A 115,343-nucleotide genomic window follows, 5' to 3' on the forward strand; every position below is an offset into this window, starting at 1 on the left:
AGAATAATGCGAAAATGCTGCCGGATTATACAATACAAGAGCCTTTGGCTTTGGTTTTTGGGACAGAGTGGGAGGGAACAACGGATGAATTGCTGGATTTTGCGGATGAAACTTTGGCCATTCCGATGTATGGTTTTACAAAAAGTTTCAATGTGTCAGTCGCTGCTGCAATCTGCATGTATGAACTCAAACAAAAACTTCTGAAATCCGATATCGATTATAAACTGTCTGAAGAAAAATTACTCCAAATGAAAATCCGTTGGGCGAAGAATTCTATTCCAAGTGGTGATAAGATTCTGGAGAAATATTTAAGAGATAATTCTAAAACATAGTTTTTTGGCTTCGCTCAGAAAATGTAGCGTTTATAATATTAGGGAATATCAAACCGGGCCGAGTCAAAGTGTCTTAGTCGATCATCTCACAAACCAACTCTCCAATCTTAGGTGCCAGCGCAACACCCATTCCGGAAAGTCGCACGGCACAGAACTGTCGTTCAGAAATCTGTTTTACAATAGGTGTTTTTTCCATTCCCATGGCCATAATTCCGGACCAGCGCATTGCGATTTTGAAATCCTGGTTGGGCAAAATAACTTCTTTCAGGAATTGTTCCAAATGATTTTGCAGAAAATCTGTCGTTTCAAAATCTGTCGTTTTTTCCGTTTCAAAATCCTGGTTTCTTGCGCCGCCTAAAAGAATTCTGTTTCCCAGATTACGGAAATAATAAAAGCCTTGATCATAATGAAAAGTTCCTCTGAGTTTAAGATTTTCGATAGGTTCTGTCAGAATGATTTGCCCTCTTGCAGGAATGATTTCTTCTGATTTCAAAAATTTTGAACTGAAAGCATTGGTGCAATAGACTATTTTTTCTGATTTAAGAATTAGATTGTCGTTAAATTTAATTTCAATTTCATTATTGTTTTCTGAAACGGATTCGACTTCGGCTCCGAATAAGAATTCAATTTTCAGTTCATGGCATTTTTCTAAAAGCTTAGTTAGTAATTTCCCTGAATGTAAACTTCCTTCGCAAAGGTTCTCAACCAAAAATTCTGATTTTCCCAGTCCAAATTCTTTAATTTTCTCATTTCTGGTTCTGAAAGTATTCTCAGTTTTTGTAATCGGAGCCAATTTTCCATTAACTTCATCTAGTTTTGCTAAAACTGATTCATCATTCAGAATTTCATAACCACCACATAAACTAAAATCAATTTCTTCATTAGTAAAATAATTCTGAATCTTACCCAAACCTTCGAATCTCATTTTGACCAGATCCAAAGTTTTCTCCCAGCTCATTTTTTCAGCATCCGAAATAATCTCTGTCAGGCTTCCGAAGCAGGCAAAACCGGCATTCCGGGTGGAAGCACCTGTTGGAACAGAATTCCGTTCAATAATTAAAACCGATTTTTCTGGATGTTTTTCTTTGATGGAAATTGCAGTCCAAAGCCCTGTAAATCCAGAACCGATGATTGCAATGTCTCGTTTTTTGTAAAAAGTCTCGGTTTCCCAAATGCTTGGATTTTTTGGTTTCATAGCTTTAGAAATTGGTTGGAAATTTTCCTCAAAAAATAACACTTTTTTTGCCTAATATTGCAATCCTTTTTTGAAGCAATATTTATGAAGAAAAAATCTACGATTTTAATTTTATTTCTGATCATCTCAAATTTTATTAAAGCTCAGGAGCCACCAAAAGTCCAGAATCCACCTGTTATAATGGAAGGTCTTGTCGGGAGCCGGGGTTTTTCTTACCAGTTGGTTGCAGATAAAAAATTCCAGAGCGTGCCGAAACTGGGATATTATACAGTTGTCAATTTCCAGACCGATTGGGGCGAGTCCAAAATCGGAGATTATATGCTGCAAGGGCATTTGACCTACTCCGTTCTAAAAGGCTTGAATGCAGAAGCAGGATTTTTCGCCAATCCTGTGGATGGGATCCGGCCTTCCGCTGGATTGATTTATACTTACGTTAATCCTAAAGTTTTTTTACTGGCAAATCCCAGAATTGATATGACAAAAAATCCAAATGCTGAAGTTTTTGCCCTGGCAGAATATAAGCCGAAAGTGAATGAAAAACTAAATCTTTATACCAAGATCCAGGGATTGTACTGCCACAATTTAGGTTCTGATTTCCATTCCAGAAGCTATATCTGGGTAAGAGCGGGACTGACAGTTAAAGAATTCACATTCGGATTGGCTGCCAATGTCGATTTTTATGGATCTGCAAAATATAATGAGAATAACCTTGGTGTTTTTCTTATGGTGAATATGCTCTAAGAATCAGAACATCTTGTCATAATTCCAGGCCGCGACGAAGATTCCCGCAGTTTCTGTCCGCAATCTTTGATTTCCTAATGAAACGGCTTTGATGCCTTTACCTGCTAATAACTGGATTTCTCTGTCAGAAAAGTCGCCTTCCGGACCAATTAGAAAAGTAATTTGGTTGATGGTTGATGGTTGATGGTTGATGGCATTGTCACGCTGAGGTTCTCGAAGCGTATTCAAATTAATTCTTTCCAAATTTTCATTACAATGCGCAACAAATGTATTTTCTGGATCCAGATTTTTCATAAAGTCAGAAAACTTGGTCAAATCATTGACTTTCGGAAAATGAAACCGATGACTTTGCTTCGAGGCAGAAATCGCCTGTTTTCTCAATTTTTCGATACTGATATTCTTGCGTTCCGTTTTTTCTGTCCATATAAAACTGACTTCTGAGATTCCCATTTCCACCGCTTTTTCCAGAAAAAACTCGATGCGGTCGATATTTTTTGTGGGCGCAATAGCGATATGAAGTTTCGGAGAAAAATCAGGTAGGTTTTCTTTGACTTCAGTAACATTTAATGAGACTTTTTTACCTTCAAAAACCAGATTGCCTTTTGCCAGGTTTCCATTGCCGTCGGTGACGAAAATCTCTTCACCTTCACGCATTCGGAGAACTTTCGTGATGTGAAGTTGCTCATCGGAATCGATAATTAAATCAGGGAAAATCTGTCCAAAGAAAAGTTTCATAGAAATTTATTTTAAACCACAAAAGTCACAAAAGAATTTTAAACTTTGTGTCTTTTGTGGTTCGATTTACATTGTTATCTTTTAGTAGGTTTTACTGTAGAAATAATTTTACTAACAATTGTCATCACTAAAACTACTGCCAATCCGAAAACTATTCCCAATGCAAATTGTGGAATCTGCTCAGGCCAACTGTCTGGAACATTGTCCGAAACCCAATGGTGAACCATGTCAATGTTATGATGAAAAATGCCGCCGGAAACCAATATCAAAGCAATCGTTCCCACGACGCCCAAAATTTTAATGACAACCGGTAAAGCCTTAACCAATAACTGTCCAAGACCTGAAAAAAAACCTTTGTTGCCGGACTTTCTCATCAGGAAAAAACCGGCGTCATCCATTCTTACAATTAATGCCACAATACCATAAACGCCTACTGTCGCTATAATGGCAACCAATGATACGACAATAATCTGCGTCAGAAGCGGATGTTCTTTTTCGATGACGGTTCCCAATGCGATGATGACAATTTCCAGAGAAAGAATAAAATCGGTCTTGATGGCCGAGCTTATTTTCGATTTTTCAGAATTGACCTCTTCCTCTTCCAAAGTACTCTCTGCGATCACTTCTCCGCTGGTTTTTTTCCTGTGAAAAAGATATTCGATGATTTTCTCCACACCTTCATAAGCCAGATAAAAGCCACCGAGAACCAGAAGCACTTTGATAGCGACAGGAAAGAAAAAATTGAGTAAAAATACTACGGGAAGGATGATGAGCTTATTGACAAACGAACCTTTGGTAATGGCCCACAGAACAGGGATCTCCCGTGAAGAAAGAAATCCTGTCGCCTTTTCGGCATTCACGGCAAGGTCGTCACCGAGGATTCCGGCTGTTTTTTTGGTTGCGAGTTTGCTGGTGACTGCGATGTCGTCCATCAGCGCCCCGATATCGTCTAAGATTGCAAAGAATCCTGAAGCCATAACTTTTTATTTTGTACAAAAATAAGTTTTAAACTTTATAAAATCAATGGTTAAAAATTTGGGAATTGAAAAGCTTCACAAAGTTCTGAAATGAAAACAGGCCTCCCTGGAGTTTTGCTATGAAAAATATTGTAAGTTGTTGATTGATAGTGAATTTACTTCATTGTAATGCTTCAACGGCCCATCGTAATGCTTCATCGGCTCATTGTAATGCTTCACCGCCTCATCGTAACAGATCACTGGCTCATCGTAATACTTCTTCGGTACATTGAAATAAATCAAGGACTCTATGTAGTGCTGCAACGCAGTTTTGTAATGATTCAAGGATTTATTGTAAGCTGATTGGAGAAATTATCTGATGTTTTGAAACGCAATTTCATTCTCGCTGATGAACGCAACGCCGGTTTTCATTGTCGTGTAAATATCCGTGTCACATTCTCGCAAAGAGCACATATAGATTTCTTCCACCCAGGTGTTGTTGATGAAGATCAGATTGAGATATTCCTGTTTTCTAAGGTTGTTTTTGATGGAAAGATAATCGCCTTCTTTCGGTTCATAAGCAAAACTGAATACATTTTCAGCATTGATTTTTTCAAGAATTTCCTCTTTGACATCCTGAAGATAACCTTTATCAGAACTGATTAGGCCAAAATCTTCTGACTCTACCGAAGCTTCAGTTTTGCCTGTAATGGTTTCTAAAATCCAATAATATTTAGATTTTTTTTTGGCTTGTTTTTCGAGTATTTTTTCTTCGAGGAGTATTTTCATAGGATTTATTTGGCTTGTACGAGCGTTTGGATATTATATGCTGGGATTTTTAAAAATATTAATTGGATGAAGAGTACTTCCAAAATTTATTATTGTCTGGATTTCATCTTCATTAAGTTCATTAATTTGAAGCCCAACTAAATTAATAGGTTTGTTGTTTTCAATTTTTCTAACAGACTCTATATTTTTGATTTCAACTTTTTTATTAATTCCAGCAAATCCTAAATCAATAAAACTATCATTGATTGATAATTCGCCTTCAACTATTTCTCCTTTTAGGAATAATCCACGATTTGTAATTTTTGTAGAAAAATGTAATCTGAATTTCCCAATAACTTGATAATGCCAATTATGTCCACAAAATCTACACTGTTTTGCTAAAGGTGTTCTTGCTAATTTCCCACACTCAGGACAATTATTTAAAAATACTTTGTCGGGATTTTGTTCTAAAATTCTTTTTGCTGCTTGGATTTGAAAGTTATCATAACCATTAAGCAAAAGTTGTAGTATCTCTTGGTCTTCAGTAATCCAGCCGTGTTTCAAATAGATGTTTCTTATTTGAGGTTTATCAAAATCATCTCCTCGGATTATACAGGAATTTGTATGTTTTATTGCAATTTGTTCTTCTCTATTAAGGAGATGTGAAAAATAATTAATAATATATTCTGCTTTTTCAATATCCATAACTGCAATTTTAGATTGATGAAAATAAACTGAATCTACAAATCATACTTCGCAGTAGCCGTCGTCCTGATATCCGTAAACTCACCGCGCTCATATTTCAGTTTTGCTACCATGGCGATCATCGCAGCATTATCTGTGGTATATTCGAATTTTGGAATGAAGATGTTCCAACCCAATTTTTCACGGTTTTCTTCCATTGCTTTTCTAAGACCGGAATTGGCAGAAACACCACCGGCAATCGCAACATCTTTTACATTAAGTTCTACCGAAGCTTTTTCTAATTTATCCATCAGGATTTCGATGATTGATTTCTGAACAGAAGCACAAAGGTCATTCAGATTGTCCTTAATAAAATCCGGATTTTTTCTCACTTCTTTCTGAATAAAATATAAAACCGACGTTTTGATCCCGCTGAAAGAATAATCATAACCTTCCATTCTCGGCTTGTTGAATTTGAATGCATCCGGATTTGCTTCTTTTGCTAATCTATCCACAATTGGTCCGGCAGGATAATCGAGGTCAAATATCTTCCCGATTTTGTCAAAAGCTTCGCCTGCTGCATCGTCAATGGTTCTTCCGATAATTTCCATTTCGAAATAATCTTTCACCAAAACGATCATCGTGTGACCACCGGAAACCGTCAGACATAAAAACGGAAAAGTGGGTGGTGTGGGATTGGCATCATCTATAAAATGCGCAAGGATATGAGCCTGTAAATGGTTGACTTCTATCAGCGGAACGTCCAGACTCATTGCCAGAGATTTCGCAAAAGAGGTTCCCACCAGGAGCGAGCCCAAAAGTCCGGGGCCTCTTGTAAAGCCAATCGCGCAAATCTCATTTTGTTGTATATTTGCTTTTGAGAAGGCTTTTTCCACGACAGGGATGATGTTTTGCTGATGTGCTCTGGAAGCCAGCTCTGGGACAACACCACCATATTCATTGTGAATTTCCTGATTAGCAGCCACATTGGAAAGGATTTTGCTACCGCTGATAATGGCAGCAGAAGTGTCGTCACAAGAAGATTCTATACCTAAAATAATTGATGCACTCATAATAGATGGCAAAGTTAGAAAATAAAAATACAAATAACGAAGAACCTCATATTGACGAGCCTGTCAGCAAGAAAAAACAGCCGCTTTTTCTGAGGGTTCTCAGCACTGTTTCTTATATTGTTTTAGGGCTGTTGCTGTTGGTATTTGTTGTCATCAATCTGCCGGTTACAAAACGTTATATCGCCAATCAGGCCATTGATATGCTGAATAATGACTTCAAAATGGGGATGAGAATAGAGGATATCGATGTCAATTTCTTTGGCGATGTCACTATCAAAGGGCTGACGCTGAAGGATTATAAAAACTATGATTTTGTGAAAGCGAAGGAATTACGGGTAGCTTCCGACTGGTTTGCACTGGCCTTCAACACACGGGATATCAAATTCAATCAGGCAACGATCATTGACCCGGTGATTCGGGTCATTACTTATCGAGGAGACAGCATCAGTAACTTTGTTAGGTATGTAGATAATTTTGATGACGGAAAACCCAGAGATCCGAAGAAAAAGCCTTTCAAGATGGGGATGAAGATCGATATGATCAACGGGATTGCCAGCATCGTGAATGAAAATAGTCCGGGCGAAGCCGGACGATGGCTGGATGCAAGAAACATCAATCTGAATGTCACATCCTTAAAAGTGGAAGGTCCTGATGTTTTTGCGGATATCAGAAACTTCAGTTTCATTACAAAAAGAAATGGAAAAGAACATGCCGTAGATACTTTTTCTACCAATTTTGAACTGACGAAGAAACATTTGAAGTTGGGGAATCTGACTTTTAATACAGATCATTCCCTGTTGCAGGGAGAAGCCATTCTTAACCTAGATCCTAAAACAAAATTTTCTGATTTTGGCAATAAAGTAAGTTGGGATTTGAAGATGATTCCGGGAAGTCAGATCAGTGGTTATGATCTTAGTTATTTTGTGACCAATTGGGACAATTATACACCGATCAATGTCTCCGGAACCATGACGGGACCACTGAATGGTTTTGTTCTGGATAATTTTGTGATCCGCTCGCAGGATATCAATCTCAACACCAAAAAAATGAAGATATCTGATGTTCTGAACGGAAAATTCTTCATAGAAAGTAAAGATGTATCCACTGATTTTACTTATAAAGGGCTCAAGGCATCACTGCCAAAATTCATTTCATCCAAACTCGGTAATTTTGCCGATGATTTTGGAAGGCTGAAATATAACGGTTCCGTAAAAGTCAACCCAAAGCAGGTTTTTGCCAACGGTAATTTGATCACAGGCATCGGGCAGGCTAAAATGAAAGATTTCAACCTGGTGGATTACAGTACAAAACGTCCCCGATATAAGGGTTATGTTGAAGTCAGTGATCTCAATGTAACGGCCCTAACGAAAAATAAACAAGTGGGTTTGATATCCGGAAAATTCAATGTTCAGGGAGAAGGTTTTGATGTGAATACGATGTATGTCAAAACTTCTTCTGATGTCGCCCATATAGATCTGATGGGCAAAAGCCTTAATAATATATCGATAGACGGTGTTCTGAACAAAAGAAGGTTCACAGGTGATCTTAAGGCTGATGATGCTCATGCAAAAGGAAGTTTTAAAGGAATTGTAGATTTCAGCACCAAAAGATTATTATCCGATTTTGTGGCGGATATCAAATATCTGGATCTTCGGTATTTCGGCGTTTCAGCCGGCGATACCAATTCAGTGAGCGGATTGATCGACGGAAAGATCTCGATGACCAATCTCAATGATCTCAACCTGGATACAAGTATTAAAAATCTGGTTCTGAATTCTCCGGCTCAAAAGCTTCATATCCCGGATTCCAAAATCAAAGCGTATTTTGAAAACGGAAACAGAATCGTTTCTGTAGATGCACCAGGTGCTGTTGTTGGAAAACTCTCCGGGAAATTTGATCTGGAAAATATCGGGTTGATGTTCGAGAACAGTCTCAACAAAATTCTTGTAGGCAATCCTCCGAAAAAAACGTTTAACGGACAGAATTTCGATTTCGATTTTGATGTTAAGCAAGGTTTGGTTTCGTTTTTCATGCCGGATCTTGAATTGCCCGATGGTGCCAAAGTCTCCGGAAACTATATTGGAGCAACCAATGACCTGATCCTGAATGCAGATGCAGCAAAGATCAAGTACATGATGACCAGCAAACGGGAATTGAGCGAAGCGGAAAAGTTCCTGGCAGAAACGGATGCGGCTTTTCAGCCTGATCTGAATAAAGTTAAAGACAGTGCTATGGTGGACAGTCTCCAGCTGCGAGTGAATACCGCTGATCTTAACCAGCAGTTATCTGCAACAATCAAAAGAGGACAATATGGAAACCAGGTTTTACAGGATGTAAAGCTGGCAGCGAATAATGAAAACGGACAACTTCTGAGAATAGGAACCAACTTCAAGCTTGGCAGTCCGGACGATGAGGCAGCAAAACAGATGAAAGAATATAAGGTCAACATTAACCAGTCGACCAATTCTGCCGGCGATTATGTTTTCCGGTTCGAGCCTACGACAATCAAGTTCAATGATGTCGCCTGGAGTGTGGACACAAGTCCTGAGTTGAACCATTCCATTACTTACAGGAGAAATGAAAAAGATATTATTGTAGAAAATCTTAAGATTTTTTCGGATCAAAGTGAATTGCTTGTGAAAAGTGCTGATTTCAAATCAGGAAAACAATTCACGGCAGATGCAGAAGTGAAAAATCTTGATATTTCGAAATTGCTGGCTTTCGGAAAAGACAATAATGAACTGGACATAAAAGGTATAGCAAATGGCACAGTTCAGATCAAAAAATCAGGAAATAACCTGGAGCCGCTTGTGGACCTTGATGTTGAGAATATCTTCATGAACGGGAAAGAAATGGGTAATATCGAAACCAGAATAACTAAAAGTGAAAAACCCAATGTCTTCGATGTCAGCATTCAGGCGTTGTCATCAGATCTTTTAGGTCACAATACTCTGGATGTTAGCGGAACAATCGATAATAATCCGTCTTCGCCGGTCATGGATCTTAATGCAAAGATGAACGAATTTGATCTTGGGTTTGCACAGCAATTTGTTAAAGAAATTTTCGGGAATTTCCGTGGTAAGGCAACGGGTGATCTCAAGATCTCCGGACCGACTAATGATATAGATTACAGTGGCGATATAGCTTTGAAAGGTTTTGGATTAAAGCTGATGTTCACGGGAGTTGATTATTCATTTGACGATACGGTAATCAATCTTTCCAGAGGTCTGGCGATATTAAACAATATCGGAATCCGTGACGGAAGAGAAAACTCCAGGGGAAGCGTTTCCGGATCCATTCAGTTTGAAACCCTTTCTTCGTTGGGTATCAACCTTATCATGAGAGCTGATAATCTTTTGGTACTCAATTCTGATCAGGATGACAATGATCTTTTTTGGGGAAGGGTAACAGCACAAGGCGATTTGTATGTTGACGGACCGGTTTCCGGGTTGTCGATAAGTACACCCAATGACGGACTCCGAATTCTTAATAACAGTACATTTACCTTCAATAGTGCATCGACCGCCAATGTTGAAGAGTTCAAGATTCTGAGATTTCTGAAGCGTGATAACGAGGGTGTAATTTCTGTGGAAAAAAAGAAAAAATCCGGAGCTAATATGCTTATTGATTTTGATGTGACGATTGATAAAGGATCTTTGGTTAATGTCCTGGTTGGTGAGGATGTGGGGAGTATCGCTGTACGCGGAGATGCCAGACATCTGAAATTCAAAATGGAAAGAAGCGGAAATATCCTTATGAACGGAACTTATACTGTTGATAACGGTACATTTGTTTCCAAAGCAGTACTTAACAGGACGTTCCAGATAGCGAGAGGAAGTAATATCCAATGGAGCGGAAGTCCGATGACACCGGATCTGGATATTACTGCCAATTACACCAGAACAGTAACGAACGGCGGTGATTATCTGCAAATGTCTCTTTCGCAGCCCATCAATGTAGTACTGACAACCAAAATAACCAATACCCTAGCAAAGCCGGAAATCACTTTTGGTGTCAGTGCACCGGATGCGCCGTCCCAGGTCAGGGAAACACTGGCTTCTAAAATGAGCACCGAAGACGAAAAAACGATACAGTTTGGGTCGGTTCTGGTTCTTAACAGCTTCAACGTTCCGAATTCGGGCGGACTGGATTTTGCCAATATTTCAAAATCAATTCAAAATACGGGTTATAATATGGCCTTCAAGCAGCTGGGCTCAGTTATTAATACGATTAGCAGTGCTTTCCAGATCAATCTGGATTACATCAGCGGTGATCCCAATTCCAACACTTCTGACAGAGCCAATACCAATGTAAGCCTGGCTTTGTCGCCAAGAGTTAACTTTAAAACTGGTCTGGGAGTTCCTATTTCCAGAAGCGACAACAATGCAAACTATCTTTCTGTGGAAGGAATTGTGGAGTATGACTGGAGCAAGAATAATAATGGCAGCAGATTACTGAGAGCGTATTCGAAACCTTCCAATGTAGGCATTACCACGACAGCGGGTGCTAATCAAAGCTATGGAGTAGGAGTGGTTTACAGTAAAAGTTTTAATTCTTTCCGAGGGTTGTTTAAAAAGAAAGAAATTATAAAATCTGATAGTGTTGCAGAAAAGCTTAATAAAATAGATTCTGTAAAAAACAAGCCTAATAAATGATAATTATCATGGTGAAATTGTAGTTTTGTTAAAAGGTGTTAATCTTTTAATAATTGTTTTTATTTAAATAATTTTTTTTAAATTTGCAAAAAAAATACATATATATTAAATAAATAACAAAATTATAATGAACTATCAATTAGATGATATCGACAAAAAAATCCTGGATTTTTTAGTAGAAAATACAAGAATGCCTTTTACGGAAATCGCTAAGCAAATGGACGTTTCTGCAGGGACTATCCACGTTAGAGTAAAGAAGATGGAAGATGCTGGGATTATTCTTGGATCTTCTCTAAACATCGATTACAGCAAGCTGGATTATAACTTTACTGCTTTTATCGGTATTTTGCTTACAAAATCAAATCATACACAGGAAGTTCTAAAACAGTTGGCTCTTATCCCGAATGTAGTAGAAGCTAGTGTAACTTCCGGGAAGTATAATATTTTTTGTAAAATGAAAGCGAAAAATACTGAAGATGCAAAGCGAATCATTTACCAGATAGATGACATCCAGGATGTTATGAGAACAGAAAGTATGATCTCTATGGAAGAGTATATCAGTGATAAGAACCGTCTTATTAATGCGGTTAGTATATAGTTAGTTAATAGATTTCTATTAGAAAGAGCTTGTGAAAATAAGCTCTTTTTTTGTACATTTATATCATGAAATCAGTTGACAGAAGCTATAAGAAAAATAAAGATTATTATTTTATTTTCGGGTTAATATTGCTGGTGCTTTTACTCAGTATCAATACGGATCTGCAGGAGTATTCCCAGCATGAGCTGATCAACATCCCGGAAGGCTTTTTTTATTACACTTTCGGGGTAGATACTATGATTTTGATTAGCTGGCTTATGATATTGTTTTTTAGAAAAGCAGGCGTTATTCTTTTCCCGGTTTTTGTGATGCTGCATTTTGGACTTCATAATTATTTTCTGAGTACTTACTTGTATTCAGATATTACAGTGCTTTTTCTTTTTATCGGTATTGGATTGATTGCTGTTATTCCGCGATGGAAAATGCTGAAATAAGAAAAATAAAAAAGCTCCGGAAAAACCAGAGCATTGGTATCAGCAGTTCGATAGAAATTAATTAAGAAAAATACGGCTGATATAATCTGTGCCATCTTTACAGATGTGTTTCATCTTGTGTGCTTCTAAAATCTAGGGTTACGAGGGGATGTTTAATTTTCTTTTTGATGAGACAAAGATTGTCTTTTGAAACATTTTACGCAAAAAATCCGCTACTACTTAACTACTTCAATTTTGTAAAGGATTGATTTGCAAAATATAAATGTAAAATAATGGTATTCACTACAGATCCATCATCCATTTATTAAGGTCTACTTCCGAAGGGATTTCGAGTTTTTTTCTTAACCGGTTCTTTCTGGTTTCCACACTTCTTACAGATATATTGCTGTATTGTGCAATTTCTTTTGTTGTGAAATTAAGCTTCAGTAGAGCACAGAATTGTAACTGTCCTGTCGTCAGCTCAGGGTAGTTTGTAACCAGTTTATTATAGAAATACGGATAAACCTCCTTGAATCTGCTAAGGAAAGAAGAGTCGTTATTTTTTGCCAGTTCCAGCAGTTCTGCAAATGCATCATTTATTTTTAATTCCAGATGGCTCAGTTCTTCTTCTTTTTCTATCAGGTCATCCTCGATATTTTCTTTTTGTTCTTTTTCTTCTCTGTAGCTTTTAAAATATTTTAAAGTGAAAAAGAAAAAAAGGATCGCAAGAAAGAGAATGCAGCCGATGAAAATATAAAAATTCTGATACCAGCTTTTCTTTTCCTGTTCGATGATCGTAGTGTATGCGGAGTCTGTTTCTATTCTTTCTTTTTTTCTGATAATGTCAGACAACTCTCTGGATTTTTTGGTATAGTAGGAATATATTCTGTCATCGCCCAGTTTTTCATAGAGAGATGCAAGATCATCATAGATATATTGCAAACGGTAGATGTCGTTCGCTTTTTCGAATATCGGTAATGCCTGTTTGTAGTAATGGATGGAGCTGTCACTATTATTCATAGCAAGATAAGCATTTCCAAGTCCATACAATCCGAAAGCCTGATTGATGGAGTCGTTCTCCTGCTTTGCAAGCTGATAAGCCTTTCTACTGTAATATATTGCAGGCTTATAGTCATCAAGGTCGATATAAGTATATCCAAGACTGGAGTATTGTATGGCCAGCCAGCCATTTCTCTTCTTTCTGTTTTTTACCTTTTTATAATATTCCAGACTTTGCAAATCATACTTCAGGGTATTTTGAGGAGACTCATATTGTAGATTGTTGATCTCTGCTCTACCGGCATATACTTGACCCAGCGAACTGTTTTGATCATCATTATCTTTTATTTTTTTACAGGTCTCTTCTGCCTCCAGATTCATTTTCATTGCTTTTTCAAAAAATCCCAGGTAAGCATAAGCCTGAGCTCTGGCAAGCAAAGCCTGAACTATATGGTAATCATCATTTTCTCCATTGGCAAGATCATAGAGTTTTTCTGCAGTAATAAGGGCTTTTCCCTGTTCACCAAGTCCGAGATAAGAATTGATATCAGCTTTCAGGGACTTTGCTTTCCCCGGATAATAACCTATTTCGTCCGACAATTTATAAGTTTTGCTGCTGATTTTCAGTGCCTCGTTTCGGTCTGCCAGTTGGAATGTTCTGACAATCAGGCTGTCTATTGTTTTTGGGGTGTATTTTTGCGCTTCCGCTTTTGTAAAAAGCGAAAATAAAATGAATGCTGATAAAAATTTTTGTAGATACCTCACGACAAAATCAGAACGTCAAAAATATTAAATTTTAATATAAAATCTAGTATGAATGCCCGTTTAAGATTTTAAAAATGCAAAATTGGTAAGAAATACGTAAAGGTTTTTACGGTTATCCGTAATTTATCTTTACAACTTTCAGAATATCCGGAAAGAAATGATCAAAATGTAGTTGAAGAGATTCTTTATTGTCAAGAAAAATTTTAAAAACAGGTAAATCTTTTGCCAGATATTGTGCTTTATTCAGAACATTCTGCATACTGAATTGAATACCTCGGTCTTCTCTGTAATTAGAAAGCCAGTCATCCTGTTCCATTCTGATCAGCATTTTTTTGTAATGCTCCGGAAGCCACTTCTCGTTTTCCCAAAGAATTCTGTACGTTTTCTGAGCATGGTCATTCAATTCGTTTTCAGGATAATAATTGGCTGTAAAATAATCAAAGGCAACATCGACAAAAGCTCCGGAATACAGCCGTACTAATGGGCTAAAGATTTTTTTGGCTTCCGAAACTGCCGGATGAGAATCCGTGAATGTATCAATGAAACGATGCAATTTAATACCTTCCTGTATTTCTAACGGAAAGTTATCCCGCTCATTATTTTTGATGAAATCCGCAATCATATTCCCTACTAGTTGCCCGTCGGTGAATGATAAAATTGAATGAGCAAGATAGTTCATAACCTTGAATTAGTATTTAATATTAAAAAAGCCTTTCCACAAAATCCTCAATTTTACTGATTTCTTCTATCTTGATCCCGAATTTTCTTTTCGGAAGTTTGTTCAGATTCGATATGAATATCTTTTCATAACCCAGTTTTTCCGCTTCGGTAATTCTCTGTTCCGCCTGTGCAACCGGACGGATTTCTCCACTCAGTCCTATTTCTCCTGCAAAGCAATAATGTTCCGGAATCGCAATATCTTCATTACTAGATAAAATAGAAGCAACAACTGCCAAATCCAAAGCCGGATCATCCGTTTTGATTCCGCCAGTGATATTAAGGAAAACATCTTTTGATCCCAATTGGAAACCTGCTCTTTTTTCCAAAACTGCCAACAGCATATTAAGCCTTTTGGCATCAAAACCAGTCGAACTTCTTTGTGGTGTTCCGTAAACTGCGGTCGAAACCAAAGCCTGGATTTCCAACAACATCGGACGATTGCCTTCCAGAGTTACCGCCACAGAATTTCCGGAAAGCTCTTCTGATTTTTTGGTGATTAATATTTCGGAAGGATTTTTTATTTCTTTCAAACCTTGCGAAATCATTTCATAGATTCCAATTTCAGAAGTAGAACCGAAACGGTTTTTATTCGCTCTCAATAATCTGAACAAGTGATTTCTATCGCCATCAAAATTCAGAACCACATCTACCATATGTTCCAGAACTTTCGGTCCGGCGATTTGACCGTCTTTGGTGATATGACCAACCAGGAAAACCGGAATATTATTTTCTTTAGCAAATTTGATAATTTCGTTGGAGCATTCACGGATTTGAGAAACTGTTCCGGGCGAACTTTCTATCAACTGGGATTGCAGCGTCTGGATAGAATCGATAATCATAAAATCGGGCATCAATTTTTTGGCTTCGTGCAGGATTTTCTCAACATTAGTTTCGGTAAAAAGGAAACAATTCGGATTTTTAACTTCCGCCAAACGGTCGGCTCTCATTTTGATTTGCGACGCACTTTCTTCTCCGGAAACATACAGAATTTTTTTCTTCATCTTCAAAGCCAATTGAAGAAGCAGAGTCGATTTTCCGATGCCTGGTTCTCCGCCAATCAATGTTACCGAACCTAGAACAATTCCGCCACCCAAAACTCTGTCGAGTTCTTCGGAAGGTGTTTTGATTCTCGGTTCTTCATTGGTTTCAACTTCGATAATGTTGATGATGGACGATTTTGATTTTGTCGCCACCGATTTGGTTGATTTTTCTACTATTTCTTCTACCAACGTGTTCCACTCGCCACAGGTTTTACATTGTCCGTGCCACTGAGAATATTGTGCACCGCAGTTCTGACAGAAATATTGAGTTTTGAGTTTTGCCATTTTTAATCAATAGGTAAAAATTCTAATTCAGAAACTTTTTCTTTTTTACATTTATTTTCAATTTTTCTAAAAGAATCTTTGTTTTCAAAAGGTGTCATAAGATAAGATTTATCATCAATTTTAAACAGAGCAATTTGATAATTTAAATCGTATCCTGTGACCTTTATTTGAAGAATTTGCTTTTTATCTTTAGAGAAATCAATAAAAAACTTATTGGTACTATTAATATCTTCTCTGATATCATATTTAATAAATTCTGGTTCTATTTGATATCGAATCTCTACAATTCCTGGTTGTGTTTTCCAGTCAATAAAAAAAGTATTTCCATCACAAGGTTGATAAATCAGATATCCTTTTTTGTCTTTTTTTATTTCAATCCATTGTTCAGCAATATTCTTATTTGCCCAATTTTTTTCAAAAGGTTTTATTGATGTTTTCGGATTTATTTCAATAATGTTTTGCTTTACTTCTTGTTGACAATTTATTTGAATTGAAAAACAAAATATGATAAAAAATAAGATGATTGTTCTGAGTTTTGCCATTCTGCTAAGTTCCAGAAAATTTCGGAAAATAAAAAATCAGAATCGGCTTTAAAAAGAGTAATAACGTTTTATTTTGAAAAGAGTAAATTTGCTAATTATACACATGCTGATATTATCAGAAAATTTTAAATTATTTAAAAATGGCATTAGACAAAAATCACGTAGTAACTTTGAAATACGTTCTACATACTAATGATGAAGCAGGAGAAAGAATCTTTGTAGAAGAGACTTCTGCTGAACAACCGATGACTTTTCTTTACGGCGTAGGAATGATGATTCCTAAATTCGAACAAGAAATTGAAAACCTAAATATTGGTGACAAAACTTCTTTTACCATCGAACCTAGCGAAGGTTACGGAGAGAGAGACCCTCAAGCTGTAACACAATTGCCTTTGGATATGTTCCAGGGTCAGGAATTGCCGCCAGCTGGTGCAGTCTTACCATTGTCTGACAATCAGGGAAATAATTTTCAGGCGCTTGTAATAGAAGTTACGCCGGAAGCAGTGATTGTTGATCTGAATCATCCAATGGCAGGAAGGCCTTTGCATTTTGATGTTGAACTTTTGAATTCGCGTCCTGCAACGGAAGAAGAACTGGCACACGGTCATGCTCACGGAGAAGACGGTCATTCTGGACATTAATTATATAAGAATATTAAATTATATAAAATACAAAAGCTTCCAACATGGGAAGCTTTTGTTGTATTAGAGATTAAGTTTTCTATTTTTTAATGAATTTCTGAGTTGATTTTTCTCCTTTGTTGTTGGTAAGTTCAATGATGTAATTTCCGGTAGAAAGTTTATTTACATCAATTTTGTTATCAACGGATTTTCCATTAGCAACCACTTGTCCCGCAGGATTGATGATTCTATAAACTGATTCTCCGGAGTCTTTCGACTGGATATTAAGAATATCTTTTACAGGATTAGGGTAAATAAGAGTTTGGTTTTTAGCGGATAAATCCGACACAGCAAGTGCTTTTTTCTTGGCAACTACCGTGTAGTCTTCAACCTGTCCGTAAGTGAATGATTCACAGCTTGTAGGGACACCGTTATATTTCATGGAAACTCTCATTCCTAACGGGGCATCAAAAGTAATATTGGAAGGTATTGTTATGTTTCCAGTTACAGGAGTAGCCGTGGTTGCAGGAACCGAAAGTACACGCTCATTGGCATCGGTAAAATCTCCATCTCCGTTCCAATCGATGAAAACTGCATAGCCTTCATTGTATGAAGTTGAACCCCAGGATGGTGTAATGCTTATAGGATAAGTGTTTCCTTCCGTAACTTCTGCAGAAATATGGCTAAAATCTTCATAACCGGATGTTCCTGTACTAGGGTTGTCAATACCAGCAAAAACCACTCTTTTTATTTTCTCATCTGCGGTATTGCTGCTTTGTGAGTTACAGTATTCAGCTTGATTAGTGGTTGTAACATTAACGATGTTGCTTTGGGACGAAATGTTTCCATATACGTCAATGGCTTTGACAGAGAAAGTATAGGCCGTCATTTTGGTTAGTCCTGTAGCCTTGTAATTGATCGTGGCTGTTCTGGCGATTTCTGTGCCATTTCTGTAAACAATATATCCGTCTACACCTTCGTTATCGGTGGATGCATTCCAGACAAGGTTTACACTTGTGCCTTTGATATTGTTGGCCACAAGATTAGTAGGCACAGTTGGAGGTATAATATCTGGAGTGCTGAGATATCTTACACCAACGCCTACAGCATAGAAAGCATCCTGAACAGCAATCATTTCCGGAGAATTGTCCCCATAAAGATCTTTGGCGGTTTGTATTCCAAAATCCCTTGTGTTCTTATAAGTAGAATTGGCTGTCAGATAAGTGCTTTCCAAACGATAAACGATCTTCTCAGCTTTTTCCCAGCCGATTCCGGTTACGCTATATGATTTTCCAACGTCATTGGTTCCTGTTTTCCCCATTACCAGGATATAGAACCAATGGTTCAGAACGCCGCTGTTGGTATGTACACCACAGTAATCATTTCCAAAACTTCCTCCGATAGGTGTTGCGCAGCCTTCTTCTACTGTTGCAGCTTTCCAGTTGATTCCGCGGTAAGTATCCGGCTGCGCAGATAGTGCCACTTTTGGATTGCTCATGGAACGCAGATAACCTGGTGAGGCTTTTGTGATATCTTCGCCGATAATGAAAGCTTGTTTTTCAGGAGCATATTTATGCTCTACAATTGCTCCCCAAATGTCAGAAAATCCTTCATTCAGCGCACCCGATTCTCTCTCGTAAGCAAGATCTGCGGTATATTCGCAGACGGCATGTCCTAACTCGTGGGCAGTCACATCAAAACCTGTCAATGGTTTAAAAGTGGTTGCGCCGTCACCGTAGATCATTTCAGAGCCTGTCCAGCCGGCGTTTTCGTAGCTGCTTCCGTAATGGACATAGCTTTTCAGTAAAGCACCATTGTTATCATAACTGTTCCTGTTGAAGGTGTCTTTAAAATAATCATAGGTTTTTTCAACACCCCAATGGGCATCAAGAGCTGCATTGTCGAATGTTGTATTATTATATTCTGCGGCAGTCCAGTTGTTGTCCGTGTCTTTGAAATCTACACCGCTGCTGATAGTGGAAGACTTTTTCAGGTTGTAAGTTCTGACACCGTTTCCTCTGGTCATATCCTGCAAAATATAAGAGCCGGCAACCAGATTCGTTTCTATAGTTTTGGTTCCGCTGTATCTCGTTTCGGCAGTTCCGGCAGCAAGAAGTATTGGTTCAGATTTTTTTGGAGCATTGATGCGGATCGGGTCTTGTTTTTTTACTAGGCTTGGAATAAGGTTTTCTTCGGCATTGTGTTTCAAAACTGCGTTTGAGAAAACAACTCTTCCTTCCAGAGCATCAATATATATGATTGATCTGCTGATAGGTTGTGCTGCATATATGTCAAACTTATAAACAAGCAGAAGACTGTGCTCATCTTCTCCTGTCTGCACAGGAAGCAGGACGAGCTCGCCTGTTGGTTTTTTGTAAGAATTATTGCTGATGTACTCAGCGTCTTCCCACATATATTTTCTGGCATTGACATAACCAATTGCTTTTGAAAACGCTTCGGAAGCAGAGATTCTTGGTGTGGTAACCGCATTTTTTGTGGAGAAAATATCTCCGTTCATGCTGGTCAGATTTCCGTTTTTGTAATGCAAATTATACCTTCCGAATTCTACTTTCAGATTATTAAAATACATCTGATAATTTTCATCCAAAAAAGCACCATTCGTTTGACTTTTCTGAAGTTTCATCTCTGCACCGGGAGACAGATTGAGAAGCGTAGTGAATAAATCCGAAGATGTGGCTGCTGTGAGTTGATTGTTTTTTTTGAAAGTAATCAGATTAATATTACCTTTTGTATCAGTAATTTTTTTCTCAATGTAGTCCTGCGCATTTGCGGAAAATGAGAATCCGACAAGGCTGCACAAGATACCAATTCGTAAAATTTCTTTCTTCATATATTATAGGATTAATTGATTGCAATTTATTAAAAATATTTACTAAATTTTTAATATTACTCTTATTTTAATATTAATTTATTAATATTAATGCTTCTAATAAAAAAATCCGGCAATTGCCGGATTTGCATTCTGTAGATGGTTAATTCTTCAGAGGGATATTTTTCAGGATTTCCTGGGTATATTTCCAGAATTTCTGGGTAGATGAGATACTGGCCCTTTCGTCCGGTGAGTGCGCACCTTTTATCGTCGGTCCGAAACTTACCATTTCCATTTTGGGATAATTAGCGCCTATTATTCCGCATTCCAAACCTGCGTGACAGGCTACAACCATAGGTTTTTCTCCAAAATTAGATTCGTAAAGTTCTGTCATTACTTTGATGATTTCTGCATCCGGTTTCGGTTTCCAGCCAGGATAGGAACCTCCAAATTCTGTTCTTAAAGAATTGCTTTCGAAAGCTGATTTCAGCTGATGGGCAACTTCCCATTTCGTAGATTCTACAGATGAGCGTGTTAAATTGAGGATTTTGATCTCTCCATTTTTCAATTCAATTCTGGCAACATTGTTAGATGCTTCTACCAAACCTTCCACATCCGGACTCATTCGGAAAACACCATTATGAGCTGCATTGATTGCGAAAATTGTTTTCTTGGAATCTTCAGCAGAAATCGCCTGTTCCGATGAATCTGTTTTTTCGATATTAATAACTAAATCTTTTTCTATTGAAGCAAATTCTTCCAGAATATCAGATTTCAATTGTTCAGTTTTTGAACAAAAATCCTTTGAGTTTTCAACTGAAATAACCGCTTTGGCTTCTCTCGGAATTGCATTTCTCAAACTTCCTCCATCAATAGAAATTAATTGAATCTGATTATCTAATCCTTCAAATAAAAATCTTCCCAACAATTTATTCGAGTTTCCAAGACCTTTGTGAATATCCATTCCGGAATGTCCGCCTTTCAGACCTTTGATTTCGATTTTAAAAGTTTCGCCTTTCGTTTCTTGTAATTCGAATTTTGCAGAAGCCGTCACATCTACACCGCCTGCACAACCGATATCGATTTCGTCATCTTCTTCAGTGTCAAGATTAAGAAGAATTTCTCCTTTTAATTGTCCCGGTTTCAAAGCCAATGCACCTGTCATCCCTGTTTCTTCGTCAATGGTGAAAAGAGCTTCCAGTTCCGGGTGAGCAATATCATTACTTTCCAGGATGGACATTATTGTTGCGACACCTAATCCGTTATCAGCACCCAGGGTTGTACCTTTTGCTCTAACCCAATCGCCGTCCACATACATCTGGATTCCCTGGGTTTCAAAATCAAAATCAACATCGTTATTTTTTTGACAAACCATATCAAGGTGCGATTGCATTACGATTGGCGTCCGGTTTTCCATTCCCGGCGTTGCGGGTTTCGTGATAATGACATTTCCAACTTCGTCAACAGTTGTTGGCAATCCCAGATTCTCTCCGAATTGTTTTATGAATTGTATAACTTTTTCTTCTTTTTTTGATGGTCTCGGAACCGAATTCAGTGCTTCGAAGTTTTTCCAGATCACTTTTGGTTCCAGTTGTGAATATTCCATTTTTTTTGAAATTTTTTGAGCTAGCAATTTAAATATAATTCTAATGATTTAAAACAAAACCCCTCAAATTATTGAGAGGTTTTGTTAATGTAGTTTTTATTAAATTTCTTAATTTTCACTCATATTTTTCCACATGTTTTTCTGAACGATAACTGCAAGTGTATTAAAGTTTTGAAAGAACAAAGCCTTCGGGCGAATAAGAATGTTTATTTTATTATATATTCATAATTATACTTTACCGAAATATTTCCGTTAGATTCTTTTCCAATGATTTGTATAGGATAGTTAGCGTCGTTGTATTGTATAGTATAGATAACTGATTGGCTTTGCGACCAGGTGCCGTCAGCATTTTTGTAACTAATCTTACCCGATATGTAGTTGTTTTTACTCAATACATCCGCACCTCCCATCATAATCTTTAAATACTTATTAATGTTGGTGTATGGGTTTGGTTTGTCATCATAAGAAGATTCTGTTTTGTATGTATAACTTATGGTTCCTGTCATTACAACAGTTTCTACAGACACATTATCTCCATTGTACAAATATGTGTTTCTACTTGGATTAGAACAGTTTTCTGATTCACAAAAACTTGATTTTGTGACTCTTCCATTGGAATCATAGCTGTAAGAAACACTTCTGTTGAATAATGGATTACTGTAAACAGCTTTTATACTTGTCAGCTGTTCTCCGTTGTAAGTATATAAACTCGAGTATTCTAAAGTTTTATCAGGCTTATAGTAATTGGTTTTTGTTGGTTTGCCGTTGCTGTCATACTCAAATACGGCGGATGAACCATCGGATTCTGAACCTGTCACTTGATTTTTATCATTGTATGTCAAAGTACTAATGACTATTTCCGGGTTAGATGGATTATCATAATAAGTGGTTGTGATCTTGCTCAGCAGTAACTTTTTATCAGATGTGATATCTTCAGTTTCATCATCATTGCTACAGCTTGAGAAGATAATTGAGCCGGCTAGCAAACTCAGGAAAACGTGGTTTTTCATTGCTCTTATTTTTATGCAATTTATCATAATCTTTGAGACTGCAAAAATATAGGATTATAATATGTCAATTTTAAAATTTATTCTAATAAGAAGCTCCCAAGAATTCTTGAAAGTTATTCTTTATTAGCATGACGGTTTTTTAGTTTTCCATCATATTATCCCGTGTGTTTTTCTGAACCGCAATGGCTCCAAAAAGTGCGAGCAAAAATGCAAAAGCATAAAACCCTTTTTCACTTGGCAGAATAGTGGCATTCCAGAGTCCGATGACCAAAAGAACGATGGATGATAATGTGGCAAACCAGCAAAGTCCGTAATAGATGTCGGTCACTTTGATATTTTCCATTTTGTCGCGGACGGCTTTCTGCACAGAAACGACAGCGAAAAGACCGTAGAGCAGAATGGTGAAATAATAACCTTTTTCATTCAGCTCCATTTCGGCTCTTGCAAGACCTGTGATAAAGCCGATCATTCCTGCTCCGAGAGCAATCCATGAAGCTGCGACGAAAGCGTTCGATACTTTTTGTTTTGCCATTAGATTTATGTTTTTATTAATTAAAATCAAATATATTGTTTTTTTATTCAGAGAAACAAAAAACTCCCCAAAAAATTGGAGAGTTTCTATTATATAGTAAGATTAAAAATCTTAGTATCTGTAATACTCTGGTTTGAAAGGTCCTTCCACTGGAACACCAATGTAATCAGCTTGTTCCGTAGAAAGAACTTCTAACTCAACGCTTAATTTCTTAAGATGAAGCGCTGCTACTTTCTCGTCCAAATGTTTTGGCAACATATAAACTTCGTTTCCATAAGCTGCAGAGTTGGTCCAAAGTTCGATCTGAGCCAAAGTCTGGTTAGAGAATGAGTTAGACATCACGAAAGACGGGTGACCAGTTGCACAACCCAGGTTTACCAATCTACCTTCAGCAAGAATAATAACTTCTTTACCTTCAATAGTGTAGATGTCAACCTGAGGTTTCACTTCTGATTTTGTGTGACCGTAGTTTTCGTTCAGCCAGGCCATATCGATTTCGTTATCGAAGTGACCGATATTACAAACAATCGCTTTATCTTTCAATTTCAAGAAATGTTCTTTTCTTACAATATTGAAGTTACCAGTCGTCGTGATTACGATATCTGCGTTATCAACTACAGTGTCTAATCTCTTCACTTCGTAACCATCCATTGCTGCCTGAAGCGCACAGATTGGATCGATTTCAGTTACAGTAACGATAGAACCTGCTCCTCTGAAGGATGCGGCAGTACCTTTACCTACGTCTCCGTATCCGCAAACTACAACTCTTTTTCCGGCCAACATCACGTCAGTAGCTCTTCTTACAGCGTCTACTGCAGATTCTTTACAACCGTATTTGTTATCGAATTTAGATTTAGTAACCGAATCATTGACGTTTATTGCAGGCATTACCAAAGTCCCGTTTTTCATTCTTTCGTACAATCTGTGAACACCAGTTGTGGTTTCTTCAGAAAGTCCTTTGATCCCTGCGGTTAGTTCAGGAAATTTGTCAAAAACCATATTCGTTAAGTCTCCACCATCGTCAAGAATCATATTTAATGGTTTTCTTTCTTCACCAAAGAAAATAGTCTGCTCTATACACCAGTCAAATTCCTCCGCATTCATTCCTTTCCAGGCATAAACAGGAATTCCGGCAGCAGCAATCGCGGCAGCGGCATGATCCTGAGTAGAGAAAATGTTACAAGAAGACCAGGTAACATCTGCACCAAGTGCTACCAAAGTTTCAATTAAAACCGCAGTCTGGATGGTCATGTGAAGACATCCAGCGATTCTTGCACCTTTCAAAGGCTGAGATGGTCCGTATTCTTCACGGATTGCCATCAAACCTGGCATTTCTGCTTCAGCTAAAGTGATTTCTTTTCTTCCCCATTCTGCCAGAGAAATGTCCTTCACTTTGTAAGGAACGTATTGTGTTGTTGTACTCATATCGATAATTAAAAATATTTAAAAATCTGATTTAAAAATCAAAGTGCAAAAATACAATATATAATTAAGATAAAAAAACCATAAATTTTCATATTTATGATAATTCACATTGTTATTTTTATTTATTTTAAATATAAATAATATATTTTTGTTTTATATTAATAAACTATGAGCGAAAAGATGCAAGAAGCAAAGAGACAGGCCAAACCAATTGCGCCACAAGTAAAAGAATTAATTTCCAAAACGCTGAGCGTGACCTTGGCAACTGTAGATGCAGAAGGAACACCGAATGCAAGCTATGCACCATTTGTACAAATCGGTAACAAATTTTATGTTCTGGTTTCCTTTATGGCAAAACATACCAAAAATCTTTCAGAAAGTAGAAAAGTATCCGCTATGTTCATCGAGGATGAGTCTGCTACGAAACAGGTCTATGCAAGAGAAAGACTAACTGTTGAGGTTTCGACGTCCCAAATCGAGAGAGATTCTGACGATTGGAATAACATCGTTGGAAAGTTAAAAGAAAGACACGGAAAAATCGTAGATATTTTGAACGAAATGACCGATTTTATTCTAGTTGCTCTTCATCCTGTAAAAGGGGCTTATGTGAATGGTTTCGGAAGTGCATATTTTGTCGATCAGAATCTTGAGATTTTGGAACACAGAAACGATATCAATCACACACAGAAATAATAACGACTTCAAAATATATCAAAGGGCTTAGTTTTTACTAAGCCTTTATTTTAAAGTATTCGACTCCGATCGGACAGACATCGCTAAAATTCTAATAGTTAGTGTTAGAATAGTCACAGAGTGGAGTTGAAGTGTTTCAATTTAAATTTTTCTAAAAATTACCGTTGAGTTATGACCTCCGAAACCAAACGCATTACTCATTGCAATAGTGATTGGTTTTTCCTTATTTTCAGTAATGATATTGATACCTTGAGGAATATTCTCATCCAATTTTGAAACATTAATGGTTGCAGGTATGATATTCTCCTGAATTGCTTTGATGCAAATAATTGCTTCAACCGCACCTGCAGCTCCGAGCAAATGTCCCGTCATAGATTTGGTCGCACTGATGTCCAAGTTCGGACTTTCTTTGAAAACTTTATTAATAGCGTTTAGTTCTGCTAAATCTCCAATTGGAGTAGAAGTGGCGTGTGGATTCAGGTAGTCAACTTGTTCTGGTAGAATTTCTGCGTCTTGTAAAGCCAATTCCATCGATTTTGCAGCACCAATTCCTTCCGGATGTGGTGCGGTCATATGATACGCATCGGCTGTCATCGCTGCGCCAATCAGTTCTGCATAGATTTTGGCACCTCTTGCTTTGGCGTGTTCGTGCTCTTCCAAAATCAATGCGCCGGCACCTTCTCCCATTATAAAACCGTCACGATCTACATCGTAAGGTCGACTTGCAATTTTTGGATTATCATTTCTGGTGGACATTGCTTTCAGTGATGAAAATCCACCTAATGAAGCTGCTGTAATCGGAGCTTCCGAGCCACCGCTAATGATCATTTTTGCTTTACCCCAACGGATATAATTAAAAGCATCCATAAAAGCTGTGTTCGCTGTCGCACAAGCGGAAACTGTGGTATAATTTATTCCACGCAGACCATATTTCATCGAAATCATTCCCGACGCCATATTGGCAATGAGCTTCGGAACGAAAAACGGATTGAATCTCGGTGTTCCATCTCCTGAAACATATTCAGTAACTTCATTTTCAAAAGTTTCCATTCCGCCTTGCCCAGTTCCCCAAATTACACCAATGTCGAAAGGGTCGGTATTTTCCAAATCTAAATTAGAATCCTCCATTGCCTGAGCAGCTGAATAAATTGCATATTGAGTGAAAAGGTCACTTCTTTTGATTTCGTTTTTGTCCAGATATTTTTCCGGCGCGAAGTTTTTGACCTCGGCGGCAAACTGGACTTTAAATTTTTCCGGATCAAAATGAGTGATTTTATCAGCCCCACTTTTACCTTTCAGGATATTATTCCAAAAAGTGTCAACATTGTTTCCTAATGGCGTTACTGCGCCCATTCCGGTGATTACGACCCGTTTCATTATCTTATAATTTGTGTTTTGAATAAGTTAGAAGTGCCTTTTGCAATCAGTTTGGATTTGTCGGCGTTCCAGATTTCGCAAGTGGCGTTGATGAATTGTTTTCCCAATTTTGTGATGTGTGTTTCGGCAATGATATTTTCGCCTTCTTTCCCGATGGAGAAATAATCGATGACATTGTTAATCGTGGTGTAAAATGTGGGTTCATTCAAAGAGAACATTGTTGCGCCCAAAACGTCATCAATAATCGCTGCTGTCACGCCACCGTGAAGATTCCCGATGGGATTCAGCCATTCCGGACGAATCGCATACCGGAATTCCAGATGTCCTTTATCTGCAGATACGACGATTGGTTTCAACCAACGCATAAACGGCGAGGGTGAATCTTTGAATTCTTGTCCTATTAATGATTGCAAATGTGCTAATCTATCCATAGTTTAAAAATCTTTTTTAATAATTAATTGTCTGATGGAAACCAAATGTCCAAACAGCACGACCGGAACAATGAAGGTCGGCAACCAGCTAAAAGGGAAATACAAGACAGCAACGTTTGGTTGTTCAAAAGCCAATTTCTGAATCGAAAATGGTGCAGAAAGCAATGCGTTGGTCACAATATTAACTAAAAGTCCGAGGCATATCAAATTCCAAATCAATAGAAAATTGTGGCTTAATTTTCTTTTTGTGAAGACCAAATAAGCGACAATTGGTGCTGAGATTCCTGATAAAATATCAAAATTCCTCCCTTCGAAGGTCATCAGTTCTGGAATTTCTTTCTCGATGAAAAGCCAGTATAAAACCAATTCTACAGGAATCCGGATAATATTCAGATACGTTATATTTTCGAGTGGTAAGCTGTCTGTAAATTCTCTTCCATTCTTTGTAACCAATAATAAAATAATCAATAAAAGTGGCGGCAGAATCCCGAAAATAAACAGCTTTGGCGGAAATGCGGACAAATTCTGGCTGTAAAAATGACTCAATGTCAAAGCCATTTGTGCCGTCAGCCAGATGATTAAGCCAATGAGAATTGGTTTTGATTTCTTCCTCATCTTATCTGAATCGGAGTTTCTGATTATTCCAAAGAACAAAAGCAAAGTCACAACTGTTGTCAGTATAAAGGTGATAACGATGTATGTTGGCAGATTCTGTATCATAATTTTTTGTTTTGTTGATTAGTAAAGATGGAAAAGGTTCTAATAATGTGGACTCTTGTTTTGATGCCGAAACCCGCAGCCCGACTTGAACGGAGCTCTTTTTTTATTGCGAATATGGTCAAGTTCTATTTAACGACTCACGTTAATCGCAATGAAAAAAAGCGGGAGTGGAAGGCGGATTAAGCTGCCCAAATCATTAAAATTGATTTACTCACCAGCTTCCTGCGTTCTGCTCTGGTTCATTGCCAATAAAGCATCTTCAGGTGAAGAGAGGTATAATCTGTAAATGTCTTCTGTCTGTCCAACACGGATTTCGTAGTTATCCTGTTCCAGACCTGCCAACAACTGCTCTGCCACGAAGGAAGCGGGAACGCCGTTTTGGCCACCAATCGGTGCAGAAAATTCAGTATCCACCAAAGGTGGCATCAGTTCAAAAACTTTTACATTGGTTTCTTTTTCCAAAGCCAAGCGCAGATACCTGGTGTACGAATGCAAAGCCGCTTTGCTTGCAGAATAAGTCGCCAGAAATCCCGGGACAAATGCAACAACAGAAGATACATTCACAATTGCAGCATTTTCCTGAGTTTTCAGAAGCGGCAAAAGCTTTTCATTCAATCGGATGACAGAGAGATAATTGGTCAGCATTTCATCTTCTGCTTTGTCGAAAGCATTAACATTTTCTTCTGTGAGGTCGTAAACAAGCGCACGACCGGCGTTGTTGATGACCATATTCAAATCTGGAAATTCAGTTTTTATTTTGCTGACGAGATTGTCTACATCTTCTGCGTTGCTCACGTCCGAAGCAATGGTGCTCACGTTTTTTAGCTGTGAGGCAGCTTTCTGTAGTCGCGCCTCATTTCTTCCTGTGATGATCACTTTGTTGCCACTTTCAGATAATAATTTTGCGATTTCTAATCCGATTCCGGCTGAACCGCCGGTAATGAATACTGTGTTGTTGGTTTTTTTCATAATATTTAAAGTTTATTATACCGATTGGTATATTTTTGTTTAAAAAAAATTATTTGATTAATTCGTTATCAATAATGTTTTCGATTCTTTCTAATGTGCTGATAAGATAGTTTTTGTTATCCATTGTTTTTGAAAGAAGAATTCCGCCTTCTATCAATGCAATAAATTGGTAAGCATATTTCGCAGAATCAGCAGAATCAGCGATTTCGTTTCTACTTTTTCCTTTTTCCAGAATTTGGATAAATTGATTCGCCCAATTTTGAAAATTTTTATTTACTTCAGCTTTAAGAATTGGCATTGTGTCATCGGCTTCCACGGCTGTGTTGAGGTGTGGACAGCCACCTCTGGAGATATTAGTCTTCCAGTTTTTTCTGTAAACATCAATGACAGCAAAAAGCTTTTCCCGGGTTGTCATCGCATCATTAAGTTCATTGATAAAATTGGATTGCAATCTTTTGGCGTTGTAACGGTAAACTTCTTTGGCAACTTCATCTTTATTCTCGAAGTTTCCGTAGATGCTGCCTTTGGTCAGTCCGGTTGCAGAGGTAATATCAGACAATGATGTTCCGGCATAACCTTTCTTGTTGAAGATTTCTGCGGTTTGCTCGATAATGAACTGTCTTGTTTTTTCTGCTTTTGACATTTTAATTGGAATTGACTCTGCAAAGATACATAAATTATATACCGATTGGTATATTTTTTTAAATTTATTTAAAAATAAAACCCGAAAGCTAAAAACTCCCGGGTTTGACTTAAATTGAAAATTGTTATTTTTTGATGATTTTATAAGAACTGCTTTTCTGTGCGGATAAAATTTTAATCACATAATTTCCTTTATGTAAAGAAGAAATGTTAAGTTCCAATTTTTTCGAATTAGCCGGATTGTTCAATAATAATTTTCCGGAATAATCATAAACCTGAACAGAAGTTATCACATTATCTCCGGAAATATTGATAAAATTGTCCGCGGGATTCGGATAAATACTGAAACTGTTTTTATTAATATCCGTTACCGACATTGCTTCATCAGCAGTAACACTCCATAATTCGTAACCTTGGTCGTTGTATTTGGCAGTGAAATATAATTTGTCCTCTAATGCCGTAAAATACGGGATATAGCCAACAGCATCCTGTGAAGGATTTTCCGGATCAGCCGTTATTTTCTCTGTGCCTGCGGAAGTGCCATCTGATTTCCACAGCTGGAAATAATCCTCATCGTAAATCGCCCGGAAAAACAAAGTATTGTTCAGTTTTTGGAAAAGCATTGGAGCCTGCGTGATGCCCATCGAGTCTCCAGGTCCCGGATTGATATCCTTAAAGAGCTGAGTACCTTCCGTTGTCCCGTCTGTAGTCCAGATTTCACCGCCGTGTTCAGCATCCTTCAAAGTCATGAACAGTTTATCTTTGAAAATAATATATCTGAACTGTGGGATAACGCCATTATCAATGCCCTGATATACATCTTTCAGGATTTTAGTTCCAGCTTCGGTTCCATCCGTTGTCCAGATTTCTCTGCCAGTCTCGCTGCTATAAGCTGTAAAAAATAATTTCCCACTAAAATCAATGAAATCCGATGGCAAGGAGTTTCCGTTTCCGCCAGTGTTGATATCTTTTACCAGATAGGTTCCGGCGCTGGTGCCATCTGTAGCCCAAAGTTCTATACCGTTTGTACCATCATCAGCATTGAAATAGATCTTATTTCCAAATGCTTTCAGATTGGAAGGATTGGAGCTTTCAGCATTAATATCTTTTACCAAATGAGTTCCCGCAGGCGTTCCGTCTGTTACCCATAGTTCGAAACCGTGGTCGCCATTATCAAAATCGAAACCGTCCAGCGCATTAAAATAAAGCTTGTTATTCAGAACCGTAAAATAAGAAGGATTGGAACCAAACTCACCAGGACGCAAATCTGTTACCATTGCAGTTCCTGCCGTTGTCCCGTCGGTTTTCCAAAGTTCCGTTCCGTGTACGCCATCCTCGGACCTGAAGTATAAGGCATTGTTGAATTCTACAAATTCAAATGCATAAGAGCCACCACTTCCGGGATACATATCTTTCAGAAGCGTTGTTCCGGCTTCTGTTCCGTCGGATATCCACAGTTCATTTCCGTTAGCTTCATCAGTTGCTGTGAAAATCAGCTTTCCATTTAGTACTTTAAAATTGGAAATGTCAGAACCATTTTCACCAGGATTGATGTCTTTAACCAATTTCGTTTCTGTACCATCAGTGACCCAGAGTTCACGACCGTGCACACCGTCGTCTGCCGCGAAATAGATTTTAGAATTAAGATTTATCAAATCCGTCGGGATAGAATCGCCTGTCGGATTGATGTCTTTTACCAGTTTGAAGACTGGTGACTGCTGGGCATTTATTTTTAAAAATGAGACCAATAATGCTGCAAGGATAAATTTACTTTTCATATACAAAAATTTCTTTGAGTAAAATTAGAACCTTAATTCCGAAAACAGCAGTACTATAGTTTTAGATACACGAAAATTTCAAGAAAACAAAAGGTTTTGTATTGTAAATGATTGAAAATCAAATATTTTTAAATGGTTATTTTTAGATTAAGAATTTTTTTTGCTGATGATATTATCAATTTTTCCAGACTTTTTTACCAGAAAATGGCATAAAATCAAGGTTGATAAAATGAGAACTCCGAGAAGAACAGAAAGTGTGAAGGCATATTTTTTTTGCCCGGCATCATACGATTTTTGCTTAAACTCATTGCGTTTTTGAAGCAATTCATTCACTGACCTTACATCTTCCAAAACAAATCTGGACTGTGTCGAATCAAACAGTTTTTGATATTTCAAATGGTTTTCAAAATCGTTAAGCCCGATGTAGTTTTCTGCCAGTAACCTGTAGATTTTGGTTTCCATCTCAATCTGCTGTGCTGCTTTGGCCAATGGCAGTGCGGATAATAAGGTTTCGTTTGAACTTTTGAAATCCTTCTGGGAACTACTAATGTCGGACAATCCAATCAGCGCATTGCATTCCAAAGATTTTGCACCATTTTTCCGGGCATCAGCCAGCCCATTTTCAAAACTGACCTGCGCAGAATCCTTGTTGATCGTCAGAAAACAATACGCCTTCTGGTTGTAGGCCTGGCCGAGATTCGCCTTGGCAAAACCATTGTCTTTATCCTTTTTGAATTCGGCAATTGCTTTGTTAAAATGCTTGATAGCATAACCGCAGTCGAGGCTTCTTTTGTATAGAAAAGCTTTTAGAAGATTGATGTTGCCAATCAGATATTTTTTAGATTCCGGGAGGGAAACCATTTGCGAAAGCTTGTCAGCCTTATCAAGATATTGCCAGGCTTCGTCCCGCATTTCGATCCTGATGTATTGATTTCCAATCAATCCCAAAGTTCTGATCTGGTTGGCAATGTCTTTTGTCTGCTCAGATAATTCATTGGCTTTTAAAGCAAATTCTATGGACTTTTGAAAATCATTTAAGCCGGAATAACCGTTGGAAATCAAAATGTAAGATGAAATTCGATAAGAATCGGCCAGGGTTTTTTTCTTCAGAATATCTTTTCCGATGTCGATGGTTTTCTGCGGATCTTTAAAAAGAAACATGTTGGCAGAACCAATCAGGCTATCAATCTCCTTATTGCCCTGGGCAAAAAGTGAACTTGCAGACATACTCAAAATCACCAACATAAAAATTCTAATTGTTCTCATTTCAATTCGCTTTTAATGATTTTGATAAATGAAGCCGGCGAATGTCCCGTCAGCTGCTTGAATACTGTCGAAAATAAACTATGCGAAGAAAAACCTGCTTCCTCGGCCAGGTGACTGACTTTATATTTAAGATAAACCGGATTGTTTATCAATTGATTGATGATGTAATTGATTCTCAATTCATTGATGTATGTATGGAAATTTTTATTCTTATAAGTATTGATGATTTCCGATAGATATTTTGTGTTGGTGTTCAGATTTTCTGCGAGGAGATTAAGCGAAATTGTCGGGTCAAGATAGTCATTATTGGTTTCGAATTTCTCTAGTTTTTCCAGCAAAAAACTAATGGTTTTATCAGGAATTACAATTTTTCCGGCGCTTTCCTGAGCTTTATTCTTAGCAATGAATTTCTCTCTTTCTTCTGCTTCCTTTGTTGCTTTTTCGTACTCGTTTTGTTTCTTATCTAATCTTTTGTTGATGAAATATCCAATGACAAATACAAACAAGATCGCAATACAGGTCAGGCCAATCATTTTTGTTTGCCGTTCAGACTTTGCCTCCAAGATTTCATCTTGTTTCTGATTGATTTTGGTAAGGAATGTAATTCTCGCATTTTCTTTTACTGAGCTTATAGAATCTTGTAAAGCAGTCTGAAGCTGGTAAAATTCACTGTATTTTTCCCGGTCTTTTGATTCAGAATTTTGTAATTCAAGTTTATAGATCTGCTGTCTCAACCAGATATCCTGAACGTTCTTACCAATTGGTTTTAAAAATTCAATGTAGTCGATATTCTTGTCTGACTCTTTTTTAAAAGATTGGATTTTTGCTTTTGCGTAAAAATAATAAGAAGGATAATTCTGAATTTTATGAACAAAATATTGTGCGGAATCAGCTTTTCCAAGATTGGTGTAAGACAATGCGTAATAGAAATTGCTCAGTTCCGGAGCGGATTTTATTTTTTGTTTTTCAAATAATTTTAAATTCCTGATGGTTTGATTCCAATTAGATTCAGAGTAAGATTTTATGGCTTTTTCATAGTAATTCTGGGTAATGTCTTTTTCGTTTCTGATTAAGTACAATTGAGACAGTTCAATTCCTAATTCATCACAAAGTCTTGCCAGGAGATAATTGATTCGAAATTCATTTTCAGGACGATTGGATTTTTTTGAAAGTTCAATACATTGAAAAAGTTTTGCAATCGCTGTGTTATAATCGCCTCTCAGCAAACTGCTTTCTGTGACTAGGAAGAGCGCTTTTAGTTTGTCATTGTCATCTGAACTGTTCTTGAAAAGGAATTCAGCAATCACGCCAGATTCCGAAGGTTTTTTGTAAACCAGATCTTTGGATTCAAGGAATAAAGTTTCTGCATCTCGGCTATTTTGAGCTTTGATGAATGAACTGAATGCGAGAAATAGAATTAAAATTAATTTCAAAACGAAACTGGCTGTATTATTAATAAACCAGTAAATTTATGCAATTATTTTTTCAAAAAAATAGCTTCAAGATTCTGGATGTTGAATATGTCATAAAAAATGCTCCCGGAAAAATTTCCGGAAGCATTCGCATATAATTAGTTAGTGTTGGGTTACTTCCAACCGCCACCTAAGCTTTTGTAGATATTGACAACTGTGCTTAGCTGTCTTTCCTTAGCTTCAATGAGTTCCATTTTGGCGTCCAATGCATCGCGCTGATTCATCAGAACTTCCAGATAATCCGCTCTCATATTTCTGAATAATTGATTGGCAATATCAATGCCTTGGTCTAGCGCTTTGACCTCCTGAGATTTCATTTCATAATATTGGTCAAGGTTTTTGATCGCCGACATTTGATTCGTAATATCGAGATAAGCGCTCAGGATGGTTTTGTCATATTCATACAAAGCCTGGATTTGTTTCGCATCTGCCGATTTGAAATTGGCCTGAATCGCACTTTTGTTAATCAGCGGACCAGCCAGTTCTCCCACCAGACTGTAAGCAATCGATTCCGGCATTTTCACAAGATAATTCGGCTTAAAAGCTTCCAGACCAAGCGCAGCATTGATTTCCAGACTTGGATAAAATTCCTTTCTTGCCGCTTCCACATCCAGTTTGGCAGATTGCAATTCCAATTCCGCTTGCTTGATATCAGGACGATTGGCTAATAATTGTGACGGGATTCCCGTGTAAACCGTTTGCGGAACAATCGACATAAAACTTTCTTTTGTTCTCACAATCGGTTGCGGGTAACGACCAAGCAAAGCATTGATTTGATTTTCCTTTTCCGTGATTTGTTGTTTAAGGTCATATTCAGTCGCATTGGATTTTGCCAATTCAGCCTCGAATTTTTTCACAGCCAACTCCGTTGCAGCCATTGCCTGCTTTTGGATCTTAGCCACTTCAAGCGCTTTTTTCTGCAAATCCATATACTGATGAATAATATCCAATTGATTATCAAGAGATAGTAATTCATAATAATTATCAGCCACTTCGGCAATCAGGCTTGACAGGACAAAATTCTTTCCTTCAACTGTTGACAAATAATGAGCGACAGCCGCTTGTTTTTCAGTTCTCAGTTTATGCCAGATATCAACTTCCCAGTTAGCAACCAAACCGCCTTCAAAATTTCCAAGATTTTCAGGCACTTCTTTTCCGTCGGTTATATCTGTGGATGCATCACCGGCACCTGTGCTTGTATAGCGACCCACTTTTTCGATTCCTGCTCCCAATCTTGCAGCAACAGTCGGACTCAGTTTTCCATTTTTGTACATCACATCGCTTTTTGCGATTTCGATTTGCTGAAGCGTAATCATTAATTCCTGATTATTCTTCAAAGCTTCATCAATCAGATTCACAAGATTCGGGTCTGTAAAAAATTGCTTCCAGGGCGTGATTCCGGAATTGTTTTCAGAAGTTGTTTGATTCTCAAAATTCTGAGGAATGGTTTCTTTGACTCTGTCCTGGACTTTGGTTGCCATTGGTGCTTTACAGCTTGCCAAAGCAAGAGACAAAGCAATCAAAGCGATTTTGTTTTTATGATTAATAAAAAAACTATTCATATTACTTTATTTTTTAATTGTCTAGTAGAGACTAACTGTTAATAGATTTTATTGGTTCGTTTTACAGAAGTTCCGTAGGAACGATCTGTTTTCGTAATGTCTAAGTCCGCTCCTACGGAGCTCAAATTCACAACTTGGTCTATTTCTATTAACAGTTTGCCTCTCCGAGGCTTTATCATTTTTGTCTTTTAATTTTTATTGTTTTTACCTCTGGATTGATTGGATTATTTATCTTCAAATTTTCCATCGTGTTGGTAAGGTTCAGTTTGTTCTGTTAAAGGGTTTTCTTCTTCATAGTAAGTCAGTTTTGACTTAGCAGCAATGTTGGCGAAAATGTAATACAATCCAGGAATTATCATCAATCCGAAGATAGTTCCAATCAACATTCCTCCAGCAGCAGCCGTTCCGATAGTTCTGTTACCTACAGCTCCAGGTCCTGTTGCCAAAGCTAATGGAATCAATCCGGCTATAAAGGCGAACGATGTCATCAAAATGGGACGGAATCTTAAAGACGCACCTTGCAAAGCGGCTTCCTTGGTAGAAAGTCCTTCCTCTGCTTTTTTCTGAACGGCAAATTCGACAATCAGAACGGCGTTCTTTCCAAGTAATCCGATTAGCATTACCATTGCCACCTGAGCATAAATATTATTTTCTAATCCGAAAAGCGTCAGACATAAAAATGCTCCGAAAATCCCCGTTGGTAAAGACAAAATAATTGGCAAAGGCAAGATAAAACTTTCATATTGCGCAGAAAGAATCAAGTAAACGAATCCAAGACAAACCAAGAAAATATAAATCGCTTCATTGCCTCTGGATACTTCGTCTTTGGAAATCCCCGCCCAATCGATTCCGAAACCTCTTGGCAAAGTTTTATCCGCAACTTCCTGAATTGCTTTTATTGCATCTCCGGAACTGTATCCAGGCGCTGGCGTTCCGCTCACTTCGGAAGAGTTGTACATATTATGTCTCGTGATTTCTGACAATCCATACACTTTTTCAAGATGCATAAAATCCGAATAAGGAACCATCTGGTCTTTATCATTTTTGACATATAATTTCAACAAATCGCTTGGCAACGCACGATATTGCGGACCAGCCTGAACAATCACCTTGTAAGGTCTGTCGAATCTGATGAAACTCGTTTCATAATTGGAACCAATCAAAGTGGAAAGATTGTCCATTGCTTTTTCTATTGTTACACCTTTTTGTTCTGCCAAATCATTATCAACTTTCAGCATATACTGAGGGAAACTAGCAGAATAGAATGTGAAAGCTGAACCTAATTCCGGACGTTTTTTCAATTCTTTGACAAAATCATTACTGACCTGTTCCATTTTGTGATAATCGCCACTTCCGGCTTTGTCCAAAAGTCTTAATTCAAAACCTCCGGCTGCACCATAACCTGGAATTGACGGCGGTTGGAAGAATTCGATATTTGCTCCGGGAATTTCTTTGGCTTTTTGTTCCAGTTGTTCAATGATTTCCGTAACCGATTCTTTTCTTTCGTCCCAGTTTTTAAGGTTAATCAAACAAGTTCCTGAGTTAGAACCAGTTCCTTCAGTCAAAATCTCATAACCAGCCAAAGATGAAACCGATGACACGCCGTCAATCTCTTCACATTGCTTTTGAAGTTCAAGCGCAATCTGGTTGGTTCTTTCCAAAGTGGAACCCGGAGGCGTTTGGATAATGGCGTAGATCATTCCCTGGTCTTCACTTGGAATAAATCCGGTAGGCAATTTGTTGCTCAGGAAAAATGTTCCGATACAGAAAAGCAGCAGTAATGGAAGCGTAATCATTTTTCTGGTAACCACTTTTGTCAAAAAGTTGTGGTATTTTCCGGCTCCAACAGTAAACAGATTATTAAAACTATCCAAAAATCTGTTGATTGGTGTTTTCTTTTTCTCTTTGCCGTGGTTGTTTCTAAGAATCAAAGCACATAAAGCTGGAGTCAATGTCAAAGCGACAACGCCGGATAAAATAATGGATGAAACCATCGTAATCGAAAACTGACGATAGAAAACCCCAACAGGACCAGACATAAAAGCTACCGGAATGAAAACAGAAGCCATTACCAATGTAATAGCGATAATAGCTCCGCTGATTTCGTGCATTGCTTCTTCCGTTGCCTTGAGTGGCGAGAGATGTTTCTCTTCCATTTTAGCGTGGACAGCTTCTATCACCACGATCGCATCATCGACGACAATACCAATTGCCATTACCAAAGCAAAGAGTGAAATCAGATTTAGGGTAATTCCAAAGGCTGACATCACGGCAAATGTTCCTACCAAAGAAACCGGAACGGCAATGGTTGGAATCAAAGTAGAACGCCAGTCGCCCAAGAAAAGGAAAACCACGATGGCAACTAAGATAAACGCTTCAAATAATGTATGGATTACTTTTTCAATCGACGCATCCAGAAATCTTGAAACGTCATAACTGATTTCGTAATGCATTCCTTTCGGGAACGTTTTTTCAAGGTCTTTCATCAGAACTTTCACATTCTTGATAACATCACTTGCATTGGAACCGTATGATTGTTTCAAAGTAATCGCTGCGGACGGTTTTCCGTTCAGGGTAGAGTAGATGTCATACATAGATGAACCGAACTCAATATCAGCAACATCTTTCAGTCTTACAAATTCTCCATTTGGATTGGCTTTCAGGATGATATTACCGTAATCTTTTTCGTTGTTGAAACGACCAGGATATTTCAAAATATATTCGAATGACTGAGATCGTTTTCCAGAACTTTCACCAGTTTTTCCGGGAGAAGCTTCTAAACTCTGTTCATTCAGAGATTCCATCACTTCATCTGCGGAGATGCCGTAAGCGGTCATTCTGTCTGGCTTCAGCCAGATTCTCATTGCATATTCACGAGTTCCCAGGATGTCTGCAAAACCAACACCGCTCACCCTTTTCAGTTCGGAAATCAAGTTGATGTCAGCATAGTTGAAGAGAAATTTCTGGTCAGCTTTCGGATTATCACTGTAAAGGTTGATATACATTAGCATATTTGGCTCTTCACGTGTGATTTTCACTCCTTCACGAACTACCAAAGGCGGCAATTTATTAACTACTGAAGAAACACGGTTTTGAACGTTTACCGCTGCAACATTCGGGTCGGTTCCCAAATCGAAAACCACCTGAATTGATGCTTCACCGTCGTTACCGGCGTCAGAGGTCATATATTTCATTCCCGGAACACCGTTTAGTCCGCGTTCTAAAGGAATTACAACAGATTTGATGAGCAACTCGTTATTAGCGCCAGGATATTCTGCTGTAATATTTACTTTTGGCGGAGAGATAGAAGGGAATTGGGTTATGGGAAGTTTCACAAGAGATAAAACACCCATAAAAACAATAATCAGTGAGATGACTATCGACAGAACTGGTCTGCGTATGAATTTCTTAAACATAATTTTTTTAATTATTAATTGTCAATTATTAATTATTAATGAGAGACAGTGTTACCATTAACAATTAATCATTAACCATTATGTTAGTTTGCTTGTAATTTTAATGAGCTCAAGACTTTTTTCGGGTCTTGGAATTTTGTTTCCACTTTCTGGTCGTCTTTAACTTTTTGAACACCTTCTAACAAGATTTTGTCATCAGAATTTAGTCCTTCAGAAACAACATAGATATCAGGAAGTTCATAGGCAACTTTGATGTTTTTGGACCTCGCAACACCATCATTTCCAACAACAAATACGTATTTCTGATCCTGGATCTCATAAGTTGCTTTCTGAGGAATGATTAATGCATTTTTCAGAGGAAGTGTCATCTGTATTTTTCCGGTTTCACCGTTTCTCAAGAGTTGATTAGCATTTGGAAATTTGGCTCTGAAAGCGATATTCCCAGTTTCGCTGTCAAATTCGCCTTCAATGGTCTGGATGATACCTTTATCAGGAAATTTTTCGCCATTAGCCATAATCAGTGAAACAAGATTGTTACCTCGCTCCGCAGAATGCATTTGATAATTAAGATATTCTGGTTCGGAAACGTTAAAATAAGCGAAGATGCCGCCATTGTCGGAAAGGGTAGTAAGCAATGCCCCTTCATCAATCAGACTACCTAATTTGAGCGGAAGACGGTCAATAATTCCGGAAAAAGGCGCTTTTATTGTGGTAAAAGATAAGTGCGTCTGAGCCAGATTAAGTTCTGCTTTTGCAGCGTCCAGTTTAGCTTTCGCCATTTTCTTTTCGTTAATGGAAACCACATTGTTATTAGCCAAAGTGCTGGAGTTTTGTAATTCAATTTCTGCCTGAGCCACTTCTGCTTTAGCCTTGAGAACATCGGCCTGATAAAGTTGTGGCATAATTCTGAACAAAACTTGTCCGGCTTGTACGTGCTGACCTTCATCTACATATATTTTTTCAAGAAACCCTTTTTCCTGAGCGTGGATTTCTATATTTCTTTCTGAGCGGATCTGGGAGACGAATTCTTTGGTGATTACAGTATCCATTTTTACTGGAGATGTTACCGGAAAGACGGCGGCTTCTTCTTTTTCTTCTGTTTTTTTGTTACAGCTGAAGATGATCAGCAATGTGCTGATAGCTAAAGAGAATGTGACTCTTTTCATTTTAAATAAATTTTATTTTTTTTTAATTAAGTTTCTGAGAAATTATCAGATCATAGAATTGGCTTCAATTCTTTTTTTGATTTGATGTTATTGGAATGTATTGGGATTTCAAAAATGAGAATGTCTTACCACTTTTGGAATAAAGGGCAGAACAATTTGAAATCGGGAATTTTAAATACGAATGCTGCGAAGGAGAATGAATCTTTTCGCATGGAAAAACAGGGCGTCCTGTTTGTGGAAAATCTGCTTCTTAAGCTGGAAATATCTTTGAAGAAAATAGCCCAAACCGAACACCGCAATGGCTGCGATAACGTTGTAAGTATTTGCATCAAGATTATTTCGGTTTTCTTCTGGAGAATCGAGAGAATTATTAACCTGCTGAACAGAAGTCTTTTCTACAGAGTGATGAAGCTTGTGCTTTTTTGCAAAAGAAAAAAGATGTAATGACACAGACTGATCTCCATAATCCTGCTGGAAATCATGCGACTGTCTGTTTTCTGCCAGGAAAAGCATGAAAACGGTCATTAACAGATATATAAGTCCTTTTCTCATTTTGATACCGCAAATTTACACTCTAAAAGTGTTAAAATAATCTTAACTAGTGAATTTTAAGGCATTTTTAAGTTCTGAGACCAATGTTTAATGTCATCAGTTTTTATTAAATTTAAAAATTCAAAAAATTGCTGATGCCTCTTTATAAAGATTTTTCTGATAATGTTGCAACGATCCTGATCTGGGAATTTGATGAGAACGAAGAACTGAATCCCGAGATGTTACTGGAACCGGAGAATCAGTATAAGATGCTGGATTATCATCCGAACAAAATCGCTGAGGTTCTGATGGTAAGAAAAATGTTGAAAATATTGCTTCCTGACCACAAAATCCTTTACAGGGAAAACGGTGAGCCTTATCTTTTCCCTCAAGATCATCATATTTCTGTGAGCCATTCTTTTCCGCTGGCTGCTTTGGCCATTTCTAAAAAGAAAGTCGGGATCGACCTTGAAAAAAGAAAAGAAAAGATCAGAAGCATCCGGCATAAGTTCATCCTTCATGAGGATCTTTATATTAATAATAATCAGGAAGTTGATTATCTGACCGCAATCTGGTGTGTGAAGGAAGCGCTTTATAAAATCCATCACAGCAAGCACTGGTCGCTGAAAAAGCACTATGATGTTTTACCTTTCGAATTGAAAGAAGAATTTACGGTAAAAAGCAGAGTCTACGACCTCGAAAATGAAGATTTTTTTAAAGCCAGGATTTCTTTCTTCGATAATTATTGTCTCGCCATTGTTGATTGATAGATCAGGTATTCTTCAATTATTTTTCGCTGATCTTTTGCCACATCATAGATCAGCTCCAGTAATTCGTTGATGTTTTTAATCTCGGTCAGATGGCTGACTGCAAAAGGTTTTCTTTCGTCTGATATATCCTGTTTTTCGATTTCCGCTTTTCTTTTTTCCAACAGGTCTTTCACCTGGTCTTCTGGTTTTATATGGCTTTCTATCCTTGTCTGCTCATCCAGATCTTTCTGGAAGAGTAGGGAAGATGTCCTGAGTAATTCTGCAGAAATTTTTATTTTCCAGTTTTCAAAATCGATTTCCGGGAAATCGTGGCCGGATTTGGCATATTGGGATAAAGAAGCTGTATAAGCCGTAATCAGGTGTGTAGTGGTTACAAACTGATGAACTGTTTCCAGTTTTCTTTGCTGATTTTTCGGATCGGAGATCATCCTTTGAAAATTGTCGGAAAGATTGGCCAGATCGATGATTGCATTTTTTCTTTTTAATCGGAAATCCTGGTCGTCGATTTTATTTTTTTTCAGAAAAAGATCCATTACCAACCGGAAATATCCGAGGTTGCTTTTTGAAGATTTTTTCATCAGTGCCAGATTCTGTGTATGCTCCCAAACCGGAAGAATAAAATAAGCCACTAAAAATGTTACCGCACCACCGATCAAAGTATCCAACAATCGATCTTTGAATATAAGGTTGACATTTCCGGGCTTCAGAAAGTTGAAGGAAAGGAAAATGTAAATTGTCATAAACAAAACAGCCCAGGAATAATGAAACTTCAGCAGGCTGAAGCACATGATCATACTTGCCAGCAAAATGATCAGCAAAACTGTTGGCTCATTAACAAAATATAGGATTATGTAAGCGATGACTGCACCGGCAACTGTTCCGTATAGCCTGAGCAGATTCCTGTGTTTGGTTGTGGAATATGCAGGTTTAAGAATCGCAATGATCGTAATGAGAATCCAATAGGAATGTCCGATCCCGAGGATTGCGAATCTGGATACGATATACCCGATAAGTAACGCAATTGTGACTCTGACAGCATGACGAAAATGTCCGGAATCGAGTGAGAAATTAGAGATAAAGACTTTATGGTTGAGCTTTTCTTCTTTTGGAAGGAATTTGGAATAATCCAAACCGGTGGATAGGCTTTTTGCTAATTTCGGATCCTGAGAATTGACTTTGAAGATCAAGTTGACTTCATCAGTAATTTCCGTGATCCGCATCAGAATCTGTCGCATCATCATAAAATCTTCCAAAGTGTCTGAGGAGAATTTCTGAGAACGGTATTCAAAAAATTCGTCATAAATCTTTTTCAGTTCTTCATCAAAATTTGTAATCTGCCGGAAGGTTAGGCTGCCTTGCAGAGAAATCCCGAGATTGGTGATCTCATCCGCCATGGTCAAAAGATAGTCGTGAATCTTTCCCAGAAGTTTTGATTCGCCGAAGACTTCGTTCATTCTTTTGTAATCGTTTTCAGAAGTCAGCAACTTGTCGTAAAGATCAATTGAGTTGAGAAACATCAGCATCAGAATCCTGCTTTGGGTGGTGGATTCGTTCACGATCTGTCTGGTTTTGAAGACAATTTCTCTTGTGTCTTCCTGATGGTTTTTTATTTTTACTTGCTGTGCGATCAGCTGATTCAGCAATGCGTCAAAATCTGGATTTTTGGTGTAATAAGTTGCTTTTATTCTCAGATAATCTGCTAACTCCAGATAATTTTCGCCCACGACCTGACTTGCAAGCTTGTAAGGCTGAAGCCTGGTAACAATCATAAAAACAATAAAAAACCACAGGCATCCAAGAAAAAATATGAATGAGCTCCTGAATATGTCATTACCCGTGAGATGGCCATCTATAAAGATGCTGAGAACAACCAGAGCAATGGATCCGAAAACTGCAAGCCTTAGTCCATAAACGCCAATCATCGAGAAAAAAAATCCGAAGATGATAATCTCCAAATATACTGCAAAAGGATATTCCTTGAGTAAACTGGCGATAAGTGCAATCAGGAAGAAGGTAACCACAGATAGTAGGAGAGTATTTCTTCGCCTGATAAAAGGACCCTGCTGATCCGTGAGTCCTACGAAGCTGGTTCCAAGGGGAAAGAGAAAAAATTCTTTTAACAAGCCCAGTTGTGCCAGGATAATGCTTGGTATCACTATTGCCAGAGCTATTCTCACTCCGGAATAGATATATTGGCTGGTCAGGAATTTTTTGAGTTCGGAACTGTAGTTCATAGATGCAAATTTACAGAAAGTAAACTGAGATTTTGAAAATTGAATTGGTCAATCAACCAATAAAAAAAATGCCAAAGCGGAAAAGCTCTGGCAAAATTTTATAAAGAATTAATTTTCTTAATAATCTGTAGCATTGTAAGTCTCGCTACCGATGTTCCAGGTCAAACCAAATCTAAGCGTGTTGTCCAAAGCTGTATTGATCTTGGAAGTGTTGATAAGGTAAGAAAGATCAAGACCAAATGAAGCATACTTGAATCCAACACCAACGGTTGCATATTGTCTTGCTCCCTGTTCTGGCGCTTCTGCGAAATAACCGGCTCTTAAAGCGAAAGTTTCATCATAAGAATATTCTGCTGCACCACTGAACATGATGCTTTTTTTGTTGCTGAATGATTTTCCTATACCTTCCATCACGCCCACATTAGGGATATTACCGGTATCGTCCGGACCAGGAACCAATATTTTAGAAGCTTCACCACTTAAGCTGAAACGGTTCATGTCATCTATCAATAAATCATAGCCGAGACCCAATCTTGCCATTGTAGGAAGATAAGACCTGGAATTTTCATCTCCTGTATAATCCAGTCTCGGTCCTAGATTCTGGACTGCCCAACCTGCTTTCACTCTACCTTCGTAACCACTGATGCTTTCATGCTTATTAGACATAAAATATCCGGAAACGTCTACTGCAAAAGTGTTGGCAGGTTTCAATGTGCTGTTGGAGTTGAAACCACCACCAATATCCGACCGGATAAATCTACCAGTAACAGCCATCGAGTAGTTGTCTGTCAGTTTCAATCCGTAAGCCACATCTACTGAGAATTCGTTTGGTTTTGCTGTTCCACCTTGTATCACCTCGTTTCCTACAAAATCTGTAAGATCCACATCACCCATATTGAAGTAATAGATACTCGCACTAAGCGTGGAACGCTCATCATCACCCAGAAATGTGTAGAAAGAACCATACAGTAAAAATACATCATTGGTTAGTTTACTCATGTAAGGTGTATAGTTGACCCCGAATCCGGAAGAAACTTTTGCAAAAGGATATTTTGCCGCATTCCAGAATTGTGAGAAAACATCCGTTGATGTCACCACACCCTGGTCTCCCATACCACCTGCTCTTGCATCCGGAGATATTCTCAAAAACGGCGCGCCTGTTAGCACAGGCTGAACATTGCTCTGAGAAAAAGCAAGAGCACTAACGCTGATTCCTAATCCTAAAAATAATCTTTTTGTTAAATTCATTTTTTTTCTTTTAAGGTAAATTTTACCAATATTTTTAAGTTTTTTTATTTTAATAATACCATTTTTTCCACAGCTGTTGCACTTCCTGAGCATTTTTCCTGATTCTGGCTGCGTGCAAATATCTTAAAAATATATGTACCTTTTGCAACCGTATCACCAAAATCATCTTTTCCGTCCCATTCTATAGCCTGTCTTGGCGTTCTGAAACCTTGCAATACTGTTGGTTCAGCAGAAACGCTGGTTGATATCGTCCTTACTATTTTTCCGGTAATTGTATAGATCTGAACATTCACATCCAGGATGTCATCACAATTATGTTCGAATTGCACATACGTTTTATTTGTAAAAGGATTTGGCCAATTAAGCAGTCTGTTTACCGTCAGTTTATTTTCGGTTTCATCTTTTACTACAAAGTTTAACGTAGAGCTGGTGGAATTATTGTTGATGTCCCAAACTTTAAATACCAGCTGATGTTCACCAGGTGTCAGGTTTCTGAACGGGAATGTCACCGAGCCTTTCTGATAATCCTGAAGGTCGCCGAAGCTGCACCCGTTTCCGTCGCCGGAAGAAAAATAATCATTGACTGATGTCGTATTGATAACGTTTCCGTCTAAGATAAAAGTGATATCATGCCCGATACCGGCACCGGTGGAGTTGATTCCCATATTATCTTTAACACAAGCCAGAAGTGTAGGATTCTGATCTGTAATTCCTCCGTTGGCAAAGTTGGTATTGTTCATATAAAGGTTAACGGATGGCGGCTCGGAATCATTAATGCCGTCAGGATTTATATCTCCGACTTTCTGTACCTGATTTGTAAAAACATCGAATGCATTTTCTTTGGCATCAACAAAGTTTTCAGCATAAGCAAGAATTCTTCCGTCTCCGATAGTGTAATTGATGTCTTTCGGAACATAAAATTCTACAGTATAAATACCGTTTTCTACCTTTCCTGAAGCTTTTACGATAGCACTGGGTTCTTCCAGATAAGTCATTTTATCACTCAGATCCGGTGTGTTATCATTGTTGAGGGTTGTTTTTTCAATTTTTTTATCAAATATATTAATAACGACTCTACCTTTAAAGGTGTTGTCTGTAGTAGCTCCATCAGATTTTAGTATACGGCCTGTGACTTTTACAAAGTCTAATGCTCTGATCTGATTAGGAACCGGCGTCTCTATATTGTCTATTTTAAGTAATTGCTTCGGCCTGCTAAGTCTCATCGCAGGATCACCCAGGAAATTAACTTTAAACGGATCCTGTGCAGCTGCCCCATAGCCAATATCTGGCTTGTAATAATATTCTTTTCGAGCATTGAGATGCGCATCTCCTAAAGACAAAAACTGATTGGCAGAATTCAATGTAAATAAGTGTTTGGTAAACATTGGCGTGAATTTTCGGCCATAGTCTACTGATATCTCACGGCTTGATGTTATCATCGTTGCTGCACCTCCTGTTGGAAGTTTTATCATTTGCTCACCAGCAGAATTGGTGCTTGGCTCATCCCATAATGTAAATTCGCAGGTAATTGTTGACACCAACGGGAATCTACTGTAAACCGGAGTGAAGTTATTAAATCCCTGTATCTCTGTAGAGGTAAGAATTCTTTCCTGTGCCCAGCCATTCACGCCTCCGTGTCCGAAGTAGAATAAATACAAGCTGTTTCCCACATCATTACTGATTGCCTGATTTACCTGCGGGAATCTTTGTCCACCCGCACTTGTTACAGCAGGGAAGGCATCCATATATAATTTTCTGATATTATATTCGGGTTTGTCAGTGTTGGAGAAGCTTTGGCTGATCGCATATTCTACAAGATTGTGAAATGGTTTTTTGACATCAGTTCCATCAGGCTTTTGTGGTCCGCTTCCATCTGTATCATCATCTGCTACAAAATCCAGCTTCATTCTCCATTCTCCAAAAGGATTCGATTGTCCGGGTAAAGCATTATAATATGCCAAAGTTTTATCAATCATTATTTTGGCTTCCTGAGGACTGTCCGCAGGAAGTCTCCCTATGGGAAGATCGGGAAGAATACTGGTAACTGTAGATGTTGTTTGCGGTCTTGTCATTACAAAATAATCGTCTGTCACATAAGATGCCGAAAAATTGGCACTGGCCTCGCTTTGGTAGCTTGGAATAACATCTGTATTATTTGCAATTCTATTTTTGAAATCGTAGGAAGTATCTCCTAATAAGAATACATACTTCAATGAGCCTGTTGGTGTATTAAGTTTGGTGATAAAATCCCTTATGGCTGTAATATCTTTGCTACCACTGCTGAATTCATTATAAATTTTGTTTACATCGACTACCTGAACGTTATATCCGTTCTTTGCCCTGTGATAGGCAGCAAGTCTCTCAGCCTGCGGGATATAAGCAGGCTGCGTTATCATCAGATAATCAATGTTTTTGAGAGAAGCAAGATCTTGATTTTCAATTCTTCCTACAAATTTTGGTTCAAAAGCAGCGGAGCTTTTAAAAGCCGTAAATTCGTTATTGAAAAGTGGATCATTCGCAATATAGCCAAAATTAAAAGTGCTGTTTTGAGAATTTTTATTTGTAACTTTTTTTGCATTGGTAATGTCCGAAACGTCCCAGATCTGTTCTAGTTCAGAAGCATTTTTGACAGAAAATCCATATAGATCGCCAGATCCTGTTTCAATGTCAAAATCTCGGAAATTCATTTGCGAATTATTAAAGTTCAGGTCTTCTTTATATTGTACTTCCGCATAGTCAAAATAGAATTTGGCGTTCGGATTCGAACCCGCATTAGGGGTGTAATTGAATTTTATAGTATTACCGCTCTGGTCAAATAATGCACCTGAATGCTGTAACGGAACATATACTGCTTTTGGATCATTACCTATAGATTTGATATCTTGTGAGCCATTGACACTAAAGGTTATCTGAGCCATTTGCGCATTGAGCCCAATAGCCTGTGTTCGGAATATAATCCTGTCATCCGGCTGTATAGGTGTTTTTGTAGTGAAAACCAATTCTTTGTTTCCGGTGATCACATCTCCGGTCCATATTCTTCCCAGTTTTATCAGATTAAATTTTTCTTCATTGATATATTGGTAATCATCATAACGGGTTATCAGTTCAGACGGCGTATTAGTATCTACTGTCTGTACTCTTTTTCCCTGACCGATATCAAAATTTATAAAGTAATAAGAATAATCCTCGTAGATGTTTACAAAATTATTAGGCGGTGGCGGACTGAATAATCTGTGGTCATTCCGTTTCTTTCCATTTCCGTTTGTTCTGTCAAAAATGTTATAACCGTTAGGACCCTGTGCATAGAAAATAGCAAAATCATTATCGTTCCAGACGCCGTCATCTTCTCCAACAACCTGAATTGCATTTTCCTGTAATGCATTGTATTTTAGGTTAACATAACTAACACCATTATTCGGGTCAGTATAATTTTCCTGATTAAATTCCGGAAGCATGAGTCCTCCATTACCATAGATTCTGAAATTCTTAGGATTAATGCTGGAAGGATTGATGCCGTTTTGCTGCAAAAACTGCTTGGTAATTTTAAAAATTCCGGATTTGTCAACCTTTATTTTGTAGAAAGTACCAGATTTCAAAGGGTTTTCTGAAGAACCAAATTTATTGCTGCCTTTGTAAAGTGCAGCTACTTTTTGATTGGTAGTGACAATGTTGAAAGATACAAGCTTATATATTTTGTTCTTTTCAACTTTCAGGGCTTCAACTTTTACATTGGCATTCTGTGTCCCTTCAATATCGTTGAAAAAATAATTAACGCCGGCGATGGGTGTTGGGGAAAGTGAATGAACATTCAGGTCATAAGTATCTTTTATTGAAAGCTCTTCCCATTGGAATTGGTCTATTTTAAGCAGATTGTCCGTTTTTATGTTAAGATTAACATATACGGAGTTTGCTTCTACAAGAAAATTATAGTTGGTGAAAAAAGGATATACAATTTTTTCCGAACCATAATCCATCTCTTTCGCACCTTTCCATTCCAGAGTGATTTTTTGAGAAAAACCCAATATAGACACAAGGAATAATGCTACAGAATAAATTTTGAATTTCATCAATTGAATTAATTTAAGATTACAAAATAAACGAATTTTTATAAAAAATGGTATATAATAAAATTAATTTAATCTCGTTTTATCAAAAAAAGGTAAACAATATTTGATTAATTAAAGAATTTACTTTTTCTTTGTACTTTGAAAATTTCTATATCTGATTATGAAAAAAATAAGGTTGTTTTCGATAATTACTTTTAGCGCTACATTACTTTTGGTAAGTTGTGGAGGTGGTGGTAACACTAAAAAAGGAGGAGGCACAAAAGGTTTTGTTAGTAAAACCGGCTGGAAACCCAACGAAAAAGATGGGTGGTTTTTTTCCGGCAAACAACAAAAACCAAAAGCATGGCCAGGAATGGTTTATGTAGAAGGCGGAACTTTTACTATGGGTTTAGTAGAGGACAATGTAATGCATGACTGGAATAATACACCAAGAAGAATGCAGGTAAGCTCTTTCTTCATCGGAGATACAGAGATTACAAACTCAGAATATAGAGAATATACGACTTGGCTCAAGTTCGTTTTCCCTTCTACTGATCCCGGCTTGAAACATATCTATACAGGATCTTTGCCGGATACGCTGGTATGGAACAATAAGCTGTCCCGTAATGACTATGCAGAAACTTACTTCAGATCTCCTGAATATGATTACTATCCTGTCGTAGGTGTTTCTTGGTTGCAGGCTACAAAATATTGTGACTGGCTGACGGAAAGAGCTAATGAGAAAGCCCTCATGAAACAAGGGGTGATCTCAAAAGATTTATACTCTGCAGATAAAGCTGCCAGCGCAGGTACCACCTTCAATATGGATAAGTTCAAATCCAGCGATGCAGAACTGGATGCATACGTAGATAAAGAAAAACTTCAGAAAAGAACCGGTATCAAAACTTCTAATGAGAAAATTGCCGCTGCGAACAGAAACAATACTTCAGGACTTGTAGAAAAATTCAGACTTCCTACTGAAGTGGAGTGGGAATTTGCTGCACTTGGTCTTCAGAAAAGCAGAGAGTATAATAATTATCTAGGTAAAGCACCGGAAATTAGTAACCTGAAAGGTAAAAAAGGTAAGAACAGAGGAATGTATCTTGAAAATTTCAAAATGGGACGTGGAGATTACTCCGGGGTTGCAGGATGGAAAAATGATGGAGCACCAACAACGGCTGATGTGAAGCAATATCCTTCTAATGATTTGGGAATCTACGGAATGTACGGTAACGTTGCAGAATGGGTTGCGGATATCTACAGACCAATGATTGATGAGGAATTCAGTGACTTTAACTATTTCAGAGGTAGTAAAACAGTTCAGACTGTCAGAAATGAAGATGGGACTTACAAGAAAATAGGTAATGAAGATATAAAATATGATACGCTTGCAGACGGACGTCTTGTTTACAGAGGGTTACCTGGAGAGTTTGAAAGAAAAGTGCTTGAAGACAACAGCAACTATAGAGATGGTGATTATCAATCCTCACTAGATGCAGGTGGAACACCTCCAAGTGATAGTGCCGATTTCAATATGTACAATTCTGTAAAACCAACTTTCATTGTTGATAAAAACGGAAATGTAGTTTTGAAAAAAGACAAAAACAAGGCTACTTCTCAGATCAATGATTACAGCAGAGTTGTAAAAGGTGGATCTTGGCTGGACTCAGCGTATTGGTTGGATCCGGGTCAGAGAAGATTCAAGAATCAAACAAAGGGCTATGGATGGATCGGTTTCCGTGTTGCACAGGATGCTAAGAATTCCAAAACAGGACGCACAAAAAGATAATACGACCATATAATAAAACAAAAAAACAGCAGATTTTCTGCTGTTTTTTTGTTTTATTATATTTCAATTTAATATTTTTGAACTTATGAATATTGAAGAATTTTATCCTTTGTTTTTGCAATGTACGGATGTCGTTATAGATAGCAGAAAAGTTAAAGACGGCAGTTTGTTCTTTGCATTTTCCGGAGCGAGTTATAATGCAGCAGAAAGTGCTGATGAAGCGATTGGAAAAGGAGCTTTGGCTGTAATAATCGAAGATGGAAGATATGCAAACCCTGAAAAAAATATTTTCTGCGTGTCTTCTACACTAGAGTTTCTACAGGAACTCGCTGTTTTTCACAGAGATCAGTTGGATATTCCTTTTATCGGTCTTACCGGAAGTAACGGAAAAACCACTACGAAGGAATTAATAAGCATTGTTTTGTCTGCTAAATTCAATGTTCAGTATACGTCCGGAAACCTTAACAATCATATAGGTGTTCCAATGACTATTCTGTCGGTTAGAAAAAACCATGAAATCGCTGTTGTAGAAATGGGAGCGAATCATCAGAAAGAAATTGAATTCCTTTGCAGGATTTCAAAACCTAACATCGGATACATCACTAATTTTGGAAAGGCGCATCTGGAAGGTTTTGGTGGCTATGAAGGTGTAATCAAAGGAAAATCAGAGCTGTATGATTATTTGAAATCAAATCGACAGAAAATACTAGTCAATCAGAATGATAAAGTCCAAGAAGAAAAAACGGAAAATTACCCTGAAAAAATAACTTTTGGAACTCCACAATCCGATTATTACTTCAAGCCTGTACACAAAGAACATTTTGTCGGACTTCATTATCAAAGAACAGATATCTTTTCAAATTTAACTGGTAATTATAATTATGATAATATCTCTGCGGCAGTTACATTAGGTTTACATTTTGGGCTTAATATCTCTGAAATTAAGAAAGCGATTGAAAATTATTTCCCATCCAATATGCGTTCACAAATCCAAAAGAAAGGCAATAAAACTTTAGTTCTGGATACTTATAATGCCAATCCGAGTAGTATGCAAGTTTCATTAGAAAACTTCAAAATTTTCGAGGGAACCAAAACGATTATTATTGGCGATATGTTAGAACTCGGAGAGGAAAGCTTGAAGGAGCATCAGAACATTTTAGACTTCGCAGAATCTTGCGGATTTGATGAAATAATTACAGTTGGCTCAAATTTCAAATTGGTCAATCAATCTGAGAACGCTTTCGAAAATACTTTAGAATTGATTGAAAGATTAAATGCTGATCCAGTTGAGAGTGAGAATGTATTATTAAAAGCCTCGCGAGGAATTGCACTCGAAAAAATCATCGATTATATATAAAAGAAAAACCTCAAATTATTGAGGTTTTTTATTTTTGAAATCATTCAAAATCAATTTAATATTTTTAAAAGTTGATGGCAGAATTTGCGTTTCAATTTCTTCTTCATCTTTCCAGCCGACTTCATTGATTCCTTCTTCTATCTGCGGCTTTGGCATTTCTGTTCCGGGATAGAACATAGCGAACCAGTAAGTGGTTTTCAGTATTTTTTTTCCGTCCTTTTCTGTGTAGACATGATAGGTAGAATTGATAAAATCTTCCAGCACCAGATTAAAAATTCCACATTCTTCTTCTACTTCTCGCACAGCGGCGACTTCCCTGGATTCTCCAGGCTCGATTTTCCCTTTCGGAAGATCCCATTTGCCAAGTCTGTGTATGAAGAGTATTTTATTTTCAGTATTACAGACAATTCCGCCGGCTGCATCAATTTTTTTGAAATAATTCCCAAATTCATTCCATAATTCATCAATATTATTATGATAAATATTCAGGCCTTGCGATGCTGTATTTTCAAGAAGATCAATAGCAAAATCAAAACTATGCGTTCCATCATAATTCATTGTTTTAAGGCTGTTTTGAGGCTCAGAACTCAAAATTAATTTTTTCTCATTGATAAAAACTTTATACATTTGTATCGCTATTAATATTAATACAAAAATATAAAAATGAATTTAGAAGGACGAAAAATTATCGTAAATAAATCTTCATCGGATCTGGCAAACATGCTGAAAAACCCGCAGGACTATAAAGATCTGATGCCGGACAGCCTTCAGAATTTTGATGCCAGAGAAGATGGTTTCAAATTCGGACTTAAAGGAATGCCGGAAATTGCCTTGAAAATTGACAATGTTTCTGAAAAGGAAGTGGTTCTGAAATCTGCCAGCTCAAGCCTGGATTTTGCCCTGACCGGAACGATGAATCCGGTGAATGAAAATCAGACGGAAGTTCAATTATTATTCGAAGGAAAGTTCAATCCGTTTATTAAAATGATGGTGGAAAAACCATTGCAGAATTTTATCAATTCTCTGACAGACAAGATCGAGCAACTGTAATCAGCAGATCAGTCCGGACGAGTGATCAAAAAAACTTCCGGTCGCAGATGATAAGATATTATTGAGATCCAGTGATCTTAAAACACCCATAAAAGCAAAAATCAAAGCTTCTTTATATTCAATTATTTCCTTTTCGGGAATTTGAATTATGGTTTTGGTCTTTGCTTTTATCTTTTCTAAAAGATAGGAATTGTATGTTCCGCCACCTGTTATCAAAATATTTTTAATACCATAATCATCAATGACTTTCACAATCTGCACAGCCGCATGTTCCGTGAAAGTAGCCAGCAGATTTTCAATTCCGTGATTTTGTATCAATGGCTTGATGTATTCATGAACCCATTCTAATCCAAGTGATTTTGGAATGCTTTGGGTATAAAAAGGTAATTGGTTAAGCTTATTCAAAAGAAGTTCATCAATTTTTCCGGCTCGCGCAAAATCTCCGTTTTCATCGAATTTCTTCCCAAGTTTTAAAGCTAAATCATTTAAAATGATATTGACAGGACAAATATCAAATGCAATTCTTTTTTCCTCTGCTTTCAAAGAGATATTGCAAAATCCACCAAGATTGAGACACGCATCGAATTCAGGAAATAATAATTCATCACCAATAGGAACCAAAGGTGCACCGTTACCGCCAAATATCACATCCTGGCTTCTGAAGTCGTATATGACGGTTCTTTTTGTTTTCGATTTAATAGCTCTTCCATCGCCGATCTGTAAGGTAAACCGGTTTTGAGGCTGATGAAAGACCGTATGTCCGTGGGATGCAATCAGATCCAGCTCTGTAATTTTATTTTTTAAAATGAATTCCTCCGTTTTTTCGCCAAGATAAAATCCATACTCAGAATTGAGTTTCAGCAGTTCTTCGCTGGAAAGATGGATGGCATTCCTCAGCTCATTTTCTAATTCGGAAGAATAAGGAAGTGTTTCACATTGTAGAATTTCAAAACTCCAGATAGACCCGTTATTGAAAAATTTTGCGTAACAAATATCCAATCCGTCCAGACTGGTTCCCGACATCAGACCTATTGCAAAGAAATCCTGGTTTTTCAATTTGTAAAAATTATAGTTAAACGCAATGGCTTGAAAAGCTGGCTTATTATTTACTGGTTGCCGGCAGGTTTGCAGAGTTAAAACTTCCGGAATTATTGAAAAATGTATATTCCGAAAAATCATCTTTTGCAACCATTCCGTGCGAACCGATAAGAATATTTCCATCTTTATCAGATACAAAAACAGTGTCTTTGGTGTACATTTTCTGATTTTTCTTATCCCAGTTGATGGTTTCCATCACAAAAGTCTGTCCTTCTGTTGAGATGACTTTCACACGGCCTTTTGCAAAATAAAAATCTCTTTTCTCATTGTACCGGGCATATTTTGCCCAGATTTTCCCGGGCTCTTTGGGTTTCTTTTTGTCAAAAAACTCAAGATAGATTCCTTTCTTTGCTTCTGCATAAGGCGAATCGATTAATTCGTATTTTTCAATCAAAGGTGCCTTGAAGCGTACTTTTACCAGCCCGGAATCTCTTTGGATAATATTGGCATTATGGATTACCTGGGATGCAAAATCAGTTTTTTTATTCTGACTGACTTTTGTGAGATCTTCTTCGCAAGACTGAATAAGAAAAAACATCAGCAACAGGATTAACTGTTGTGATGTTTTTAGGTTAAATATTTTGAAATAATAATCCTTCATTAGATTATCAGTGTCCGTATCTATTAATTATAAAGTTTTTTACCAAACCATTTGTCAGCAAAATTGATTCCAACTCTCAGGTTTATAAAATTTTGACGGATGAGGTTGTTGTCCAGTGTTCCTCTTTTCCCGAGTTCCAATCCGATGTCTATACTGTTCATACGGTTGATCTGGCTCTTCTCGAAAGGAAGGGTAACACCAGCTGTCAGAGCCATTTTGTTGATACTGCTGCCGTTGATCTGGAGATTTCCTTTTTCATAATATGCACCATATCTGTAGATCACTCTGGAGAAGTATGAACGGAAATTGTTATAATTTGGCAGATACCAGCCTCCCACAGAATATCTGTAAGAATCCTGATAGTTCAGCGTCTGTCCCAGGAAATTAAAATTTTCTCCTTTCTTATAATCTAGCTGTGCACCTAAAAACCATTTCGTATCATGACCATACCCTAATCCAAGTGAAGCTTCCTGTGGAAGAAACTTCTTATCATAAGTCGTTTTTTCTTCAATGATAGTTTCGTAAGCCTTGTTTTCGCCCAGTAGATAATAATATGTACTGTTTGTGTATACGTTTTTCATACTTCCGGTATTCCCGAAAGTATATGTTGCCCCGGCTGTAAATCTTCTGTCGTTAGCGAGTTTTTTCTGGTAGGTTGTTCCTAAAGTAAAATTAAAGGATTCTATTTTGTAGCTGTTTGAATAACCACTTATCAGCTCAGCTCCAGTAAAGGTGACTTCCTCAATATCATATAGTTTTCCAAAATAAAAATTAGATCTCAAACCAACAGCAAACTCAGGATTGATCTGATAAGAAAAGGCTGCCTGAACAGTATTCAGGGTTCCTTCTCCATGGAAACGATGCGCTTCTAAGATATTATCCGTCTGATTCAGATCAGATGTAGTAAGTATATTGTAAGTCTTTGAGCTGTAAGGCTGGAAACCCATCCCGAATTTTATCTTTCTGGAAATCGGAAAAGCTATAGCAATATTGGAAAGATAAGTTGAGTGCTTCGTCGTATTTACATTATTAAAGTCAGACTTATAATAATTATTTTCGTTAGTACCTTCTACTTTCAGGGTTGTAAGTTCCAGGTTGGTGTTCGCAGCCGGATTTCGGAAATTAAAATTATTATTAAAATCCCAAATATAAGCCGTAGAAATCCCTCCCATAGAACTGATATCGACTGTATTATCAAATTTCACATCTCCAATTCCATAAGCTCCGTATGGCGAATTACCAATACTTTGGGCATTTAGGAAATATCCTGCAACCAATGATGATAAAACAAAAATTCTCTTCATCCTTTAAAATTTCAATGCGCAAATATCTTAATTAATAATGAATTGCAAAAATATATTTGGGTTAAAGTTTGTTAAGTACTTTTTACAGCTTTATTTTAAATTCGATGATTAAAATACTTAAGTTAGTGTTTGAAATAATCTGACTCTCAAATTTAAAAACTGTTAACTAATAACTATCAACTAAAAACTAATATTTATCTTTGTCAATATGAAATGGGAACAGATTATCGGTCAGCAATCCATCACAAATCTTTTACAGGATAGCATTCGGAATTCCAGAGTCGGCCATGCGCAGCTGTTTGTTGGCGAAGAAGGTTTTGGTGTTTTGCCTTTAGCCTTGGCAATGGCACGTGAGATTTTTGAAAAGGAGAATCCGGCTTCTGTTCACAAGGTTGAGAATCTCAATCATCTTGACCTGCATTTCAGCTTTCCTGTTTTTTCTGAGAAGAATGTTTCATTGAGCAAACGCTTTTTTGATAATTTCCGCGAAATGATCCTGGATAATCCTTATTCATCTTTTGATGACTGGACCAGTTTTCTGGAATCTGAGAACAAACAGTTTTTCATTTCGGCAGACGAAGCGGAAGATATTGGCCAAAGGTTTAACCTGAAAAGTTTTGAAGGCGGAAGCAAAATTCTCATCGTTTGGCGAGCCGACAAAATGAACGATGCTGCAGCTAACAAAATCCTGAAATTTCTCGAAGAACCGCCAAAAAATACTTACATCATTCTTTGCGCACCAAGCACCAATGATATCCTGCCAACTATTTTATCAAGATGTCAGATTGTTAATGTTCCAAGAATTAATGATGAAGATATTCTGGAAAACCTTCCTGATAAAGAAAGTGCAAAAGAAATCGCCTATCAGGCTCAGGGCAATTGGAATCTCGCCAGGACTTTTTCAGAAAATAATGTTGCTGTTTCAGAATTTGAGTCCTTGTTTATCCAATGGGTTCGGAACGCATTCCAGGCCAAAAAGAAACCGGAAGTACTTCGGGAAATCGTAAAATGGGCACGCCAGATCTCCGAATGGAACCGGGAAAAACAAATGAAATTCCTGAGTTACTGTATTGAGATTTTTCGATTGGCGATGCTCCAGAATTATGGCACTGATGATCTGGTTTATAAAAAACTTAATGAAGGGAACTTTAATTGGACAGCATTCTCAAAGTTTATTCATGGTGCGAACATCGTTTCTATTGTAGAAGAAATTACACAGGCTTCTTATCACATTTCCAGAAATGCCAATTCTAAAATTGTTTTGACAGATATGGGAATCAAACTGACAAGATATATTCATAAGTCAGCATCCTGATTTTATTTTAACGATCTCTCATAATATCTCCATAGACATTATAGAAAAACTCAATAATTTCTTAATAAAAAATTAATCAAACAAATGTTTGATTGAATGTGTTTTTGATTTAAATTTGCCTCGTCAAAAAATCAATTATGCCAACAAAAGAAGAACATATCATGATTGTAGCGGAGAAGCTGTTCGCTGCCAATGGTTATAATGGTACTTCTGTGAGAGATATTGCCACGAAAGCGAAAGTCAATGTTTCTATGATCTCTTATTATTTCGGCTCGAAGGAAAATCTCATGGAAGAACTCTTCAGATGGAGGATGGAAGAAGGGCTCAATTTTGCCAAAAATATTCTTGAAAATAATGAGTTGAATGAAATCCAGAAAGTTGAGGCTTTCGTAGATAATTTCGTTAACCGTGTTCAGAAGCTGAGGGACTTTTATCTGCTCATCCATACCCAGCAAGTCATCAGCCAGAATAAAAATATCCAGAATTTTCTCAGAGAGTCAAAAATCAATTATATAGAAATCCATCAGAAGATTATAGAACAGGGTCTTGAGAAAGGTGTTTTTACAAAAAGACCGTCTTATCATCTTTTGCAATGTACCATTTCCGGGACTATTTTCAATGCCATGCACGGGATCAAAATGTATAAGGAATATCTGAAAAAAAATAATCCTGGTTTTAATGAAAAACAATATGAGAGCCAATATTTTCAGGAAGCAGCAAACCATGTGAAATCCATTATCAGAGCCTTGGTAGGTTATCAGGAACAATAATCTCACACAACTATAATAACAATTACTAAAGTGAATAAATTTTTAACAGCAGCATTTTTTATAATGGTTTACTATTCGGTTTCCGCACAGGAAAAACGAGTGCTAAGCCTGGAAGAAGCTGTAAAATTAGGAATCGAAAACAGCAAGAATCTTAAGATAGATCAAGCTAAAATAGAAGAATCAACGGCCAATCTTTTGGAAGCCAAAAACAGGCAATTACCTGAGTTGACGGTTTCCGGTAGTTATTTGTATCTGCCGCTTGAACCGAATGTCAATCTGAAAATCCCTGGAATGGGAGGTGGCGGACCAAAAGTGAGCAATGTCCTTTATGGTTCAGCAAATCTATCTGTCCCAATCTACTCTGGCGGAAGAATCAAGTACGGAATCAAATCGGCAGAATATCTTGTAGAAGCTTCCAAACTAACTTCGGAAAATGACAGGAATGCAATTGCATACAACATTTCTCAGGCATATAACAATCTTTTCAAAGCCAATGAAGTGGTGAAATTGCTGAAAGAAAATCTGGCATCATCACAGAAAAGAGATCAGTCTTTTATCAAATTGGAAAATAATGGCGTGATCGCAAGGAATGACAGATTGAAAGCGCAGCTTCAGACTTCAAATATCGAATTGCAGTTGATGGAAGCAGAGAACAATTACAGTATTGCCAACATCAATATGGATCTGCTGCTGGGACTTCCTGACAACACAGAAATAGAAGTAGATCCCAGCTATATAGGTGATGACGACCTCGGAAAACCTGATGAGTATTACCTGAATCTGGCCAAGGAAAGCAGAAAAGATCTGCGGGCTATGGATTATCAGAGAAAAGCAGCAGCGCTGGGAACTAAATCTGCAAAGGCAGAAAATCTTCCTTCACTAGCTTTCAACGGTGGTTATGTTGCTGCAGATATTCCAAAACTTTTAACGATTACCAATGCAGTGAATGTAGGTGTCGGGATCTCTTACAACCTGTCGAATATCTGGAAAAAAAATTCCAGCCTGATGCAATCCAAAGCCAAAGAGCAGGAACTTGCAGCAAGTAATGAGCTATTGAATGACAATATTACACTAGAAGTGAAACGTGATTATCAGAATGATCTGTACGCCCATAAAAAAATTGAAGTGTATCAGAGAGCTTTGGAACAGGCAGAAGAAAATTACAGAATCACACTTAATAAATATAATAACGGTTTGGAAACAATCACCAATCTGCTGGATGCAGATACAGCTAAGATCACGGCAAATGTAAATGTCGTTACCTCCAAAGCGGATGCGGCTCTGGCTCACAAAAAATTATTGCAGACAACAGGAATCATCAACAACTAACAATTAATATTTAAATTAAAATAATGGCAAAAGACAATATAAAATTCGAACAGGGAGAAGTTCCTGTGAAAAAGAAAAAAAGCCCTGTATTCTACGGAGTAGTTACAGTTGTAGTTTTAGCGGCGGCATTCTTCGGAGTGAGAGAATATCAGTACAGCCAGGCTCATGAGGAAACTGACGATGCACAGATCGCAGCTGATGTAAGTCCCGTGATTTCTAAAATAGCAGGTTATGTCGCAGTGGTTAAAGTGAAAGATAATCAGTTTGTCAAAAAAGGAGATACGCTGATCGTCCTTGATAACAGAGATCAGAAAATGGCTTTAGCTCAGGCAGAAGCAGCTTTGGCAACAGCTCAGAGCAACGTTTCATCAGCTCAGGCAGGTTCTGTTGCGGCAGCTTCCGGAATCAATAATTCCAAAGCGGCAGTCCAGACTGCAAATGCCCAGATAGAAGCGGCAAAAGTCAATGTCTGGAGAACGGAGCAGGATATGAAAAGATATTCGGAACTGGTAAAGGATCACACGATCACACAGCAACAGTATGAGCAGGCTTCTGCAGCTTATCAAACTGCTCAGAAACAACTTCAGGTTTTGATTGACCAGAAAAACCAGGCCAATGTCCAGACTGTTGTTGTAACCTCACAGTCTAATGCAACTTATCAGAATGTCGGCATCGCCAATTCTCAGCTAAAACAAAGACAAGTGGATGTAGAAAATGCAAAACTGAATCTTTCTTACACAGTTATAACAGCTAAGGAAAGTGGCTATGTTTCCAAAATTCCTGTTCAGGTAGGACAGTTTATTCAGGCTGGTTCACAGCTTTTCAGTTTGGTGATGAGCAACCAGAAATGGGTGGTAGCCAATTATAAAGAAACTCAGGTTGAGAAAATGGTGGAAGGCCAGAAAGTTGAAATAGAAATTGATGCTTATCCTGACCAGAAATTCCGGGGAACAATTGCTTCATTTTCTCCGGCTACAGGTTCTGCTTTTGCCTTACTTCCTCCGGATAATGCGAGTGGGAACTTCGTAAAAGTGGTGCAGAGACTTCCGGTAAAAATCACTTTTGACAACCTTAATCCGGATATTATGAAAAAACTTCGTGTCGGGATGAATGTTCAAACCGTCGTTTCATTAAAATAAAAATAAGGAAGCTGGAAGAGGAAAATAAGAGTAATTAACTTCTGACATCCGACCTCTGACTTCTAACTAACAAATTATGCAAGACGATTCATTAGTAGAATATGGCTTTCGTAGGGTAATTATTACCATTACTGCTATCGTTTGTGCACTTTTGGAAATTGTGGACTCCACGATTGTGAATGTGGCACTAAACGAGATGAAAGGAAACTTAGGTGCCACGCTGTCCGAGGTGGGCTGGGTGATTACAGCTTATGCGATCGGGAATGTGATTATCGTTCCGATGACCAGCTGGCTCTCCCAGCAGTTCGGGCGTAGAAATTACTTTGCGGCATCCGTCATTATATTCACCATTTTCTCATTTCTGTGCGGGAATGCGACCAACATCTGGGAACTGGTGTTTTTCAGACTATGCCAGGGGATTGGTGGTGGAGCGCTTCTGGTAACTTCGCAGACGATTATTACAGAATCTTATCCTGTCGAGAAGAGAAGTATGGCACAGGCTATATACGGTCTGGGGGTAATTATCGGCCCGACACTGGGGCCACCTCTGGGAGGTTATATTGTAGATAATTACAGCTGGCCTTATATCTTTTATATCAATATCCCTTTGGGAATTATCGCCACTTTATTAACCCTTCAGTTTGTAAAAAGTCCCAGGTATTCGGAAAAGCGTTCGGCTTCAGATGTCGATTGGCTGGGGATCGCATTGTTGGCAGCATTCGTTGGTTCATTGCAATATATTTTGGAAAGGGGACACGAAGATGACTGGTTCGAGAGTAAAGCAATTATCTTTCTCACCATTACGGCAGCTGTTGGCTTTATCCTGTTTATCTGGCGCGAACTGACTTTCAAATATCCGATTGTTGAACTCAGGGTTCTCAAAAACGGAAACCTGAGGATCGGAACGGTGATGTCCTTTGTTTTAGGATTCGGGTTGTATGGATCCACGTTTATCGTTCCGCTTTATACCCAGAGTATTCTTGGCTGGACAGCGCTGCAATCCGGAGCACTGATGATTCCGGCTGCACTTACTACGGCGTTTATGATGCCGATCATCGGAAAGTTACTGACCAAAGGGGCGAAACAGCAGATCCTGGTAGCTTTGGGATTATTGATATTCTTCATCTACAGTTTCTGGGGATACAAAATTCTGACACCGGATACCGGGAAAGATGCTTTCTTCTGGATGCTCATCGTCAGAGGAATGGGACTCGGACTGTTATTCATCCCGATCACATCTCTGTCATTAAGTACACTGAAAGGACCGGAGATCGGTCAGGGTGCAGCCTTTACCGGGATGATGCGTCAGCTGGGCGGTTCGTTTGGAATTGCAGCAATTACAACATTCATTGCCAACAGGACACAGCTTTACAGGAGTAATCTGGTATCGCATCTGGATGTTAATGATTTAGATGTACAACAGCGTGTTACCGCACTGAAAGGTAGTTTTATGGCAAAAGGAATGTCGCCGGATGTGGCATTGCAGTCGGCGTACAAAATGCTGGATTTTTCAGTAACCAAACAAGCCACAGTACTTTCTTATATGGATGTTTTCCTTTATCTGGGGATTATCTTCCTCGTTTGTATACCGTTCGTATTGTTTGTAAGGGAAAGAAAAGGCAAAGGCGAGAAGATCGACCTGAGTGCGGTTCATTAATATTTATTTTTTAGTTGTTTGTTAAAAACTCAGAATCTTTATTAGTTCTGAGTTTTTTTTTGGCACTGATTTTAATGGTAGTTGAATTATTAATCCATTCAAAATATCAAAGTTATGATGCCATTATTATCCCAGATAATTCATTTATTTCTCATTGCCGTTCCGGTGGCGTGTATTGCCTGGACGGTCACACACGAAGAAATATTTCGTGAGCCGAGAGAATATTGTCAGAAAATATGTGGAAATACGCAATCTGTCGCAAAAAGAAAATTCTTTTACCTTTTTACTTGCGAATATTGCTTCAGTCATTATATCAGCATCATCTTTTTGATTATAACAAATTTCCAGCTTTTATATGATGGATGGCGTGGATATTTGCTTACCTTTTTTTCATTGGTGTGGATTGCCAACTCGTATATGAGCCTGTTCGGCTACCTGAGACAAAGCCTGAAAGTAGAGAAAATCGAGGCTAAGATGAAGGACGAGAATCTCAAAGAAATGACTGGCAATCAATAACTATTCTGATAATGTGCCTTTTTACAACCGAATAATAATAGCTTTTCTAAAAATATCTCAACCTTCAGACTCTCAAACGAGCAAATCCTACTACTCATTCAAATCCAATTCAGTTTCGAAGCCAGAGTACAGGCTTCCGTAGTATTAGAAACCCGCATCTTTTCCAGAATATTTTGTCGGTGCCTGTTCACAGTATTGATGCTGATGAAAAGTATATCTGCAATCTCCTTACTTCGTTTTCCTTGCTGAATCATTTTCAGAATCTCTTTTTCCCGTACCGATAAGAAATCAGAATTCTCAACCTCGGACTTGTGAATAACTGTTCCATTAGCAGTATTAATAATCATTCCGGTATAATCCGTTGATGGGAAAAAATCAAATTGATAAAGACATAACGCCAGTTCTATATTTTGATATTTGGTCTCTGAAAAATAAAACATTCTGTGGAGCAGACATTTTTCACTTTCTTGAATACGAAGTTTACTTAAAATAGAATAATCTTTTCTTTTTTCCGAATCTATAGTTTTAATAAACTGAAAGAACTGAAGTTCCAGAATATGTTTTTTTAAAACATCATCTGGATTCAGAATTTCAAAAAGTTCTTCTTCCCAAATACTTTCGATTTCCAGAGCATTCTGATTTTTAAAAATATGGAGTTGCTGAGCGATGTTGCCGGAGTAGATGTAGCTTTTATTATTTTTAAAATCACTAAGGATTGCGATTCCGTTTTCCAACATTGCGAAATTGATAGCCATTTTTTTGCATTGGTCAAGCTGGAGTTGTTCGCTTTCAGTTTCTGAAAGGAAATCCTGTTTTAGTAAAGTATTGCCAAGATCATATTGGATATCTTTCATTCAAAATGGTTATTAATCAGTATTGATAATGCATGGCAAAGCCATTATTTTTGTTTTGTCATAATGTAAAAGTACAATGAATAATCTGAACGAAAAAGAGAAAATGCTCTCCGGCGAATTGTATGATGCGAATAATGCAGCGCTGGTAGAGGAAAGACAGCGAAGTAAGGATATGTGCTTTCGGTACAATCAGATTCAGCCAACCAGAATGAAAGAACGAAAAGGTGTTATCAAAACGCTTTTTGGCAAAACAGGGAAGATGTTTCTGATAGAGCAGCCTTTCTACTGTGATTATGGTTACAACATAGAAATTGGTGAAAACTTCTACACCAATGTTAATGTCGTGATTCTCGATTGTGCCAAAGTAACTTTTGGAGACAATGTTTTCATTGCTCCAAACTGCGGATTCTACACAGCCGGACATCCACTGGATGCGGAAACAAGAAACAAAGGTCTTGAATATGCAAAGCCAATAACCGTTGGTAATAACGTTTGGATCGGCGCCGGCTGCACGATTCTGCCAGGAGTATCCATTGGAGATAATGCAGTCATTGGCGCAGGAAGCGTTGTTGTAAAAGATATTCCTGCCAATGTTCTGGCTGTTGGAAATCCTTGTAAGGTTATTAAAGAAATTTAGTTTTGTTCTCGCAGATTGTACTGATTTTGCAGATTGGAAAAAATCAGCACAATCTGATAAATCAACGAGAGTTTATTTTTTAATATTTAAATCAACAAAATGAAAAATATAATATTTACGTCTTTTATAATTTTGTCGGCTTTTAAAGGAATAAAAGCACAATCTTTAGAAAAAATGACCTGGTTTAATGAACCTTCACAATGGGAAATCAAAGACAAAAAACTCACAATGACTGTCACACCGCAGAGCGATTACTGGAGAATATCACATTACGGTTTCACAGTAGATGATGCACCATTTTATTACAATACTTACGGCGGAGAGTTCGAAGCCAAAGTCAAAATCACAGGTGATTACAAAGCACGGTTTGACCAGACTGGAATAATGCTGAGAATCGATGAGCAGAATTACATTAAAGCCGGCGTTGAATTTGTGGATGGTAAGTTTAATCTCAGCACTGTAGTTACGCACAAAACCAGTGATTGGAGCGTCATCGTTCTGGAGAAAACGCCACCATTTGTCTGGATCAAGGCTGTAAGAAGATTGGACGCAGTAGAGATTTTCTATTCATTCGATGATAAAGATTATGTTTTGATGCGCAATGCTAATTTTCAGGATAACACGCCTGTTCAGGTCGGTTTTATGGGCGCAAGTCCGGATGGAAATGGTTTCAAAGCGACGTTTGAAAACTTCTCTGTCAAGCATCTTCCGGACCAGCGGAGATTAGATTGGTTGAAGAAGAATTAATTGTGATAACCACAAAAGTCACAAAAGACTTAATTATCCTTTTGTGACTTTTGTGGTTTAATAGCTTGCAGTTTTATCCAATCAAATCTAAAAACTGCTGCTCATCCAGAATTGTAATCGTTCCGATGTCCTGCGCTTTTTTCAGTTTGCTTCCCGCTTTTTCACCAACAACTAAATAGTTGAGGTTTTTTGAAACTGCAGAAATATTTTTTCCGTTATGCTTTTCCACCATTTCTTCTGCCTGTTCTCTTGTAAAAAGAGAGAGTTTCCCTGTAAACAGGAACGTTTTACCTTCCAAAACATTAGACAGAACTTCATTTGTATTTTCGCCTTTTTCCAGCTGAACGCCGTAAGATTTCAAACGCTCAATCATCAGGATATTTTCAGAATTCTGAAAAAAGTCTGCGATACTGACTGCTATTTTCATTCCGATATCTTCAACCTGACAAAGTTCTTCCAGAGTCGCATTTTTCAGTTCATCAATCGTAGGGAAATTCTTGACCAGTTTCTTAGCAACCGTTTCACCAACGTGTTTGATTCCGATTCCGAATAGTACTTTTTCAAACGGAACTTCTTTAGATTTTTCAATGCCATCCAGAATATTCTGAGCTGATTTTTCCGCCATTCTCTCAAGTGGAAGAAGTTGTTCTTTTGTCAGGGTGTAAAAATCAGCAGGGTTTTCAATCAATTTTTCTCTATAAAGTTGTTCAATCGTTTCTCCGCCAAGATTTTCAATATTCAAAGCTTTTCTGGAAACATAATGGATCATTCTGCCTACAACCTGTGGTGGACAATGCAAATCGTTCGGACAAAAATGAATCGCCTGGTCTTCAATTTTTACCAGTTCGGTGCCACATTCCGGGCAATTTCTGATGTATTCTATTGGCGTTTGCAGAAGCGTTCTTTTCTCCGTGTTTACGCCAACAATTTTCGGGATGATCTCGCCGCCTTTTTCTACATACACAAAATCATGGTCGTGCAAATCCAGTTTTTTGATGATGTCTTCATTGTGAAGTGATGCCCGTTTTACCGTAGTTCCGGCTAACAGAACTGGTTTCAGATTTGCAACAGGTGTTATGGCACCAGTTCTACCAACTTGGTAAGAGACACTTAGAAGTTCAGTTTCCACCTTTTCAGCCTTGAATTTATAAGCCATTGCCCAACGTGGCGATTTGGCGGTAAAACCTAACTGTCTTTGTTGTTTCAACGAATTAACTTTCAAAACAATGCCGTCAATTTCAAAAGGTAGTTTATGTCTTTCCGAATCCCAGAATGTGATGAATTCTTTCACTTCATCCAAAGATTTGCACAATTTCGCCTGGTCTTCCGAAACCCGGAAACCCCAGTTTTTGGCTTTTGCCAAGATGTCCCAATGTGTGTCTGCTGGAAATTCATCCGAAATATATTGATACAAAACTGCTGAAAGTCCACGTTTTCTCACTTCTCCGGAATCCTGCATTTTCAAACTTCCGCTGGCGGTGTTTCTCGGATTCATAAACAAATCCAAACCTTCTTCTTCACGGGACTTATTTATTTTATCGAAGTTTTTCCTGGTTAGGTAAATTTCGCCCCGGATAAAAAAACGGTCAGGGAAATCACCTTTTAAAGTCAAAGGGATATCGGAAATTGTTCTGACATTATTAGTGATTTCATCACCTTGGAAACCATCTCCACGCGTTACAGCCTGCGATAATTTTCCGTTTTCATAAAGAATGGAAATCGAAGCTCCGTCATATTTCAGTTCAGCCACAAATTCTACAGATTCATCAATGGTTTTGATGATTCGTTTTTCCCAGTCCTCAAGATCATCAAAATCATAAGAATTATCAAGAGAATACATTCTAAACTGATGCTGAACGGTTGGAAAGTTTTTTGTAATGCCGCCGCCAACACGCAAAGTAGGAGAGTTGGCATCAAAAAATTCAGGATGAGCTGTTTCCAGCTCCTGAAGTTCTTTCAGTTTTTCATCGAACTCAAAATCAGAAATCGTATTGCTGTCAAGCACATAATAATTGTAATTATGCTGATGAAGTTCTTCTCTCAGGGATTCTATCTTTTGCTGAATGGTTTCGGACATTTGAAAGTTATTTAAAGCAAAAATAACCAAAACAAGGAGAACGGCTAAAAATAAAATGAGTAATTTGGTTCTTCATAAAAATAAAACCACTTAGTCACATAGTATGAACTTCTTTCAGCTTTGCTAAGTTTTACGCCTTTGTGAACTTTAAAAGAGTTTAAATAATATAAAAAATCTTTGCGGACTTTGTGTTCAAATTTATTCAATATTAAAAAATGAAAAAAGTATTTTGCATTTTATCCCTCACCACGATTATGTTAATTAACGCTCAAACCCAAATCATAGCTCACCGCGGCTTTTGGAATACACAGCCAAAAACGTCTGAAAACTCTATCAAAGCTTTAGAAAATGCGCAGAAACTGAAAGTTTACGGTTCCGAATTTGATGTTCATATGACAAAGGATGGAAAGTTGGTTATCAATCACGATGAACATCATGGAACAATGGAAATCTCTGAATCCAATTTTTCTGATCTGAAAAAACTGAAATTATCCAACGGTGAAGAATTACCAACCTTGAGAGATTATCTGAAACAGGGCAAAAAAGACAAAGAAGTCCGCCTCATTATAGAAATCAAACCGACTAAATCCAAGGAACGCGAAAACCAAATCGTTACCAAAGTTCTGAAAACGGTCAAGGAACTTGGTCTCGACAATCAAAGCGATTATATATCGTTCAGTCTTAATATTTGCAAAGAAATCAAGAAACAAAATCCTGCTGCAAAAGTCCAATATTTGGAAGGCAATCTTTCGCCTCAACAAATCAAAGCCGAAGGCCTGAACGGCTTGGATTATCACTACAGTGTTTTCGAAAAAAATCCTACCTGGATTTCGGAAGCTAATTCTTTAGGATTAATAACCAATACTTGGACTGTGAATGATGCCAAAGTATATGAAGATCTCAAAAATCAAGGCATTAAATTTATTACGACAAACATTCCTGACCAATTGAAATAATATCAATAGGAATGGAATAAAGCCAGACGCAATTAAATCTAATCGAATTTCTCAATGATAAACTTGTGTTAAATCATAATATATTATTCTATTGTTAAACAATCGTTTGGTAAATTTGCACTTCGAAATTTAATGAAACAGATTATGAATTTAAAAGGTAAAAATGCTATTATCACAGGAGGAGGTAGAGGTCTTGGAAAGGCTGTAGCATTGGCTTTAGCAAACGAAGGCGTTAATATTGGAATCACAGGAAGAAACGAAAATTATCTTAAAATAACTGCAAATGAACTGAGACAAACCGGTGTCAAAGTAGCTTACGCAGTCTTCAGCGTCGATAACGAATTGGAAGTAAAAGCCGGAATCGAATCTTTGGCGAATGAATTAGGCGGAATCGACATTCTGGTTAATAATGCCGGAATTGGTGACTTCGGAAGTATCGAAGAAATGGCTTCTGACGTTTGGGAACAAGTCATCAAGACCAATCTTTTCGGCGTTTACTACACCGCCAAAGCCGTTTATCCGTTTTTGAAAGAAAAAGGTCAGGGCGATGTTATTAATGTCGCTTCCACAGCGGGACTGAAAGGCGGTCCCAATATGTCGGCTTATGCAGCTTCCAAAGCAGCGGTAATTTCCCTTTCGCAATCAATGATGGCAGAATGGAGAAAACAGAATATTCGGGTGATAACATTAACGCCAAGTACCATTGCTTCTGATATGAGCATCAACGGCGGTTTGACGGACGGTAACCCGGACAAAGTTCTCCAGCCGGAAGATTTCGCAGAATGGGTGAGAGATATTCTGAAAATGAACCGCAGGGCAATGATTGCCAACGCCTCTATTTTCTCGACCAATCCTTAGAATAATAATTTGGGCAGCTTAATCCGCCTTCCGCTCTCAATCTTTTTTGCAGGACGATTTCAGTTTCAATAGAACTTGAAGTACACGCAAAAAAGGATTTCCGCTCAAGTCGGGCTGCAGCTTCGCCATAAAAGAAGATTAGTCTTCAAATATAATATTTGTCATTCCATAGGAATCTAAACATCGTTTGGTTTTTTATAGAATGACATTTTTATTTCATATTAAATCCGGAAAATCAGCCACATCAGCGAGATTTTTAACAGGTCGCTCCTCCGGAGCTTTAATTTTTATAACAATTCTTAGCTATTAACAGTTCTGCTCCTCTGGAGCTTTTATAAAACTATTATCTTCTATTAACAAATCACTTCGAATCGAACTGTAATTAATCCCATCGGGATTTACTGTTAATAGAAAAAATATGAAGCTCAAATAACAAGCTCCGTAGGAGCGACCTGCCGTTTTATCCAATAAACATTGAAATCGTTAATCTGTTTTATACGTTTTTATTGGGCAACAATGATTCATAATCTTTATCTTTATCGGAATCAAATAAAAGATATGAAGAGAAACTCATTTTTAACAATGTCTGCAGTTTTCTTTGCTGCTCAAATTACTTTAGTCAATGCACAATCCAAACCTGAAGAAAAGCTCAATCCCATCGTTCAGAATTTTGTGAATGAAGCCAACAATAATTCTCAACTGGAAGATATGGCTTTCGAACTGTTGGACGGCATCGGACCGAGATTGGTCGGGACACCTGAAATGTTTGCTGCCAACAATTACACCGCCGACAAACTGAAATCCTGGGGAATTGATGCGAATCTTCAGCAATTCGGAACGTGGAAAGGATGGCAGCGTGGAACAACGCACATAGACATGGTTTATCCAAGAACCAAAACCCTATCCGCAACACAACTGGCTTGGAGTCCGGCTACCAAAAAAGCGGTAGAAGCAGAAGTGGTCATTCTCCCAAAAGTGTCTTCCAAAGCCGAATTTGATAAATGGTTACCATCCGTAAAAGGCAAAATTGTTTTAATGGCGCAATATCAGAAAATCGGACGTTCTGATGAGCAAATCAAAGAATTTGCAACACCGGAATTATATGAAAAGCTGAAAGCTGAAAAAGAACAGGCGAGAAAAGATTTCGCAGATTATATCAAGAATATTGGCTACGATAATACCACCTTACCCGAGGCTTTAGAAAAATCTGGAGCTGCAGGCATTGCCATTTCCAACTGGACAGGAATCCATAGTACCAATCGAATTTTCGGCGCCAAAACAAAATCGATTCCGATGTTCGATATCGATTTGGAAGATTACGGAATGTTGTACCGAATGGCGGAAAAAGGTTTGAAACCGAGAATCAAAGTAGATGCACAATCCAAATTCCTTCCGGAAGCCAAATCCTTCAACACCATCGGGATGATAAAAGGTTCAGAAAAACCTGACGAATATGTGATTCTCTCCGCACACCTCGATTCGTGGGACGGCGCACAAGGTGCGACTGATAATGGAACGGGAACGCTGACCATGCTGGAAACAATGAGAATCCTGAAAAAATATTATCTTAACCCAAAAAGAACCATCATAATAGGACTTTGGGGAAGCGAGGAGCAAGGCCTTAACGGTTCCAGAAGCTTCGTTGCAGACAATCCGGAAATCATTAAAGGCGTCCAGGCAGTTTTCAATCAGGACAACGGAACGGGCAGAGTGGTGGATATCAGCGGACAGGGTTTCAAAGATTCGTATGCCTACATCGGAAGATGGCTGGATGCAGCACCTAAAAAAGTGAAAGACCAGATCAAATCCACTTTCCCGGGAATACCTGGCGGTGGCGGTTCTGACCATGCTTCTTTCGTAGCAGCTGGCGTTCCGGGGTTCTCTTTGAGCTCGCTGAACTGGGGTTATTTCGGTTACACCTGGCACACGACAAAAGATACATACGACAAGATTGTTTTTGATGAACTGAAAAATAATGTGATTCTGACCGCCACTTTGGTATATATGGCGTCTGAAGATCCGGAATTTGTAAGCAGAGAAAAACGCCTGATGCCGAATGATGACAAAGGCAACGCTGTCAAATGGCCTGAAGTGAAAGATCCGAAAAGAAGCAGTAAGGATTATTAAGTGGTACGAAATAAGAAGTAAGAAATGCGAGCTTCTGATTCTTAGTTTATCGATAAAAAAAGCGACAGTTATGTCGCTTTTTTATTTACAGTATCATACTCAGCTGTATTCTTTTCCTCGCCTCATCTACTTCCGTCACTTTCACCTGGACATGCTGATGTAGCTTCACCACCTCATTCACATCAGAGACAAAGCCGTCTTTCAGCTGCGAGATATGCACCAGACCACTTTCTTTGATGCCTAGATCTACGAAACATCCGAAAGCTGTGATGTTGTTCACAATACCGGGAAGGATCATTCCCGACCTTACATCCTTGATGGATTTTACATTCGGGTCAAATTCAAAGACTTTGGCTGCTTTTCTTGGGTCTAATCCCGGTTTTTCCAACTCTTTCAGGATGTCTCTGATACCAAGGATTCCGATATCGTCAGTAATGTATTTTTCCGGATTGATTGATGCGATTTTTTCTTTGTTCGAGATTAATGCTTCCGTTTTCAAACCTAAATCTTTCGCCATTTTCTCTACGGTCTTATAAGCTTCCGGATGCACCGCCGAATTATCCAGCGGATTCTTGGCATTTTTGATTCTTACAAAAGCCGCCGCCTGCTGATAGACTTTCTCACCCAGTCTTGGGACTTTTTTGAGTTCTTTTCTTTCGGTGAAAGCACCATTTTCTGCACGATAGTTCACAATGTTTTCCGCCATCTTTTCACCGATACCGGAAACATAGCTTAGCAAAGATTTACTTGCCGTATTCAGATTGATGCCAACAGAGTTCACGGAACGGATGACTGTATTGTCCAGTTCTTCCTTCAGCCTGGTCTGGTCCACATCATGCTGGTATTGCCCGACACCAATAGATTTGGGATCTATTTTTACCAGTTCCGCCAATGGATCGGACAGGCGTCTCCCTATAGAAACCGCGCCACGTACGGTCACATCATAACTCGGGAACTCGTCTCTTGCGATTTTACTGGCAGAGTAAACAGAAGCGCCCGCTTCCGAAACTATAAAAACCTGAATCGGTTTGTCAAATGCTATCTTCTTGATGAAGAATTCGGTTTCACGGCTTGCAGTTCCGTTGCCGATGGAGATGGCTTCTATGTTGTAGGCGTTCACCATCGAGCGGATTTTTTTCATTGCCATTCCTGTTTCATTCTGTGGAGCGTGTGGATAGATGTTTTCGTTGTAGAGCAGGTCGCCTTTCTCATCCAAGCAGACCACCTTGCAGCCCGATCTGTAGCCGGGATCAATGGCAAGGATCCTCTTTTCTCCCAAAGGCGAGGCAAGAAGCAGCTGCTGGAGGTTTTCAGCAAAAACTTCTATGGCTTTGAGGTCCGCTTTCTCTTTCGCTTCCTGCAGTGCTTCATTGGACAATGCAGGTTCCAGTAGCCGTTTATAGGAGTCCGCTATAGCAAGTTCAATCTGTTGGGTAGCTGAATTGTTGCTCTTGATAACCGCATTTGCGATCAGGTCGAATGCTTCATTTTTATCAACATCCACAGATGTTTTCACAAAGCCTTCGTTCTCTGCGCGGAGCATGGCCAACAGCCGGTGAGAGGGCGTGCGGCTGAGTGTTTCTTCCCATTCAAAATACTGGGAGAATTTTTGTGCCGCCTCGTCTTCCTTCTTCGCTTTCACAACTTTGGAAGAGATCATGGCTTTTCTCTGGAACAGGCGTCTCAGGCTCTTGCGGACGTACATGTTTTCGTTGATCCATTCTGCGATGATGTCCCTTGCACCCTTCAGGGCTTCCTCCTCATCGGCAACATCCTGGCTGATATATTTTGAAGCCAGGAGCTCAATATCATCGGAACGCTGGCTCATAATGATCTTTGCCAGGGGTTCCAAACCCTTTTCTCTAGCTGCATCGGCCTTGGTTTTCTTTCGTTTTTTGTAAGGCAGGTAAAGGTCTTCCAGCTCCTGAAGATCATAGCTTTGCTCTATTTTTTGTTTCAGCTCGGGCGTCAGGGCATGTTGCTCCTCGATGGATTTCAGGATGCTCTCTTTCCGCTTTGTGATGTCTTCGAACTGCTTGCCCAGTTTTGCTACCTGTTCGATCTGGATTTCGTCCAGATTGCCGGTCGCATCTTTCCGGTAACGGGCGATGAAGGGCACGGTGCAGTCCTCGGAGAGGAGGCGTAATGTAGCGCTGATGCTCTTTTCTGATATACTGAGGTGGTCTTTTATAAAGCTTACAGGGTTCATCTTTCTTTTTTGAATTCGCTAAAATACTGGTTTTATATTTTTATAAAAGAAAAATAGTTTCATTCTTTTAATTTAAAGCTGTCCACTTCCGGGGTAACAGACAGGTGAGAGATATAATCTTTCTATCATACCATTTAAAATTAGGAATCGCAGAATCTGTCATTTCTGATAAAGGATGGGTAGCTTTGTTCCTGTTAAAATCAGGACAATGATCACAGGACTATACGAGACCCACATCCAGGTCAGTAATTTGGAAAATGCTGTCGAATTTTACACGCAGGTTTTAGGCTTGGAACTGGCACACCGGGACGAAACCCGCCCGATTGTTTTTCTGTGGATTGGCAAAGACAAAGGGGCGATGCTTGGCCTGTGGGAGCAGAAAGAAAACCTGCAGACCCGCCATTTCGCTTTCACGGCGGACAAAGAAGATATTCTGAACCGTGCTGCCGATTTCCTGAAAAACAAGAATCTGAAGCCTTACAACTTTCTCAAAAACGGTCTGGACAAACCAATGGTTTTTGCCTGGATGCCTGCTCTCGCCATTTACTTCAATGATCCCGATGGTAACCAGCTGGAGTTCATCGCCGTGCTGCATGGCGAAGGCAGACCTGAGCTGAGCGTCTTGTCCTATGAGGAATGGCTGGAGAAAACCGGGCTGTGAGTTTTCAGCGATTAAATGATTTATTCATCAATAATAAAACCGCTTTTTTGGAAGCGGTTTTGTATCCTGTTTTAATTTTTCCAATCCAAAATTGCATTGACTTCATTTTCAATGTCATTCTTGTCTAATATGTTTTCATCAAAAAGAGTTTCAATTTGTGTTTTTTTCCAGAAAGGATAAAATATTAAACTTGAAGTTCCAATATTTACAGATTTAGAATTTTCATATTCTATTTCAACCGTAGTCTTAAATATTGTATTTCCTTTAATAAAATTGGTTGTTTTAATTCTATTAGTTAACAAATCAAAGGCTTGAAATATCCCGCTGTCCAGATTATTATAATCCTCACTGAAATGCGTATGATTAAAACCATAACCGACGACAAATTCTCCAGAAGTATTTGAAATCCAAAAGTTTGAATCTTTAATGTTTAAAAATTCCGTTCCATCGCCATCTTTTGAATATTCTAATCTATCTCCTAATTTCCCGATTAGAAAGTTTTTAATTTCTTCAAATTTCTTTTGGTTGCGGTTCATTTTGTAAACTTTTTGGGCTTTGTGTTCGAGCAGATTTCGGAGCAATAAACCGTCAACACACCACAAAGTCAATGAGAGTTAGAATGTTCAATTAAATAATTTACTCGCCATTGTGCCAAATGTCTGTTGTGGGCTATGGCTATTCCATTCGTGTACTATCTAATTTTACTAAAGTCAGTTTTTCATTGATAAGTAAGCTATTAGCAATCCTATAATTCCTATAACAGTCGTTATGATTGTGTCTCGCTTTTGCCAACGAAATGATTTTTTTGCAATTTCATCATTGCTATTTACTTCCGTTTTATTGTCTTTGCCTAAGGTAATTTGTCCTTTATTATTAGAAATATTACCCACTTCAATTTTATCTCCCATATTAAAAACATTAAAATGATTTTTTGCCTCTATTCTTTCTGTTGTCCGCGTTGCTTGTTTTTTACCCAAAATTTTTTCGGTAGGAATTGAATACTTTACATTTTTTCCAATGTTGTCTGTTAAGTTTTTTACAATTTCACCAAAATCTCCAACTTCAATTGTCTTAGTTTCAAAACTTTCAAATTCATTTTCCGGCGTATCTTTGAAGAAATCAAAAAGAACTTTATATATTTCATCTAAGTTAGAAAATACAAATGACAGGCAAAGAAAATCGTTATTCGTTTCAGTTCTAAAGCGCAGATATTTTTGTTTGTAATGGAATACTTCTTCTAAGTCTTCTGGGGTAAAATTTCTTTTGAAATCTTCAATTTCTGAAACATTGTTATTCCAAATACTTGTATAAACATTGTCCCCAGACCAAATTCCTAATTCTCGTAATTTATACGTAATTGGGATGTATATATTTTCATTGATAGGTTCAAATTTTTCCTTTATCTCCTTGTCAATGCACTCATATTTTTGTTTGTCTTTGTAGTTTTCATTTGGTTTTAGTTTGCATCTTTCTTTGTCAAGTTGGCTAACTTCATTGCAGAGCGGAATATATTTTTCAATGTATTCCTTTTTGTTTACATCTAAAAAATCTAAAAAATCAAATAATGCTTGCATTTTTGGTGGTATCATCCTTTAGGGTTTTTATCGATTACAGTCTCATCCTGCCATTGGCAATAAAGTTTTTGGCTTGCCGAAGACGGATATTCTTAACAAAAAAGTTCAATAGGATTATTTTATTGAACTTTGCTCCAAACTTAAATGGAAGCCGCTTAGCAAGGCTTTTGGGAATACCATGTTAGAAACATTTATTTTCTTTTTTGAGCAATCCACATAGTATGTTCTCTGGACATAGCATTCTCAGAATCCAACACAAATTTTGAAAATTCTAATTCATTATTCGTATTATTTAATTCCTGTTTAATCATATTAAGTTCCGATGTTGCCGTTGTATAAGCCTCTTTATTTTCTTGATATTTTTTTAATTGTAACCAACTAAAACAACTTGCAGAAAATGTAGTAAATAAACCAACAAGATTAAAATTAGACATTGGATATTTTATTAAAAATACAATAGAAATGATAGCTAAAATTTGAGAAATTATTACTGCCCAAAACCACTTTTCGTATAAGTTTTTGTTGCTTTCTGCTTTATTAGAATACCAAGTTATCTGATTATTAATTCGATTTTCTAAATAGAAGTCTTTTCTTTCTTGTAAAGATAGATTTCTTATTCTATTCATCTCGTCTGTTATAATCGGTAAAGCTAAATGCTTTGCATTTAAAATACTTGATAAATCGTTGAATTCTGAATTTATTTCTTTTATTCTATCAATAAATTTTCGTTCAACTTCTTGTTTTGCTAATGTATTTTCAAAATATTCAGAACATGTAATATATCTCCAAGTTAATGTTTTACATGATTCTGCTAAAGCTCTTCCTCTGTACCATACATCTTCATATTTCTTATTTTTTATTACTAAGGATAAAATTGTTGCTGTTAATAATATTAAACCAGATATAGCATATATATATAATTTGGAGGCTTCAGTTTCATAATTATAAATTGATAATGCAGAAGCAAAAACCATTAAAATCAAGTCCCATCTTACAAAATTGATGTAAGTAGATTGTGCACGAAGCGAAGCTCTATCGCCAGCAATAAAATAATTTGGAAAGTTTTTTTCTAACATATTTATGGTCTTACTTTAGTTTTCAAAGATATAGCACTTGTTCTTTTATCAAATGCTAAGTCTATATGAAGGTTCGGATTTTTACAAAAATCTTCCCAAGTTGTTAAAACACAATATCTATCATTAAAACTCCATGCACATTTGTCATTTGGTATATAATAATTATATGAAAATTCTTTTATCACTGTGTCATCATTAATTTTTACAATATTATGTGAGCCTCCACAATGGTTACATGTTCGTGATCCTTGATAAATTTGAGAAGTCATAGAAGGCAACACAACACCTAAAATTCCGTTTTTAGTGTTCCAAACTCCGTTATAAAGTGATGCTTGAAGTTCTCTTTTTATAAAATTTTGATTTTCAAACCAAGAATTTTCTGCAGACTTAGAACCTATTAAAAATATTGTAACAGTTGAATCTGATAGATAGTTTTCTCTTATTTTTCGCATAATATAATCTTCATCATCTGAATCAATTGGTTCATGTAAAGATTTATCAATCATATCAACTTTAAGTTCGTCGTGTATATATTTTTTGTATTCATGATCTTGAGTCTTAAAAGAAATAAAACATTTGTGTGTCATAGTTAATAGTTTAATTTGTTAATAATTTTTGCTAACTCTAAAATATGCGAAAGTTAGCACTTGTGATATTTTTATATTAATCGTTTAATATTTTGTAGATCACTATTTTATGTGTTTAATAGTCTATGTTTCGAAGCGCGCATTTTGAATATATTCCAATTTTTAAGAATTATTTCCAATAACAAATGATGCTACAAAAACATCATAACATTTTTTAAGTCAAAAAAATAGGAGGTAGGTAGTAGAATGTTTTTCATCTTAGTTTTCAATAAGTTATTAGTTTTCCAAACTTACAAAATAGTTTTGATACTGTAATATAAAAATAAACCAATTTAACATAATATTAAAAATATACATCAAATCAATTTAACATAATATATTTTTATAAAATAAATTAATATAAAATCGTTTTTGTATTAAAAATTTATATAATTTAGAAACTCGAAATTATTATTAATCCCCTAAAAAAAAACAAAATGGCGGAAAGTAAAAACAACATCATCACGCACGGCCTTAGCGGCAAAGTAGGAGACCTGATCGTCTTCAGCCAGAGAAATGGCAAAACCATTGTGTCAAGAGCACCAAAAGACAAAACAGGAGAAGACTCCCAAAAACAGAAAGATCACAAGCGTAAGTTTCAAAGAGCAATCCTCTATGCAAAAGTGGTAATGAACGATCCCGATACCAAAGAACTTTACGAAGCAAAAGCAGACCGTTCAAAGGGCATCACTGGTCACAATGTAGCGGTAGCAGATTTGCTGAACGCGCCTGATATAGATTCTATAGATATGTCAGCTTACAACGGAAGAATTGGAGATGTTATCAAAATCGTAGCACTTGATGATTTCGAAGTGAAAGCAGTAACCGTAACCATTGAAAACGCAGACGGAAGCCTTGTAGAAGAAGGCTCTGCAGTAGACAACGGTGCAGAATGGATCTATACAGCTACAGCAGATAACGCAGATTTGTCGGGAGATAAAATTACAGTTACAGCAACTGATAACCCTGACAATATGACAGAGAAGTCCCAAACCTTATAACAATAAAAAATACCCGGAGCTCACGGGAACCTCACGGCGACCTCACGGAAATGCCCCATAAAAATAACAAGACAAAATGACAAAAGCCATCCAAAACAGGATGGCTTTTTCTATCTGTTTTATTTGATAATCATACTCTGTATCACAGGAGCTGGCTGACATTCCACCAGACTATTTGTAGTCATTATTACAGAACACGCCCAAAAATCCTTCCGCTACAAATTCCGGGATGGCGTATGCCATTTCTGACAGGTATTGATTATGTGATAAGCTGGCCAGGATGCTGTCTTCTTTGGTGTAGAGCTTCCACTGTACCAGGCCTGCTTTTCTGTTTTCACAGTCAAATCGCCACAGGGTCAGTATATAGCCGTCAATAATCTTCAGACCGGTAGACGTTTTCGGGTAGTATTCCGTTTTGCCGGATATCATTTTTATCCACGCCGTATTTTCTGTATCGGGCTTGTAGTAAAAGATATCGGTGTTGCTTTCAAAAATATATTTCCAATCCTGAGAATAGCTGAAAGAAAATATGAAAAGAGATAAAGCGGGTAAAAGTCTGTTCATTTCTTTGTTTTCAATTGGTTAGTAGATTTAGTTTATTCAAATGTACAAAATTGTCTGATAATCAGCTGATTATTTACTTAATTTAACATAATATCACGAAAAGAGGATAGGAAATACGCAGGTACGGCATTTGGTGCAGGCTGTACCAAATGACAAAAGCCACCCGTAATAGGATGGCCTTTGCTATAAAAAATTAAGGTCTAAAGTCTTATCTGGAATCTGACATCTGCTTTAAACTCTTCCGTCTTTGATCTCATCGACGATTTCGGGATTCAGCAAAGTAGAGGTATCACCAAAATTACTGAAGTCACCCTCCGCAATCTTTCTCAGGATCCTCCGCATGATCTTCCCGGAGCGCGTCTTCGGCAACCCGGATACAAACTGGATCTTATCCAGCTTGGCAATCGGCCCGATCTGCTCAGAGATCAGCTGGTTGATTTCCTTTGCAAGGTTATCTTTCTGTCTGCTTTCCCCGGATTCCTTCAGGATCACGAAACCGTACAGAGCGCTTCCCTTGATATCGTGAGGATATCCGACAATCGCAGATTCTGCCACCGCAGGATGCTCGTTGATGCTGTCTTCGATGGGTGCAGTTCCCAGATTATGCCCGGAAACAATGATCACATCATCCACACGCCCGGTGATCCTGTAATAGCCCACCTCGTCTCTCAAAGCCCCGTCGCCTGTGAAATATTTCCCCGGGAACGCCGAGAAGTAGGTCTCCTTATACCGCTGGTGGTCACCCCAGATCGTTCTTGCAATCCCGGGCCATGGGAAACGGATGCAGAGATTTCCTGTCACCTGATTGCCGGAGATTTCGTTCCGCTTGTCATCCATCAGCACTGGCTGTATTCCGGGTAAAGGAAGCGTGGCGTAAGTTGGTTTGGTGGGTGTCACAAATGGGATAGGGGAGATCAGGATCCCGCCCGTCTCGGTTTGCCACCAGGTATCGACGACAGGACATTTCTTATGACCCACATTATCATTGTACCAATGCCAGGCCTCGTCATTAATAGGTTCTCCAACCGAACCAATGACTTTCAGAGATTCCAGATTATATTTCTGAACCCATTCGATATTTTCTTTGGCTAATGAACGAATTGCCGTTGGAGCGGTGTAAAACTGTGTCACTTTATGTTTCTCGATCACTTCCCAGAACCTTCCTGCGTCCGGATAAGTCGGCACCCCTTCGAAGATAACAGTGGTAGCCCCATTCAGTAACGGGCCATACAAAATATACGAATGCCCGGTGATCCACCCGATATCTGCCGTGCACCAATAGATGTCATTCTCTTTATAATTAAACACATTCTTGAACGTGTAAGCCGTGTAAACCATATAGCCGGCGCAAGTGTGGAGCATTCCTTTCGGCTTGCCGGTAGATCCGGACGTGTAAAGAATGAACAGCGGATCTTCCGCATCCATAATCACCGTCACAAAATCGGGAGATGCTTTGTCATAAAATTCGGACAGCCAAAAATCTCTGCCTTCTTTCATCTTCACCTCGTTGTGGGTTCTTTTTACGACCAGGACTTTCTCCACAGTTGGTGTTTTTTCCAAGGCTTCATCGATGATACTTTTCAAATCCAAAACCTTGTTGCCCCGGTAACTTCCGTCCGATGTGATCACGACTTTCGCCCCACAGTCATTAACCCGGGAAGAAACCGCCGAAGCCGAAAATCCTGCAAATATCACCGAATGTACAGCGCCCAGCTTAGCGCAAGCCAGCATCGTCACCGCCAATTCCGGAATCATAGGAAGGTAGATGCAGACACGGTCACCTTTCTCAACGCCTAAGTCTCTCAGGACGTTAGCTGTTTTATTCACTCTTTCATACAGCTCATTGAAGCTGATGTGTTGCGCTTCTTCGTTCGGGTCATTAGGTTCCCAGATGATGGCGGTTTTGTCGCCACGCACGGAAAGATGTCTGTCTAGACAGTTTTTGGTAATGTTAAGCTTGGCATTTTTGAACCACTTGATGTTGGCTTCGCTCATGTCATAATCCACTACTTTGGACCACCGCTGGTACCAAACAAAATTCTCATCCGCAATCTTATCCCAAAATTTCTTCGGATTCTTAATCGATTTCTTATACTCTTTAAAATAATCCTGTAAATTCTGAATGTGATAGTTTTTCATTGTATATATTTTTAATTCTTATAAATCTTGTTTCTTTAATGTTTTCTCTTGTTCTGCTCAAGCATTTCCTCAATCTGCTGGATCAGTTTCTTAATAGAATAAGGCTTCGTCACATAAGCGTCAGCTCCCAATTCCAGACCTTTTTCGATATCTTTCGGATTGGTTTTCGCACTCAGGAAAATGACCTTGGTCCGGTTGAGATGTTCCATGGTTTTGATCTCGTTCAGTGTGCTGTAGCCATCGAGATTCGGCATCATGACATCTAGTAGAATAACATCAGGCGTTATGGTTTTCAGTAGTTCCAAAACTTCGGTTCCGTCTCTCGCAATGAAGACTTCGTAGTCCTGCTTCCGGAAGCTGTATTCCAGGGACATCAGGATTTTGTGTTCGTCGTCTGCTATTAATATTTTTTTCATTTTTTCTTCTAATTTGGCGAACCCGAAGGGTTCAATGTGAGTAGCCGTAGGTGCAACCTATGGAATAAATAATCAATTTGAACAACCCGTGGAACGGGTTGAATTATCAAAACAAATATTTTTCATCAAATTCAATTCCGTGTTCAATTAATAATTTCTTATATTCATCTTCGAAGGTTTCATTCTTGTGATGTTCTTTTTGATTCTTAATATGATTAATAATCATATCCTTTTCTCTGATAGAATACGTAAACGCACCATAGCCTTCCTGCCAACCTACAAACTCAGGAAATGATCCCGATTGTTTCATCCATAAATTGGTAGCAATTTTAATGTCTTTTACCAAACTGCTGAGGCTCAAACTTGGATGCAGGTCGCAGAAAATATGAATGTGGTCTGGCATTCCATTAATTCTATATAATTTACATTGTTTGTTTTCTATAATTCCCCAGATGTATTTGTAAAGCTGAGATTCATTCTTTTCATTAATTGTCTCTTCTCTATGTTTGGTGCCAAAAATAATCTGATAGAATATTTGTCTGTATGTTCCCATTGTGTTTTGTTGAACCCTATCGGGTTCCGTGTCTTTTTGATTCGTTTACCATAGGTTTCACCTACGGCTACTATTATTGAACCCTATCGGGTTCTCCATTGTTTTATTTTATTTATGTTTCTATATTTCGTTTTAGTATCATTTGAAATTCAACACCGATTACCATATTTTTTGCTGAGATACTTCCTTTATGAGTTTCCATTATTTTCCTGCAGATCGCCAATCCTAAGCCACTTCCCAAAGGTTTTCTGATATTCTGATTTCTGGACTGATAAAATTTATCAAATATCAAATTCAAATCATCTTCCGGGATCTGTTTTCCTGTATTGAAAATCGAAATCACCAACTGCTCATCTTTTTCCTGAAATTTGGCCTGAATTGTTCCTTCCTCATCTGTAAATTTTAAAGCATTGCCCAAAATATTCTGAAAAACCTGGATCAGTCGGGCTTCATCATAGTCAAAATTGGTATTTGTCAGAAGATTAACTTCACTCAGGTGAATGTTCTTTTGACGCAATAGATGACCTATAGGATTCAAGGCTTTTTGATAAGTTTCTAGGATGTTATTTTTGCTGATATTCAAAGCGATTTCGCCATGTTCCAGTTTGTCGAGGTAGAGGATGTCATTGATAATTTCATTCAACCGGTCAGATTCTGTGATGATGTTATTGAGGAATTCTCTTTTGATGTCCAATGGAATATCATCATCGTCAGCTAAGATTTCTCCGGCAGAACGGATCGCTGTAATCGGCGTTCTCAATTCATGTGCGACGGAATCCAGGAAATCATCTTTCTGTTTGTCTTTGAAAATGAGGTTTTCGTTGGCGGAACTTAATTCATCAGATAATTGTCTTAGTTCCCGGCTTTGTTCGGTCAGTTTTTTATTGAGGCTGATATTTTCCTTTGATTCCTCAAGGATGGTTAGGACTTCTTTGAGGGAAATTTTGTCTTCATGTGTTACGCCTTCAATCAGGATTTTGGCAGAAGCGGTTCCGATTCTTCCGGATAAAAGATTCTCGGAGAACTTGATGAATCTGGCATCGGCAGTTTCGGTTCTTGTGTCTATGTTATATTTTAAGTTGAAGATTCTCAGTGCTTGTTCAGTTTTCTTTTCTCCAAGGAATTTGACTAAAATATTTCTGATATCGGAAACATATGCTTTTCCTCGCCAGATGAAGGCGTTTTCGTGATTCTGAATATATTTGTCAACATCAATATAAATTTCAGCAAAATTTCGTTCCCGGTAATCTCCTTTTTGACTCACTGAAATGATGGTGAATAAACTGATATTAACCAAAATAGACCAAAAGAAAATCTGAGAAATGCTGTCCAGATAAGGAATGTTGAAAAAGCTGAACCAATTGTACATCTCTCTTAAAAATCCTTTGAATTCCTGGTTGAAAGAAAAATAATACTGCGGAATAATCAAACCGAAATAGCAGACAATCAATCCGCCAATCAATCCGATAACTGCACCTTTGTAGCTTCCTCTTCTCCAGAAAATCGCTCCAAAAAATGATGGTCCCAATTGGGAAATTACAACAAAAGAAATTAATCCGACAGAATATAAACTGTTTTGTAAAATGAAGAATTTATAAAAAACAAAAGCTGTTACAATTAAGATAAAAATGCTGATTTTTCTAATGTTAGTGATGCTTTTAGTGTTATTAATATCATTATCGGATTTGAATTTATCCAGCCAGCCATAAGGAATAATCAGATTATTGGAAAGCATAATCGACAAAGTAATACTCGAAATAATAACCATAGAAATGGACGAACTTAATCCACCAAGAAAAACCAAAACCGTAATCAATTGGTTATTGAAATGTTGAGGAATCAATATCGAATAAAACTCAGGATTGACGGAATGCCCATCGAAAATAATTCGCCCGCCCCAGGCAATCGGAAATACGAAAATATTGAAAATCAATAGGTAAAGAGGGAAAAACCAAATGGCTGTTTTCAGATGTTTTTCCTGTCTGTTCTCAACAATAGTTGTGTGAAATTGTCTAGGCAAAAGGAAAATTGCTGAGGCAGAAATTAAACTTAAAATAATCCAATTGATGCTTCCTTCCAAACCGGAGAATGTATTTTTAGCTTTGAAATCAGAGAACTGACTTGCTTTTTGATAGATGTCCGAAAACCCATCAAACACAAAAAATGTAACGAAGATTCCAAGAACTATTAGGAAAATTAATTTCAAGAAACTTTCCAGTGCGACGGCAGAGATGATTCCTAATCTTTTTTCAGATGCATCAACGTAACGCGTTCCGTAATAGGATGAAAATAAGGCTAATAGAACCACAACATAAGTGGCGTTATCTGTAAAAATATTCTTAGAAATTGGCGTGTTTGTTACCAAATGAAACGTCTCAGAAATTGCTTTGATCTGAAGTCCGATGTAGGGAATAATCCCGAAAATACAGACCAAAGTGATAATAGCCCCAAACGAACGACTGTTCCCGTAACGCAGAGAAATAAAATCCGCAATACTGCTGACTTTGTTGATTCTGGCGATTCTGATAATTTTTCGGTTGATATAGATCCATGCCGGAATAATGATAATCGGACCAATGTAAATCGGAAGATAATCGAGTCCGTCATTCACTGCGACACCAATACTTCCATAGTACGTCCATGCCGTGCAATAAACAGCCAACGATAACGCATAGATGTAAGGATTGTTCACCCAGATCTTGCTCTTCTTTTTTTCTGCGCGATGTGCAACCAAGAAAAGAAGGGCGAGATAGAGAATGACAACTGCAAATAAGGCGTAGCTATTCATCGTACTTTTTGAAAATGACAAACGAAACAATGATTGAGAAAATCCACACTCCGAAGATGTAGATATAAATCATCGGAAAACCGAACAATTCTTTCGCACTGTTGAACAAAAGAATCAACGGTGCACTGAAAAGAATTACCAATCCAAAGCTCAGAAGAATCAGTTTTTGTTCGTGTCGTTTTTTCATTGTTAATTTTAAAACCACACAAAACAAAATTGGAATTGTGTGGTTTTTGTAATTATAATTTAGTGATTTGTTTTATAATTTTTCTTCGGAATAATCACCGCTCAGTGCATAATATCCGAATACTCCCAATCCTCCGGAAACAATTGGCAAAAGGATAAATACAATGATAATCCCAAATACCAGATCTTCCTGTTTTCCTGAGGTTAGTTTAGGAATTCCCATCACTGTCAGCCCGAAGTAGAGTACTGCCAATGCCAGTAATAGCCAAACTATGCCTAATATTTTTTTTAATCTGTCCATTTTTTCTTTGTTTTAAAATTAATAAATAATCTAGTATTACTCGTGGATATTTTGATTTTTGTTTTTGATGTAAACCAGACCAATCACGAGACAGACTGCCGCAACACCGATCGGATACCAGAGTCCTTCCAGATACCAGCCTTCGTGTCCGGCATCTTTTCCTGTCGTTACAAGGTAAGTGGCGACCGCCGGCAATAATCCACCAAATACACCATTTCCAATGTGATAAGGCAGTGACATCGATGTGTAACGTATTCTCACAGGGAACATCTCAACCAAAAATGCCGCAATCGGTCCATAGACCATCGTCACAAAAATCACCTGAATGAATACAAGGAATACCAGATACCATTTCGTATCATCATTGATTTTAATTGATTTTGTGACTTTAGGTTCTTCTGCTTTTCCGTCTTTTATTACCGGTCCGGCAGCCGACCAATGGACAACACTGTCTTTTTTGATTAAAGTTCCATCGGTGTAAGCAATTTCTTTATGGAAAGTAATCAGGCTGTCTGTCACTACTTTATCGTGAACTTTCACGGTTCTTTTTTCTGTCATTCCACCTGCTGCAACTTCTTTTTTGGCAATATCTACAGACTTAAACATTGCGCTGTAAATAGGTCTGTAAGCCAAAATAGCAATCAGCATTCCTGTCATCATTACTGCTTTTCTCCCGACTTTATCTGATAACCAGCCGAAGAAAACAAAGAATGGTGTTCCCAGGAATAATCCGATAGCCATCAAGGAATCTACCTGTGTCGTGTCTATGTTCATTACTTTTTGCATAAAACTCATTGCGTAGAATTGTCCTGTGTACCAGATCACACCTTGTCCCATCGCAGCTCCGAAAAGTGCGAGCAAAACGAATTTAAAATTAAACCTGTTTCCGAAACTTTCTTTCAAAGGATTTGTAGAGGTTTTCCCTTCGCTTTTAGCTTTGGCAAACAATGGAGATTCCTTCATGTTTTTTCTGATGAAATAAGAAACCACAACCATCAAAATCGAGATCCAGAAAGGTACTCTCCATCCCCAACTGTCAAATTCTTCTGTAGAAAGTGATGTTTTCGTAATCAGAATAACAATCAATGAAATGAATAATCCTGCCGTTGCCGTTGTCTGAATCCAGGATGTCCAATAACCACGTCTTCCTGGTTGTGCGTATTCTGCGACATAAGTTGCTGCACCGCCGTATTCACCGCCGAGTGCTAAACCTTGTAAAAGTCTAAGGATTAAAACTAAAACAGGTGCCATAAAACCAATGGTTTCATAACTTGGGATACATCCGATAAGAAATGTTGAGAATCCCATAATGAGAAGCGTAACGAGGAAAGTGTATTTTCTTCCGATTAAATCTCCCAGTCTTCCGAAGAATAATGCGCCAAAAGGCCTTACAACGAAACCTGCTGCAAATGTTGCCAAGGTGGACAAGAAAGCTGCTGTTGGATTATCTGCAGGGAAGAATTTTGTGGCTAAAACAACTGCCAGACTTCCGAAAATATAGAAGTCATACCATTCGATAAGGGTTCCGAGGGATGACGCCATAATCACGCTCCAAATGGTGCGGTTTTTCTGCTTGTCGCTCAGGTTTTCGTACTGTTCGTGATGTGAATCGCTCATTTTATATTATGATTTGAGGTTGAAATTTTTTATAAATAAATCTGGAATTGAAGGATGAATTCTCCTTTAGATTTTGGTTCAGCACTTGCGCTTGTGTAAGTCGGTCTTGTTGAATATTGTGTCGTCAGTTTTGCGTGATGACCATCAATGAACCAATTTGCTCCAATATCAAATTGTGAAGAAGAATTTTCCAAAGCCTTGAAATTCTTATTTGTATAAGCCGCGAAAGGCTGAATTCTGATTTTCGGTTTTTCAGCATTACTTGGTAGTAATAATCCAGCTTGCAAATAGTAGATATTTCCCGTTCCAATCATAGGTTGAAGATTTCCTACGCCTGCAATGGCTTTATCACCAACGAATGAAGGATCAGAAGTTCCAATATTCATAATGCCGAGATTTCTGAGATAGTTCGGACCGAAATTATAATTGTAAAATCCTGCGTAAGCGGAAAGGGCCATCTTGTTTTTCGCATTTCCTAATGGCAAATCTGCAAAAGCATCAACAGCGTAAAGCGCAATGTCGTGTTTCTCGATTTGAGAATTAACAGAAGTTCTCGTTCCGTCTTTCTGATGGTAGAAACCGGCTCCCAGATTGAAAACTTTCTTAGTTCCCAGATAAGACCCCACTTTGAAAGGCAAAAGATTAGACTCCGAATCCAAGAATTGATATTCAACGTAACCGGCTTTTGAAAATTCAGGATTTCCATTGTTGTCAACGGCTACTCTTGTTGCCGGATTTGTCACATCAACGGGCGTAAGATTGGTTGCAAAAGGTTTGTTTAAACTGAATCGGTATTCGAATTTTCCATATTTTCCTTTGGCAAACATTCCCATTTGTCTGGCGAATTGGTCGGAGTTATCAATCAAAGGCCAGGTGAAAATAGGAGAATCAACAGTCAGGAAATTAAGTGTCGAAGCCATTGTCATTCGGGAAAGTCCCATGTAGTAATGAAGACCTGCTCCCAGACTCAAACTGAATTTTCCAGCTTCTCCAGGTAAAACTACGGCGTATTCATTCCACGCATCGTGAAAAAACATTTGCGGTTTTTTGCCATTTCCATTTCCGCCAGTTCCAGTTGTTCCAGGCGCGCCACCGTTGATGAAAGTCTGATTGTTAATCCCAAAATGCATCAAAATCATATATCTTTTGGTAATTTGTGCGTAAGCAAGTGCTCTCAGTCGTCGGTTTCCGATGTTCCAGGAATTTTTTGTGGCTTCGTCAGAAACCATCGTTCCGGGATTCATTTCGGTATTTCTCAACCAGATTTGGTTCCAAAGAATAAATCTTACATACTTGTCGCCTTCCGGATTGAGATTTAATTTTAATCCACTTCCATAATCAGGCGAACCCTGTGAATATAGAGAAGAGCCGATTAGGACTAATCCTACAAATGTGAGTATTTTTTTCATTTATTAATAATAATTTGGTGTTTATTTTGTGATTGCCAAATTGTTATTAATATTTTGTTTACGAAAATTTAATATATATTAATGCTAATAATATAGTTTATTATTTATTTATGTTTTTATCTTGAATCTTTTTTAAAACGTTCCCATTTGATTAACATATATTTATCAGCAAATTGAGTGATAATTAATCCGGAATTTTCAAGATTGCTTTCCTGCGAAATGTATTCAATTAATTCATTCTGTTTCAATACTTTGTAGACAGGATGAAATTCTGAATGTGGCGGTCTGGTAATATTGTATTTCTTAATCCACGAACTGATGCTGACGTGAGAAACTCCAATAATTCTCTCGATTTCCCGGAAGCTTAATCCTTCGAGATAGAGTTGTAAAGCTTTGGTAACATAATAATCATCAATTTGTTTTCCTAATTTTTTGACTGTAAAGTTATAGTTGCAATTTTTACAAAAAAATCTCTGTTTTCCTTTGATGACTCCGCTTTTTGAAACGTTTTGATTATTGCATTTAGGACATTGGTTTTCCATAACTATACTTTTTTAGCAAATGTATAATAATTTAGCAATATTTTATTTTAGATTAAAGATATTATTATTGTTAATATATATTTAACAGATAATATTATCTTTTTTATTGTTTTATGTAGATGTTTATTTCTATTTTTGCGCTTTAATTTAGATAATATTAATGGAATTAGAAGTTTCTTCAGAGAAACATTTGGTTTATGTAGAAGAAATCAGAAACGAAATGGAGGATTCTGCGAAAAAACGCGGAACAGGCATCGCAAAACGTTCATCGGAATATCTTGTTAAAAAAATCTTGGAAGGAAATTCAATTATCGCTATTGACGAAAATGGAATCTGGGCGGGCTTCTGTTACATAGAAACCTGGACGAACGGAGAATATGTCGCCAATTCCGGACTCATCGTTTCGCCACAGTTTAGGAATGTTGGTTTGGCTACTCAAATTAAAGAAAGAATCTTCGATTTGTCCCGGGAAAAATATCCTAATGCCAAGATTTTCGGTTTGACGACTGGGTTAGCGGTGATGAAAATCAATAGCAATCTCGGTTATAAGCCAGTCATATATTCGGAACTGACGCAAGACGAACAGTTCTGGAACGGTTGCAAAAACTGTGTCAATTATGAAATTCTGATGATGAAAGAACGTAAAAACTGCCTTTGCACAGCGATGCTTTTTGTTCCTGAAAATCTGAACCAAGAGAAAAAGAAAAATTTAGAATCTATAAATAACAACAATGGGTAAGAAAGTAGTTTTGGCATTCAGCGGAGGTTTGGATACTTCTTATTGCGCCAAATATCTGAGTGAAACGTTGGGTTACGAAGTTCACGCAGTCACTATTAATACAGGCGGTTTTAATAAAAATGATGAGGTTTTGCTAAAAGAAAAAGCGGAAAAATTAGGCGTGGCTTCTTACAGGTTTGTTGATGCTTCGGAGAAATATTATAATGATTGTGTCAAGTTTTTGATTTTTGGTAACGTTTTGAAAAACAATACTTATCCGTTGTCTGTAAGTGCGGAAAGGACGATTCAGGCGCAAATGATTGCCGAAGTTGCCTTGAAAATTGATGCAGATGCGATTGCACACGGAAGTACAGGCGCAGGAAATGACCAGGTTCGTTTTGATTTGATCTTCAATGTGATGTGTCCGAATATTGAAATTATCACACCTATTCGTGATTTGAGTTTATCACGTGAAGACGAAATTCAATTCCTGAAAAATCACAATTACGAAATGGATTTTGAAAAAGCCAAATATTCCATCAACAAAGGACTTTGGGGAACTTCCGTCGGTGGAAAAGAAACTTTAACTTCAAAATATAATCTTCCGGAAGAAGCTTTCCCTTCTCAAATCGAGAAAACAGAACCTTCAAACGTGGAAATCGAATTTAAAAATGGAGAGCTGATTTCCGTGAATGGCGAAAAATTTTCTCATTCTGTTTTGGCGATTCAAAAGATTGAAGAATTGGCTTCACCTTACGCAATTGGTCGCGATATCCACGTTGGTGACACCATTGTTGGCATCAAAGGTCGTGTCGGTTTCGAAGCTGCGGCAGCGTTAATCATCATCAAAGCGCATCATTTGCTGGAGAAGCACACGTTGTCAAAATACCAGCAAACGATAAAATCGCAATTGTCAGACTGGTACGGAAACTGGCTTCACGAAGCGCTTTCTCTCGATCCGGTGATGAGGAATATCGAAATGTTTTTGCAGAATTCCCAGAAAACTGTGAATGGAAAAGTGTTTATCACACTTCACCCTTATCGCTTTATTTTGAATGGAATCGAATCTGAAAATGATTTAATGTCATCAAAATTCGGAAGTTACGGCGAAGAGAATCTAGCCTGGAGTGGCGACGATGTCAAAGGTTTTACAAAAATCATCAGCAACTCGCTCAATATTTATCATCAGGTTAATAAACTGAATTAGAATAATTTGACTTGGTCGAACCACGTTGTTAGGTTTGGGCAGCTTAATCCGTCTTCCGCTCCCAATCTTTTTTGCAGACGATTTCAGTTTAAACAGAACTTAAGTACAAGCAAAAAAGGATTTCCGCTCAAGCCGGGCTGCGTGCAATTCAATGTTGATAATAGCATTTAGTATCAGAGATGTCATCCTGAGCGGAGTCGAAGGATTTTGAGACCTTAAAATATCATATCAAAAAAAGTTTGCGAGTACTGAGCAGAGTCGAAGTATGCGTTAAAAATATTAAAAAATAAAAATGAAAAAATCAGTCGGAATCATCGGAGCCAATGGCTACACAGGAAGCGAACTCGTTCGTTTGCTCGCGTTCCATCCGAATGTTGAATTAAAGTTTTTGTTCAGCCGTTCCAATTCCGGAGTCAAAATTTCGGATTTATATCCGGATTTGGAGTCAGTTTGTGATTTGGTTTTGACGAATGAAATTTCACAAACCGACATTCTTTTTCTTTGTCTTCCGCACAAGGCAAGTCAGAATTGGCTGAATGAAAACCTGATTTCCGACGACACTTTAATCATTGATTTGGGCAACGATTTCCGATTGGAGGGAGAATTTAAAAACCGAAATTTCATCTACGGTTTACCGGAAATTTATTTTGATGAACTCAGGAATGCGAAAAGCATTGCCAATCCGGGATGTTTTGCAACGGCAATTCAGTTGGCAATGTTGCCTTTAGCAAAAGAAAATCTGTTGAAAGATATTTATACAACAGGAATTACAGGTTCAACCGGAGCGGGACAATCGTTACAACCGACTACGCATTTCACTTGGCGAAATGACAATGTTTCAGCCTACAAAACGCTAAATCATCAGCACGTTGATGAGATTTTAAAACAAATTAATTCGCTGAATAACCAAGAACTAGAACTAAATTTTGTTCCTTGGCGAGGCAATTTTGCAAGAGGAATTTTCACGACTTCTATTATAAGTTGCGATTTAGAATTGGAAAAAATTTACGCTTTATATAAAGACTTCTACAAAGATTCATCTTTCGTGAAAATTTCTGAGAAACAGATTGATATGAAACAGATTGTCAATACCAATTTTTGCGTCATCCAAATCGAAAAACAAGACAATAAAATAGCAGTTCATTCCGCGATTGACAACCTTCTGAAAGGCGCATCCGGACAAGCGGTTCAGAATATGAATATCGCCAATGGCTGGGAGCAAAATTTAGGGTTAAATCTAAAACCATTAGCGTTTTAAATTAATAGTCTTCGAGAACCTCAGACTGACAACGGATAATATTAGAATTGTCAAGCTGAGCGGAGTCGAAGCGTTTGTTAATAAAGATAATCAATTGATGTTTTGAGCTTATCTAAGCGAAGCGGCTTTGTGAAATTAAAAACATTTAGTAGAATGAAAAACTTTGTGAGCTTCGTGTTCAAAATAAAAATTAATCAATAATCATTTATCGATTATCAATTATAAAAATTATGAATTTATTCAACGTATATCCACTCTTCAACATCAATCCTGTCAAAGCAGAAGGTTCTTTCCTTTGGGATGAAAACGGACAGCAGTATCTTGATTTTTATGGCGGTCACGCTGTGATTTCTATTGGTCACAATCATCCACATTATGTTGAAAAACTGAAAAATCAATTGGAGAAAATCAGTTTTTATTCCAATTCTGTGGAGAACAAAATTCAAGAAGAATTAGCTAAGAAATTGGGAGAATTATCGGGTTACGAAGATTACTCGTTATTCTTATGTAATTCTGGAGCAGAAGCGAATGAAAACGCTTTGAAGCTGGCTTCATTTCACAATAATAAAAAGAAAGTCATTTATTTCTCAGAAGCTTTTCACGGAAGAACTTCTGCTTCTGTTGCCGTGACAGACAATCTAAAAATCATTGCGCCAGTCAATGTGTCTGAAAATTTCATCAAATGTGAATTCAATAATTCGGAAGAATTAGTTAAGATTTTTGCTGAAAATCAGAACGAGATTTCTGCGGTGATTGTTGAAGGAATTCAAGGCATTGGCGGAATCAATTTGTTGACGAAAGATTTCATTTTGACGATTGAAAAATTATGCAGGGAAAACGATGTAGTTTTAATTTTAGATGAAGTTCAGTCAGGTTACGGACGTTCCGGGAAATTCTTTGCGCATCAGGAATTCGGCACCAAACCGGATTTAATCACGGTCGCAAAAGGAATGGGAAATGGCTTCCCAATTGGCGGTGTTTTGATTAGTCCAAAGTTCGAAGCGAGTTACGGATTGCTTGGGACGACTTTTGGCGGCAATCATCTCGCTTGTGTTGCCGGATTAGCGGTTTTAGAAGTCATCGAAAAAGAAAATTTAATTGAGAATTCGGAAAAAATCGGCGCTTACATTGAAGAAAAAATTAAACATTTTCCTCACATCAAAAACATCAAAAGGCGTGGACTGATGATTGGAATCGAGCTTGATCAGGCTTGTGAAGATGTTAGGAAGGAATTGCTTTTTGAGCATTTTATTTTCACCGGAAATGCCAATCACAAGAATGTTCTTCGGATTTTACCAGCACTCAATATTTCCGAAAAAGAGTCCAATTTGTTCATCAATGCTTTAGAAAAAACTTTGAAAGCAATTGATGTAGAAATAGTAGAATTAAAATAACGCAAAGGCACAAAAAGTCAATAATTATAATGTTGTAAAGTCACAAAAACTGTATGTTGAAATTTGCGACTTATAAAAGTTGAATTACACAAAATAATTAGCGCCTTTGCGATAAAATTAAATAAAATGAAAAATTTCACTTCGGTTTACGATATAGATAATTTGCAAAAAATCATTGCAAAGGCTTTAAAAATAAAAGAAAATCCACTAGGAAATACAACCAAAGGCAAAGGAAAAACGATTGGTTTGGTTTTCCTTAATTCCAGTCTCAGAACAAGATTAAGTTCCCAAACTGCTGCTCAGAATTTAGGATTAAACGTCTTAGTTCTCAACGCCGCGCAAGAAGCCTGGAATATGGAATTCGCTGACGGAACGGTGATGAAAGGCGATACAGTTGAACACATCAAAGATGCGATAGAAGTCCTGAATCAATATTGCGACATCATTGCTGTTAGATGTTTTGCTGGGATGAAAAATAAGGAAGATGACGTGAATGAAAGTATTCTCAGCCAGTTCCTAAAACACGCCAAAGTTCCCGTGATTTCTCTGGAATCGGCGACGCGTCATCCATTGCAAAGTTTGGCGGATTGCATCACGATTACAGAAAACTGGACAGAAAATCGCAAACCAAAAGTGGTTTTGACTTGGGCGCCACACATCAAACCGATTGCGCAGGCGGTTGGAAACTCTTTCACAGAGTGGATGCAACAGATGGACGTTGATTTTGTAATCACAAATCCTAAAGGTTATGATTTGGACAAAAATTTCACAAAAGATACGCCTGTGATTCATAATCAGGATGAAGCTTTGAAAAATGCGGATTTTGTCTATGTGAAAAATTGGTCGTCGTTTGATGATTATGCAAAAGTACTGGAAGTTGAAGATGATTGGATGTTAACGAATGAAAAATTGGCTTTAACCAATCAGGCAAAAGTAATGCATTGCTTGCCAGTTCGTAGAAATCTTGAGTTAAGCGATGAAGTGATGGACGGCGATAATTCAATCATCTATCAGCAGGCGAAAAATAGAATTTTCTCAGCTCAAGTGGTTTTCTCTGAAATTTTGGATGAATTAGATAAACCACAAAAGTCACAAAAGAAATAATTGGATTAGAACTACAAAAATATTTTGTGCCTTTTATGGTTCAAAACTTAGCTGAGCGCAAGCGCTTTTGCGAACTTAAAATATTTTCAATAATTAATAAAAACCTTTGCGCTCTTTGCGTTAAATAATGCAAAAACTATATATCATAAAAATCGGAGGAAATTTAATCGATGACAAAAAATCATTGAAAGCTTTCCTTGAGCAATTTTCAAAAATAAAAGGTGCAAAAATCCTCATTCACGGCGGAGGAAAATTAGCCGAAACGCTGGCTGAAAAACTGAAAATCACACAAACAATGATTGACGGACGAAGAATCACCAATAAGAAAACTTTAAAGTTGGTGACGATGGTTTATGCCGGAAGAATCAATAAAAATCTGGTAGCCAAGCTGCAAAGTTTCAACTGCAATGCGATTGGATTTTCCGGAGCCGATGGCAATATGATTCAAGCTGAAAAACGACATCATCCGGAAATTGATTTTGGATTTGTTGGCGACATCAATGAAAATAGTATCAATCACGAATTGATCATGAATATGATAAATCTGGGTTTGGTTCCGGTGTTTTCTGCAATCACTCACGATAAAAAAGGAAATCTGTTCAACACCAATGCAGACACGATTGCCGGAACTGTCGCTCAGGCTTTATCAAAACATTTCGATACAGAATTGCTGTTCTGCTTCGATAAAAATGGGGTTTTGGAAAATATTGAAGACGAGAATTCAAATCTGAAAACAATCAACAAACAAGAATTTTCTGAATTAAAATCCGCTGGAAAACTCCACAAAGGAATTTTACCAAAACTCGAAAATGCTTTCCGAGCCAAGGAAAATGGCGTTCAGAAAGTGTTTCTTATCAATGAAAAAAAACTCTCATACCAAATAAAATTAGGAAATGAAGGAACTGAAATCTGTCTTTAGCAGAGAAGAATTATCCGAAAATGCCGTCAAATTGCTGAAAAAACTCATAGCAACACCGTCTATAAGCCGTGACGAATATAACGTTTCGCTCATTATAGGAGGATTTTTCAATGAGCATCAAATCAAAGTCAACCGCTTTAAAAATAATATCTGGGCAACCAACAAACATTTTGATGCCGGCAAACCATCGATTCTTCTGAATACGCATCACGACACGGTAAAACCGAACAAAGCTTATACTTTGGACCCGTTTATTCCGGTGGAGAAAGACGGGAAATTATTCGGTTTGGGAAGCAACGATGCAGGCGCATCTTTGGTGGCGATGGCGCAGACATTTCTTTATTTTTATGAAGCCGAAGATTTGTCGCACAATTTGGTGATTGCTTTAACGGCTGAAGAAGAAATCTCTGGTCTGGACGGCATCGAAGCTTTGTTTCCGCAACTTCCGAATGTCGAATTGGCCATCGTGGGCGAACCGACGAAAATGAATCTTGCGATTGCAGAAAAAGGTTTGCTGGTGATTGACGGCGAAATGACCGGAACACCTTCTCACGCTGCGCATCCGAACGATGACAATGCGATTGTGAAATGTATGAAGGATTTGCAGAACATTCTGGGTTTCAAATTTCCAAAGGTTTCCGATTATCTAGGCGAAGTGAAAGTGACCTTGTCAGTTCTCAACGCAGGAACGCAACACAACGTGGTTCCCGAAAAATGCAATTTCACATTGGATGTCCGCGTGACAGACGAATACACGAATCGGGAAGTTTTCGAAATCATCCAGTCGCAGATGCAATCGAAATTGACGCCGAGGTCATTCCGTCTCAATTCCTCAAAAATCGATGTCAGTCATCCGTTCGTTCAGGCGGGATTGGCTTTGGGCAGGACAACTTACGGTTCGCCGACCTCTTCTGACCAGGCAATTATTCCGTGTACGTCGGTCAAGTTGGGCGTTGGCGACAGTCTCCGTTCGCACACCGCAGACGAGTTTGTTTACATCGATGAAATCCGGGAAGGCATCGATATTTACATTAAGATATTAGAAAAAATATTATAAATAATTTTAAGGATTTGGGCAGCTTTATCCGCCTTCCGCTCCCAATCTTTTTTGCACGACGATTTCAGTTTAAATATAACTTGAAGTTTGGCAAAAAAGGATTTCCGCTCAAGTCGGGCTGCAGATTCAGCATAAAAGAAAAGAAGGTTATAATCACAAAGTTTGTCATTCCATAGGAAACCTAACGAACATAGAAATTAAACCTTTGATGAGCGTAAGCGCCTTTGCGAACCTTAAAATATTTTCAATAAAATTAAAAAAAATCTTTTCGCGTACTGAGCGTAGGCGAAGTATGCGTTAAAAATGTAAAAAAATGAAAAAAATCTGGCAAAAAGACAATATAAAAACCAATGATTTGGTTAGCAAATTCACAGTCGGGAAAGATTTGGACTTTGACGACAGATTAGCAAAATATGATGTGTTGGGTTCTGTTGCTCACGCCAAAATGCTGGCAGAAGTTGGACTGATTCGTCTCGATGAAGAGCAGGCGATTGTTTCCGTTTTGGAAGAAGTTCTTTCGGAAATCGAAAAAGGAAACTTCGAAATCGATAAATCCGCAGAAGACATCCATTCACAAATCGAATCGATTCTCATCGAAAAACTCGGCGAAACCGGAAAGAAAATCCACACCGCAAGGTCAAGAAACGATCAGATTTTGACGGATATCAAATTGTACTTAATTGACGAAATCCGAGAAATTACAGAACTCACAGATTCGTTTTTTCAAATCCTGAAAGATAAAGCCAATCTTCATAAAAACGTTTTATTGCCTGGTTACACGCATTTGCAGGTGGCAATGCCGTCATCTTTCGGATTATGGTTTGGAGCCTATGCAGAATCTCTGGTGGATGATTTGGAATTGCTGTTTGCGACCAAGAATATCATCAATAAAAATCCACTCGGCTCCGCCGCTGGTTATGGTTCATCTTTTCCAATTGACCGGGAAAGCACGACTTATAAACTCGGTTTCAGAACTTTGAATCATAATGTGGTTTACTCGCAAATGACTCGAGGAAAGTCGGAAAAGTTACTGGCCAATTCATTGTCGGTTTTGGCTGGAACTTTAAGCAAATTTTCTTACGATGTTTGTCTTTATCTCACTCAGAATTTCGATTTTATAAGCTTTCCGAAAGAATTTACAACGGGAAGCAGCATAATGCCACACAAGAAAAATCCCGATATTTTCGAGTTGGTGAGAGCAAGATGCAACAGAATTCAGGCATTGCCAAATGAGTTGATTTTGCTGACGAATAATCTGCCGTCCGGATATCACAGAGATTTGCAATTAACCAAAGAAATCCTTTTCCCAGCAATTGATTCTTTGAAAGAATGTTTAGAAATATTGATTTACACGCTTCCAGATATCGAAGTGAAAGACCATATTCTGGACGATGAAAAATACAAATACATCTTCAGCGTAGAAAAAATCAACGAAGAAGTGAAAAAAGGAAAATCATTCCGAGATGCTTATATCCAAATTGGACAAGAGATTGAAAATAAGGTTTTTGATTACGATTACAAAGAACTGAATCACACGCATCAAGGCAGTCTGGGAAATCTTTGCCTCGATGAAATTGAATATCAGTTCAATAAAATCCGGGACAAATTGTTGGGTTAGATTTATCGCAAGGGCACAAAGCAATTGAAAATTAAACTGCTTTTAAGGCACAAAGCTTTAACTTCGCTAAGAAGATTGCGACTTTTGACAGCATCAAAAAAACGATTTTGCGCCTTTGCGATTAAACGATTAATCCAACTTAAACTTAGTAGTCTTTTTAACTTCGTGGAGGACGATGGAACTGTGGTACTGACCAATATGAGGACTATTGGAAATGATATTTACAGTAAAATCATTATAAGAATTGATATCATTAGCAAGGATTTTCAGCATATAATCATATTCGCCGGAAAGACTGATGATTTCCTGAACTTCATCGTATTTGGAAATATAATCTTCGAATTCTTTCAAAGTTTTCTGAGATTGCTCTTTCAGACGGATATTACAATAAACCACGATGTTGATGCCAAGTTTTTCACGATTCAGAATTGCAACATATTTTTCTACAACGCCTTGTTTTTCAAGGTTTTTGATGCGTTCGTAAGTGGGCGTAAAAGTCAGTCCGATTTTTTCGGAAATTTCTTTTACAGATAACGTAGAATCCTCTTGTAGAAGCGAAAGTATTAATTTGTCTTTATTATCCAAACTCATAATGGTGAATCATTATTTCAAAAGTAAAGAAAAAATTTGACAAGAATAGATGTTCATTGATTTAACATAAAATATTTTGGAAGAGATTTCATAATATTAAAAATATTGGTATCTTTGCACCCGATGAATCTGATAAAGAATTTAACGAGAAAAAAAATTGGCAAATTTGCCGACAACAACAATATTTTTTATATTTAACGAAGTCTTTTTAGGCTTCGTTTTTTTTATTTAAAAATTTGAGATATGATTAAGCTTGCCCGCACCTCCACCGAGAGTATTGAGAAAATTTTAGAAGAAGCACAACAGTTTGCAGATGGGAAAATCAGCAAAGTTGAAGGTGATGTTTTCGCTGCGAATCTTTTTTTTGAGAACAGCACAAGAACCAAAACGAGTTTTGAAGTTGCTCAGAAGAAACTTGGACTTCAGGTTATCGATTTTGAAGTTGATAAAAGTTCCATTGCTAAAGGCGAAACCATGTTGGATACAATCAAAACTTTGGAAGCCATCGGTGTGGAAGTGGCGGTTATCAGACATCCGGAGAAGCGGTATTATGATGCATTGCAGGATGCAAAACTGAGTATAGTGAATGCTGGAGACGGCGTGGGAAGTCATCCTTCACAGGCAATTCTGGACGCTTTGACCATTATTCAGGAATTTGGAAAGATTGAAGGTCTGAAAATAGGAATCGTTGGTGATGTGAAACACAGCCGTGTGGCAAATTCGGGTTCAGGGTTGTTCAGAAGACTGGGTGCAAAAGTCTATTTTTCGGGGCCAGAATTCTGGTTTGACGAAGGGATGCTGGTGAACGGAACTTATATGCAGTTCGATGATCTGGTAAAGGAAGTGGACGTCTTGATGTTATTAAGAATCCAACACGAGCGACACGAAAGGAGTTTCAATTTCAAATCTGAGGATTATCTGAAGAAATTCGGGCTTACTAAGGAAAGGGAAGCGAAGATGAAACCAAATGCTATTATTATGCATCCGGCGCCAATCAACAGAGGTGTGGAAATTGATTCGGAACTTGTGGAATGTGAAAGGTCCAGAATCTTCAAGCAAATGCAAAACGGTGTTTTTGCGAGAATGGCCATCCTTAAATATGATTTAGAAAACAGAGGATTCAAATTCACCGACTCCAAAAATTAAAATATTGATTCACGCTTTCGGGCGTGTTTTTTTTGAGTAAAAATTGAAATAAAGAAAAAAGAAAAAAGAAACAAGAATCAAGAATCAAGAATCAAGAATCAAGAATCAAGACTTCTTCATTCTTAAATCTATAAAAAGTAAATGAAAAAGAAATTAATATTAGAATCCGGCGAAGTTTTTCACGGCGAAAGCTTCGGGGCGGAGCAGGGAACAGCGGGTGAGGTAGTTTTCAACACAGGAATGACAGGTTATCAGGAACTGATTTCGGACCCGAGTTATTGCGGACAGATCGTTTGTATGACCTATCCTTTGATTGGAAATTATGGCATCAACAGGGATGATTACGAAAGCATTGAACCTGCTATCAAAGGTTTAATCGTCAAAGAATTGTGTGATTTTCCTTCCAATTTCCGAACCCAAATCACGCTGGATGAGCTGTTCAAAAAGAAAAACTTATCAGGGATTTCAGGAATTGATACCAGAAGACTGACCAGAATCCTTAGAAGCAAAGGGGTTACGAAAGGAAAAATAGTGAACGCTGATGCGGATGAAAATGCAGTGGTTGAAGAATTAAAATCGACGAATTTCCCTACAAATCAGGTGGAGCAGGTTTCTACAAAAACGCCTTACGCCAGTCCTGGAAGAGGATTGAAAGTAGTGTTGGTGGATTTCGGTTCCAAGCTGGGTATCATCCGCGAATTATCCCAGAGAAACTGCGACATTATTGTGATGTCTCATGACACAAAGGCTGAGGAAATTCTTCTGATGAATCCCGACGGCATAATGCTTTCCAACGGTCCCGGGGACCCAGAGGATAACGCAGAAGCTTTGGTGATGATTCAAAAACTGATGGGGAAAGTTCCGATTTTCGGAATATGTTTGGGGCATCAGTTGATTGGTCTGGCTTGTGGTGCTAAGACTTATAAACTGAAATTCGGACACAGAGGCGGAAATCATCCTGTTTTGGATTTGGAGAATAATAAAGTGGCCATCACTTCTCAAAATCACGGTTATGCGATTGACCAAGAATCTCTAAAGTACACAGATTTGATCGAGACGCATATTGCTCTGAACGACAGGACGAATGAAGGTGTTAAGCATAAAATCCATCCTTGTTTCTCAGTTCAGTACCATCCGGAAGCCAGTCCGGGACCGGAAGATGCGAATTATTTGTTTGATGACTTTATTACCTTGATGGAAGATTTTAAAAATAAGAATTAGTAAAAACCTTATAACTACGGACTAAAACATCTTAAGTAGACTGTCAGGGGTCTTAGGTAGACAATCAGACGAGTTAGGTAAACAAAAGGACGAGTTTGGTAGACAAACAGACTAGTTAAGTAGACGAAAGGACTGATGAAGTAAGCAAACGGACGAGTGAAGTAGATAAACGGAATATTAAAACAAGTCAATATAAATAAAATGCTTATCCAGAATATAATATGAATTTTATCAAACCATTTTTTCTTACAGTTGGCACAGGCATTTTATTGAGCTGTAACCCGACCAGGGTAGTAGAGCCAACATCATTGGCTCTCAGGATCGACAGTTTAATCGAGTCTAAAAACCCCAGAGCATTCAGCGGCGTGGTGGTGATCTCAAAAGATGGGAAAAGTATCTATGAAAAAGCTTACGGATTTTCAGATGTTGATAATAAAGAAAAGCTTCAGCCGGATGATGCATTTTCCTCGATGTCTATTGCCAAACAAATCACTGCGACACTGGTGATGCTGGAAGTTGAAAAAGGAACGATCAATCCAGACCAACCCATCAATACATATCTCAAAGATCTGAAATACGACTGGGCCGGTCAAGTGACTGTTCATCATCTTTTGAACAATTCATCAGGGATTGATGCCTGGGAATTAAAAGATGAACTGCTTTTTGAGCCGGGAGCTCAATTCAAATATTCGAATATTGGTTATGGAACACTCGGAAGAATCTTAGAAAGTGCAACCGGAAAATCTTATGAGCAATTGGTTACTGAGCTTTTCGCTAAGTGTGGACTGAAAGATTGTTTTTACCCTAACTCGGAAAATCAAAAAAAACTGGTTAACAGCTTTGCGATTACAAAAAACGGGACGAACCTGGTGAAGGAATTTCCTTATTCATCTGAGCTTTATCCGGGAAGTCATCTGATTGTCACAGCGAGAGATTTGGCAAAATGGAATGATCTTCTTCATAACGGAAAAATTCTGAAAAACGAAAGTTATCAGAAAATGATTAATTATTCTATTACCAATATTCATACGCTTTTCAGCGAGAAAGCAATTGGTTATGGCTATGGATTAAGAATCAATGATAAAGCTGATGTTTTTGAAATCGGGCATACTGGATTTTCTCCACCAGCGGGATTTACAGCGGTTAATTTATATTATCCTGATAAAAAAATTTCGGTCACAGTATTGGAAAATCAAGCAACAGATGATTTTGATATCGCTTATTATTTTGAGCAGGAAATCAAAAATATGGTTGTCAAAAGTGACCTTGTGAAATAAAATTTATAATAAAAAATAAAAGTCCGGAATTTTAATTTCTGACTTTAACATCTAACAAAGAAAATGAAAAGAACAGATATACAAACCATTTTAGTAATCGGCTCAGGTCCCATCATCATTGGCCAGGCTGCGGAATTTGATTATTCGGGGACACAGGCTTGCCTTTCTCTTAAGGAAGAAGGCTACAAAGTGATTTTGATTAATTCCAATCCTGCGACGATCATGACGGATGTGGAGATTGCCGACAAAGTTTATATTGAACCGATTTCTCTGGAATTCGTTTCCAGAATCATTCGCAAAGAACGTCCAGATGCGCTTCTTCCAACTTTGGGAGGACAAACCGGACTGAATATGGCGGTAGAATTACAGAAATCAGGAATTCTTGAAGAATGTAAAGTGGAAGTTTTGGGAACGAAACTTTCAGCGATTAATCAAGCGGAAGACAGAGATTTGTTCCGTGAATTGATGAGAGAATTGAACGAACCAGTCCCTGAATCTGACATTGTAAATACCGTTCAAGGAGCAGTGGATTTTGCAGACGGATTGGGTTATCCCGTGATTGTCCGTCCCGCTTTTACGATGGGTGGAACAGGCGGCGGAATTGCTTCCAACGAAGCAGAACTTCGTGAGATTGCAGAACTCGGACTGAAATATTCTCCGGTGACACAATGTCTGATTGAAAGATCTATAGCCGGTTTTAAGGAAATTGAATATGAAGTAATGCGAGATTCCAATGACAATGCGATTGTGGTCTGTAATATGGAAAACATTGATGCCGTGGGTGTTCATACAGGAGATTCGATTGTGGTGGCACCTTCGCAGACGCTTTCTGACAGAGAATATCAGTTGCTGAGAAATGCTTCATTAAAAATAATCAGAGCTTTAGGAATCGAAGGTGGTTGTAATGTTCAGTTGGCATTAGACCCTCACTCCTTCAACTATTATATCATTGAGGTAAATCCGAGAGTTTCGCGTTCATCGGCTTTGGCGAGTAAAGCGACGGGTTATCCGATTGCAAAAATCGCTGCGAAAATCGCAGTTGGATTGACACTTGACGAAATTATCAATCCGGTTACAGGAACATCGTACGCTTGTTTCGAGCCTGCTTTGGATTACGTGGTAACCAAGTTTCCAAGATTCCCTTTCGATAAATTTGAGACAGCAGACAGAAGATTATCAACCCAAATGAAAGCAACGGGCGAAGTGATGGCAATCGGAAGAAACTTCGAGGAATCTTTGCAGAAAGCGATTCGTTCTTTGGAAACAGGATTGAGACATCTTGGTCTTAAGAAAAAACAGGCGGATGCGCTGACAGACGAGGAAATCGAAAGAAGAATCCGCATTTGTGATGACGAGAGATTATTCATCATCGGTGATGCTTTGCGGAGAGGTTACGATTGGGAAAAGATTGTAGAATGGAGCAAAATCGATAAGTTTTTCATCTGGAAAATCAAGAAACTGATTGACTTTGAGAAGACGATTGCGGATCATAAATTTGATAAAGAAACTTTACTGAAAGCTAAGAAATTAGGTTTCGCCGATTTGAATATTGCTCATCTTTGGGAAACCACTCAAAAAGAAGTTTTCCAGTTCAGAAAAGACAACGGAATAATGCCGGTTTACAAAATGGTGGACACATGCGCGGCGGAATTTGAGTCTGAAACGCCTTATTTCTACGGTACTTATGAAGATGAGAATGAAAGTGTAGTTTCTGATAAAGAAAAAATCATTGTTTTAGGTTCCGGACCTATCAGAATCGGACAAGGTGTAGAGTTTGATTACGCAACGGTCCATTCCGTTTGGGCGATTCAGCAAATGGGTTATGAGGCGATTATCATCAACTCCAATCCGGAAACGGTTTCCACAGACTTCTCTATTTCGGATAAATTATACTTCGAACCTTTGGCAGAAGAGGATGTGATGAACATCATTGAACTCGAAAAACCAAAAGGGGTAGTGGTTCAGTTTGGAGGGCAGACAGCAATTAATCTAGCTGATAAATTAGCTGCTCACGGTGTTCAGATTTTGGGAACTTCGCTGGAAGATCTGGACAGAGCAGAGAACAGAGATAAATTTGAAAAAGCACTTCAGGACTTAGAAATTCCACAGCCACTCGGAAAAACTTCGACATCGAAAGAAGAAGCGATTGTGATTGCCAATGAAATCGGTTATCCGGTTTTGGTTCGTCCAAGTTATGTTTTGGGAGGACGTGCGATGGAAATTGTTTACTCCGAAAAAGAACTCGCTTACTATATGGAAAATGCGGTGGAAGCCAGTCCAGACCAGCCGGTTTTGATTGACCGTTATCTCACGGGTAAAGAAGTGGAAGTTGATGCCATCTGTGATGGCGAAACGACGGTGATCCCGGGAATTATGGAGCATATCGAAAGAGCCGGTGTGCATTCCGGAGATTCGATTGCAGTCTATCCGCCTCAGACGCTGACTGAAACGCAGATCAAAACGCTTGAAGATTATACCCAGAGATTAGCAAAAGGTCTGAATGTGATCGGATTAATGAATATACAATATGTGATTTCCAACGGTGAAGTTTTTGTGATAGAAGTGAATCCACGCTCTTCCAGAACCGTTCCTTTTTTATCGAAAATCACGGATGTTCCTATGGCAAACCTGGCGACCAAAGCGATTCTCGGAACGAAGCTGAAAGACCTTGGCTACAAAACCGGTCTCGTTCCGAATAAAGAGGGCATCTTTGTAAAAGTTCCGGTTTTCTCATTCAGTAAATTAACGAAAGTTGATATCTCACTCGGACCGGAAATGAAATCAACCGGTGAAGTGATGGGGAAAGATTCGACCTTTGAAAAAGCATTGTACAAAGGCTTAATAGGCGCTGGAAGAAAAGTTCCGACGTATGGTTCCATCCTGTTCACAGTTGCTGACCAGGACAAAGAAGAAGCTTCGGAAATCGCAAGGAGATTCCATACGATCGGGTTCAGAATCTGGGCGACGGAAGGTACTGCGAAGTATTTTGAAGAAAAAGGAATCCAGACGAAAATCGGATATAAAATCGGAGAAGAAGACGTGAATCTGATTGATTTGATCCAGAAAGGAAAAGTTCAGTACGTTGTAAATACGACTACGAAAGGAAAACAATCTGAAAGAGACGGTTTCCAAATCAGAAGAATGAGTGTGGAAAATGGTGTTCCTTGCCTGACCTCAATGGACACTGTGGAAGCGATTCTGAAAGTGATAGAGAGTATGACGTTTAAGATGGAGGCGATGTAGGTTTGAACGTAAAAAACAGAAGAGCGAAAGATTATTCTTTCGCTTTTTTGATGGATATTTTGCGTGGTTTTGTGAAGTATGGAATACTCTATAGATGCTGATGATTTCGTTTTCTTTGTCTATTTTATAAAGTGATATAAGGAAATATTTTGAATGGAAGGCGATGGAAATCTTTGTGGATTTTTCGGAAATGAGCTACTTTTTTAATTTACTTATCGCGTTTTTAAAATCTCTAAAGAAATTCTGCAATTTTCCTTCCTGCAATCTTTTGATAATATTCAAAGGAGTTTGAAATGTCTCTGTTGGCGTTTGCATTGGGTATGATTTTATAAGTCATATTTGCTTTCATTTCGGCCAAAACATCTTCAATAGACATAAAGTCTTTATTCATCAAATTTTTCATTGCATCAAGTTCGCATTTTTGTTGTTCCGTAAGTTGGTAATTCATATTATGTTCTTGCCAAGTGTTTTCTGTTTTGTTTTCCAGAATTCCTCAGATTGATTTTTCAGTTTCTTGTTAATGATATTTAGAGTATTAGAGGACATTATAATTGTTCTTATCAATATTAATAAAAACTGGTAATATTATTGTAAAGGCTTTAGCTACGAAAAATTTAAAATCGTATTTTTGAAATAAATAAAAATCTATGAAAGTATCACACATTTTATCTTTAATGATTTTCGCAACATTATTGTTTTCCTGCGCCAGCGTTAACGATAGTAAACAAACCGGAACAATTGTAAGAGACTGTACAGGAACTTACCTCAGAGTTGGAGATAATCAGGATTATTTGGTTTGTAACTCTGATATTTTGACTGATAAAAAAGACGGTGAAAAAGTATCACTCGTTTTTGTTTACACCAAAGAATGTGCTGAAAGAGACGGTAAAATTATGTGTATGATGTATCACGAAAACAAAGGTATGATAAGGGTGAAAAGTGTAAAATAATTACTTTATCCGATTATAACTTATCATGTTTTAAATTTCACCTATGAAACTACTTCAGCTGTTTGCGTTTTTATCAATTGGGCTTTCATGTTCCCAGACGCAGGATAATTTTAAAATCATCGCCAAACTTCCGGATGAGATCAAAGAAGCATCCGCCTGCGAAATTTCCAGCAAATCCCCTTTGATATGGACTATCGAAGACAGTCATAATGAAAATTTGCTTTTCGGCTTCAACGAAAAAAGCGAACTGATCAGGAAAATCAGGATTACCAATGTAGAAAATAGAGACTGGGAAGATCTTAGCTCTGACGACGAAGGCAATATCTATATCGGCGACTTTGGCAATAATGATAATGACAGGCAGGATCTTGCCATTTACAAGATAAAAGCATCGGATCTTGATAAAGATGAGGCCAAGGCAGAATCGATCATTCGGTTTTATTATCCGGAACAAACCGAATTTCCGCCAAAGAAGAAAGACCGGATATTCGATGTGGAATCTTTTTTTATTTATAATAACAAGTTTTATCTTTTCACTAAAAACAGGAGCTCAAAATTTGACGGAACCACCGTTCTTTATGAAGTAGATAATACTCCAAATCAGAAATTGGTGGCTAAAAAAATCGGAAGTTTTGTGACCTGTGATCAGTTCAATCACTGTGCTGTAACGAGTGCAGATATAAGCCCCAATAAGGATAAAGTTGCGATACTGAGCTCAGATAAAGTCTGGATTTTTACCCGGTGGAAAGGTGATAATTTTTTCTCCGGAAAGGTGGAAAAAACAGAACTGAATCATCATACACAAAAAGAAGGACTATGCTTCAGGGATGAAAATACGATTCTCATTACCGATGAAGGCGGAAAAAAGCAAACCGGAAACCTGTACGAATTGAAATTGAATCAGAAACAGGAGAATTTTTGATGAAAATCGCAACGAAAAATTTAACGATACAGGACGAAATATTTGTACTTACCAACCAGAGAGCCATGTTTTGGAAAAGGGAAAATGCACTTATTTTGTCTGATCTTCATGTTGGAAAAACAGCACATTTCCGGAAAAACGGTATTGCATTATCTGATCATATTTTTGAAAGTGATCTGCAGCGGTTGTCTATTCTGATGGAATATTTTGAACCCCAAAAATTTATTGTAGTCGGAGATCTGCTTCATGCCGGAGATAACTCGGATGTTGATCGGTTCTGCGAATGGAAAAATAATTTTCCGGGAGTAGAATTTTATTTGATAGAAGGCAATCACGACAGAATTTCGAAAGCCCTGGAAGCCAAGTTGTGTCTTGATTTTAAATCCGACCGCCTGGAAATCGATGACTTTGCTTTTTTCCATGATTTTCAGAAAACTAATAAAAGATTCCAGATCACAGGACATATCCATCCCGGTTTTGTAATTGATTCTTCTGTCAAAAAAATTAAATTGCCTTGTTTTTCGGTGTCGGAAAACCAGCTTCTGCTTCCGGCTTTCAGCGAGTTTACCGGTCTCGATACAAAAAATCTGCCTAAAAAAGGAAGGTTTTATGTATTTACAGATGCTGATATCTATGAGATTTAGGCTTTGTTTTTAAAAATAAAGCAGCAGATCAATAATGTGATATTCACCAATACAGCGAAAGCATTAGAGAGAATAATCGGGAGTTCATCCTTTATAAAGCCGTACCACACCCATAATGAAAGTCCTGAAATAAGAATCAGAAGCATTACGAGGGAAATGTCCTCTGCATTTTTCTCTTTCAAAACTTTTATCAGTTGAGGCATCATTGCCACGGATGTCAGTGCTCCTGCGATCAGACCTAGTAATTCTTCATTCATAATTTATTGTTTTTTCTGATTTTATAAGAAGTTTTGTAAGCATCATTCCTCAATTTCTGAATTCTTCCAACCGGTTGTAATTCCTGAATATTCTCAAATGGATTAAATGACATTTGCTCGACAGATTTGTCGTTTTTATCAATAGTTCCGTTGATTTTAATAGTTCCGATGGAAATGAATTCTGATTTTTTCCAGGTCTTATCCAGTTGATTGACAGGTTGCTTTTTTAAGTTGTAGCAATATTGAACAAACAGATCCAGTTCATAGTCATTATTCTCAATATATTTCTCTATCGAGTTGTCGATGCTCTCTTGATTACTTTTTGTCGTAACTTTTTTCGGGACCAGTTTCAGCTTTACAAGATGATTTCCCAATCTGTAAACACCAATCGAATGGTAATCGAAAGATAGGATGAAATTTCTGCTTTTTTTCAGAAATTTCAAAACTTCATATATAAAAGAAGGGCGGAAAAATGAAGGTGAAATCAAGATAAAGCTTTTAAAAATCTGTGCCAGGTTCCGGCATTTTTGTAGAAAATTCCCTGAGAAAAAACGATTGATCGCAATGAATAGTTTTAAAAAACGGGAAACATTATTGACCGGAAATAATGGAAAATTAACCAAAGGAAAATTGGCAAAAGTTGTTTTGTCATCAAAAATCTTGACCGAGAATCCATAAGCTGGTATGCTCCTCTTTTGCGAAACAATTTTCATATGTGCATTCGAGATTCTGATAATGCAGTCCAGTTCTTTAGTCGTAAAAATATCTGTTTCCTCAAAGTTATTGTTAACGGATAAAGTTCCCTTAAGTGTAGAGTAGGAGGTCGCATGTGCATCTCTTGTTCTGTAACTTATATGATTGATTTTTTTTGAATCTGAAACAAAATTTTTAATGGAATCGCAGAGTTTTTGCAACAGATTTAACTCTTTGTCGCTTAAAAAATCGAAGCTTGGATTGTATTTTATTTTGGAGGCCATAAAATTTATCCAACTAAAATGAAGCCAAAAAAATAAGCCCCGGACGGAGCTTATATATTTTTAACTGAAGTTAAATAATTACTTGATCAATGTGATATTGACAGCAGAAAAACCTTTCGGAGACCTTTCTTTTTCGAAAGAAACCTTGTTCCCTTTCTTCAGCAGCTGATCACAGTTATTGCTGTGGAAAAAGACATTTTCCTTATTATTGTCCTCCGTGATGAAACCATAACCTTTATCACTCACGAAAGTTACAATTCCTTTTTTAACTGTTTCCTCTGCCTCGATTGGTGCAGCACCCAGCTGGATATTTTCCAAGTCTACTTCCACCTTTTCATCCGGCGGTGTAGACGTTAGCCTCCCGAAAGCATCGACGTACATGAATTCTATTTCCTTTCCTTTTTCGTTGTTGGTTTTACGATCTTCACGACGTAGTGCTTTTTCTTTTTGTTTCTGAAGTTTTTTCTTGAAGTTTTCTTTTTTTGAGAAAGAATCTGCCATAAATTATTTGTTGTTGTTTTAAATTATTGTATTGAAAATATGTCAATCGAAGTTCAGGATCCTTTTTATTAAAGGCAATCAGGAAATCGATTATAAGATTAAAAAGTTGTTCTGTGCCTGCTGCCGGAAATTTAGATTACCAATAAAACATAAGCCGGAAGTGGCTTGAGGATACAAAGTAGAGAAAATTGTATCAGCAGATACAGAGAACTGTTTATAAATTATAGTGCAAATATACGTAAAATTTATGAAAAATATAAATGCCTCTGAAATTAGAGGCATTGGGATTATCTATTGGGCAGAATATTTAGAAAAAATTCATCCAGTTGCTTTCATTTTCATTGATTTCACAGATCGCACTGATGTTTTTGTGATGGTTCATCGACGCCAGTAGTGTTACGATTTCCTGTCTCACAATCTCTATGGAGTTATCTGTGAGCTCCTGATTAAAACCTGCATTATTCAATTCAATAAGGTCATTAACCGTAACGATTCTGGATATTATTTTTCCTAGATCAATCATTTTCCGCTGAGACATTGGGCTGCTGATTGTGATATTCAGTTCATCAAAATATACTTTCGCTGCATCTTTGGTAATTTCATTGATCAAAAGATATTCTCCAAGATTTTCTGTCTTTTTCTTTTTCATGTCTTTTAAAATCCCTTCAGAAATCTGTGTGTAAAGCATTTCATTAGAACCTTCAAATATCTGGAATGGACGGCTGTCCATGATCGCCCTTCCGCCGATATGGCTGATTCTGTAACCTTTCGCACCCGACAGTTGGACCAATATCTGAGCAGCTTCCTGCATCATGTCGGTCACAAAAGCCTTCATGCTGTTGGCATGGACACCGCTTCCGGAAACATCTTTTTCGATGCCGCTAACAATTGTACTTTTAGCACACATTGCAGAAGAAAGCGTAAAAAATGACTGCAGCTTTGCAAGCTGATATTGTACCTGATCCAGAGAAAACAAATTAGAGGCACCCACGATTCTTTCTTTGCAATGTGTGATTGCTTCGTCCATCATTCTTTTCAGAAATCCCATTCCCATTCCAGGAAACTGGAATCTGCTTCTGTGAAGGATGTCAAGCATCATTTTCAGACCGGTCGTTTCGGGAATCAGTTTGTTATATTCCGGAACGGTAATGTCAATTTTATTGAGACCGTACGGAATCATGTAAAGACCGGCATTGTCATAGTATTCCTGAACTTCGATATTCTGTTCAGGGTTATGTGTGTCTGCCACGAAAAAATCCAGATCCCGAGAGAGATTTCCGTCAGAATTGATATTTCTGGAAGTGATCAGCCAATAATTTGCAAGACCTGTAAGACCTTGCCAGTGTTTGGTTCCTTTGATATGGTATTCGTTATTTTTCCGCTCATTCTGGGTTTTCATGTTGAGAGCATCACTTCCGAAATCAGGTTCGGTGATCATCAAACCTCCCATGGCTCCGAAATCCAGAAAATGTTTAAAAATATCACCTTTTATGATGTTATTTCCATATTTGGCAAGCGGTTCCAGAAATAATGCGATGTTGATTCCAAATGTCAATGAAAGAGGGAGCGATTCATAAGCCGCAGCAGATAAAATCCCGAGACATTCTTTAACTTTTGCACCTCTGCCCGCAAATTCTTTGGGGATCGCTACGGATAAAGGTTTTAGATTCATGATTTCTTTCCATACATTCGGAGGCAAACCTCTGGAAAGACTTAGCTGATCAATATTTTCTTTTTGAAAAAGTGACGAAAGTGATTCTTTAAAACGGCTAAGAAATTCTGGATATGTAACTTCTGAAGCGTCTAATGCTAATGCATTCATAGAGTATAAAATAAATATTGCAAGCCATTTTTTGCAAGAGAAAAATAAGTGAAGCGAATGGCAACAATATATTTGAAATTGTACAGCTCCACACTGATATATTCTGTCAAATATAACATTATTAATCCATAGATATTTTAGAAATGGATGTTTATTTATATTTTAGCTAAATGAAAAATCTGATTTATATTTTTCTTGGTGGCGGTGTTGGAAGTATATTGCGGTTTTTAATTTCAAATTACACTCAAAAATTTTGGAATATCAATGCTTTTCCGTTGGGTACATTTTTGGTAAACATTACCGGGTGTTTTCTGATAGGATGCCTGTCCGGTTATTTTATGAAAGTTGATAACTCTCTGAAATATCTTTTAATTACAGGTTTGTGTGGCGGTTACACAACATTTTCCACCTTCTCAGCTGAGAACTTTTCTTTGCTTCAGAATTCCAATTACGGGATTTTAATTTTGTATTCTTTATTGAGTCTGATTATCGGAATTATGATGGTTTTTTTAGGCTTTCAAATTATTAAAAACTAAATTTTTATTTTGATAATTAGGAGTTTAAATTTTTTTCGTTAAAATAATTTGGTCATAATGCAAAAGCTTTCTATATTTGCACCACTGAAAACGAGAAATCGTACAGGTAAGGAGAGTTGGCAGAGTGGTCGATTGCGGCAGTCTTGAAAACTGTTGACTGTAACAGGTCCGGGGGTTCGAATCCCTCACTCTCCGCCAGGTTAGAAACAAAAATAAGCTAAAACGCTGTAAACATCAATGTTTACAGCGTTTTTTGTTTTAGCGCAGGTGTCAAGAAAAAACAAAAAAGGCCATATTAAAAGTGACCTATTCAGTGACCTATCGTAAAAATATCAAAAATAGGTCACTGGAATCTTCGGAAAACCCGACCAATAGGCAGTCTAACGATTGAACATCTTGCAAAAAGTGGTAACAAAAAGTAAATTATTAAACAATTAAAGTTATCACACAATGAACAAAACATTTAACTTGTTATTCTACATCAAAAAGAATAAAATTAGAACAAACGGAACCGCTCCTATCTATTTACGGATCACGATAGACGGCAAAGCAGCAGAGATTGCGGCTAAAAGGTATATAGACCCAAAGAAATGGGATAATAAAGCACAGAAAGCTGTAGGTAGTAGCCAAGAAGCTAAGGCACTTAACTCTTATCTTAAAACTTTAGAACAAAAAGTATATGATTTCCACTTCTTGATGCTGAAAGAGGAAGTTGTTGTTACTGCAGAGAGTTTAAAATCTAAACTGCTTGGAACGGATACTGAGAAAAGAATGCTTATTCCGATATTCCAGGAGCATAATGACAAAGTGGAAGCTTTGGTCGGTCAGGATTTTGCCCCAGGAACATTGGAGCGTTATAAAACATCTCTAAAGCATACTCGGGAATTCATTAATTGGAAATACAAAATCTCTGATATTGATATCACGCAAATCGATCACGGTTTTGTCAGCGATTATGACTTCTGGCTGCGCAGTGTAAGAAAATGCGGAAACAATACGGCTGTGAAATACCTCAAAAATTTCAAAAAGATCATTCGTCTGTGTATGGCGCACGGCTGGATCACAAAAGACCCTTTTCTAGGCTATAAAGCAAAAATAAAGGCTGTGGAACGTCCATATCTTACCAAAGAGGAAATTCAGACGATCTACGAAAAGGAATTTGCATCAGACCGATTAAACCAAGTTCGGGATATTTTTCTATTCAGCTGCTACACAGGCCTGGCCTACGTGGATGTTAAACAACTGTCAAAATCTAACATCAATATCGGCGTTGATGGCGATCAATGGATTTTTACCCATCGTCAAAAGACCGATACATCCACCAGGGTTCCGTTATTGCCTGTGGCTCAGGAACTGGTTTTAAAATATGAGAATCATCCGCAATGTGTTAATTCAGATGTTTTATTCCCTGTTCTGAGTAATCAAAAAATGAATTCATATCTGAAAGAAATTGCGAGTGTCTGTGGAATCAATAAAGATTTGACATTCCATATAGCAAGGCATACGTTTGCTACTACGGTTACATTGTCTAATGGTGTACCTATTGAGAGTGTGAGTAAAATGCTTGGCCATACTAATATTAAGACTACTCAGCATTATGCGAAGATTTTGGATAAGAAAGTAAGTGATGACATGGCGGTTTTAAGATGTAAACTTGAGAGCAGTGATTTTAATTAGGCATTATAGTAAGAGATATTAAATTTTACCCCGCATTGTGACCATAACGAGCGTTTCTTCAAATATTTTTATGATGATTTGCTTCGGTTAAGTCAAAATAAAAATCTGTTACATACTCCGATTTTATCAAATTTTTTTTTATAGATTATGTTCAACGCAATTTAACTTTCTAAAATTACAAGGCAATCAGTATTGAAATAGTAAGTCATTAATTGGCTGTTCCGCTCTCATACCCATAACCGAAGAAATATCGAAACATTTGATGAAAGATTAGAAAGTTTCTCACAATTATCTGAACTGAAATATTTATACCCTGAAGTATTACATAAAAAGTTAGTGAGGATATGAGGATTTTAAAAACAAAATTTTCAGCTACACCGATGAAGATAAAAAGATAGTTTAATCATCCTCGGTTTGGCTACCAAATCCCTCATATTGACTTCATAATACAAATCTCATTTGGTGACATTTGCGGTATAAAATTTAAATAAATGAAAAATTCATTAACACACAAAACAGCATTTTTATCTTGGCTGGTAATTTATCCGGTAATTAACATTGTATCCTATTTTTTTGATGATTTATTGATTCAAATTCCATTATTAGTTCGTACACTATTGTTATTAGCAATTTTGGTTCCTCTTATGACTTATATTATAATGCCAATTTATACTAAGCTATTTGAAAAGTGGTTGAAGAAAGAATAGCCTGACTGTGAATATTACTAATTAATTATATTTAAATTTAAGCAATGAAAAAGGAAGAACCAACATATAGAAAATTTGACTCTCTGAATGACTTCCATCGGGCTCTTGGACTGCCAAAGCCATTACACCCGATGATAAGCATGATAAACCTTGATGATGTCAATGTAATTGTGGATGAACTACCAGAAATGATGGTTCTTAATTACTACAAAATTGCCTATAAAACTAATATCGCTTCCCAAGTTAAATACGGTCAGAATCAATATGATTTTAGCGAAGGTGGTTTAATTTTTACTGCACCAAACCAACTGTTTGAAAGCCCGGATGAAGTCAAAAAATCCGGCTACGTACTGTTGATCCATCCCGATTTCCTTTTATCATACCCTTTGGCAAAAAAGATAAAAGACTATGGCTATTTTTCGTATTCTGCTAATGAGGCCCTGCATTTGTCTGATAAGGAAAAGACTGTTATACTATCCATTTTCGATATTATTCTTGATGAGCTTAACAGCCGTATTGACGATTTTAGTCAGGATGTAATTATTTCACAAGTTGAATTATTACTAAATTATTGCAACCGTTTCTACAAACGCCAATTTATTACAAGAAAAGCTGTAAACAATAGTTTGCTCGATAAGCTGGAAGGTATACTAGATGATTATTTTAATAATGAAAAGACTTCCACTCACGGCATTCCTACTGTTCAATATCTTGCAGAACTTGTCAACTTATCACCAAGCTACCTAAGCGATATGCTACGCTCACTTACCGGGCAGAATGCGCAACAACACATACACCATAAATTGATTGAAAAGGCCAAGGAACTATTATCTACAACTGATTTATCAATCTCAGAAATTGCATATCAATTGGGTTTTGAGCATCCGCAATCATTTAGCAAATTGTTTA

Annotated in this window: 100 protein-coding genes and 1 tRNA gene (2 of these 101 only partly in view); 44 read left to right on the forward strand and 57 right to left on the reverse strand. The window is 37.7% G+C overall.

What is annotated here, in order from left to right:
* On the forward strand, positions 1–332 hold the 3' portion of the coding sequence (locus BUA97_RS11765) for a TrmH family RNA methyltransferase (protein WP_245795889.1). Its footprint begins 334 nt before the window's first position; only the last 332 of its 666 coding nucleotides appear in the window; its start codon lies off the left edge, out of view; its stop codon occupies positions 330–332.
* 73 nt (positions 333–405) lie between these two features.
* Here BUA97_RS11765 and BUA97_RS11770 read toward each other — a convergent pair whose 3' ends face one another.
* Positions 406–1,527: an NAD(P)/FAD-dependent oxidoreductase gene (locus BUA97_RS11770; RefSeq protein ID WP_072998270.1), complete on the reverse strand. Its 1,122-nt coding sequence runs from the start codon at positions 1,525–1,527 to the stop codon at positions 406–408.
* An 84-nt stretch (positions 1,528–1,611) separates the two neighbouring features.
* Between BUA97_RS11770 and BUA97_RS11775 the strand changes: the two genes are divergently transcribed.
* Positions 1,612–2,268 carry a hypothetical protein gene (locus BUA97_RS11775; protein ID WP_072998272.1) on the forward strand — a complete coding sequence of 219 codons (657 nt, stop codon included), beginning with the start codon at positions 1,612–1,614 and terminating at the stop codon, positions 2,266–2,268.
* A 3-nt stretch (positions 2,269–2,271) separates the two neighbouring features.
* On the opposite strand, the gene BUA97_RS11780 is transcribed toward BUA97_RS11775, so the two are convergent.
* The 5 genes from BUA97_RS11780 to tsaD form a co-directional block, all read right to left on the reverse strand.
* Positions 2,272–3,003: an RsmE family RNA methyltransferase gene (locus BUA97_RS11780; protein WP_072998274.1), complete on the reverse strand. Its 732-nt coding sequence runs from the start codon at positions 3,001–3,003 to the stop codon at positions 2,272–2,274.
* 74 nt (positions 3,004–3,077) lie between these two features.
* Positions 3,078–3,980, reverse strand: coding sequence for a DUF808 domain-containing protein (locus BUA97_RS11785; protein WP_072998277.1), 903 nt, complete (start codon positions 3,978–3,980; stop codon positions 3,078–3,080).
* 351 nt (positions 3,981–4,331) lie between these two features.
* Complete coding sequence (locus BUA97_RS11790) at positions 4,332–4,748, reverse strand: hypothetical protein (protein ID WP_072998279.1); 417 nt, start codon at positions 4,746–4,748, stop codon at positions 4,332–4,334.
* Positions 4,749–4,781: 33 nt separating this feature from the next.
* Complete coding sequence (locus BUA97_RS17160; RefSeq protein WP_072998281.1) at positions 4,782–5,432, reverse strand: hypothetical protein; 651 nt, start codon at positions 5,430–5,432, stop codon at positions 4,782–4,784.
* Positions 5,433–5,467: 35 nt separating this feature from the next.
* Entirely contained in the window at positions 5,468–6,484 is a 1,017-nt protein-coding gene (gene tsaD / locus BUA97_RS11800) for a tRNA (adenosine(37)-N6)-threonylcarbamoyltransferase complex transferase subunit TsaD (protein WP_072998284.1), read from the reverse strand.
* Between the two features lie 5 nt (positions 6,485–6,489).
* On the opposite strand from tsaD, the gene BUA97_RS11805 reads away from it, so the two are divergent.
* The 3 genes from BUA97_RS11805 (at position 6,490) to BUA97_RS11815 (ending at position 12,171) form a co-directional block, all read left to right on the forward strand.
* A complete protein-coding gene (locus tag BUA97_RS11805; RefSeq protein WP_072998286.1) occupies positions 6,490–11,139 on the forward strand; it encodes a translocation/assembly module TamB domain-containing protein in 4,650 nt (1,549 codons plus the stop codon).
* A gap of 127 nt (positions 11,140–11,266) precedes the next feature.
* On the forward strand, positions 11,267–11,737 hold the full coding sequence (locus BUA97_RS11810) for an Lrp/AsnC family transcriptional regulator (RefSeq protein WP_072998288.1): 471 nt from the start codon (positions 11,267–11,269) through the stop codon (positions 11,735–11,737).
* 65 nt (positions 11,738–11,802) lie between these two features.
* Positions 11,803–12,171 (forward strand): hypothetical protein, encoded by a 369-nt coding sequence (locus BUA97_RS11815; RefSeq protein WP_072998290.1) that lies wholly within the window; start codon positions 11,803–11,805, stop codon positions 12,169–12,171.
* Between the two features lie 282 nt (positions 12,172–12,453).
* Here BUA97_RS11815 and BUA97_RS11820 read toward each other — a convergent pair whose 3' ends face one another.
* The 4 genes from BUA97_RS11820 to BUA97_RS11835 all read right to left on the reverse strand — a co-directional run bounded on the left by BUA97_RS11820 (position 12,454) and on the right by BUA97_RS11835 (position 16,501).
* Positions 12,454–13,914 (reverse strand): transcriptional regulator, encoded by a 1,461-nt coding sequence (locus BUA97_RS11820; RefSeq protein WP_072998292.1) that lies wholly within the window; start codon positions 13,912–13,914, stop codon positions 12,454–12,456.
* 112 nt (positions 13,915–14,026) lie between these two features.
* Entirely contained in the window at positions 14,027–14,593 is a 567-nt protein-coding gene (locus BUA97_RS11825) for an acyl carrier protein phosphodiesterase (RefSeq protein ID WP_072998294.1), read from the reverse strand.
* 22 nt (positions 14,594–14,615) lie between these two features.
* The gene (radA, locus tag BUA97_RS11830; protein WP_072998296.1) at positions 14,616–15,959 is read right to left on the reverse strand and encodes a DNA repair protein RadA; all 1,344 of its coding nucleotides are present in this window, start codon (positions 15,957–15,959) and stop codon (positions 14,616–14,618) included.
* Between the two features lie 2 nt (positions 15,960–15,961).
* A complete protein-coding gene (locus BUA97_RS11835) occupies positions 15,962–16,501 on the reverse strand; it encodes a hypothetical protein (protein ID WP_072998298.1) in 540 nt (179 codons plus the stop codon).
* 140 nt (positions 16,502–16,641) lie between these two features.
* On the opposite strand from BUA97_RS11835, the gene BUA97_RS11840 reads away from it, so the two are divergent.
* The gene (locus tag BUA97_RS11840) at positions 16,642–17,142 is read left to right on the forward strand and encodes an FKBP-type peptidyl-prolyl cis-trans isomerase (RefSeq protein ID WP_072998300.1); all 501 of its coding nucleotides are present in this window, start codon (positions 16,642–16,644) and stop codon (positions 17,140–17,142) included.
* Positions 17,143–17,221: 79 nt separating this feature from the next.
* On the opposite strand, the gene BUA97_RS11845 is transcribed toward BUA97_RS11840, so the two are convergent.
* From BUA97_RS11845 to ahcY, 5 genes are all read right to left on the reverse strand, one after another.
* Positions 17,222–19,972 carry a M4 family metallopeptidase gene (locus tag BUA97_RS11845; RefSeq protein ID WP_072998302.1) on the reverse strand — a complete coding sequence of 917 codons (2,751 nt, stop codon included), beginning with the start codon at positions 19,970–19,972 and terminating at the stop codon, positions 17,222–17,224.
* Between the two features lie 142 nt (positions 19,973–20,114).
* Entirely contained in the window at positions 20,115–21,557 is a 1,443-nt protein-coding gene (locus tag BUA97_RS11850; protein WP_072998644.1) for an aminoacyl-histidine dipeptidase, read from the reverse strand.
* Between the two features lie 206 nt (positions 21,558–21,763).
* On the reverse strand, positions 21,764–22,567 hold the full coding sequence (locus tag BUA97_RS11855; RefSeq protein ID WP_072998304.1) for a hypothetical protein: 804 nt from the start codon (positions 22,565–22,567) through the stop codon (positions 21,764–21,766).
* A gap of 139 nt (positions 22,568–22,706) precedes the next feature.
* A complete protein-coding gene (gene yiaA, locus BUA97_RS11860) occupies positions 22,707–23,099 on the reverse strand; it encodes an inner membrane protein YiaA (RefSeq protein ID WP_072998307.1) in 393 nt (130 codons plus the stop codon).
* 111 nt (positions 23,100–23,210) lie between these two features.
* Positions 23,211–24,524 carry an adenosylhomocysteinase gene (gene ahcY, locus BUA97_RS11865; RefSeq protein ID WP_072998309.1) on the reverse strand — a complete coding sequence of 438 codons (1,314 nt, stop codon included), beginning with the start codon at positions 24,522–24,524 and terminating at the stop codon, positions 23,211–23,213.
* A 168-nt stretch (positions 24,525–24,692) separates the two neighbouring features.
* Here ahcY and BUA97_RS11870 point away from each other — a divergent pair, with 168 nt between their 5' ends.
* Entirely contained in the window at positions 24,693–25,217 is a 525-nt protein-coding gene (locus BUA97_RS11870; protein ID WP_072998311.1) for a HugZ family pyridoxamine 5'-phosphate oxidase, read from the forward strand.
* Between the two features lie 141 nt (positions 25,218–25,358).
* On the opposite strand, the gene fabF is transcribed toward BUA97_RS11870, so the two are convergent.
* The 12 genes from fabF to BUA97_RS11930 form a co-directional block, all read right to left on the reverse strand.
* On the reverse strand, positions 25,359–26,594 hold the full coding sequence (gene fabF, locus BUA97_RS11875; protein WP_072998313.1) for a beta-ketoacyl-ACP synthase II: 1,236 nt from the start codon (positions 26,592–26,594) through the stop codon (positions 25,359–25,361).
* Complete coding sequence (locus tag BUA97_RS11880; RefSeq protein WP_072998315.1) at positions 26,594–27,025, reverse strand: PaaI family thioesterase; 432 nt, start codon at positions 27,023–27,025, stop codon at positions 26,594–26,596. The genes fabF and BUA97_RS11880 overlap by 1 nt, the downstream gene beginning before the upstream one ends.
* 3 nt (positions 27,026–27,028) lie before the next feature.
* Complete coding sequence (locus BUA97_RS11885) at positions 27,029–27,745, reverse strand: hypothetical protein (RefSeq protein WP_072998317.1); 717 nt, start codon at positions 27,743–27,745, stop codon at positions 27,029–27,031.
* Between the two features lie 207 nt (positions 27,746–27,952).
* Complete coding sequence (locus tag BUA97_RS11890) at positions 27,953–28,714, reverse strand: SDR family oxidoreductase (protein ID WP_072998319.1); 762 nt, start codon at positions 28,712–28,714, stop codon at positions 27,953–27,955.
* A gap of 49 nt (positions 28,715–28,763) precedes the next feature.
* Positions 28,764–29,357, reverse strand: a complete 594-nt coding sequence (locus BUA97_RS11895) for a TetR/AcrR family transcriptional regulator (protein WP_072998321.1) — start codon at positions 29,355–29,357, stop codon at positions 28,764–28,766.
* A gap of 124 nt (positions 29,358–29,481) precedes the next feature.
* Positions 29,482–31,134 (reverse strand): ELWxxDGT repeat protein, encoded by a 1,653-nt coding sequence (locus BUA97_RS11900; protein ID WP_072998324.1) that lies wholly within the window; start codon positions 31,132–31,134, stop codon positions 29,482–29,484.
* 147 nt (positions 31,135–31,281) lie between these two features.
* On the reverse strand, positions 31,282–32,400 hold the full coding sequence (locus tag BUA97_RS11905; RefSeq protein WP_072998326.1) for a hypothetical protein: 1,119 nt from the start codon (positions 32,398–32,400) through the stop codon (positions 31,282–31,284).
* Positions 32,397–33,833, reverse strand: a complete 1,437-nt coding sequence (locus BUA97_RS11910; protein ID WP_072998328.1) for a helix-turn-helix domain-containing protein — start codon at positions 33,831–33,833, stop codon at positions 32,397–32,399. Before BUA97_RS11910 ends, BUA97_RS11905 begins: the two co-directional genes overlap by 4 nt.
* Positions 33,834–33,985: 152 nt before the next feature.
* Entirely contained in the window at positions 33,986–35,434 is a 1,449-nt protein-coding gene (locus BUA97_RS11915) for a TolC family protein (protein WP_072998330.1), read from the reverse strand.
* 224 nt (positions 35,435–35,658) lie between these two features.
* Positions 35,659–38,850 carry an efflux RND transporter permease subunit gene (locus BUA97_RS11920; protein ID WP_072998332.1) on the reverse strand — a complete coding sequence of 1,064 codons (3,192 nt, stop codon included), beginning with the start codon at positions 38,848–38,850 and terminating at the stop codon, positions 35,659–35,661.
* 83 nt (positions 38,851–38,933) lie between these two features.
* A complete protein-coding gene (locus tag BUA97_RS11925; protein WP_072998334.1) occupies positions 38,934–40,016 on the reverse strand; it encodes an efflux RND transporter periplasmic adaptor subunit in 1,083 nt (360 codons plus the stop codon).
* A gap of 171 nt (positions 40,017–40,187) precedes the next feature.
* Positions 40,188–40,568 (reverse strand): hypothetical protein, encoded by a 381-nt coding sequence (locus tag BUA97_RS11930; protein WP_072998337.1) that lies wholly within the window; start codon positions 40,566–40,568, stop codon positions 40,188–40,190.
* A 134-nt stretch (positions 40,569–40,702) separates the two neighbouring features.
* On the opposite strand from BUA97_RS11930, the gene BUA97_RS11935 reads away from it, so the two are divergent.
* Complete coding sequence (locus BUA97_RS11935) at positions 40,703–41,314, forward strand: 4'-phosphopantetheinyl transferase family protein (protein ID WP_072998338.1); 612 nt, start codon at positions 40,703–40,705, stop codon at positions 41,312–41,314.
* On the opposite strand, the gene BUA97_RS11940 is transcribed toward BUA97_RS11935, so the two are convergent.
* The 3 genes from BUA97_RS11940 to porU all read right to left on the reverse strand — a co-directional run bounded on the left by BUA97_RS11940 (position 41,290) and on the right by porU (position 48,866).
* The gene (locus tag BUA97_RS11940) at positions 41,290–43,551 is read right to left on the reverse strand and encodes an FUSC family protein (RefSeq protein ID WP_072998340.1); all 2,262 of its coding nucleotides are present in this window, start codon (positions 43,549–43,551) and stop codon (positions 41,290–41,292) included. The genes BUA97_RS11935 and BUA97_RS11940 overlap by 25 nt on opposite strands.
* Before the next feature lie 117 nt (positions 43,552–43,668).
* Complete coding sequence (gene porV, locus BUA97_RS11945; protein WP_072998647.1) at positions 43,669–44,799, reverse strand: type IX secretion system outer membrane channel protein PorV; 1,131 nt, start codon at positions 44,797–44,799, stop codon at positions 43,669–43,671.
* A gap of 44 nt (positions 44,800–44,843) precedes the next feature.
* Positions 44,844–48,866 (reverse strand): type IX secretion system sortase PorU, encoded by a 4,023-nt coding sequence (gene porU, locus BUA97_RS11950; protein ID WP_072998342.1) that lies wholly within the window; start codon positions 48,864–48,866, stop codon positions 44,844–44,846.
* A gap of 160 nt (positions 48,867–49,026) precedes the next feature.
* Here porU and gldJ point away from each other — a divergent pair, with 160 nt between their 5' ends.
* Both gldJ and BUA97_RS11960 read left to right on the forward strand, forming a co-directional pair.
* Positions 49,027–50,634, forward strand: coding sequence for a gliding motility lipoprotein GldJ (gldJ, locus tag BUA97_RS11955; protein WP_072998344.1), 1,608 nt, complete (start codon positions 49,027–49,029; stop codon positions 50,632–50,634).
* A gap of 85 nt (positions 50,635–50,719) precedes the next feature.
* A complete protein-coding gene (locus BUA97_RS11960; protein WP_072998346.1) occupies positions 50,720–51,991 on the forward strand; it encodes a UDP-N-acetylmuramoyl-tripeptide--D-alanyl-D-alanine ligase in 1,272 nt (423 codons plus the stop codon).
* Between the two features lie 15 nt (positions 51,992–52,006).
* On the opposite strand, the gene BUA97_RS11965 is transcribed toward BUA97_RS11960, so the two are convergent.
* Entirely contained in the window at positions 52,007–52,618 is a 612-nt protein-coding gene (locus tag BUA97_RS11965; RefSeq protein WP_072998349.1) for an NUDIX hydrolase, read from the reverse strand.
* Positions 52,619–52,654: 36 nt separating this feature from the next.
* Here BUA97_RS11965 and BUA97_RS11970 point away from each other — a divergent pair, with 36 nt between their 5' ends.
* On the forward strand, positions 52,655–53,041 hold the full coding sequence (locus BUA97_RS11970; protein ID WP_072998351.1) for an orotate phosphoribosyltransferase: 387 nt from the start codon (positions 52,655–52,657) through the stop codon (positions 53,039–53,041).
* On the opposite strand, the gene BUA97_RS11975 is transcribed toward BUA97_RS11970, so the two are convergent.
* Genes BUA97_RS11975 through BUA97_RS11985 form a run of 3 tightly spaced genes read right to left on the reverse strand, consistent with a single transcriptional unit; the run spans position 53,042 to position 56,044 of the window.
* Positions 53,042–54,097 (reverse strand): anhydro-N-acetylmuramic acid kinase, encoded by a 1,056-nt coding sequence (locus BUA97_RS11975; protein ID WP_072998353.1) that lies wholly within the window; start codon positions 54,095–54,097, stop codon positions 53,042–53,044. It abuts the gene before it with no gap.
* Positions 54,098–54,143: 46 nt separating this feature from the next.
* Positions 54,144–54,740 carry an LPS export ABC transporter periplasmic protein LptC gene (gene lptC, locus BUA97_RS11980; protein WP_072998355.1) on the reverse strand — a complete coding sequence of 199 codons (597 nt, stop codon included), beginning with the start codon at positions 54,738–54,740 and terminating at the stop codon, positions 54,144–54,146.
* 23 nt (positions 54,741–54,763) lie between these two features.
* On the reverse strand, positions 54,764–56,044 hold the full coding sequence (locus BUA97_RS11985) for a hypothetical protein (RefSeq protein ID WP_072998358.1): 1,281 nt from the start codon (positions 56,042–56,044) through the stop codon (positions 54,764–54,766).
* A 208-nt stretch (positions 56,045–56,252) separates the two neighbouring features.
* On the opposite strand from BUA97_RS11985, the gene BUA97_RS11990 reads away from it, so the two are divergent.
* The 6 genes from BUA97_RS11990 to BUA97_RS12015 all read left to right on the forward strand — a co-directional run bounded on the left by BUA97_RS11990 (position 56,253) and on the right by BUA97_RS12015 (position 62,770).
* Positions 56,253–57,359 carry a DNA polymerase III subunit gene (locus tag BUA97_RS11990; RefSeq protein ID WP_072998360.1) on the forward strand — a complete coding sequence of 369 codons (1,107 nt, stop codon included), beginning with the start codon at positions 56,253–56,255 and terminating at the stop codon, positions 57,357–57,359.
* A 137-nt stretch (positions 57,360–57,496) separates the two neighbouring features.
* Entirely contained in the window at positions 57,497–58,129 is a 633-nt protein-coding gene (locus BUA97_RS11995; protein WP_072998362.1) for a TetR family transcriptional regulator, read from the forward strand.
* A gap of 30 nt (positions 58,130–58,159) precedes the next feature.
* Positions 58,160–59,458 (forward strand): TolC family protein, encoded by a 1,299-nt coding sequence (locus tag BUA97_RS12000; RefSeq protein ID WP_245795891.1) that lies wholly within the window; start codon positions 58,160–58,162, stop codon positions 59,456–59,458.
* 23 nt (positions 59,459–59,481) lie between these two features.
* Complete coding sequence (locus BUA97_RS12005; protein WP_072998366.1) at positions 59,482–60,597, forward strand: HlyD family secretion protein; 1,116 nt, start codon at positions 59,482–59,484, stop codon at positions 60,595–60,597.
* 76 nt (positions 60,598–60,673) lie between these two features.
* Positions 60,674–62,254 carry a DHA2 family efflux MFS transporter permease subunit gene (locus BUA97_RS12010; protein WP_072998368.1) on the forward strand — a complete coding sequence of 527 codons (1,581 nt, stop codon included), beginning with the start codon at positions 60,674–60,676 and terminating at the stop codon, positions 62,252–62,254.
* A gap of 114 nt (positions 62,255–62,368) precedes the next feature.
* Positions 62,369–62,770, forward strand: a complete 402-nt coding sequence (locus tag BUA97_RS12015) for a hypothetical protein (RefSeq protein ID WP_245795893.1) — start codon at positions 62,369–62,371, stop codon at positions 62,768–62,770.
* Between the two features lie 98 nt (positions 62,771–62,868).
* On the opposite strand, the gene BUA97_RS12020 is transcribed toward BUA97_RS12015, so the two are convergent.
* A complete protein-coding gene (locus BUA97_RS12020) occupies positions 62,869–63,624 on the reverse strand; it encodes a response regulator transcription factor (protein ID WP_072998372.1) in 756 nt (251 codons plus the stop codon).
* 76 nt (positions 63,625–63,700) lie between these two features.
* On the opposite strand from BUA97_RS12020, the gene BUA97_RS12025 reads away from it, so the two are divergent.
* Positions 63,701–64,261: a sugar O-acetyltransferase gene (locus tag BUA97_RS12025; protein ID WP_072998374.1), complete on the forward strand. Its 561-nt coding sequence runs from the start codon at positions 63,701–63,703 to the stop codon at positions 64,259–64,261.
* Positions 64,262–64,360: 99 nt separating this feature from the next.
* Entirely contained in the window at positions 64,361–65,008 is a 648-nt protein-coding gene (locus BUA97_RS12030; RefSeq protein WP_072998377.1) for a DUF1349 domain-containing protein, read from the forward strand.
* 73 nt (positions 65,009–65,081) lie between these two features.
* On the opposite strand, the gene ligA is transcribed toward BUA97_RS12030, so the two are convergent.
* Positions 65,082–67,085 carry an NAD-dependent DNA ligase LigA gene (ligA, locus tag BUA97_RS12035; protein ID WP_072998379.1) on the reverse strand — a complete coding sequence of 668 codons (2,004 nt, stop codon included), beginning with the start codon at positions 67,083–67,085 and terminating at the stop codon, positions 65,082–65,084.
* Between the two features lie 215 nt (positions 67,086–67,300).
* On the opposite strand from ligA, the gene BUA97_RS12040 reads away from it, so the two are divergent.
* The 3 genes from BUA97_RS12040 (at position 67,301) to BUA97_RS12050 (ending at position 71,026) form a co-directional block, all read left to right on the forward strand.
* Entirely contained in the window at positions 67,301–68,041 is a 741-nt protein-coding gene (locus BUA97_RS12040; protein WP_072998381.1) for a glycerophosphodiester phosphodiesterase family protein, read from the forward strand.
* A 144-nt stretch (positions 68,042–68,185) separates the two neighbouring features.
* Positions 68,186–68,899: a 3-ketoacyl-ACP reductase gene (locus tag BUA97_RS12045; protein ID WP_072998649.1), complete on the forward strand. Its 714-nt coding sequence runs from the start codon at positions 68,186–68,188 to the stop codon at positions 68,897–68,899.
* A gap of 558 nt (positions 68,900–69,457) precedes the next feature.
* Positions 69,458–71,026 carry a M20/M25/M40 family metallo-hydrolase gene (locus BUA97_RS12050; RefSeq protein WP_072998651.1) on the forward strand — a complete coding sequence of 523 codons (1,569 nt, stop codon included), beginning with the start codon at positions 69,458–69,460 and terminating at the stop codon, positions 71,024–71,026.
* Between the two features lie 85 nt (positions 71,027–71,111).
* On the opposite strand, the gene BUA97_RS12055 is transcribed toward BUA97_RS12050, so the two are convergent.
* Complete coding sequence (locus BUA97_RS12055) at positions 71,112–73,235, reverse strand: Tex family protein (protein ID WP_072998384.1); 2,124 nt, start codon at positions 73,233–73,235, stop codon at positions 71,112–71,114.
* A 175-nt stretch (positions 73,236–73,410) separates the two neighbouring features.
* Between BUA97_RS12055 and BUA97_RS12060 the strand changes: the two genes are divergently transcribed.
* Entirely contained in the window at positions 73,411–73,896 is a 486-nt protein-coding gene (locus BUA97_RS12060) for a VOC family protein (RefSeq protein WP_245795895.1), read from the forward strand.
* 71 nt (positions 73,897–73,967) lie between these two features.
* Here BUA97_RS12060 and BUA97_RS12065 read toward each other — a convergent pair whose 3' ends face one another.
* The 4 genes from BUA97_RS12065 to BUA97_RS12080 form a co-directional block, all read right to left on the reverse strand.
* Positions 73,968–74,432: a hypothetical protein gene (locus tag BUA97_RS12065; RefSeq protein ID WP_072998655.1), complete on the reverse strand. Its 465-nt coding sequence runs from the start codon at positions 74,430–74,432 to the stop codon at positions 73,968–73,970.
* 174 nt (positions 74,433–74,606) lie between these two features.
* On the reverse strand, positions 74,607–75,485 hold the full coding sequence (locus tag BUA97_RS12070) for a hypothetical protein (RefSeq protein WP_072998386.1): 879 nt from the start codon (positions 75,483–75,485) through the stop codon (positions 74,607–74,609).
* A 176-nt stretch (positions 75,486–75,661) separates the two neighbouring features.
* On the reverse strand, positions 75,662–76,546 hold the full coding sequence (locus BUA97_RS12075; RefSeq protein WP_072998388.1) for a DUF4231 domain-containing protein: 885 nt from the start codon (positions 76,544–76,546) through the stop codon (positions 75,662–75,664).
* A 2-nt stretch (positions 76,547–76,548) separates the two neighbouring features.
* Positions 76,549–77,133, reverse strand: a complete 585-nt coding sequence (locus BUA97_RS12080) for a TIR domain-containing protein (protein ID WP_072998390.1) — start codon at positions 77,131–77,133, stop codon at positions 76,549–76,551.
* Positions 77,134–77,609: 476 nt separating this feature from the next.
* Between BUA97_RS12080 and BUA97_RS12085 the strand changes: the two genes are divergently transcribed.
* Positions 77,610–78,173, forward strand: a complete 564-nt coding sequence (locus BUA97_RS12085; protein ID WP_072998392.1) for a hypothetical protein — start codon at positions 77,610–77,612, stop codon at positions 78,171–78,173.
* Between the two features lie 171 nt (positions 78,174–78,344).
* Here BUA97_RS12085 and BUA97_RS12090 read toward each other — a convergent pair whose 3' ends face one another.
* The 10 genes from BUA97_RS12090 to BUA97_RS12135 all read right to left on the reverse strand — a co-directional run bounded on the left by BUA97_RS12090 (position 78,345) and on the right by BUA97_RS12135 (position 88,688).
* Positions 78,345–78,737: a hypothetical protein gene (locus BUA97_RS12090; RefSeq protein WP_072998394.1), complete on the reverse strand. Its 393-nt coding sequence runs from the start codon at positions 78,735–78,737 to the stop codon at positions 78,345–78,347.
* 231 nt (positions 78,738–78,968) lie between these two features.
* On the reverse strand, positions 78,969–80,876 hold the full coding sequence (acs, locus tag BUA97_RS12095; protein ID WP_072998397.1) for an acetate--CoA ligase: 1,908 nt from the start codon (positions 80,874–80,876) through the stop codon (positions 78,969–78,971).
* 35 nt (positions 80,877–80,911) lie between these two features.
* A complete protein-coding gene (locus BUA97_RS12100; RefSeq protein WP_072998399.1) occupies positions 80,912–81,292 on the reverse strand; it encodes a response regulator transcription factor in 381 nt (126 codons plus the stop codon).
* Positions 81,293–81,398: 106 nt separating this feature from the next.
* Complete coding sequence (gene tnpA, locus BUA97_RS12105) at positions 81,399–81,845, reverse strand: IS200/IS605 family transposase (RefSeq protein WP_072998401.1); 447 nt, start codon at positions 81,843–81,845, stop codon at positions 81,399–81,401.
* A 112-nt stretch (positions 81,846–81,957) separates the two neighbouring features.
* On the reverse strand, positions 81,958–84,633 hold the full coding sequence (locus tag BUA97_RS12110; RefSeq protein ID WP_072998403.1) for an ATP-binding protein: 2,676 nt from the start codon (positions 84,631–84,633) through the stop codon (positions 81,958–81,960).
* Positions 84,626–84,820 (reverse strand): hypothetical protein, encoded by a 195-nt coding sequence (locus tag BUA97_RS12115; protein WP_072998404.1) that lies wholly within the window; start codon positions 84,818–84,820, stop codon positions 84,626–84,628. The genes BUA97_RS12110 and BUA97_RS12115 overlap by 8 nt, the downstream gene beginning before the upstream one ends.
* Before the next feature lie 72 nt (positions 84,821–84,892).
* Positions 84,893–85,120: a DUF6814 family protein gene (locus BUA97_RS12120; RefSeq protein WP_072998407.1), complete on the reverse strand. Its 228-nt coding sequence runs from the start codon at positions 85,118–85,120 to the stop codon at positions 84,893–84,895.
* Positions 85,121–85,156: 36 nt separating this feature from the next.
* Positions 85,157–86,737, reverse strand: coding sequence for an MFS transporter (locus BUA97_RS12125; RefSeq protein WP_072998409.1), 1,581 nt, complete (start codon positions 86,735–86,737; stop codon positions 85,157–85,159).
* A gap of 29 nt (positions 86,738–86,766) precedes the next feature.
* On the reverse strand, positions 86,767–88,146 hold the full coding sequence (locus BUA97_RS12130; RefSeq protein ID WP_072998411.1) for a porin: 1,380 nt from the start codon (positions 88,144–88,146) through the stop codon (positions 86,767–86,769).
* Between the two features lie 116 nt (positions 88,147–88,262).
* A complete protein-coding gene (locus BUA97_RS12135) occupies positions 88,263–88,688 on the reverse strand; it encodes an IS1/IS1595 family N-terminal zinc-binding domain-containing protein (protein ID WP_072998413.1) in 426 nt (141 codons plus the stop codon).
* A gap of 160 nt (positions 88,689–88,848) precedes the next feature.
* Between BUA97_RS12135 and BUA97_RS12140 the strand changes: the two genes are divergently transcribed.
* The 8 genes from BUA97_RS12140 to argH all read left to right on the forward strand — a co-directional run bounded on the left by BUA97_RS12140 (position 88,849) and on the right by argH (position 97,963).
* A complete protein-coding gene (locus BUA97_RS12140; RefSeq protein WP_072998415.1) occupies positions 88,849–89,427 on the forward strand; it encodes an N-acetyltransferase in 579 nt (192 codons plus the stop codon).
* The gene (locus BUA97_RS12145) at positions 89,420–90,613 is read left to right on the forward strand and encodes an argininosuccinate synthase (protein ID WP_072998418.1); all 1,194 of its coding nucleotides are present in this window, start codon (positions 89,420–89,422) and stop codon (positions 90,611–90,613) included. The genes BUA97_RS12140 and BUA97_RS12145 overlap by 8 nt, the downstream gene beginning before the upstream one ends.
* 292 nt (positions 90,614–90,905) lie before the next feature.
* Positions 90,906–91,871, forward strand: a complete 966-nt coding sequence (gene argC / locus BUA97_RS12150; RefSeq protein WP_084081318.1) for an N-acetyl-gamma-glutamyl-phosphate reductase — start codon at positions 90,906–90,908, stop codon at positions 91,869–91,871.
* 230 nt (positions 91,872–92,101) lie between these two features.
* Complete coding sequence (locus tag BUA97_RS12155) at positions 92,102–93,265, forward strand: aspartate aminotransferase family protein (RefSeq protein WP_084081319.1); 1,164 nt, start codon at positions 92,102–92,104, stop codon at positions 93,263–93,265.
* A gap of 126 nt (positions 93,266–93,391) precedes the next feature.
* On the forward strand, positions 93,392–94,369 hold the full coding sequence (locus BUA97_RS12160) for a Rossmann-fold NAD(P)-binding domain-containing protein (RefSeq protein ID WP_072998424.1): 978 nt from the start codon (positions 93,392–93,394) through the stop codon (positions 94,367–94,369).
* Positions 94,370–94,496: 127 nt separating this feature from the next.
* Positions 94,497–95,288, forward strand: a complete 792-nt coding sequence (gene argB / locus BUA97_RS12165; protein WP_072998427.1) for an acetylglutamate kinase — start codon at positions 94,497–94,499, stop codon at positions 95,286–95,288.
* Positions 95,263–96,345: a M20 family metallo-hydrolase gene (locus BUA97_RS12170; protein WP_072998429.1), complete on the forward strand. Its 1,083-nt coding sequence runs from the start codon at positions 95,263–95,265 to the stop codon at positions 96,343–96,345. Before argB ends, BUA97_RS12170 begins: the two co-directional genes overlap by 26 nt.
* A gap of 313 nt (positions 96,346–96,658) precedes the next feature.
* Positions 96,659–97,963, forward strand: coding sequence for an argininosuccinate lyase (gene argH / locus BUA97_RS12175; RefSeq protein WP_072998432.1), 1,305 nt, complete (start codon positions 96,659–96,661; stop codon positions 97,961–97,963).
* A 129-nt stretch (positions 97,964–98,092) separates the two neighbouring features.
* Here argH and BUA97_RS12180 read toward each other — a convergent pair whose 3' ends face one another.
* The gene (locus tag BUA97_RS12180; RefSeq protein WP_072998434.1) at positions 98,093–98,554 is read right to left on the reverse strand and encodes an Lrp/AsnC family transcriptional regulator; all 462 of its coding nucleotides are present in this window, start codon (positions 98,552–98,554) and stop codon (positions 98,093–98,095) included.
* Positions 98,555–98,797: 243 nt separating this feature from the next.
* Between BUA97_RS12180 and BUA97_RS12185 the strand changes: the two genes are divergently transcribed.
* The 4 genes from BUA97_RS12185 to carB all read left to right on the forward strand — a co-directional run bounded on the left by BUA97_RS12185 (position 98,798) and on the right by carB (position 105,441).
* On the forward strand, positions 98,798–99,700 hold the full coding sequence (locus BUA97_RS12185; protein WP_072998436.1) for an aspartate carbamoyltransferase catalytic subunit: 903 nt from the start codon (positions 98,798–98,800) through the stop codon (positions 99,698–99,700).
* Positions 99,701–99,841: 141 nt separating this feature from the next.
* Positions 99,842–100,921 (forward strand): carbamoyl phosphate synthase small subunit, encoded by a 1,080-nt coding sequence (locus BUA97_RS12190; RefSeq protein ID WP_072998440.1) that lies wholly within the window; start codon positions 99,842–99,844, stop codon positions 100,919–100,921.
* 221 nt (positions 100,922–101,142) lie between these two features.
* Complete coding sequence (locus tag BUA97_RS12195) at positions 101,143–102,198, forward strand: serine hydrolase domain-containing protein (protein WP_072998442.1); 1,056 nt, start codon at positions 101,143–101,145, stop codon at positions 102,196–102,198.
* A 63-nt stretch (positions 102,199–102,261) separates the two neighbouring features.
* On the forward strand, positions 102,262–105,441 hold the full coding sequence (gene carB / locus BUA97_RS12200) for a carbamoyl-phosphate synthase large subunit (RefSeq protein ID WP_072998445.1): 3,180 nt from the start codon (positions 102,262–102,264) through the stop codon (positions 105,439–105,441).
* A gap of 232 nt (positions 105,442–105,673) precedes the next feature.
* Here the strand turns inward: carB and BUA97_RS12205 are convergent, their stop codons facing one another.
* On the reverse strand, positions 105,674–105,889 hold the full coding sequence (locus BUA97_RS12205; RefSeq protein WP_072998447.1) for a hypothetical protein: 216 nt from the start codon (positions 105,887–105,889) through the stop codon (positions 105,674–105,676).
* Between the two features lie 199 nt (positions 105,890–106,088).
* Here BUA97_RS12205 and BUA97_RS12210 point away from each other — a divergent pair, with 199 nt between their 5' ends.
* The 3 genes from BUA97_RS12210 to pdeM are packed head-to-tail and all read left to right on the forward strand — an operon-like array spanning position 106,089 to position 107,957.
* Positions 106,089–106,391: a hypothetical protein gene (locus tag BUA97_RS12210; RefSeq protein WP_072998449.1), complete on the forward strand. Its 303-nt coding sequence runs from the start codon at positions 106,089–106,091 to the stop codon at positions 106,389–106,391.
* A 43-nt stretch (positions 106,392–106,434) separates the two neighbouring features.
* Positions 106,435–107,313 (forward strand): hypothetical protein, encoded by an 879-nt coding sequence (locus BUA97_RS12215; RefSeq protein ID WP_072998451.1) that lies wholly within the window; start codon positions 106,435–106,437, stop codon positions 107,311–107,313.
* Positions 107,313–107,957 (forward strand): ligase-associated DNA damage response endonuclease PdeM, encoded by a 645-nt coding sequence (pdeM, locus tag BUA97_RS12220; RefSeq protein WP_072998453.1) that lies wholly within the window; start codon positions 107,313–107,315, stop codon positions 107,955–107,957. Before BUA97_RS12215 ends, pdeM begins: the two co-directional genes overlap by 1 nt.
* Here pdeM and BUA97_RS12225 read toward each other — a convergent pair.
* The 4 genes from BUA97_RS12225 to BUA97_RS12240 form a co-directional block, all read right to left on the reverse strand.
* Entirely contained in the window at positions 107,954–108,214 is a 261-nt protein-coding gene (locus BUA97_RS12225) for a SemiSWEET transporter (protein WP_072998456.1), read from the reverse strand. The genes pdeM and BUA97_RS12225 overlap by 4 nt on opposite strands.
* Complete coding sequence (locus tag BUA97_RS12230; protein WP_072998459.1) at positions 108,211–109,191, reverse strand: catalase family protein; 981 nt, start codon at positions 109,189–109,191, stop codon at positions 108,211–108,213. Before BUA97_RS12230 ends, BUA97_RS12225 begins: the two co-directional genes overlap by 4 nt.
* A gap of 78 nt (positions 109,192–109,269) precedes the next feature.
* A complete protein-coding gene (locus BUA97_RS12235; protein ID WP_072998461.1) occupies positions 109,270–109,692 on the reverse strand; it encodes a cold-shock protein in 423 nt (140 codons plus the stop codon).
* Positions 109,693–109,999: 307 nt separating this feature from the next.
* The gene (locus BUA97_RS12240) at positions 110,000–111,514 is read right to left on the reverse strand and encodes an acyl-CoA dehydrogenase family protein (protein WP_072998463.1); all 1,515 of its coding nucleotides are present in this window, start codon (positions 111,512–111,514) and stop codon (positions 110,000–110,002) included.
* Between the two features lie 170 nt (positions 111,515–111,684).
* Between BUA97_RS12240 and crcB the strand changes: the two genes are divergently transcribed.
* The 5 genes from crcB to BUA97_RS12265 form a co-directional block, all read left to right on the forward strand.
* On the forward strand, positions 111,685–112,050 hold the full coding sequence (gene crcB / locus BUA97_RS12245) for a fluoride efflux transporter CrcB (protein WP_072998465.1): 366 nt from the start codon (positions 111,685–111,687) through the stop codon (positions 112,048–112,050).
* Between the two features lie 110 nt (positions 112,051–112,160).
* A tRNA-Ser gene (locus tag BUA97_RS12250) sits at positions 112,161–112,248 on the forward strand.
* Between the two features lie 252 nt (positions 112,249–112,500).
* On the forward strand, positions 112,501–113,727 hold the full coding sequence (locus tag BUA97_RS12255) for a site-specific integrase (protein ID WP_072998467.1): 1,227 nt from the start codon (positions 112,501–112,503) through the stop codon (positions 113,725–113,727).
* 491 nt (positions 113,728–114,218) lie between these two features.
* Entirely contained in the window at positions 114,219–114,434 is a 216-nt protein-coding gene (locus BUA97_RS12260; protein WP_072998469.1) for a hypothetical protein, read from the forward strand.
* Between the two features lie 44 nt (positions 114,435–114,478).
* Positions 114,479–115,343 carry the 5' portion of a helix-turn-helix domain-containing protein gene (locus tag BUA97_RS12265; RefSeq protein WP_072998472.1) on the forward strand. 50 nt of this gene lie beyond the right edge of the window, so the window shows 865 of its 915 coding nt (coding positions 1–865); it begins with the start codon at positions 114,479–114,481; its stop codon lies beyond the right edge, outside the window.

The organism is Epilithonimonas mollis (assembly GCF_900142325.1).
Taxonomy (GTDB): Bacteria; Bacteroidota; Bacteroidia; order Flavobacteriales; family Weeksellaceae; genus Epilithonimonas; species Epilithonimonas mollis.

Excerpts from the sequence above, each read along its gene's own strand:
- BUA97_RS12145 (WP_072998418.1), top strand. The coding sequence starts at position 89,420 with ATGGGTAAGAAAGTAGTTTTGGCATTCAGCGGAGGTTTGGATACTTCT.
- argH (WP_072998432.1), top strand. The coding sequence starts at position 96,659 with ATGAAAAAAATCTGGCAAAAAGACAATATAAAAACCAATGATTTGGTT.
- lptC (WP_072998355.1), bottom strand. The coding sequence starts at position 54,740 with ATGAAGGATTATTATTTCAAAATATTTAACCTAAAAACATCACAACAG.
- BUA97_RS11815 (WP_072998290.1), top strand. The coding sequence starts at position 11,803 with ATGAAATCAGTTGACAGAAGCTATAAGAAAAATAAAGATTATTATTTT.
- BUA97_RS12080 (WP_072998390.1), bottom strand. The coding sequence starts at position 77,133 with ATGACACACAAATGTTTTATTTCTTTTAAGACTCAAGATCATGAATAC.
- BUA97_RS12210 (WP_072998449.1), top strand. The coding sequence starts at position 106,089 with ATGAAAGTATCACACATTTTATCTTTAATGATTTTCGCAACATTATTG.
- BUA97_RS12120 (WP_072998407.1), bottom strand. The coding sequence starts at position 85,120 with ATGGACAGATTAAAAAAAATATTAGGCATAGTTTGGCTATTACTGGCA.
- BUA97_RS12190 (WP_072998440.1), top strand. The coding sequence starts at position 99,842 with ATGAAAAAGAAATTAATATTAGAATCCGGCGAAGTTTTTCACGGCGAA.
- yiaA (WP_072998307.1), bottom strand. The coding sequence starts at position 23,099 with ATGGCAAAACAAAAAGTATCGAACGCTTTCGTCGCAGCTTCATGGATT.
- tnpA (WP_072998401.1), bottom strand. The coding sequence starts at position 81,845 with ATGGGAACATACAGACAAATATTCTATCAGATTATTTTTGGCACCAAA.
- BUA97_RS11995 (WP_072998362.1), top strand. The coding sequence starts at position 57,497 with ATGCCAACAAAAGAAGAACATATCATGATTGTAGCGGAGAAGCTGTTC.
- BUA97_RS12205 (WP_072998447.1), bottom strand. The coding sequence starts at position 105,889 with ATGAATTACCAACTTACGGAACAACAAAAATGCGAACTTGATGCAATG.
- BUA97_RS12155 (WP_084081319.1), top strand. The coding sequence starts at position 92,102 with ATGAATTTATTCAACGTATATCCACTCTTCAACATCAATCCTGTCAAA.
- BUA97_RS12260 (WP_072998469.1), top strand. The coding sequence starts at position 114,219 with ATGAAAAATTCATTAACACACAAAACAGCATTTTTATCTTGGCTGGTA.
- BUA97_RS12005 (WP_072998366.1), top strand. The coding sequence starts at position 59,482 with ATGGCAAAAGACAATATAAAATTCGAACAGGGAGAAGTTCCTGTGAAA.
- argC (WP_084081318.1), top strand. The coding sequence starts at position 90,906 with ATGAAAAAATCAGTCGGAATCATCGGAGCCAATGGCTACACAGGAAGC.
- tsaD (WP_072998284.1), bottom strand. The coding sequence starts at position 6,484 with ATGAGTGCATCAATTATTTTAGGTATAGAATCTTCTTGTGACGACACT.
- BUA97_RS12015 (WP_245795893.1), top strand. The coding sequence starts at position 62,369 with ATGATGCCATTATTATCCCAGATAATTCATTTATTTCTCATTGCCGTT.
- BUA97_RS12050 (WP_072998651.1), top strand. The coding sequence starts at position 69,458 with ATGAAGAGAAACTCATTTTTAACAATGTCTGCAGTTTTCTTTGCTGCT.
- carB (WP_072998445.1), top strand. The coding sequence starts at position 102,262 with ATGAAAAGAACAGATATACAAACCATTTTAGTAATCGGCTCAGGTCCC.
- ahcY (WP_072998309.1), bottom strand. The coding sequence starts at position 24,524 with ATGAGTACAACAACACAATACGTTCCTTACAAAGTGAAGGACATTTCT.
- BUA97_RS11920 (WP_072998332.1), bottom strand. The coding sequence starts at position 38,850 with ATGTTTAAGAAATTCATACGCAGACCAGTTCTGTCGATAGTCATCTCA.
- BUA97_RS12110 (WP_072998403.1), bottom strand. The coding sequence starts at position 84,633 with ATGAATAGCTACGCCTTATTTGCAGTTGTCATTCTCTATCTCGCCCTT.
- BUA97_RS11985 (WP_072998358.1), bottom strand. The coding sequence starts at position 56,044 with ATGAAGAGAATTTTTGTTTTATCATCATTGGTTGCAGGATATTTCCTA.
- BUA97_RS12085 (WP_072998392.1), top strand. The coding sequence starts at position 77,610 with ATGGCGGAAAGTAAAAACAACATCATCACGCACGGCCTTAGCGGCAAA.
- BUA97_RS11825 (WP_072998294.1), bottom strand. The coding sequence starts at position 14,593 with ATGAACTATCTTGCTCATTCAATTTTATCATTCACCGACGGGCAACTA.
- BUA97_RS11915 (WP_072998330.1), bottom strand. The coding sequence starts at position 35,434 with ATGAATAGTTTTTTTATTAATCATAAAAACAAAATCGCTTTGATTGCT.
- BUA97_RS12255 (WP_072998467.1), top strand. The coding sequence starts at position 112,501 with ATGAACAAAACATTTAACTTGTTATTCTACATCAAAAAGAATAAAATT.
- BUA97_RS12040 (WP_072998381.1), top strand. The coding sequence starts at position 67,301 with ATGAAAAAAGTATTTTGCATTTTATCCCTCACCACGATTATGTTAATT.
- BUA97_RS11960 (WP_072998346.1), top strand. The coding sequence starts at position 50,720 with ATGAATATTGAAGAATTTTATCCTTTGTTTTTGCAATGTACGGATGTC.
- BUA97_RS12160 (WP_072998424.1), top strand. The coding sequence starts at position 93,392 with ATGAAAAATTTCACTTCGGTTTACGATATAGATAATTTGCAAAAAATC.
- BUA97_RS17160 (WP_072998281.1), bottom strand. The coding sequence starts at position 5,432 with ATGGATATTGAAAAAGCAGAATATATTATTAATTATTTTTCACATCTC.
- BUA97_RS11965 (WP_072998349.1), bottom strand. The coding sequence starts at position 52,618 with ATGTATAAAGTTTTTATCAATGAGAAAAAATTAATTTTGAGTTCTGAG.
- pdeM (WP_072998453.1), top strand. The coding sequence starts at position 107,313 with ATGAAAATCGCAACGAAAAATTTAACGATACAGGACGAAATATTTGTA.
- BUA97_RS12140 (WP_072998415.1), top strand. The coding sequence starts at position 88,849 with ATGGAATTAGAAGTTTCTTCAGAGAAACATTTGGTTTATGTAGAAGAA.
- BUA97_RS11780 (WP_072998274.1), bottom strand. The coding sequence starts at position 3,003 with ATGAAACTTTTCTTTGGACAGATTTTCCCTGATTTAATTATCGATTCC.
- BUA97_RS12070 (WP_072998386.1), bottom strand. The coding sequence starts at position 75,485 with ATGATACCACCAAAAATGCAAGCATTATTTGATTTTTTAGATTTTTTA.
- BUA97_RS12045 (WP_072998649.1), top strand. The coding sequence starts at position 68,186 with ATGAATTTAAAAGGTAAAAATGCTATTATCACAGGAGGAGGTAGAGGT.
- BUA97_RS11785 (WP_072998277.1), bottom strand. The coding sequence starts at position 3,980 with ATGGCTTCAGGATTCTTTGCAATCTTAGACGATATCGGGGCGCTGATG.
- acs (WP_072998397.1), bottom strand. The coding sequence starts at position 80,876 with ATGAAAAACTATCACATTCAGAATTTACAGGATTATTTTAAAGAGTAT.
- BUA97_RS12135 (WP_072998413.1), bottom strand. The coding sequence starts at position 88,688 with ATGGAAAACCAATGTCCTAAATGCAATAATCAAAACGTTTCAAAAAGC.
- BUA97_RS12025 (WP_072998374.1), top strand. The coding sequence starts at position 63,701 with ATGAATAATCTGAACGAAAAAGAGAAAATGCTCTCCGGCGAATTGTAT.
- ligA (WP_072998379.1), bottom strand. The coding sequence starts at position 67,085 with ATGTCCGAAACCATTCAGCAAAAGATAGAATCCCTGAGAGAAGAACTT.
- BUA97_RS12180 (WP_072998434.1), bottom strand. The coding sequence starts at position 98,554 with ATGAGTTTGGATAATAAAGACAAATTAATACTTTCGCTTCTACAAGAG.
- BUA97_RS11895 (WP_072998321.1), bottom strand. The coding sequence starts at position 29,357 with ATGTCAAAAGCAGAAAAAACAAGACAGTTCATTATCGAGCAAACCGCA.
- BUA97_RS12100 (WP_072998399.1), bottom strand. The coding sequence starts at position 81,292 with ATGAAAAAAATATTAATAGCAGACGACGAACACAAAATCCTGATGTCC.
- BUA97_RS11940 (WP_072998340.1), bottom strand. The coding sequence starts at position 43,551 with ATGAACTACAGTTCCGAACTCAAAAAATTCCTGACCAGCCAATATATC.
- BUA97_RS11770 (WP_072998270.1), bottom strand. The coding sequence starts at position 1,527 with ATGAAACCAAAAAATCCAAGCATTTGGGAAACCGAGACTTTTTACAAA.
- BUA97_RS12195 (WP_072998442.1), top strand. The coding sequence starts at position 101,143 with ATGAATTTTATCAAACCATTTTTTCTTACAGTTGGCACAGGCATTTTA.
- BUA97_RS12090 (WP_072998394.1), bottom strand. The coding sequence starts at position 78,737 with ATGAACAGACTTTTACCCGCTTTATCTCTTTTCATATTTTCTTTCAGC.
- gldJ (WP_072998344.1), top strand. The coding sequence starts at position 49,027 with ATGAAAAAAATAAGGTTGTTTTCGATAATTACTTTTAGCGCTACATTA.
- fabF (WP_072998313.1), bottom strand. The coding sequence starts at position 26,594 with ATGAAACGGGTCGTAATCACCGGAATGGGCGCAGTAACGCCATTAGGA.
- BUA97_RS12235 (WP_072998461.1), bottom strand. The coding sequence starts at position 109,692 with ATGGCAGATTCTTTCTCAAAAAAAGAAAACTTCAAGAAAAAACTTCAG.
- BUA97_RS11970 (WP_072998351.1), top strand. The coding sequence starts at position 52,655 with ATGAATTTAGAAGGACGAAAAATTATCGTAAATAAATCTTCATCGGAT.
- BUA97_RS11775 (WP_072998272.1), top strand. The coding sequence starts at position 1,612 with ATGAAGAAAAAATCTACGATTTTAATTTTATTTCTGATCATCTCAAAT.
- BUA97_RS12075 (WP_072998388.1), bottom strand. The coding sequence starts at position 76,546 with ATGTTAGAAAAAAACTTTCCAAATTATTTTATTGCTGGCGATAGAGCT.
- BUA97_RS11990 (WP_072998360.1), top strand. The coding sequence starts at position 56,253 with ATGAAATGGGAACAGATTATCGGTCAGCAATCCATCACAAATCTTTTA.
- BUA97_RS12240 (WP_072998463.1), bottom strand. The coding sequence starts at position 111,514 with ATGAATGCATTAGCATTAGACGCTTCAGAAGTTACATATCCAGAATTT.
- porU (WP_072998342.1), bottom strand. The coding sequence starts at position 48,866 with ATGAAATTCAAAATTTATTCTGTAGCATTATTCCTTGTGTCTATATTG.
- porV (WP_072998647.1), bottom strand. The coding sequence starts at position 44,799 with ATGAATTTAACAAAAAGATTATTTTTAGGATTAGGAATCAGCGTTAGT.
- BUA97_RS12115 (WP_072998404.1), bottom strand. The coding sequence starts at position 84,820 with ATGAAAAAACGACACGAACAAAAACTGATTCTTCTGAGCTTTGGATTG.
- BUA97_RS11805 (WP_072998286.1), top strand. The coding sequence starts at position 6,490 with ATGGCAAAGTTAGAAAATAAAAATACAAATAACGAAGAACCTCATATT.
- BUA97_RS12055 (WP_072998384.1), bottom strand. The coding sequence starts at position 73,235 with ATGAACCCTGTAAGCTTTATAAAAGACCACCTCAGTATATCAGAAAAG.
- BUA97_RS12230 (WP_072998459.1), bottom strand. The coding sequence starts at position 109,191 with ATGGCCTCCAAAATAAAATACAATCCAAGCTTCGATTTTTTAAGCGAC.
- BUA97_RS11935 (WP_072998338.1), top strand. The coding sequence starts at position 40,703 with ATGCCTCTTTATAAAGATTTTTCTGATAATGTTGCAACGATCCTGATC.
- BUA97_RS11850 (WP_072998644.1), bottom strand. The coding sequence starts at position 21,557 with ATGGAATATTCACAACTGGAACCAAAAGTGATCTGGAAAAACTTCGAA.
- crcB (WP_072998465.1), top strand. The coding sequence starts at position 111,685 with ATGAAAAATCTGATTTATATTTTTCTTGGTGGCGGTGTTGGAAGTATA.
- BUA97_RS11925 (WP_072998334.1), bottom strand. The coding sequence starts at position 40,016 with ATGAAAAGAGTCACATTCTCTTTAGCTATCAGCACATTGCTGATCATC.
- BUA97_RS11835 (WP_072998298.1), bottom strand. The coding sequence starts at position 16,501 with ATGGCAAAACTCAGAACAATCATCTTATTTTTTATCATATTTTGTTTT.
- BUA97_RS11855 (WP_072998304.1), bottom strand. The coding sequence starts at position 22,567 with ATGAAAAACCACGTTTTCCTGAGTTTGCTAGCCGGCTCAATTATCTTC.
- BUA97_RS11845 (WP_072998302.1), bottom strand. The coding sequence starts at position 19,972 with ATGAAGAAAGAAATTTTACGAATTGGTATCTTGTGCAGCCTTGTCGGA.
- BUA97_RS11885 (WP_072998317.1), bottom strand. The coding sequence starts at position 27,745 with ATGATACAGAATCTGCCAACATACATCGTTATCACCTTTATACTGACA.
- BUA97_RS11900 (WP_072998324.1), bottom strand. The coding sequence starts at position 31,134 with ATGAAAAGTAAATTTATCCTTGCAGCATTATTGGTCTCATTTTTAAAA.
- radA (WP_072998296.1), bottom strand. The coding sequence starts at position 15,959 with ATGGCAAAACTCAAAACTCAATATTTCTGTCAGAACTGCGGTGCACAA.
- BUA97_RS11905 (WP_072998326.1), bottom strand. The coding sequence starts at position 32,400 with ATGAGAACAATTAGAATTTTTATGTTGGTGATTTTGAGTATGTCTGCA.
- BUA97_RS12130 (WP_072998411.1), bottom strand. The coding sequence starts at position 88,146 with ATGAAAAAAATACTCACATTTGTAGGATTAGTCCTAATCGGCTCTTCT.
- BUA97_RS11840 (WP_072998300.1), top strand. The coding sequence starts at position 16,642 with ATGGCATTAGACAAAAATCACGTAGTAACTTTGAAATACGTTCTACAT.
- BUA97_RS12020 (WP_072998372.1), bottom strand. The coding sequence starts at position 63,624 with ATGAAAGATATCCAATATGATCTTGGCAATACTTTACTAAAACAGGAT.
- BUA97_RS12125 (WP_072998409.1), bottom strand. The coding sequence starts at position 86,737 with ATGAGCGATTCACATCACGAACAGTACGAAAACCTGAGCGACAAGCAG.
- BUA97_RS12225 (WP_072998456.1), bottom strand. The coding sequence starts at position 108,214 with ATGAATGAAGAATTACTAGGTCTGATCGCAGGAGCACTGACATCCGTG.
- BUA97_RS12185 (WP_072998436.1), top strand. The coding sequence starts at position 98,798 with ATGATTAAGCTTGCCCGCACCTCCACCGAGAGTATTGAGAAAATTTTA.
- BUA97_RS12215 (WP_072998451.1), top strand. The coding sequence starts at position 106,435 with ATGAAACTACTTCAGCTGTTTGCGTTTTTATCAATTGGGCTTTCATGT.
- BUA97_RS11870 (WP_072998311.1), top strand. The coding sequence starts at position 24,693 with ATGAGCGAAAAGATGCAAGAAGCAAAGAGACAGGCCAAACCAATTGCG.
- BUA97_RS12030 (WP_072998377.1), top strand. The coding sequence starts at position 64,361 with ATGAAAAATATAATATTTACGTCTTTTATAATTTTGTCGGCTTTTAAA.
- BUA97_RS11930 (WP_072998337.1), bottom strand. The coding sequence starts at position 40,568 with ATGAGAAAAGGACTTATATATCTGTTAATGACCGTTTTCATGCTTTTC.
- BUA97_RS12010 (WP_072998368.1), top strand. The coding sequence starts at position 60,674 with ATGCAAGACGATTCATTAGTAGAATATGGCTTTCGTAGGGTAATTATT.
- BUA97_RS11890 (WP_072998319.1), bottom strand. The coding sequence starts at position 28,714 with ATGAAAAAAACCAACAACACAGTATTCATTACCGGCGGTTCAGCCGGA.
- BUA97_RS12065 (WP_072998655.1), bottom strand. The coding sequence starts at position 74,432 with ATGAACCGCAACCAAAAGAAATTTGAAGAAATTAAAAACTTTCTAATC.
- BUA97_RS12060 (WP_245795895.1), top strand. The coding sequence starts at position 73,411 with ATGGGTAGCTTTGTTCCTGTTAAAATCAGGACAATGATCACAGGACTA.
- BUA97_RS11810 (WP_072998288.1), top strand. The coding sequence starts at position 11,267 with ATGAACTATCAATTAGATGATATCGACAAAAAAATCCTGGATTTTTTA.
- BUA97_RS11880 (WP_072998315.1), bottom strand. The coding sequence starts at position 27,025 with ATGGATAGATTAGCACATTTGCAATCATTAATAGGACAAGAATTCAAA.
- BUA97_RS12170 (WP_072998429.1), top strand. The coding sequence starts at position 95,263 with ATGAAGGAACTGAAATCTGTCTTTAGCAGAGAAGAATTATCCGAAAAT.
- argB (WP_072998427.1), top strand. The coding sequence starts at position 94,497 with ATGCAAAAACTATATATCATAAAAATCGGAGGAAATTTAATCGATGAC.
- BUA97_RS11790 (WP_072998279.1), bottom strand. The coding sequence starts at position 4,748 with ATGAAAATACTCCTCGAAGAAAAAATACTCGAAAAACAAGCCAAAAAA.